This is a genomic window from Cryobacterium sp. AP23 (assembly GCF_054075385.1).
This window is the reverse complement of record NZ_CM133415.1, coordinates 2379067-2490841: the sequence shown is the minus strand read 5'-3', so window position 1 is coordinate 2490841 and position 111775 is coordinate 2379067. Positions and strand designations below refer to the sequence as shown.

Genomic DNA, 111775 nt, shown 5'->3' with positions numbered 1-111775 from the left:
TAGTTGTCGTGCTCATGTACTGATCTCCTTCGGCGCCAATGGCGAGGGACCGAACCTGTCCGTTGAGGGACGCGCGGTCGTGATCGAAACTGCGAAACGATTGCTGTTTGAATCGTTTCAATGTGACGATAGCACCGATTCCAACGCCCGAACGTCTTTTCTGGACCATGATTCCGCTCGGCGGAACGATTTCCGCTTGTTTCGGACGACGTGAGGCTTTGGGAAGGGACTTTGTGCCCGGTCGGCATGGCCGGCGCCGGATGTTCGTCATAGGGCGGGCACCAGGATTACCGTGGAGGTTGAGACGTTCACGCGTGAGGAGCCCGATGTGAATACCGCAATGCAGGTCTATCTCGTGGGGAAGGGCACTCCGTTCCGACTGGGGGAACGGCCCGTTCCCGTTCCCGGGCACGACCAGCTGCTCGTGCGCACACGGGCGGTCGCGCTCAACAACGCCGACCTCACCCCCGCCGGTGAGGATCACATCGCCGGCTATGAGTTCAGCGGCGAAGTCGTCGAGCTCGGAGTGGGCGTTGATGCGAGCCGTCGCGGACAACGGGTCGCCGGCACCACTGTCGGCGCGTTCGCCGAATTCGTCCTCGTGCACCAGCGTCACGTCCTGCCGATCCCGGACGGCCTCAGCTTTGCGGATGCCGCCGCGCTGCCGACCGCGCTCCTGACCGAGTACGGGGCGCTCGCTCTGGCCGGAGTCGGCGCCGGGGATGCCGTGCTGATCACCGCCGCGTCGTCGGGCATCGGCCTCATCGGGGTGCAGATCGCGCGTCTTTTCGGCGCCACTCCCGTCATCGCCACTACCCGCTCGCCCCGCAAGCGGGCCCTGCTCGAAAGCGTCGGAGCCGATGTCGTGATCGCCACGTCCGAGGACGACCTCGTCGGCGCCGTGTTGGAGGCGACGGGCGGCACCGGTGTCGCGGTGGTGTTGGACCATGTCGCCGGCGGCATGATCGCCGCGGCCGTGCCCGCTACCCGGACCGGTGGCCAGATCGTCAGCGTCGGGCGGCTGAGTGGAGCTGAAGCGACCGTGGACCTGTACGCCCTGGCCGCCCGCGCCGTGACCATCCGGTCGGTGTCCTACGGCTTCACCCCGCCGTCGACGATCGGGGACCTGCTCGATGCCGTTGCGGCCCGGGTTCTTCCCGCTGTCGCCGATGGTCGCATCCGTGCGGTTGTGGACCGCGTGCTGCCCTTCGCCCAGGCTCAGGCGGGCCTGGACCGGCTGCGCAGCGGGGAGGCCGAGGGCAAGATCGTGCTGACGATGCCCTGATTGAGGAGGTGGCGAAGACGAGCACTCCCGTCTAAACTTGAGTCGAGTCCACTCAAGTATTTGCGAAGGATGATTTGATGGCCAACATGCAGGGCGCCCCCGGAACCGACGAGAAGCAGAAGACCGCGCTGGAACAGTACGGCGTGAACCTCACCGAGATTGCCAAGAGCGGCAAGCTCGACCCCGTGATCGGCCGGGACGCCGAGATCCGCCGGGTCAGCCAGGTGCTCACCCGCCGCACGAAGAACAACCCGGTGCTGATCGGTGAACCCGGCGTGGGCAAGACCGCCGTGGTGGAGGGCCTGGCCCAGCGCATCGTCGCCGGTGACGTGGCCGACTCGCTCAAGGGCAAGCAGCTGGTGTCGCTCGACCTGGCGGCCCTCGTCGCAGGAGCGAAGTACCGCGGCGAGTTCGAGGAACGGCTCAAGGCCGTGCTCAAGGAGATCAACGACGCCGACGGCCAGATCATCACCTTCGTCGACGAACTGCACACCCTGATGGGCGCCGGTGGCGGCGAGGGCTCGGTGGCCGCATCCAACATGCTCAAGCCCATGCTCGCCCGCGGCGAGTTGCGCCTGATCGGCGCCACCACCCTCAACGAGTACCGCGAATTCATCGAGAAGGATGCCGCGCTCGAGCGCCGCTTCCAGCCGGTGCTCGTGGACGAGCCCAGCGTCGAAGACACCGTCGCGATCCTCCGGGGGCTCAAGGAGCGGTACGAGGCGCACCACAAGGTCTCGATCGCGGATGCCGCGCTCGTGGCCGCCGCGTCCTTGTCCAACCGGTACATCACCGCCCGGCAGCTGCCGGACAAGGCGATCGACCTCATCGACGAGGCCGCCAGCCGGCTGCGGATGGAGATCGACTCCTCCCCGGTGGAGATCGACGAACTGCGCCGGCGGGTGCAGCGGCTCGAGCTGGAGGAGCTCGCGCTGAAGAAGGAGAAGGACGACGCCTCCAAGGCGCGCCTGGAGAAGCTGCGCGGCGACCTGGCTGAATTCACGGTGGCGCTGGGCGAACTGCAGGAACGCTGGGACAAGGAGCGGTCCTCGCTCAACCGGGTCGGCGACCTGCGGAAGCGCCTGGACAGTGCCCGCAGCCAGGCCGAGGTGGCCGAACGCCGCGGCGACCTGGAGAAGGCGTCCCGGTTGCTCTACGGCGACATCCCGGTGATCGAACGTGAACTCGCCGAGGCCGAGCAGACCGAGCAGGAGGGCCCGCGGATGGTGAACGACCAGGTCACCGCCGAGGACATCGCCGCGGTCGTCGCCGCCTGGACGGGAATCCCGGTCGGCCGGCTGCTTCAGGGCGAAACCGAGAAGCTGCTCAACCTCGAGGGCGAACTGGCCCACCGGCTGATCGGTCAGAAGAAGGCCGTGCGTGCCGTGGCCGACGCCGTGCGCCGCTCCCGGGCGGGCATCTCCGACCCCGCCCGGCCCACCGGGTCGTTCCTGTTCCTCGGCCCCACCGGCGTGGGCAAGACCGAGCTGGCCAAGGCGCTCGCCGAGTTCCTCTTCGATGACGAGAAGGCCATGGTGCGCATCGACATGAGCGAGTACGGCGAGAAGTTCTCCGTCTCCCGCCTGGTCGGCGCCCCTCCCGGCTACATCGGCTACGAGCAGGGCGGCCAGCTCACCGAGGCCGTGCGTCGCCGGCCCTACTCGGTGATCCTCTTCGACGAGGTGGAGAAGGCGCACCCCGAGGTGTTCGACGTGCTGCTGCAGGTGCTCGACGACGGCCGGCTCACCGACGGCCAGGGTCGCACCGTCGACTTCCGGAACACCATCCTGGTGCTCACCTCGAACCTGGGCTCGCAGTACCTGGTCGACCCGTCCCTCTCCCCGGAGGAGAAGGAGGAGGCCGTGCGGCTGATGGTGCGGCAGGCGTTCAAGCCCGAGTTCGTCAACCGGCTCGATGACATCGTGGTGTTCTCGTCGCTCTCCACCGACGACCTGGCCCAGATCGTGGAACTCTACGTGGACCGGTTGCAACGCCGGCTCGGCGAACGCCGCCTCGAACTGGCGGTGACGCCGGATGCCCGCGCCTGGCTGGCCGAACGCGGCTACGACCCGATCTACGGGGCCCGGCCGTTGCGGCGGCTGATGCAAACCGAGATCGACGACAGGCTCGCGACGGCGTTGCTGGGCGGCAGCATCCGCGACGGTGAAACGGTGCTGGTGGACCTCGCCGAGGACGGCGAATCGCTCACGGTGGGTTCGACGCCGCTCGGGCACGCCTGACCCGGCACCGGGCGACCCCGACCCGGGCGACGAATGTCCCCCAAAGTGAGGACTATTCGGCCCGGACCTGCTTGAATGCAGGGGAGGGCGGGCACTAGGGCCGGGAATGCCTCGCTAGCCTGAGGACGTTCCAGTGACGCAACATCCGGAGACCCCTATTCCGGACGCCGCAGACGCGGTCGAACGTGAGTTCCCGCTCTCCCAGCTGCCGTTCCTGGCCAGCGTCTGCGTGCTGTTGTTCTTCGTGATCGCGGGGATGCCGGAGGCGCTGGGGGAGACCGGCTTCCAGGTGGGGTTGGCGCTCGCCGTCGTCGCGACCCTGGCGGGCATGTTCGTGCCGTGGCAGCGGCATGGACACCAGTGGCTCGTGATCGTGCCGCTGCTCGACGTCGTCGTGGTCGCGTTCCTCCGTGACGGGGTGCGGGAGACCTTCCCCGCGGTGGGGCTGCTCATCGTGCTGCCCGTGCTCTGGCTGGCCTACGGTTTCGCCTGGTGGGCGCTCGGTCTGGCCCTGGCCGGCATGGTCTTCGTCAGCGCCTTCCCGTTCGTGCAGGCGGGCGTTCCGCCCACCGATGCCGTCGGCTGGGGAACCGCGCTGCTTCTGCCGATCGTCACCGGGTTCATCGCGATCACGGCACGAGTCGCCGCCAACAGCCTGCGGGCGCAGCAGCGTGAGCTGGTCGTGGTCTCCGGCGAACTGCGCACCGCGCTGCTCGAGGCGACGGACCGGCAGGCCACCTTCGAGGCCGTCATGGAAACCGTCGACGCCGGAATCGAGCTGTACAGCCCGGCCGGTGAGGTGATCCTGAGCAACGCCGCCGCCCGGGCCCTGGCCGTGCGCACTGACTCGGCCACCGGCAGTTACGGCCGGGACGCTTCCCTCGTGTTCGATGTGGACCGCACCACCCTGGTCGCGCTCGACGACCAGATCGCGGCCCGCGCGCTGCGCGGCGACCTCGTGGCCGGCCGGATCTACTGGGTCGGCGGCGACGACGACCAAAGCGCCATCATGGCTTCGGCGGGCGTGGTGGAACGGGAGTCCGGGTATCCGTTGGGCACCGTCGTCGTGGCCACCGATGTCACCCCGCTCGTAGAGGCGATCGCCGTGCGGGATGACTTCCTCGCCACGGTGTCGCACGAACTGCGCACCCCGCTCACGCCGATCATCGGCTACCTCGGCCTGATCGACGCCGAGGAGCTGGGCATCACCATGGAAATCAGCGTGATCGAGCGGAACGCCGAGCGCCTGTTGACGGTGATCGCGCACCTGCTCAGCGCCACCGACGGGCAACCGGCCATCCACCGGGTGGACGCGGACCTCGGCCAGATCCTGCGCTCCTGCCTCGACACCGCGCGGCCGCGCGCCCAGTCCGCCGGCATCACCATCAGCGCCAGGGACGACGCCGCCGTCTTCGCCGAGGTCGACCCGGTGGCCATCGAACAGGTCGTCGACAACCTGCTCACCAACGCCATCAAGTTCGCCCGCCCGCAGGGCAGCGTCACCCTCAGCGTCGACCGTGAGGGCACGGATGCGGTGATCCGCGTCACCGACGACGGCATCGGTCTCAGCGCCGAAGACCAACGCCAGGTCTTCGACCGGTTCTTCCGGGCGCGCAACTCCACCGAACTGGCCATCCCCGGCATGGGCCTGGGCCTGGCCATCGTGCGGGCCTTCGTGACCGCGCACCAGGGCACCGTGAACCTCACCAGCACGCTCGGCGAGGGCACCACCTTCACCGTCCGCCTGCCGCTGCACGCCGCGCCCGTCGCACCCGTTGCGCCGGCCGCCCCCGAGGGCCAGCTGCTCGCCCGCTGACCCGCGCGCCGCATCCGTAGGTCGTCTCGCGGGGTCTCGACAGGCTCGACCAGCGGGGTGGTGTGGCCGCGGAGGAGGGGGCGCGGCGAGTTTGCGGATGGCTCCCGTCTCGTTGGTCGAGCTTGTCGAGACCTGGTGAGCTGCGTGTGGGTCTGCCCGCGGTCGTCTAGCTGAGGGCCTGGTCCAGGTCGGCGATGAGGTCGTTCACGTCTTCGATCCCCACCGAAATGCGGATCAGGCCGTCGGAGATGCCCAGCCGGTCGCGCAGGTCCTGGCTGAACGAGGTGTGCGTGGACGTGGCCGGGTGCAGCGCCATCGACCGGGTGTCGCCGATGTTGGTCATGTGGCTGATCACCCGCAGCCGGTCGAGGAATCGGCCCGCCCCGGCCTCGCCGCCGCGCACGGTGAAGGAGAACACCGAGCCGCTCCGGCCGCCGTACAGTCGCTGGGCCAGGTCGTAGGCCGGATTGCCGGGCAGCCCGGCGTAGTCGACGCTCTCAATGCCGGGGTGCCCCTCCAACCAGCCGGCGATGGTGAGCGAGCTGGCCAGGTGCCGTTCCATCCGCAGCGACAGGGTCTCGATGCCCTGGTGCAGCAGGAACGAGTTGAACGGCGACAGCGCCGGGCCGATGTCGTTGACCACGGCCTCCCGGGTCGCCCGGGCGTAGGCGGTGCGGCCGAACTTCTCCGCGATCGACGGCAGCCCGGTCGTGGACTGCGTGATCAGCGGGTACGACCGGTCGGAGGCGGCCCAGTCGAAGGTGCCGCCGTCGACGATGGTGCCGGAGATCGCGGCGCCGTGGCCGCTGAGGAACTTGGTGGAGGAGTGCACCACGATGTCGGCACCGTGCTCGAACGGCCGGATCAGGAACGGTGATGCGATGGTGTTGTCCACCACGAACGGGATGCCGTGCCGTTTGGCGACCGCGGCGACCCGGCCGATGTCGACGATGTCGTTCTTCGGGTTGGGGATCGTCTCGCTGAAGATGGCCTTGGTGTTGGGCTGGATGACGCGGTCCCACTCGTCGTCGTCGAACTCGTCCCAGACGTAGTCCACGGTGACGCCGAACCGGGCGAAGCTGCGGCCGAAGAGGATGCGGGTGCCGCTGTAGATGCTCGCCGTCGACACTATGTGGTCGCCGTGTTGCGCGATCGACAGCAGAGCGGCCGTGATCGCGGCCTGCCCCGAGGCCACCACGATGGCCTCGGTGCCGCCCTCGAGCGACGCGATCCGGCGCTCGGCCACAGTGCCGGACGGGTTGCGCTGCCGGGAGTAGATGAGCCCGTCGGCGTCGCCGTTGAACCGGCCCCGGGCATCCGCGAAGGAATCGAACCGGAAGCCGGCGGTCATGTTGATCGGGGGGATGCGGGCCCCGCTGGTGAGCTCGTCGTACTCGCCGGCGTGCACCTGGCGGGTGTCGAAGGCGTAGCCTTCCCAGTCGTACTCGGGCTGGGACGGACAGGCTGAGGTGGCGTCGAGGGTCACAGGGATACTTTCAGTCGGGAGACGGCGGCGGCCATCTGCAGCACGGCCTGCTCCAGGATCGGGCGGGGCATGGCGAAGATCAGGCGGGCGTGGTCGGCGTAGCCCGAGCCGCAGAGTGACCCGTCGGTGAGTGTGACGCCAGCTTCGAGGCGGAAGAAGTCGGCGATGGAGCCCGGGATGCCCAGCCGTGAACAGTCCAGCCAGGCGATGTACGTGGCCTCCGGCACCTCGTAGCGCACCTCGGGCAGGTGCTCGGCGAGCAGGTCGCGCAGCAGGAAACGGTTGCCGTCGAGGTAGTCGATCACCTCGGCCAGCCACTCGCCGCCCTCGGTGTAGGCGGCGGTCGCGGCGATCACACCGGGGGTGGAGGCGCCGTGCACGACGGCGAACCCGAAGACCTGGTACACCTCCTCATCCGCCGGGTTGGTGGTGATGAACTGGGCGGTCTTCAGCCCCGGCAGGTTCCACGCCTTCGACGCCGAGGTGGCGGTGATGGTGTGCCGGGCGGTCTGCGCGGAGATGGACGCGTAGGGGATGTGCGGGGTGTCGCCGTAGCGGAGCGGCGCGTGGATCTCGTCGGCGAAGACCCGGCCGTTGTGCCGGTCGACGATCTCGGCGATGGCCTCGAGCTCGGCGCGGGTGAGGGCGGTGCCGGTGGGGTTGTGCGGGTTGCAGAGCACCAGGGTGCGGGCACCGGCCCTGAACGCGGCCTCGATCCCGACCAGGTCGTGGGTCCAACGGCCGTCGACGCTCACGCCGGGCACCTCGAAGATCTCCCGCCCCAGGGTGGGCGTGAAGCTGAGGAACGGCATGTACGACGGGGTGGGGATGATCACCCCGGTGCCGTCGGGCGAGTACCGCCGCACCGTCACCTCGAACGCGCTCATCACGTCGGACACCGGGTGGATGTTCTCCGGAGGCACCGTCCAGCCGTAGTCCTCACGCAGCCAGGCCGCGGTGGCCTCGGCCATCTGCCGGGTGGTGGTGGGGGCGAGATAGCCCAGGTCGCCGGTCTCGACGGCCCGGTGCAGCGCAGCGGAAACCGCCGGCGCGGTGCCGAAGTCCATCTCGGCCACCCAGGCGCCGATGGTGCCGGGGTGCAGGCTCCACTTCCGGCTGCTCGCACGACTGAGCTCGTCGCGAGTGATCTCGTCGAAACGTGATGTCGTCATCTGGTTCCTTCGGTTCTGGAGGACGGGCAGCTGCTTCCGACCCTAGTAATCGGGTCGGCCGCTTTCTAAACTCATGACGTACAACGTCATTTTTCTCACCCGGTTCTCCGGTTCGGCTTAGCGTCGAGGAATGACCACTCGGCAGGCCTTCCCGCACGCGACCGGGCTTGAGGACCATCTCGTGCTCAGCGCCATGGTGCGCACCCTCGGTGCGTTCCCGTCCGGTTGGCGGTATCCGGGCGCCCACAACGACCCGGCGAAGGATGCCGAGGCGCTCAAGCGCGTGGCCCGGACGGCCGAGAAGGCCGGTTTCGACTTCCTCTTCCTGGGCGACTGGCTCTCCACCGACACCGACCTGGAGTTCTCCGACCCGCACCTGCTCTCCCGCGCCGACTCGCTGAGCACGGCGTCGTACCTGGCCGCGGCCACCAAACGGATCGGGATCGTGGGCACCGTCAACGTGTCGCACTCCGAGCCGTACGCCACCGCCAGGGCGGCGGCATCCATCGACCAGCTCAGCCATGGCCGGTTCGGCCTCAACCTCACGGTGGGCACGGATGCGCGTGGCGCGGCGAACTTCGGCAAGGCCGGGCACACCCCCGAGTTCGACCGGTTCGAGGTGGCCGAGGAGTACGTGCAGGTGCTGCACGGGCTCTGGGACGGGTGGGACGACGACGCCTTCGTGCGCGACACCGGAACCGGCGTGCTGATCGACCGGTCGCGGGTGTCGACCCTCGACCACGTCGGCCGGTCCTACGCCGTCGCCGGGCCGCTCAACGTGCAACGGCCGGTGCAGGGCCACGTGCCGCTGATGCACGCGGGCACCTCCCGCCGGGCGCGGGAGTTCTCCGCCGAATCCGCCGACATCTACCTCGTCGCGCCGGCCACTGTGCAGGAGGCCGCGAGCCTGTACGCCGAAACCAAGCAACAGGTCACCGCTTTCGGCCGGCCGGCGGGTTCCCTGTCGATCGTGGCACCGATCCTGCCGATCGTGGGGGAGAGTCGCGCCGACGCGTTCGGCGTCTATGACCGGCTGGTCGACCTGTTCCAGGTGGACGACGGCAGCAACGAAGCGGCGAAGCTCGGCCTGCCCACCAACCGCACCGCCCGGAGCCTGCGCCAGCTGGTGGGCCTGTCGCTGGCCGAACGCGGCATCGACGACGTGGTCACCGCGGCCACCGCGGCCCGGTTCAACGACACCGGCCGGCGGCTGCTCGACGTGGTCGCCGAACGCTCCGGCCGCACCGTCAACGGGGAGCGGCCGGTGAGTTACCGGCACCTGCTCGTGGCGCACCTGGTGCGCTCGCCGATCGTGGTGGGGTCGGCGCAGGACATCGCCGACCACATGGAGCACTGGTTCCGGGCCGGCGCGGTCGACGGCTTCAGCGTGCTCAGCGCCTTCCTGCACGAACAGTTCGAGTCGTTCACCCGCCTGGTGGTGCCGGAGCTGGTGCGCCGCGGCCTGGTGCGGGGCGGCTACGACGCCAGCACCCTGCGCGGGCATCTCCGCAGCGCTATTCCGGACCGCAGCGCTATTCCGGACCGCAGCGCTGTTCCGGACCGCAGCGCCGCCCACGACCGCAGCACGATCCCGGCACGCAGCCGATGAGCGCGCCGAACCGGCACTACCTCGACACCGTCGCGATCGAGACCGAACGCAAGGCGGCGCTCGCCGTTCCGATCACCTCCCCGCACACCGGTGCCCCCACGGATGTCGCCGGGCACGTGCGCGGCGCGCTCGCCCGGCTGCAACCGGAGCTGCTGGCCCTCTCGCACCGCATCTTCGAGCATGCCGAGGAGGCGTTCCAGGAGACCAACAGCGTCGCCGACATCCGCACCCTGCTCGCCGCACACTGCATCGAGTCCCGCGGCAACGCCTACGGGCTGGCCACCGCGTTCGAGGCCGAGATCGGCGACCCGGCCGGACCCACCGTCGCGATCCTCGCCGAGTACGACGCCCTGCCCGGCATCGGCCACGGCTGCGGGCACAACATCATCGCGGCCGCCGCCGTGGGCGCCTTCCTGGCGCTGGCCACGGTGGCCGACCAGCTGCCCGGCCGGGTGGTGCTGCTCGGCACGCCCGCCGAGGAGGGCGGCAACGGCAAGGAGCTGCTCGCCAGGGCCGGCGCGTTCGACCGGGTGGATGCGGCGATCATGGTGCACCCGTTCGGGTACGACGCCGCCGACCATCCGTTCATCGGCCGCCGGATCGTGCGGGTGCGCTACGCCGGCGTCGCCGCGCACGCCTCGGCCAGCGCGTTCATGGGCCGGAACGCCCTCGACGCGGTGGCGCTGAACTACCAGGCGGTGGGGTTCCTGCGCCAGCACCTGCCGCCGGGCGACCGCATCCACGGGGTGGTGCTGTCCGGCGGAGACCGCCCCAACATCGTGCCGGCGTTCGCCGAACTGGAGTACTACCTGCGCTCGCCCGCGGCCCCGACCCTGCGGGACCTCAGCGCCCGGGTGGAGGACATCGCCCATGGCAGCGCCCTGTCGACCGGCACGACGGTGGAGGTGGAGTGGGACCCGGCACCGTACTCGCTGCCGATCCGGTTCAACCACCCGCTGACCGCCCGCTGGGCGGTGCGGCAGGCCGAACTCGGCCGCACCGTGCTCACCCGGGCCGTCGTGCCCAGCGAGCTCGCCGCATCCACCGACTTCGGCAACGTGTCGGCCCGGGTGCCGTCGATCCACCCCGTGATCCGGGTGAGCCCGCCGGGCATCTCGCTGCACACGGTGGAGTTCGCCGAGTACGCGAACGGGCCGGACGGTGACACGGCGGTGCTGCACGGCGCCGACGGGCTGGCGCTCACCGCCGCCGATTTCCTGTTCGATGACGACCTGCGCACGGCGGTGACGGCGGACTTCGCTGCCGCCGGCGGCGTGCTGGACGTGGAAGGCTATTTCTCATGACTTTTCTTGACGCACCCGCACACGTTCCCGTTGTGCATGTCCTGCACGAGAACCCGGACTGGTTCGGCCCGTTCCAGGCGGCGTTCGAAGCGGCCGGGGTGCCGTACCGGGAGTGGCTGCTCGTTGACGGCGTGCTCGACCTCGACGAGGCGCCGCCGGCAGGCATCTTCTGGTCGCGGATCAGCGCATCCGCGCACACCCGCGGGCACGGCCTGTCGAAGGACTACACCCGCAGCGTGCTCAACTGGCTGGACGCGTACGGTGCCCGCACCGTGAACGGGCGGCGCACCATCGAGCTCGAGGTGAGCAAGGTCGACCAGCTCACCCGGCTGCGCGCGCAGGGCTTCGACGTGCCGCGTACCCGGGTGGTCGTCGGCACGCACCTCCTGGTCGAGGCGGCGAAGGACTTTCCCGCCCCGTTCATCACCAAGCACAACCAGGGCGGCAAGGGCCTGGGGGTGCAGAAGTTCGGCAGCGCCGACGAGCTGGCCGCCGCCATCGACGCCGGCCTGTACGAGGAGCCGGAGGACGGCATCTCGTTGCTGCAGGAGTTCGTCGTGGCCGCCAAGCCCGAGGTGACCCGGGTGGAGATCGTCGGCGACGAGTTCATCTACGCGATCACCGCCGACACCGCACGCGGCGGCTACCAGCTGTGCCCGGCGGATGCCTGCGCCATCGACCCGACTACCGGCGCGCTGCTGCTGCCGCCCGGCGCCACGATCCTGCCCGAGGCCGGGCAGCAGATCTTCGCTCGCCGGGAGGGCTTCGACCAGCACCCGATCATCGACCGGTACCGGGCGTTCCTCCGCGCGGAGGGCATCGAGATCGCCGGGATCGAGTTCATCGAAACCGCCGACGGCCGGCTGGTGACCTACGACGTGAACACCAACACCAACTACAACGCGCAGATCGAGGCCGACGCCCCCAAGAGCGGCCCGGGAGCGATCGTGGCCTACCTGGCGGGGCTGCTCGCCGAGGCCTACCCCGCGGTGCCCGCGGTCGCGGGCGCATGAGCGTGAGCGTGCGGGTGCGTCGCGCGGCGCCGCACGAGTTCGACCGGGTGGCGGACCTCGTCGAGCTCGGTTTCCGGAACGGCCCCTACGGGCACCTGCCGGTGTCCGCGGCCCGCACCGCGCTGGTGCGCGACTCGGCCGGCCGGGCGGCGGCGGGAGCGTTGCTTGTAGCTGTTGATGAACGCAGCGCTGTTGATGAACGCAGCGCTGTTGATCAACGCAGCGCTGTTGATGAGCGCAGTGCCGTTGATGTTGCCGGTGAGCCTGGCGATGAAGCCGCCGTCGTGCCGCTGCTCGGCACCGCCAGCCTGCTGCGCGCCGGCGCATCCGGCACCAGGTTGGCCCAGCCGGGCGAGGCCGAACTCCGCCTGATCACCGTCGACCCGGATGCTCGTGGTCGGGGAGTCGGCGAAGCGCTGGTGCTGCACGCGCTGGCGGTGGCCGGCCAGTGGGGCGTCGGCGCCGTGGTGCTCGACACCGGCTCGCTCAACCTGCCGGCGCAGCGGCTCTACGAACGACTCGGCTTCCAGCGTATGCACGACCGGGTGCCGGGCGGCCTCGGCGGCCCCGGCTCACCCGACGCGATCGCGCCGCTGGTCTACAGCTTCCCGTTGCCGCGGCACCCATAGGTCGACTCGCGGGGTCTCGACAAGCTCGACCAACGAATGGCTGGCTCGCCGGGATCGGGCGACGGAGGCGCAGAACGTGCCCGATCGCTGGTCGAGCCTGTCGAGACCTGGTGACGTGCGTGTGTGTCGCCACCGCGGCACGGCGCAACCTTCGTTACCGCGTGTTGCGAGTGTGACGTTGTTGGGCGCATCCGCCGTAATCTGCGTTGACCCGCGCCGTAGCGTGCTGTCATGAGCACAGAGACCATCACCACCGAGACTTCCGCCCCGGCCATCGACCGCGCTGCATTCGGCACCGAGTGGGAGGCCTGGCATTCCCGGCACGAGAAGCAGCGCGCGTCCGAGCACGGTTTCCTCGCGATCACCGGGCTGCACTTCCTCACCGAGCAGCCGCAGCGCTTCGCGGATGCGCCCGGCGCCTGGTCGGCCACCGCCGACGGCCCGGTCGTCGAACTCGCCGACGGGGAGCAACTCAGCGTCGACGCCGGGCCGCTCGCGGGCCGTCACGCCTTCGGGCCGATTGCCGAGCGGGACGGCCTGAACGCCGTCGCGGGTGACGCCGTGATCGAGGTCGCCAAGCGCGGCGGCCACATCGTGGTGCGGCCCCGGCACCCCGACACCGCCTTCCGGGCGGCGTACCAGGGCACGCCCACCTACCTCCCGAATCCGCGCTGGCGGGTCGCCGCCCGGTACCTTCCGTTCGAGACCCCCCGCGAGGTCACCGTGGGCGCTGCGGTCGAGGGCCTGCAGCACGTCTACGAGGCGCCCGGCGAGCTCGAGTTCGAGTTGCGCGGCGAGACCTTCCGGCTCACCGTGTTCAACGGCTACGCGCCCGGCAGTTTTCTCGTGCTGTTCACCGACGCCACCAGCGGCATCACCACGTATGCGGCCAACCGCACGGTGTCGGTGTCCGCGCCGGACGCATCCGGTGCCACCAGCATCGACTTCAACCGGGCCGTGAACCTGCCTTGCGCCTACACCGACTACGCCACCTGCCCGTTGCCGCCGGCGGAGAACCGGCTGCCGATCGGCGTCGAGGCGGGGGAGAAGACGCCGCTGGACCGCATCGATGTGGAGCTCTGACACCGTGAAGTTCCAGGTCCTCGACATCATCCCGTACCTCACCAACCCGGTCACCGGACGGATCGTGTCGCCCAGCGACCGGTTCGCGCAGACCATCCAGGTGGCTCGCCGGGCCGAGGAGCTCGGCTTCGACGCCTACTCGGTGGGTGAGCGGCACGCCGGCCGGTTCCTCTCGTCGGCGCCGACGGTGCTGCTCGGGGCGATCGCGGCGACGACCACACGCATCCGGCTGCAGTCCGGCGTGACGGTGCTCTCGCTGCTCGACCCGATTCGGGTGGCCGAGGACTACGCCACCATCGACCAGATCTCGCGCGGCCGGCTCGACCTCACCATCGGCAAGGGCAACGAGGCCAAGCACTTCCCGCTGTTCGGGCTGCAGGTGGAGGACCAGTGGGACCTCGTCGCCGAGAAGTACGAGTTGCTGCGACGACTGTGGCGGGAGACCGGGGTGAGCTGGTCGGGCGAGTTCCGGCCGCCGGTCGATGACATCACCACCCTGCCGCGCCCGTTCGCCGGCGCCCCGCGGGTGTGGCACGGCTCGGCGACCACGCTGGCGTCCGCCGCGCTGGCCGCGAAGTGGGGCGACCCGCTGTTCACCGCCAACGCGATCCAGCCACGGCAGAACTACTCGGTGCTGATCGAGCACTACCGCGACGAGTATGCGCGGCACGGGCACGACCCGCGCTTCGCGTACGTGGGGTCAGGGTCGGGCAGCACCTTCATCGCCGACACCACCCAGCAGGCCAAGGAGCAATACGGCCCGGTCTACGAGGCCATCGTCGCGGCGACGCACGTGCCGGGCAACAACACCCCGTTCCGAGACATCGACCACGCCGTCGAGGAGGGGCCGGCGCTGGTGGGCAGCCCCCAGCAGGTGGTCGACAAGATCCTGTCGTACCACGAGCTGTTCCGGCACGACCTGCAGTCGATCAGCCTGCCCACCACGGTGCCGTTCGAGCATCAGCTGGAGATCCTCGGGCGGTTCGCCACCGAGGTCATCCCCACGGTTCGCCGCGAGGCGCCGACCACGCTCTGGGGCGACGACGACCCCTACGGCGCCCGTCCGGCCTTCGCCGGCGCGCAGGTGGCGGATGCGGCGGCCGCGGTCACCGCGACATCCCGCCCCCGCGTCCCCGCCACCGCCTGAGGTGCCAGTCGGGTGCGTCGCGCCCACTCGCTGGTCGAGCCCCGGTGACGGGCGTCAGTAGTCGACTCGGCGGCCGAAGCTTCGTTTGGCGCGGGGGCGGGCGGAGCAGAAGGCCTCGCCGCGCAGGCGCACGATCTCGTGCGGTTGCAGCCCGGCCGTCGCCGCGAAGTCTTCGAGCGAGCCGAACCCGCCGCGCCGGGTGCGCTCGGTGATCGCCGCCTTCGCCAGCCCGCGATCGAAACCGGTGAGCTTCGCCAGCGTTCGCTGGTTGGCCGTGTTCACGTCGACGAGCTCCGCCTCCGCAACGGGTTCGGCCAGCGTCCGGACGGGCGCCCGGGTCGGGGCGCCGGCGCGCGCCGCCGCGTCCTCCTGCGCGCGTCGCTGCGCACGCGTGGGCCGGCGCGCGCGCGGGGCCGGTGCTGCCGCGGCGGAGTCGTCGACGTAGTCGGACCTCGAGGTTCCGCCGCCGCCGAGCAGCCTTTCGGCTTCCTTCGGGATCGCTGCTGCGCGCTGCCGGGGTCCGGTCGGAGCGGCGTTGCGCGCGCCGCGCGGGTTGCCGAAGACCGTGAGGCCGTTCTCCCGGCGCCCCCAGAGCAGCAGGAGCCAGCCCTGGTTGATGATCAGTCCGTGCACGAGGACCACGAGGTACAGGGTGCCCTGCATGATGTGTCCCGCCGGGTCGTCCGGCAGCTGCACGATGATCGCGGCCACCGCGTAGGCCCCGGCGAAGATCCCCCACGACCGCCGCCGGGCGATCACGGCGAGAATCCCGAAGCCCAGCCAGGCGAGTCCGCCGCCGCCGACCAGCAGGAGCAGCAGCCACGAGCTCACGCCGAAGCGCCAACGGAGCGACGGTCCCGTCGCGGTGGCCGCGACCGGCGCGCCGCGGAAGGGACCTGGGGCGTTAGTCATCGGTTCGTTACGCTCCCGCGGTGACGTTGAGCACCATGGTCACGGTGTCATCCGCCTCCCGGGTCTCCGACACGAGTTCGAAGCCGGAGGTGCTCGCGCGAGCGCGGATCTTCTCGGCAACGGCCTGCTGCACCATGGCGGCGTACTCGGTGTCGAGGCGCTGCAGAAGCTCGGTGGCACCCACAACGGTCACGTCCTGGCCGTCGAGGCTTTCCACGTGCGCCTCCCAGACGCCGTCTTCGGTGAGCGTCATCGTCAGCGACACACCGTCGACCTCCGCGGTGACCCGGGTGCCGGACACGTCGATCGCGGTGGCGCCGAGGTTGGTCAGGGCGTCGGCGAGCAACGTGCTGTCCTTCATGCGGGTGCGCACCCGGATCTCGGGCGGGGAGCCGTCGCCGTTCTTGCTTTTCGCCGTCAGGGTCGCGCCGAGCGCGCCGACACCGCCGGCCGCGGCGGCAGCGGCCAGGGCGATGGGGAGGAGGATCAGGGTGACACTCATGCGAGTCTCGCTTTCGTTCCGGGCCGGTCCTGTCGGGGGCCGAGGTCGTGCAGGAGTTCCTCAAGGGCGGCGGAGTCGGCCCAGCCGTTCACGTCGATCCGGCCGTCGGGGCGGATGCGGATCTCGAGCCGGTCCAGCCCACCCTCACGTTCGATCCGGGCGACCTCGGCGGCGTACGCCGGGGTGAGCGCGCGGATTCCCTGGTTGGTCGAGCCGAGCCAGGGGCGCACCGCGTCGGGCTGGTCGCGGAGGTAGGGTCCGTCGATGAGCAGGTCGGTGGCGGCGAGCAGCCGGGCGATGTCCGGGCGCGCCGCCGACCACTCGGTGAGCAGGTCGAGGGGGTACCCGGAGAAGGTCATCACGGTGAGCCCGGCCGCGCGGAACGCCTCCGCGATCGACGCGAGCGCCGCGGCCTGGTCGAAGGGTTCGCCGCCGAGCAGGGTGACTCCCTCGACGCCGGCGCCGAGCGCATCCGCCACGAAACGGTCGGCGAGCACGGCCGTGTTCTCGACCCGGCCACCGATCTCCGCCCAGAGCTGCGGGTTGAAGCAACCGGGACAGTGCACGCTGCAGCCCTGCACCCAGAGCGCCGCACGCAGGCCGGGTCCTTCGGCCGCCGTCGCGGGCAGGAACCGCGACCAGCGCAGGTCGGCGCCCGGCTTCGCGACGGGTTCTACGGTGCCGAGCACGGTCGGGTCAGGCGCAGTGGCGCCCCGCACCCGCGGCGTGCCGAGCAGGGTCACCGCGTGCCGTCCCAGTTCTGCTCCGTCGTCTCCTGCTCCGCGGCCACCTGGGCGTAGGCCTCCGTGAACGAGGAGTCGGTGGTCTGGGCGTCGAGCATGTTCTCGAGCACGGCGATGTAGTCCAGGCATTCGTTGCCGTGCATGCCGATGGTTTCGGCGTGCACGCTGCCGTCGGGCCGCACCTGCACGATGAGCTGCTTGTCTGTCATGGGGTCTCCTTAGAAGTCAACGGTGCGGCCGCCGCGACGGCTGGACAGGCCCGCGGTGTCGCCGACGGCGGCGCCGACGAGCGCGTCTTCGTGGGGGTCGATGTCTTCGCTGCCGGTGGCGCGCACGGCGCGCACCTCGGCCCAGGCGCGGATGGTCTGCACTTCCTCGGCCTGGGTCACGGCCAGCGGGATCATGTTCGTGATCGCGAGGCTGAGGTCGGCGAGCGTCACCGGGCGGCGCTCCGCGAAGGCCTCGTACAGGGCCACGATGACGGCCTGCTCGATCTCGGCGCCGGAGTAGTTCTCGCTCACGTCGATCAGGGCGTCGACGGCGGTGGCGTCGATGGCGGCGAGCCCGTTGCCGGCGGTGGCGTTCGAGGCGAGCTGGATGGTCCAGATCGCGCGGCGCTCAACGGCGGTGGGCAGGTCGACGAAGAAGATCTCGTCGAAGCGGCCCTTGCGCATGAATTCCGGCGGCAGGGAGTCGATGTTGTTGGCGGTGGCGACGACGAACACCGGATGCTTCTTCTCCTGCATCCAGGTGAGGAAGTAACCGAACACGCGCGCGGTGGTGCCGGAGTCGCCGGTGCCGGTGGTGTTGGAGAAGCCCTTCTCGATCTCGTCGACCCAGAGGATGCACGGGGCGACGGCCTCGGCTGTGGCCAGTGCGGTGCGGAGGTTCTGCTCCGACGATCCGACCAGGCCGGAGAAGATCCGGCCGATGTCGAGCCGCAGCAGCGGCAGACCCCACGACGCCGCCATCGCCTTCGCGGTGAGGGACTTTCCACAGCCGGGCACGCCGGTGATGAGCACACCCTTCGGGGCGGGCAGGCCGAACTCCTCGGCCTCGCCCAGCCAGGAACCGTCGCGCCGGGACAGCCAGCGCTTGAGGTTGTTCAGGCCGCCGACGGAGTCCAGGTCGAGGGCCTTGGTGACGAAGTCGAGCAGGCCCGACTTGCTCACGATCTGGCGCTTCTCGTCGAGCACCACGCCGATGTCGTTCGCGGTGAGCTGGCCGTCATCGACCATGGCGCGCGCGAACGCGTTCTCGGCCTCGGACATGGTCAGTCCGCGGGCGGCCTGCACGAGGGCCTCGAGGGTCTTCTCGTCGGCCTGCACCCGGATCCGGCCGCTGCCCGACGCGTTGTTCTCGATCATGGTGTCGAGCATCGCGCGCAGTTCGGTCGTGTTCGGCAGCGGGAATTCGAGCAGGTGGGCGAGCTTGTCGAGCTCGGGCGGGATGCAGCGCACGGGCGCCGTCACGACCAGCGCGCGGGCGGCATCCGCGTGGCGCAGCTCGAGCACCGTTTCGCGGACCTTGCGGATGATGACGGGGTCGCCGGGGCGTTGCTCGGTGCCGAAGTAGGCGTGCAGGTCGCAGAAGACGAACACCGCGTTCTCGGGGATGCCGACGATGTGGTCGAGCGCCTTCGCCGGCGTCGAGGTGTTGTTGATGCCCTTGCCGTCCGGTCCGATCAGTCCGGTGGCGCTCGTCCACGTCCACACCTCGCGCGGGCGTCGCAGCGCCTGGGCGGCGCGGGTGATCTCCTCGAGGGCGCGTTCTTCCTCGCTGGTCTCGAGGTACAGCAGGGGCAGGCGGGCCTTGAAGGCCTGGTCGAGCGTTTCGGCGAAACTCATCGGAGTGTGCTTCCTCTCGTGGTGCGGCGTGCCGTCGTGTGCGATGCGCTGGCCGTGGTCCCGGCAGTGGCGGGGGAGTCGGTGGACTCGGGGGAGTCGGTGGGTTCGGGGACCGGGTCGGCGGGGTCATCCGTCGCCAGCTCGTCGATGTCCACCGACCAGGCCCCGCGCCCGTCATCCGCTTCGATGCTGATGTACACGGCGTCGGTGGGGTCCCAGGACTGGCGCAGGTCGACCTCGCCGGACTCGATGATGGGCATGTCGGCCCGCCCGCCGACGGTCTGGATGGTCACGTAGAAGAGCCCCTCGCCCCGGTGCACGAAGCGGGCGCTGAGCGCATCGCCCCGGTAGACCAGGAACCCGTTGCTCGTGCCGCTGGCGAACCCGTCGGTGATCTCGGTGACCTCCGCCTGCTCGAACGTGAACGACCACGGGTCGTCGGTGCGCACCCACAGCTCGAGGTCGGTGTCGTTGGGGAGGACGAGGACCTCGTCACCCACGTCGTAGAGGTAGGCGATGTTGGTGGGATAGCCACGATCGTCGGCGGGACGGCCGATGTCTTCGGCGTCGGTCATATAGAGGTCGAGGTATTCACCGGTGAGCAGGGTCACGGTGTACGGGGCCTGGTTGTGTTCCTCCAGCGGAATGCGGATCAGGCCGCTTCCCTCACCGGAGTAGGTGGCGCCGTCCGGCTCGAAGATCGGCGGCTCTTCGACGTCCCACGGGTTGTCGCCGTCGCCGAGGATCCCGAAACCGTCGTCGCCGACCCCGACATCGACGTAGGTGGTCAGCGCGCCGATGAAGAGGACCAGCGCGCCCCAGACCCAGATCCAGACGGAGAATGAGCGGATGCGTTGACGAGCGGAACTCGACACACTGACATTCCCCATACTCGCTATGCGTCTCCTCCCCCAGGTGTGCGCGGCGCAGTGTTCACAGACTACTGGTGCGATAACACGAGAGCGGCCGTGTGGTTGCCTCAGGACTGCTGAAGGAACCACACGGCCGCTCTCGCGGGACGCGCTGCGGTGTTACTCCGCGGCGGTCCAGGCTCCGGTGAGCTGGTCGAGGCGCGAGTCCGCGCCCAGGGTCACGCCACCCACATCCGGCTGGGTGGCCAGGATGGAGGTGAGCTCGTGCACGGGGATCTGGTAGTACTGCGAGGCGATGCGCTCCTGGGCGTCGGCGAGCACGGTGGCCCGGGCGGCCTGGTCACCGGTGGCGAGCTGCTCCTGCAGCAGCGCCTCGAGGGTGGGGTCGTCGATGCGCAGGGTGTTGGCCGCGGCGCTGGAGAAGGTGGTGCGCAGCACATCGCCGTCGGCGCGGGAGAGGTTCTGCCAGGAGATGTCGAAATCACCGCTGGTCTGCTTCTCGAGGAACGACGGCACGTCGCCGCCCTGCAGGGTCAGCTCCACGCCCACGTCCTTGAGCTGCTGCTGCAGCAGTTCGAGCGAGGTCTGGTTCGGGCCGAAGTTGGTGATCCAGTTCACGACCAGGGACAGCCGGGTGCCGTCCTTCTCGCGGATGCCGTCGTCGCCGATCTCCCAGCCGGCACCGTCGAGCAGCTTCTCGGACTCCGTGGGGTCGAACTCGAAGTAGTCGGACTCGTCGGCGTAGCCGGGCGTCGTGGCGGCGAGGATGCTGGTGCCCACGTTGAACTCGTCGTTCAGGGCGGTGTCGCGGATCTCGGCGGCGTTGGTGGCGTGGGCGATGGCCTCGCGCACGACGACGTCGGAGACGATCGGGCGGGAGACGTTGAAGTACTCGCCGAAGCTGACGCCCGGGTTGCCGCGGGTCACCAGCGGGAAGTTGCTCGCGGTGAGGGTGTCCACGTCGACGGGCTGCACGCCGCCGATCACGTCGACCTGGCCGGAGCTGAGGCTGCCGGTGCGCACGGCCGGTTCGGGCACGACCTGGAAGGTGACGCTGTCGAGGTAGGCCTCGCCGTCGAGCTCGCGGGAGGCGGGGCTCCAGGCGTAGCCGTCGCGGCGTTCGAGTACCGTCTCGACGTCCTTGGTGTAGCTGCCGAGCACGAACGGCCCGGTTCCGACGACGGCATCTCCGGTGGCCCGGTCGTCGTACGGAACCGCCAGGGTGGCGGCGCCGACGATGCCGAGCGGCACGGAAGAGGTGGAGTTGGGGAAGGCGGCGTTCGGGGTATTGAAGGAGACCTCGATGGTGTGCTCGTCGATCACGGTGCTCGCCTTGTAGCCCACAAAGGAGCTCACGGCCTGGCTCTTGGGGCCGGCGGCGATGATGTCGTCGAAGGTGGCCTTCACATCATCGGCGGTGAGCGGGGTGCCGTCGGAGAAGGTGACGTCGTCGCGCAGCACGAAGGTGAAGACGGTGGCGTCGGCGTTGGCTTCCCAGCTCTTCGCGAGCCACGGTTCGAGCTCGTTGGTGTCGGGGTTCTGGTAGAGCAGCGAGTCGACCAGCTGCCGGGTGACGTACCAGGTGTCGTTGCCCGAGCCAGTGCCGGAGGGGTTGAGCGAGATGGGGTCGTTGGCGATGGCGAAGGTGAGGTCGCCGCCCACGACGGGTTCGGCATCCGTGCCGGCGGGGCTGGATGCGGGGGTGGACGCCGAGCAGGCGCTGAGGGCGATGGTCAGGGCGAGAGAGGCGCCGACGAGGGCGGTTCGCCCCCAGGTCTTGCTGGTCATGGGTGTACTCCTGGCTGGTTGGGGGTGGGTGCTGTGGGACGGGGACGGTTAGGGGGCGACCAGCGGTGTGCTGCGGCCGGGGATGGCGTCGAGCAGGGCGCGGGTGTAGTCGTGGCGGGGCGAGCGGAACACATCCGCCACATCGCCGACCTCGACGAGTTCGCCGAGCCGCATGACGCCCACCCGGTGCGCGATCTGGCGCACCACGGCGAGGTCGTGGGAGATGAACAGGTAGCTCAGCCCCAGCGACTGCTGCAGGCTGGCCAGCAGGCCGAGGATCTGCGCCTGGATGGACACGTCGAGCGCCGAGACGGGCTCGTCGAGCACCAACAGCTCGGGGTTCACGGCCAGCGCACGGGCGATCGCCACCCGCTGGCGTTGCCCGCCGGACAGCTCGGCCGGGCGGCGGCCCAGCACGGTGGCCGGCAGCGCCACCACGTCCACCAGTTCAGCTGCGCGGGCCCGGCGCTCGGCCGACGTGCCCAGGCCGTGGGCGATCAGCGGGTCGGTGATGATCTGGCCGATGGTGAGGCGCGGGTTCAGCGACGCGTACGGGTTCTGGTGCACCAGCTGGATGCGCCGTCGCAGTTCCCGCAGCTCCCGGCCGCGGGCGGTGGTGATGTCGCGGCCGTCGAAGAGCACCTGCCCGCTGGTGGCGTCGTCGAGGCGCAGAGCGAGCCGGGCGGTGGTGGTCTTGCCGGAGCCGGACTCGCCGACCAGGGCGAAGGTCTGGCCGCGGGGCACGGTGAAGCTCACGTTCGCGACGGCCCGGTTCACGCTCGTGCCGGCGCCGCGGGGGCCGGGGAAGTCCTTGACCAGCTCGTTGAGCACGAGCACGTCGGCAGCGTGGTCGTCGAAGCCGGTGGCCGCGTCGGCACGGTCCCGCACGGTGAACGGGTCGCCCGGCGCACCGCCGAAGACGCGGGCCCGGATGTCCTCGGCCAGCGGGGCGAGTTCGCGGTCCACGTCGCCGGCCGCGTTCAGGCTCGGCGCAGCGTTGATGAGCGCCCGGGTGTACGGGTGCGTGGGCGCGCCGAGCACGTCGGCCGGGGTGCCCTGCTCCACCACGACGCCCTCGCTCATCACCACGATACGGTCGGCGCGGTCGGCGGCGATGCCCAGGTCGTGGGTGATCAGGAGCACGCTCATGCCGGTTTCGGCGGCGAGTTCGTCGATGTGGTCGAGGATCTGCCGTTGCACGGTGACGTCGAGGGCGCTGGTGGGTTCGTCGGCGATGATCAGGTCGGGCCCGCCGATGATGGCGATGGCGATCAGCACCCGCTGGCGCATGCCGCCGGAGAGTTCGTGCGGGTACTGCGCGGCGCGCAGCTCCGGGTCGGGCAGGCCGGCCCGGCGGAGTGCCTCGACCGCGGCGATCTCCGCGTTCTTGCGGTCGGCGAGGCCGTGGATGATCAGCACCTCGGCCACCTGGGTTCCGATCCGTTTCACCGGGTTGAGCGACACCGTCGGGTCCTGCGGCACCAGGCCGATGCGGCGGCCGCGCACGGCGCGGAGGTCCTTGCGGGCCGCGCCGACCAGGTCGGTGCCGTTGAACCGGATGCTGCCACGCACGATACCGGCCTGCTTCGCGAGCAGCTGCACGATCGCGTGCGCGGTGGTGGACTTGCCCGACCCGGACTCGCCCACGATGGCGACGCGTTCGCCGCGATGGATGGTGAGGCTCACGTCGCGCACGGCGTCGATGGTGCCGGCCGCGGTGCGGTACTGCACGGCGAGGCCGTCGATGTCGAGGACCGGGGTGTTCAGCGCCGGCGCATCCGTCGTGGCGGGTATGGACGGGCTCATCTGCTGCGCCTTTCGTCGGAGTCGAGCGCCCGGGAGATCGCGTTGGCGGCGAGCACGGTGAGGGCGATCACGATGCCGGGCAGGGTGGTGAGCCACCAGGCGGTGGTGAGGAAGTTGCGGCCGGTGGAGACCAGCGAGCCCCACTCCGGGGCGGGCGGCTGGGCGCCGTAACCGAGGAAGCTCAGCGCCGAGATCGCGAGGATCGCGGTGCCGAACTCGAGGGCGGCGAGCACCATCACCGGGCCGGCCGAGTTGGGCAGCACGTGCCGGAACAGCACCCGCGACCAGCGGTTGCCCGAGGCGAGCGCGGCCTCCACGTAGACGGCATTCCGCACCCGGATCACCTCCGAGCGCATGATGCGGGAGACCGCGGCCACGCTCCCGAGGCCCACGGCGATGGCCACGTTCACGGTGCCGAAACCGAGCACGGTGATCAGCGCCAGCGAGAGCAGCAGCGCGGGGATGGACAGCAGCACATCGCTGATGCGCATGATGACGTCATCCACCCACCGGCCGATGAACCCGGCGAGGAGGCCCAGCACCGAGCCGACGAGCAGGCCGATGCCCACCGCGATGAGCGCGGCCTGCAGGGTGAGGGCGCTGCCGTAGACGACCCGGGTGAACAGGTCGCGGCCGAGCTGGTCGGTGCCGAACCAGTGCGCGGCGGAGGGGCCGGTGAGTTTCTCGGCGGGGACCCCGTCGATCGGGTCCTGGCCGGTGAACAGGCCGGGCGCAACGGTAGAGATGAGCACCAGCGCCAGCCAGGCGACCGCCAGGACCGTGCCGGGGTGGCGGCGGAGGCCGAGCAGGAACCGGCCTGCGCGGCCGGCGGCGCCGCGGGCGGACCCGCCGGGGGAGCGCCGGCGGCTGGCGACGGCATCCTGGAATCGGTCTCCGGCCGTGGCCACGAAGCTGTCGGGGGCGGTGCTGGGGGCGGCGGTGTCCGTGCGGGTCATGCGGGAACTCCGGTCTGCACGCGGGCCACGCGCCGGCGGCCGATCACGATCCGCGGGTCGAGGAGCGGGTAGATGAGGTCGACGAGCAGGTTCGTCACCACGAACACGGCGGCGGCGAAGAGCACGACGCCCTGCACCAGGGGGATGTCCTGCTGGGCCACCGCGGTCGCGGTCACCCGGCCGAGGCCGGGCCGGGAGAACACGGTCTCGGCGACGACGGTGCCGGAGAGCAGCTGCCCCACGATCAGGCCGGTCACGGTGAGCGCCGGCAGGGCGGCGTTTCGCAGCGCGTGCCGGAAGTGCACCCGGCCGGGCCCGGCGCCTTTGGCGCGCACGGTGTCGATGTAGGGCTCGCGCAGCGTGTTCGCCAGGCTCTTCGACAGCAGCTGGGCGATGGTCGCGCCGGTCGGCAGCGCCAGGGTGATGGCCGGCAGCACGGTGGAGGCGAAGCCGACGTTGCCCACCGCCGGGAAGAGCGGGATGCCGAAGGAGAACCACTGGATGAGCAGCAGCGCGAACCAGAACCCGGGGATCGCCACGCCCAGCGGCGGCAGCGAGAGCAGCAGGCGGCTGAGCGTCTGGTTACGGCTGAAGGTGGCCAGGATGGCGAGCCCAGCGCCGAAGATGATCGCCAGCAGCAGGCCGAACGCGGCGATCTGGATGGTGGACGGCAGCGCCTCGCCGATCAGCTCGGCGACCGGGCGGCCGGTGGGCAGCGACTGGCCGAGGTCGCCCCGCACCAGCCCCAGCAGGCGGTCGAGGTACTGCACGATCAGCGGTTTGTCGAGGCCGAACTCGGCGCGCAGGGCATCCAGTTGGGCCGGGGTGATGTCGGTGGCGTCGGGTCCGGCGATCAGCCGGGCCGGGTCGCCCGGCAGGGCATAGAGCACGAGGAACGAGACGGTGTAGGCCGCCCACAGCACGCCGATCGCCTGCAGCAGGCGGCGGGCAATGTATCGGGACAAAGTCGGCAACTTTCTGGTCAACTCGGGAGGGGTGGGCTGGACACAGGCTAGGCGCGGAGGTCAAAGCGACGGGGGCTTTGTTACCCGGCGTTGCATCCGTGACCTCGTGTTACCTCGCGGCAGCGGTCGGGCCGCGCGGCGTGCCTAGCGTGGAGACACCCAAGCGTTCGCGCCATTCGAAAGGACAGCATCATGACCGCACGGTTCCACCTCGGCATCGCCCTCGACGGGGCAGGCTGGCACCCGGCCGCGTGGCGTGAACCGGATGCCCGTCCCACCGAACTCTTCGACCTGGCCTACTGGGTCGACCTGGTGAAGATCGCCGAAGCGGCCGGCATCGACCTGGTCACCTTCGAGGACGCCTTCGGGCTGCAATCCGCCGGCTTCGGCGGCGTCGACGACCGCCGGGACGAGGTGCGCGGCCGTCTCGACGCCCTGCTGCTGGCCACCGCGATCGCCCCGCACACCCAGGGCATCGGCCTGGTGCCCACCGTCACCACCACCCACACCGAACCGTTCCACATCGGCACCGCCACCGCCACCCTCGACTACGTCAGCGAGGGCTGGGGCGGCTGGCGGGTGCAGGTCTCCGGCCGGGCGCACGAGGCCGCGCATGTGGGCCGTCGCACCTTCCCGGCGCTGGACCCCGCCGCTGTCGTGGCCGGCACCGACCCGGCGCAGACCGCGCTGATCGAGCAGCTCTTCGGCGAGGCCGCCGACACCGTCGAGGTGGCGCGCCGGCTCTGGGACAGCTGGGAGGACGACGCCATCATCCGCGACGAGCCGACCGGCCGTTTCATCGACCGTGACAAGCTGCACTACATCGACTTCGCCGGCGACACCTTCACGGTGAAGGGCCCGTCGATCACACCGCGCCCGCCGCAGGGCCAGCCCGTGGTCTTCGCGCTCGCCCACCAGAAGGTGCCGTACGAGCTGGCCACCGCATCCGCCGACATCGTGGGCATCACGCCGAAGAACGACGCCCACCTCGCCCAGATCCTCGGCGAGCTGGCGGATGCCGCGGCCGCAGTGGCGCGCACCGCCCCCGAGCCGCTGCGGGTCTGGTCCGAGGCCGTGATCCTGATCGAAGACAGCCCGGAGGCCGCCCGCGCGGCGCTCGCCCGGCTGGATGCCGCGCACGGCGCGACGTACACCTCGGACACGGTCATCCTCGCCGACACCGCCGCGAACGTGGCGGCGCAGCTGCTCGCCTGGCATGATGCCGGCCTCGACGGGGTGCGACTGCGCCCCGCCCGGCTGCCCGCCGACCTGGTGCGGATCACCGCCGAGGTCGTTCCCGCGCTCGCCGCGGCCGGGGTGCTCGACCGCCCGGCCGACGCCCAGACCCTGCGTGAGCGGCTCGGGCTCGGCGTGCCGGAGAACCGTTACGCCGCATCCGCCGACCCTGCTCCCGGCGACCCTGCTCCCGGCGACCCTCGCAACGACCCTGCTGACCACGACCTGATCGGAAGCGCCCGCTCATGACCCTCACCTCCGACGCCCCCGCGCGCACTTCCGCCGAGCGACCGCTCAAACAGGTGCACCTCGCCGCGCACTTCCCGGGCGTGAACAACACCACGGTCTGGCGCGACAACAGCAACGCGGCCAGCCAGATCGCGTTCTCCTCCTTCACGCATTTCGCCCAGAACGCGGAGAAGGGCAAGTTCGACTTCCTCTTCCTCGCGGAGGGGCTGCGGCTGCGCGAGCATAAGGGACGCATCCACGACCTCGACGTCGTGGGCCGGCCCAACACCCTCGCGGTGCTCGCCGGCATTGCCGCCGTCACCTCGCACATCGGCCTGGTCGGCACCCTGAGCAGCACCTTCAACGAGCCGTACGAGCTCGCCCGGCAGCTGGCCACCCTCGACCACCTCTCGGGCGGCCGGGCCGGCTGGAACATCGTGACCACCTTCGACGCATTCCACGGCGAGAACTTCCGCCGCGGTGCCTTCCTCGACGGCGCCGACCGGTACACCAGGGCCGAAGAGTTCGTGACCGTGGCCCGCCGGCTCTGGGACGCCTGGTCGCCGGACGCCATCGCCGCCGACAAGGCCGGCGGTGACTTCCTCGCCGAGGAGGCGATCGGGCTCGTCGACCATCACGGCCCGCAGTTCGACGTGACCGGGTTCCCGACCCTGCCGCGCAGCCCGCAGGGCAGCCCGGTGATCGTGCAGGCCGGCGACTCCGCCGACGGGCGCGGTTTCGCCTCCCGCACCGCCGAGGTCATCTTCTCCCGGCACGCCAAGTTCGAGGACGGCCAGAAATTCTACACCGACGTCAAGGGCCGGCTCGCGGCCGAGGGACGGCACCGCGACTCGCTCAAGATCCTGCCGGCGGCCACCTTCATCCTCGGCGACACCGAGCAGGAGGCCCGGGAGCGCTCCCGCGAGACCGCGCTGCTGCAGGTGAGCCCGCAGACCGCGATCGCGTTCCTCGAGCAGGTCTGGGGCACCGACCTCGGTGGATACGACCCGGATGGGCCGCTGCCGGAGATCGACCCGGTCAGCACCGACCAGGGCGTCACCCGCGGCCGGGTGCGACACGACGCCGACCCGGCCGCGATCGCGCGCGGCTGGCGCACCCTGGCCGAAGCCGAGGGTCTGAGCATCCGTGACCTGGTCATCCGCTTCGCCGCCAACCACACCTTCGTGGGCACCCCGGTGCAGGTGGCCGAGACCATCAACCGGCACGTTCAGGAGGACGCCTCCGACGGCTTCGTCATCGTCGGCAGCTCCAACCCCACCGGGCTCGACGAGTTCGTCGACCGGGTGATCCCCGAGCTGCAGGAGCGCGGCGTCTACCGCACCGAGTACGACGAGGGCGCGACCCTGCGCCACACCCTGGGCCTGCCGGTCTGACCCGCCCGACCCCCCGCACCGAACGAACTGGAGATTCACATGACTGATCAGACTACAACCACGCCAGCAACGACCGAGCCGGACCTCCTGACGGCCGTGGAGGGTGCGGAATGGGTGCAGAACGGCGCCGTGCTCATCGACGTGCGCAGCCAGCCCACCCGCGAGCGGGTCGGCGGCATCGCGGGCGCGATCGTGGTGGACCGCGAGCGCCTGCCCGAGCTCTTCGGCGCGGATTCGCCCGAGCGGCTCACCCAGGTGCACTCCGCCGAGCACCCCATCGTGGTGGTCTGCGGCAGTGTGGCCGGCTCCCAGCCGGTCGCCGACTGGCTTGTCGCCCACGGCCACACCGCCGTCGCCCACGTCGAGGGCGGCTTCGAGTCCTGGAAGGCCGCCGGCCAGCCCACCACCCCCGGCACGGAGGCCTAACCCGCGCCCCTCTCGCTGGTCGAGCTTGTCGAGACCTCGTGACGTGCGTGTGTGTCGCTGCCGCGGCATCCGCAGGTCGTCTCGCCAGGTCTCGACAGGCTCGACCAGCGGATGGTTGTGTGCGCAGGTCGGCTCGCGCGTCGAGACCTCGTGTCGTGCGTGTGTGTCGCACCCGGTCGTTGGTCGAGCTTGTCGAGACCTCGTGACGTGCGTGTGTGTCGCTGCCGCGGCATCCGCAGGTCGTCTCGCCAGGTCTCGACAGGCTCGACCAGCGGATGGTTGTGTGCGCAGGTCGGCTCGCGCGTCGAGACCTCGTGTCGTGCGTGTGTGTCGCTGCCGCGGCATCCGCAGGTCGTCTCGCCAGGTCTCGACAGGCTCGACCAGCGGGTGGTTGTGTGCGCAGGTCGGCTCGCCGGTCAGTCGTGCTTAGACCGGCTCAACCCCGGCAGGTCGTCGTATCGCCCCTCGATGAGCGCGATCCGCTTTGCCCTGCCCCAGTTCTGGATCTGCTTTTCGCGGGCGTACGCATCCTCGATTCGGTCACTCTCCTCGAAGTAGACGAGTCGCACCGGGCGCCGTCGGCGTGTATACGCGGCTCCGCCGATGCCACTGGCGTGCTGCGCCAAGCGCTTCTCCAGGTCCCATGTGCTGCCGACGTAGAACGAGTGATCGGCGCACTCGAGGATGTACATGAATGGCATGCGGGGGAGCTTGGCAGGGGAAGGGCACGCACATTCATGCAGGGGCGGATCTATGGATAACGAGAACCGAGTGAATGAATCGCGGTCGTGAGAGTGCTCTCGGGTTGCACTCCTTCGTCGGTCGAGCTTGTCGAGACCAGGTGACGTGCCTGCGAGCCGGTTGCGTTAGCGCGGTGTCTTGCGGGGTCTCGACAAGCTCGACCAGCGGATGGGTTGCGGGGTCTCGACAAGCTCGACCAGCGGACCGGACAGAGCTAAGGCCGGGGCGGGAGTGTCCTCCGCCCCGGCGCCGTGGTGACCAGCCGTCTGGGTGCGCTACTCGCGCGGCAGGCCCGCGGGGTTGACCTCGGACTCGGTGACGGCCTCGCTGGTCAGGCCCCAGCGCTCCAGGACCTCGCCGTATTCGCCACCGTCGATCGCGGCGTTCAGCGCGAGTGCGACGCCCTCGATCAGGCCGTTGCCCTTGAGGGTTCCGGCTGCGATGTTGGCGTGCGCCGGGTATCCGCCGTTGAACGTGCCGACCAACTTGGTCTCACCGTTCTCGGCGGCTGCATAAGCGGCGGTCGCATTCGGTCCGAAGTTCGCGTCGGCCCGCCCGGACTGCAGAGCCAGGTTTGCCGCTGCGGTGTCGTCGAAGTACTGGTACTCCACCGGGTCGAGGCCCGCGGCGATGTTCTCCGCATCCCAGGCCTGCAGGATCTTCTCCTGGTTGGTGCCAGAGCCCACGATGATCTTGAGCCCCGCAACATCCTTCGCCTCCTCAATCGAGTCGATCTCGGAGTCGGACTTCACGTAGAAGCCGAGCAGGTCCTCGCGGTAGCTGGCGAAGTCGTAGAGGTCCTTGCGCTCTTCGGTCACGGTGACGTTCGAGGTGATGAGGTCGTACTTGCCCGACTGGATGCCCAGGGGCCAGTCGGCCCACGCGGCCGGCTGCAGGTTGAGCTCGAGGCCCAGTCCGTCGGCGATGAGCTGCGCGATGTCGGTCTCGTTGCCGATCAGGGTGGTGTCGTCGTCGGCGTACAGGCCGAGCGGGGCGACATATGGGCTCACCACGACGGTGAGCTTGCCGGCCTCGATCGGCTCGAAGCCGCTGGCTTCAATGGCCGCGACGGCTTCGGGCACCTCGTCCAGGCGGATGCGGTCCTGGTCGGGGCCGAGGTTGAATTCGACGGTGCCGCCGGTCGTTGCGGCGGCGCTCTCGGCGGCCGGGGTGGCCTCGGCGGAGCTGTTGCTGCCGAGAACCGCTGCGGTGATGCCGCCGGCGACGAGCGCGACGGCCGCGACGCCTCCGATGATGACAGCTGTCTTCTTCTTGATGGCCATGGTGGTGTGCCTCTCTACTGCTGCTGTGAACGGGGTGGTGATGCGAGGGGTGATGCTGTGTTCCCGGCCTGACGGTCAGAGGACCTTGCCCAGGAATTCCTTGGTGCGCGGATGTGTCGGCGCACCGAACACCTGCGCGGGGGTGCCGACCTCGAGAATGTGGCCGCCGTCGATGAAGACGATCCGGTCGGCCACCTCCCGGGCGAACCCGGTCTCGTGGGTGACGATGATCAGCGTGGTGCCGAGCTTGGCCAGGTCACGGATGACGTCGAGCACCTCGCCGACCAGCTCCGGGTCCAGCGCCGAGGTGGGCTCGTCGAAGAGGAGCACCTTGGGCGTGAGGGCCAGCGCACGGGCGATGGCGACCCGCTGTTGCTGGCCGCCGGAGAGCTGCCGGGGGTAGGCATCCGCCTTGTCGGACAGGCCGACCTTGGCCAGGAGGCCCAGGGCCAGTTCGTGGCCGTCGGACTTGCTCACCCGCCCCAGCGCAACCGGGGCCTTGGCGATGTTCTCCGCTGCGGTGAGGTGCGGGAACAGGTTGAAGTTCTGGAAGACCACGCCCACCTGGGTGCGGCGCTTGAGGATCTCCTTCTCCTTGAGTTCGAACAGCTTGTCGCCGCGCTGTTCGTAGCCGATCAGCTGGCCGTCCACCGTGACCCAGCCGCGGTCGACGCTCTCGAGGTGGTTGATGGTGCGCAGCAGGGTGGACTTGCCCGAGCCGGACGGGCCGAGGATCGCGACGACCTCGCCGGGCTGCACGGTGAGGTTCACGTCGTGCAGCACCTCGTGGCCGGCGTAGCTCTTGGAGACCCCGCGGATCTCGACCAGGCCGCGGGTGGCGGCATCCGTCGAGGGGGCGGCGGAGGTGGCGTGGCTCAGGGTGGGGGCGCTCATAGTCGGAAGCTCTCGGATTTGGCGTCGATACCGGCGCCGGCGGACGGGGCCGCCGGCGTGGACTGGGCCGGGGTGGTCGCGGCGGGCGTCTCGTTCTCGTCGAGCCGGGCCCACTGCACGCTGATCCAGCGCCGGGCGGCCTGCAGCGGGGTGGGTGGCAGAACCCGTTCGGCGCCGCGGGCGAAGTACCGCTCCACGTAGAACTGGCCGATGCTCAGCACGGTGGTGAGCACGATGTACCAGATCACGGCCACGAGCAGCAGCGGAATCACCTGCTGGTTGCGGTTGTAGATCACCTGCGCCACGTAGAACAGCTCGCCGAGCGCGATCACCGACACGATCGAGGTGCCCTTGAGCAGCCCGATGATCTCGTTGAACGCGTTGGGCAGGATCGACCGGGCCGCCTGCGGCAGGATGATCTGCAGCACCCGCACGTGCCGGGGTAGGCCCAGCGCCGCGGATGCTTCCAGCTGGCCCTGGTCGACCGAGAGGATGCCGCCGCGGATGATCTCCGCGGAGTACGCCGCCTGGTGCAGCGAGAGTCCGAGCACGGCGGCGGCGAACTGGCTGATCAGGGTGATGGTGTCGAAGTCCACCAGGTAGGTGTCGGTGAACGGGATGCCGAAGCCGAGCCGGGGATAGAGGTAACCCAGGTTGTACCAGATGAGTACCTGCACGAGCAGCGGCACCGAGCGGAAGAACCAGATGAACGACCACGACACCGAGCCCAGGATCGGCGACTTCGACAGTCGGGCCAGGGCGAGAATCGTGCCGAGGATGAACCCGAGCGTGCCGGCCACCGCGGTGAGGGCGAGGGTGAGGGCGAGCCCGCGCAGGATCGCCGGCGCGAAGAAGTACTTCGCCACCACATCCCAGCCGTACCGGTCGTTGGTGACCAGGCTCCAGCCGAGCTGCAGCACCACGAACAGCACCAGAGCGCCGAAGATCCAGCGCAGGTAGTGCCGGGTGTGCACGACCTTGAGGGCGTTGTAGTCGGTGCCGTCGCCGTCGCGGTTGACCACGACGGGCGTAACGGATGGCGCGGTGCCCGTCTTTTCGATGGTGTCGGTCATGGTCTCACTCGCTCTCTGCCGGTGATGACGGTGTCGGTGATGACTGCGCCACGAAGCCGGGGTTGTTCGCGTGATGCTCGGCCAGGGCTGCCTCGTGGGCAGCGGTGATGCCGGGCACGTCCAGCAGGGTGTCGTCCAGGCTCTTCGCGAAGGCGTGGATGATGATCTCCTCCGGCGAGCGGGCCGGGTCGAAGAGCGGGGTGTAGCCGGTGCGCAGGTACAGGTTCTTCGCCTCGGGCTGGCGGGGCCCGGTGGTGAGGAACACCCGGTCGTAGCCGCGGCGGCGGGACTCCAGCTCGAGTTCCTCGACGACCAGCCGGGCCAGGCCCTGCCGGCGGTGGGTGGCGGCGGTCCAGATGCGCTTGAGCTCGGAGGTGTGCTCGTCGAACCGCTTGAATGCACCGCCGGCGATCGGCACGCCGTCGCGCAGCAACAGCACAAACGCGCCGTGCGGAGCGGCGAACGCCTCCACCGGGTAGCGCCGGAGTTCGACGGAGGCGCTCTCGCCGAAGAAGGTTCCGTAGCGGCTGTCGTATTCCTTGGCCAGCTCGGTCAGGAGAGGCTCGGCCAGCGGGTCGTCGGCGGTGACGTAGACGAACGTGTCGTCATTGGTGCTTGTGCCGGCCGGGGAACGATCAAGCAGCGTCACGGGAGGACCCCTTCGCGGTCTCCGAAGCGGAAGCGGCGGCGGCGTCGCGCTTGGCGACCTCGTCGCGCACGAGCGGGATGACGTAGCGGCCGAAGTCGATGGTGTCGTCGACGTAGTCGTAGCCGCGGGCGGAGATGATGTCCACGCCGAGGTCGATGTAGTCCAGCAGGGCCGCGGCGACTTGCTCCGGGGTTCCGACGAGGGCGTTCGAGTTGCCGCGGCCGCCGGCGGCCTTGCCCGCCTTGGTCCAGAGTGCCTTGTCGAACCGGTCGCCCTGCTCGGCGATCCGCAGCAGCCGCTGCGAGCCGGCGTTCTCCGGCGAGGCCAGGGCCGCGTCCTGCTCGGGCGTGGCCGTTGCGGCCACCCGCTGCTCGATCTTGCCGAGGATGTCTTCGGCCTTCTGCCAGGCGAGGGCCTCGGTGGCGGCGATGATCGGGCGGAACGCCACCTGGATGCGGGGACGCTCGGTGCGGCCGGCCGCGCGGGCGGCATCCGTGATGGTCTGGATCTGCTCGGCGGTGTCGGCGAGCGGTTCGCCCCAGAGCGCGAAGATGTCGGACTCGGCCGCGCCGATCGCGTAGGCGGCGGGGGAGGAACCGCCGAAGGAGACCTGCGGGCGCGGGCTCTGCGCCGGGAAGATGTCACTGACGAAATCCTCGAACTGGTAGTGGGCGCCGGCGAAGCTGAACTTCGAGGTGCTGGTCCAGGCCTGCTTGAGGATGCGGATGTACTCGCCGGTGCGCTCGTAGCGGTCGTCCTTGCTGAGGTGGTCGCCCTCCGCGGCCTGGTCGGCGGTGGAGCCGCCCGTGATGACGTGCAGGTTGACCCGGCCGGCGCTGATCTGGTCGAGGGTGGCGACGACCTTGGCGGCGTAGGTGGGGTACGACACGTTCGGGCGGTGCGCCAGCAGGATCTTGAGGGTGTCGAGCTTCGCGGCCACGAGGGCGGCGACCGACGCCGGGTCGGGGGAGCCGGAGTGGTAGGCGAAGAGCACCCGGTCCCAGTTGTTGTCTTCGTGCGCCCGGGCCAGGCGCAGGGTGTAGTCCAGGTCGAAGCTGGCGCCGCGGCGCGGCTGCGTCTCGCTGCCGTCGTTCAGTGCGGCGATGCCGAGGAATTCGATGGGCATGGTCTTACGTCCTTTCTCTCCGGGCGCCGGTCTGGCGCTTCAGCCGAACGTAGGCGGCGGCATCCGTGCCCGGCAAAGATTTCGCTTCACAATTCGTCACGGCGTCACGGCAGGTCATATTCAGCACTTCTGCTGCGCAAACCGGGGAATGTTGTGTCATGACGAGCGCGCACACCACCCCGCACACCGACAGCACTCCCCTCTCGGTCGCGGTCATCGGCGCCGGACCCCGCGGGGCCGGTGTGCTCGAACGGATCGCCGCCAACCTCGGCACGGAATGGTCTGCCGACCGCGCCCTCACCGTGCATTTCATCGATCCGTTCCCCGCCGGCCCCGGCCGGATCTGGCGGTTCGACCAGTCGCCGCTGCTCAAGCTCAACTCGATGGCGGCCGATGTGACCATGTTCACCGACGAGTCCTCGGTGATCGACGGACCGGTGCGTCCCGGCCCGTCCCTGATCGACTGGGTCGACCTGGTGCGCGCCGGCAGCATCGAGCTGACCGCCGTGGATGCGGCGCTCGCCGCCGAGATCAGCGCGCTCACCGGGGCCGATTTCCCCACCCGCCGGCTGCAGAGCCTCTACCTCGACTGGTTCTTCCGTGCCGCGGTCGACGACCTCACGGATGCCGTGAGCGTGCAGGTGTACCCCGCCCGGGCGACGCGGGTGGACGACCTGCCCGGCGGCGACCAGCTCGTCACCCTCGACGACGACACCACGATCGTCGCCACCGTGGTGCTGTTTTCGCTCGGCCACAACGGTTCCCAGCCCGAGCCGGCGCACGCCGCGCTGGCCGACTTCGCCGACCGGCACGGCCGGGTCTACCTGCCGCCGGCGTTCACCGCGGATGCCGACCTCAGCCAGATCACCCCCGGCCAGAACCTCATCGTGCGCGGCTTCGGCCTCGCCGCGGTCGACCTCACCGTGCTGCTCACCGAGGGCCGTGGCGGCCGGTTCTCACGCGACGACACCGGCCGGCTGGTCTACCTGCCCAGCGGCGCGGAACCCCGGCTGTTCCTCGGCTCCCGCCGCGGCGTGCCCTACCGCTCCAAGATCAGCTCCACCCTGGTGGGTGAGCGCCCGGTGCCGCGGTTCTTCACCCCCGCAGTGGCCGCCCGGCTGGAATCCGAGAGCGAAAGCCTCGACTTCACCGCCGACATCTGGCCGCTGATCGCCCAGGAAAGCCTGTGGGGGTACTACCGGGAGCTCTTCACCGGGCACCCGGAGCGGGTGAGCCTGCGATGGGCCGAGTTCGCCGACCGGTTCGCGGCGATCGACCCGCGCGCGCTGCCGATCGCGGCCGGCACCCCGGTGGCCGCCACCGAACGCCGCTCCAGCCATCCGCTTGTCGACCTCGGCACGGATGCGCCCGCCATCGAGCGCGACATCGAACGTTTCCGCGAGCTGGTTCTGGCGGGCGTGCCCGACCCGCTCGACCGGATCTTCCTGCCCGAGTTCGACCGGCCGTTGCACGGCCTGCGCTTCGACTCGGTGGAGCAGCTGCAGGAAGCGTTGCGGGAGTACATCCGCGGCGACCTGGCCCTGCGCACCCGGCCGGAGCACTCGGCGACCCTGGGCCTGTTCGTCGCCATGCTGACCAGCCTGTTCACGCTCTCGGACATCATCGACTCGCCCAAGTGGACCGCCGAGTCACGCGTGCGGGACATCCACGGCTGGTGGCTGGGCTACTTCAGCTTCATCGCCAGCGGGCCGCCCGGGCACCGGCTCGACGAGCTGGTGGCGCTGTCCGAGGCCGGGATCGTGGAGTTCCTCGGCGGCGACCTGTGGGTGCAGGCCGACGAGGCCACCGGGCTGTTCCGCGCCGGCAGCGCCAACGTCGACCGGGTGGTCACCGCGGCCGCGCTCATCGACGCCCGGCTGCCCGACACGAGTGTCTCCCGCAGCGACAACGAGCTGTTGCGCGCGCTGATCGCCGAGGGCGGCGGCGTGGAGGAGCTCGTGGCCGACGGCGATTACGTCGGCAGCACCGGCCGGCTGCTGGTGCGCCAGCTCGACACCCGGGTGGTGGACGGGGCCGGAGCCCTGCACGAGCGCCGCTTCGCGATCGGGCCGTACACGAACTCGCCGTTCGTCGGCGCGTTCTCCCGCCCGCGCACCAACGCGATCTCCTTCCGCGAAAACGACAAGGTCGCCCGCGCCCTGCTGCAGCACCTCGCGGCCCTGCCCGCCCACCGGGCCGACATCGCCGCCCGCTGACCCAGGTCGGCTCGCGGGGTCTCGACAGGCTCGACCAACGGATGGTGCGGCGTGTAGATGGCGTCGCGACGTTCCCGTGGGTCGCGCCCGATCGCTGGTCGAGCTTGTCGAGACCCGGTGACGTGCGTGTGTGTCCCGGTGTCGACCGACCCGTCAGACCGCGGGGGTCCAGCCCAGCGCCGGTGCGATGTGCTCGGCCACGGCGTCGAGCGTGCGCAGGTGCGCGTCGATGCCGCCGGGCGCCGGCAGGGTGAGGGTGAGTTCGGTGACCTCGGCGAGGGCCTCGTCGGCGAGCAGTCCGTCGATGATGCGGGCGGGTTCGCCGCTGTGCACCCGGTCGAAGCGGATGTTCACCGACGGGTCGTGCGGGCGGCCGTCGTCGTGCATGCGTGATGCGTACCCTTGCGTGAAGCCGGCGTAGGCCTCCGCGTCGCGCGGGTCGGTGAACGGCAGGATGATGCGCCCGGCGGCCAACCTCGGGGTGCGCCCGGTGCCGGCGGTCGCCGTCGCAAAGGCCTCCTTGTACGCCCGCAGCTGCGCGGCCTGCCCGGCCGCGAACGGCACCCCGGTCTCCTCGGCGTTGAGGGTGGAGACGTGAATGTCCAGGCCCTGTTCGCCGGTGCGGATGGCGCTGGCGAGAGTGCCGGGCCCGTACCAGAGCCGTTCGCCGAGACCGGCGGACGCCGGCGTGACGGTGAGGTCGACATCCGCGGGGATGCTCATGAAGCCGGCACCGCTGTGCGCGACCGGGGTGCCGGCCAGGGCCTCGCGCAACCGGCCGAGGCGGTGCTGCGACTCGGCGGAGAAGCCGCGCTCGGACTCGCCGAAGACCGGGTCGAGGATCTTCGCGAACTGGCCAATGCCGCTGCTCACGCCAAGCTCGAGCCGGCCGCCGCTGAGCAGGTCGACCGTCGCGGCGTCTTCCGCCAGCCGGATCGGGTCTTCGTAGCGCAGCGGGATCACGCCGGTGCCCAGGCGGATGCGGCTGGTGCGCTGGCTGGCGGCCGACAGGAACGTGAGCGGGCTGGAGGGGAACTCCTCGAAGTGCCGCACCCGGATCCAGCCGATGTCAAAACCGAGCTGCTCGGCGTGCTCGAACAGGCACAGGCCGTCTTCCAGGGCCCGGCCCGCCTGGTCCGGCCCGTACGGGTTGGGAACGAACGACAGGAAACCGAGCTCGAGGCGGTGCGATGACATGGTTTTACGCTAGCGCGCCGCCGGTCTCGGTGAGTCACACGCTGTTACATGGCGTCAAACGGCGACACGTACGCTGCGATCCGCTGCCAGGCCACCTAGCGTGGAGGACATCGCGGCGTACCCAAGTGGACCAAGGGACCGGTTTCATATTCCGGTAATCGCAGGTTCGAATCCTGCCGTCGCGTCTCTGCTTGACTGCCCTGGTGCTGTTGACTAGGCCCATGACGGCCGCACCGCAGACCCTTTACCTCACGGACACCGACGAATGGCAGGCTGACCCGCTGCCGCAGATCGACGCGACCCTACGCAGTTGCATCTACTACAGCGACTGGTTGGACGGCGAGCCGTCGGCGTTCGACCCTCGGCACGATGAAACGGGTCGCCTCTATGAGACCAACATGGGCGTATCGCCGACCATCCTGGGGAGATTCGACCCTGAGCAGCCGAGAAAATCGATTCCCCCTGACCGCACGGTGCTGTCCCTCTTCGAGAAGCGCGCCGTGGTTGCCGACGGCAAGCTGGTGAGACTGTGGCGCCACACGTTTGAGGCACACCGCGGCGTCCCCAACGCCGGTTTCTACGCCATCACCGAGGGCTCGGCGTTCAGCCACTTGCGGGTGCAACTCTTCGACTCAATCAATCACGCCGTAGGCCAGGCCCAGGTGCTGTCGGCCCGCATGAACGGTTCTCCCGTCATCGTCGTACGGCTCCTGAACCAGACCGACTGGTACTGAGGCATCCGCATGCAAAATAGGAAATAGTGCGCTAATGAGGACGGAATCCGCAGAAACGTCCTTGTAGAGCGACTATTTCCTTTCTAGCGGAACGCGCCGCGGTAGCGCGAGGAGGGATGCCGCTCATTGGTGCGGGCGGAGCCGGTCAGTTTTTCGCGCAGGCTGCCCGGCACATACTCGCGCTGCTGCAGCCCGCGGTCCTGCAGCACCGGGGTGAGGTGGTCGACGAAGTCCGTGTAGCTGCCCGGCAGCACCCAGTTGACGACGTTCACACCATCGACGCCGGCCTCGCTCCAGGCGTCGAGCTGGTCGGCGATCTGATCGGGGGTGCCCACCACCCGGATGTGCCGTTTCGCCGAGAGCGCTCCGAGGTCGCGCACGGTGGGCTCGCGGCCCTCGATGCTGCGCGTGACGCTGGCCAGGGTGGACCTGTTGCCGTTGGTGGTGATGTCGCGCAGCAGGGTGTCCGGCGGGTACGGCGTGCCATCGTCCTGCCCAACACCGAGGTTGGCGTGGGCCAGAAAGCCTTCCTCGTTGGCGTACTCGTCGTACTCCCGTTCCAGGCGCCGGGCCTCGTCTTCGGTGCTGCCGATGATGAAGCTCAGCGCCACATAGAAGAGGATGTCGTCCGGTCCGCGCCCCTGCGCCACGGCAACATCGCGGGTGTCCCTGATGATGGTCCGCACCTGCTCGGGGGTACTGCCGCCCACGAACTGTGCCTCGGCGTGCGTGCCGGCGAACGCGCGGCCCTTCGGCGACGACCCGGCCTGGAACAGGAACGGCGTGCGCTGCGGCGACGGCGAGGACAGGTGCGGTCCCTCCACCCGGTAGTACTCGCCCTCATGGTTGATCCGATGGATCCCGTTGACGTCGGAGAACGCCCCGGCCTTGTCCCGCAGCAGCGCGTCGTCGTCCCAGGAGCCTTCCCAGAGCTTGTAGACCACGTCGAGGTACTCGGCGGCCTGGTCGTAACGGCTGTCGTGCTCGCCCAGTCGGTCGAGGCCGAAGTTGCGGGCTGCGTTCTCCTGGTAGCTGGTGACGATGTTCCAGGCCACCCGGCCGCGGGAGATGTGGTCGAGGGTCGACACCCGGCGGGCGAACTCGAACGGATGCGCCTGCAGGATCGAGCTGGTGAACGCCAGGCCGAGGTGCGTGGTGTGGGTGGCCAGCGCGCCGAGCAGCACCGACGGGTCGTTGTTGGGCAGCTGCAGGCCCTCCCGGGCGTTCACCGTGTAGTTTCCGCCGACGGGCCCGTAGACGCCCACGACATCGGCGAAGAACAGGGCGTCGAAGGCGCCGCGCTCGAGGGTCTGCGCCACCTCGATCCACAGGTCCACGTCGTTGAACTCGTGCTGACGGGCATCCGGTCGCCGCCACTGGCCGTGCTGGATGTGTGACGCCGTGTTCATGACGAAGGCGTTGAATCGCAGGGGTCGGGCCTGGGCGTGCGGAGACGAGGTCATCAGCCCAGCCTACGAGCGGGGTTAGGCTTTTAGGATGCGTGCAACTGTTATTTACGGCGAGCGGGATATCCGACTCGATGAAGTTCCCAACCCAGTCCTCTCCACCGGTGGCGACGCCATCGTGCGGGTCGTGGCGGCCTGCGTCTGCGGCTCCGACCTCTGGCCGTACCGTGGCGTGACCGCCACCGACAAGCCGCACCGGATCGGCCACGAGTTCGTCGGCATCGTCGACGAGATCGGCCCTGACGTCACCACCATCAAGGTGGGCGACTTCGTCATCGCCCCGTTCTACGACTGCGACAACACCTGCGTCAACTGCGTCAACGGCGTCAGCACCTCCTGCCTCAATGGCGGCTGGTGGGGCTCCGACGACCAGCTCGGCGGCTTCGCCGACGGCGCCCAGGGCGAGCGCGTGCGGGTTCCGCACGCCGACGGTTCGCTCGTCGCCACCCCCGTGCAGCCCACGGATGCCCAGGTCCCCGGCCTGCTCACCCTCGCCGACGTGATGGGCACCGGACACCACGCCGCCGTGTCCGCCGGCGTCACCACCGGCAGCACCGTCGTGGTGGTCGGCGACGGGGCCGTCGGCCTCTGCGCGATCATCGCCGCCAAGCGCCTCGGTGCGTCCCGCATCGTGGCCATGTCCCGGCACGCCGACCGGCAGGCCGTTGCCCGCGAGTTCGGTGCCACCGACATCGTTGAGGAGCGCGGCGACGCGGGCGTCGAGCGCATCCGCGAGATGTTCGACGGCGTGGGCGCCGACTGCGTGCTCGAGTGCGTCGGCACCCAGGAATCGATGGACCAGGCGATCCGTTCGGCTCGTCCCGGCGGCATGGTCGGCTACGTCGGCGTGCCGAACGGCGGCGCCGAGCTGCCGATCAAGGTCCTCTTCGGCCGCAACGTCGGCGTGAACGGCGGCGTCGCATCCGTGCGCGCCTACGTCGAGGAACTGCTGCCCGAGGTGCTCAGCGGAGAGATCAACCCCGGCCGGGTGTTCGACCTGCAGCTGCCGCTGGCCGAGGTCGCCGAGGCGTACGCCGCCATGGACGAACGCCGCGCCATCAAGGTGCTGCTCCGCCCGTAGCACGCACCGCACACACGAACGCCCCCTCGCTCGAAGCACGGGGGCGTTCGTCGTGAAGCACGCGCGAGTTGCGGCAAAAGTCCCCTTGCGGGCACCCGAAGGGGGACTTTGCGGCAAGTCGGCGTCGGGCCGGCCGCATGAGTTGCCAGTTCCGGCCCATTGACGGGCCGGGAGGGGGCCTCAACTGGCTTTTCGCGAGCAGATGTCGGGTGAGATGCCAGTTGGTGCCCCTTCGGAGGCCCGGATGGGGCGCGAAGTGGCAACTCGCGTCGAGTGGTGCTTAGTCGTTGACCAGCAGGATCTCGGTGAGGGGCTTGCGGGTACGCGGGGCGATCTCGCGCGTGAGCAGCTCGGGGGTGAGGGCGTCGGCGTCGCCGAGAACGCCGAGAACGGTCACGGTGACGGCGTTCTGGTTGGCCTTGAGGTTGAACGCGTCGGCCAGGCCCTTGCGGTCGATGCCGCCGAGCTGGTGGCTGAACAGGCCCTCGTGCTGGGCCTGGATGGTGAGGTGCGCGACGGCCTGGCCCAGGTCGTACTCCGCCCAGGCGTTGTCACCCTCGGCGATGTTGAGGATCAGCACCGACGCCTTGTCGGCCCAGGCCTGGTTGAAGCCCATCAGGTGCTGGTGGATCTTGGTGAAGCTGGCGGAGCCGCGGCGGGCGACGATGAAGCGGGCCGGCTGGTTGTTGTTGCCGGACGGCGCCCAACGCGCGGCCTCGAGCACCGTGGTGAGGGTGTCTTCGTCGATGACGGCGTTCGCATCGAAGCCGCGCGGGCTCCAACGCTCGGCCATCGCCGGGAGGATCGGAGCCGTCGTGTCGGCGGCGCGGCTGTGGGTGTCGGTGATGAGGGTCATGATGCCCGGCTTTCTCGTGAATCAATGAGGTGAATCGGATGCGGGGCATCATCGTCCCAGTTGACTTCAACGCATGGCGCGCACAAGTATTCCATGCATCTGCATGTGAGTTGTGGCGCGTTGGGCGCGTCAGGCGGCGGGCGTCTCCGCGGCGGCGAGGGAGTCGCGCACCTGGCGGCGCATGACCTTGCCGATCAGCGAGCGGGGAAGGTCGTCGACCTCCACGATGCGGCGGGGCACCTTGTAGGCGGAGATGCGGGTGCGGCAGTACTCCCGCAGCCGATCCACGTCGAGGGTGGCACCGGCGATGAGCACCACGGCCGCGACCACGTCTTCGCCGCCGGTGTCGGCCTTGAGGCCCACCACGGCAGCGTCGGCAACGTCGGGGTGCGACAGCAGGGCCGCCTCCACCTCGGACGGTGACACGTTGAAACCGCCGGTGATGATCAGTTCCTTGATGCGGTCCACGATGGTGACGAACCCGTCCGGCGACACCGTGACGATGTCACCGGTGCGCAGCCAGCCATCCGCCAGGAGCGTCTGCGCGGTCTCGGTGGGGCGATCCCAGTAGCCGGAGAACACCTGCGGGCCGCGCACGAGCAGTTCACCCTCCTCGTCGAAGCCGCGGTCCACGGTGGGATCCGTGGGGTCGACCACGCGGATCTCGGTGCTGGGGAACGGCACGCCGACGGTGCCTGGGCGCCGGCTCGGGCCCATCGGGTTGCCCACCGCGATGGGGGAACACTCGGTCATGCCGTAGCCCTCGACGAGCAGGCCGCCGGTGGCGGACTCCCACAGCTCCACGGTGGCCAGGGGCAGGCTCATCGCCCCCGAGATGGCGTATTTGGTGCCGCGCAGGCTGATGCCCTTGTCGGCGGCGCCCTTCACGAGCTTGTCGTAGATCGGCGGCACCGCCGGCAGGAAGGTAGGCGGGGTGCGCTTGACGGCGTTGAGCACGAGGCCGACATCGAACTTGGGGAACAGCACCAGGCGCGCACCGATGGACATGGCGACGGTGAGGCAGAGGGTGAGGCCGTAGGCGTGGAACATCGGCAGGACTCCGTAGAAGACCTCCTTGCCGCGTTCGAGGCCCGGCACCCACGCTTCGCTCTGCTTGGCGTTGGCCTGCAGGTTGAAGTGCGACAGGATCGCGCCCTTGGGTGACCCGGTCGTGCCGCTGGTGTACTGCAGCACCGCGGTGTCGCCGAGCAGCGGGCGCGGATGCGCGGTGCGCAACCGGCGGGACCCCACCAGGGCGCCCCACTCGATGGCGTCCTTGAGTGGCTGGGCCACAGTGAGGGCGGCGCGGGCGGTGCGGGACTTGGCGATGGGCAGGCGCAGCGCCAGGCGGGTGGTGAGCGGCATCGACCGGGTGACGTCGACGGCGACGACGGTGTGCAGGCCCATGTCGCGGGGGAAGCCGCGCACCATGGAGTAGACCTTGTCCCAGACGATGGCGACGCTCGCGCCGTGGTCCTCGAACTGGTGGCGCAGCTCACGCTCGGTGTAGAGCGGGTTGTGCTCCACCACGATCGCGCCCAGCCGCAGCACGGCGTAGAACGCGACGATGTGCTGTGGGCAGTTCGGCAGCACCAGGGCCACCCGGTCGCCCGGCTTCACGCCGAGCCGGCGCAGCCCGTTGGCCACCCGGGAGATCTCGTCGCCCAGCTGGGCGTACGTCATCGTGCCGCCGAAGAAGTCCAGCGCGACCTTGTCGGCAAACCGTCGGCTGGAGCCCTCGATCATGTCGACGAGGGTCTCGGACGGGTCCTGGATGGTGCTGGGCACGCCGGCCGCGTAGGAACTAAACCAGGGCTTGCTCTCGAAGGCGTTCATGCGCTGATCAGTTCCTTTGTCAGGGCGGCGACGAAGTCGTCGACGTCTTCCGGGGTGGTGTCGAAGCCGCACATCCAGCGCACCTCGCCGGTGGCCGGGTTCCAGTCGTAGAACCGGTAGAGCTCGCGCACCCGGTCGGCCACGCCCGCCGGCAGCACGGCGAAGATGGCGTTGGCCTGGGTGGGCTGGCTGAAGGAGATGCCCGTCAACGAACCATCCGCCAGGCTTTCTTCGAGCGCTCCGCGCAGGCGTGCGGCCATGGCGTTGGCGTGGTCGGCGTTGCGCAGCCACAGGTCACCGTCGAGCAGGGCGATCAGCTGGGCGGAGATGAAGCGCATCTTGGAGGAGAGCTGCATGTTCAGCTTGCGCAGGTACTTGAGGCCCGTGGAGGCGTCCGGGTTGAGCACGACGATGCACTCGCCGAGCATCATGCCGTTCTTGGTGCCGCCGAAGCTGAGCACGTCGACGCCGGCGTCGGTGGTGAAGTCGCGGAACGGTACGCCGAGGGCGGCCGCGGCGTTGGAGATGCGGGCGCCGTCCATGTGCAGCAGCATGCCCTTGGCGTGCACGTGGTCGGCGATGGCGCGCACCTCGGCCGGCGTGTACAGGGTGCCGAGTTCGGTGGTCTGCGTGATCGACACGACCAGCGGCTGGGCGCGGTGCTCGTCGCCCCAACCCCAGGCTTCCTGGTCGATCAGTGCGGGGGTGAGCTTGCCGTCCGGGGTCTCGATCGGCAGCAGCTTGAGCCCGCCGACGCGTTCGGGGGCGCCACCCTCGTCGGTGTTGATGTGCGCGGTGCTCGCGCAGACGACCGCACCCCAGCGCGGCAGCATCGACTGCAGGCCGATGACGTTGGCGCCGGTGCCGTTGAACACCGGGAACGCCAGGGCCTGCTCGCCGAAGTGCCGGTGGAAGACCCGCTGCAGTTCGGCGGTGTATACGTCGTCGCCGTAGGCGATCTGGTGGGCGCCGTTGGCCCGCCCGATTGCGTCGAAAATCTCCGGGTGAATGCCCGAATAGTTGTCGGACGCGAAGCCGCGGGAGAGGAGGTCATGGAGGGAGGTCACCCCTCCATCTTGGCGCACTCCGACGCGGTGAATCTGTGCGTCTGCCGGGGGCCGACGCACCGAATCGTCGTTCGGGGCCGGCGGATGCGCAATCCGCACGCGCCGGCCCGGGGTCTTATGCGCTCAGCCGCGCAGGGCCTGCTTGTAGGTGACCCGGCCGCCCATCCGCAGCAGCGAGTTGCGGTAGATGCGGGAGCCGAAGATGATCACCCCGGCGGTGGTGAGGGCGAGGATGGCCAGCGACAGGAAGGGTTCCCACCACTCGGCCGTGCCCAAAAAGACGCGTACGGGCATCCCGACCGGTGCGGAGAACGGGACGTACGACATGATGGCCATCACCAGGGGATTGTCGTTGAAGAAGATGACCAGGAAGTAGGGGATCATCACGAGGTAGGTCACCGGGGCGGTGGTGGCGCCTACGTCTTCCTGCCGGGACACCATCGACGCCGTTGCAGCGAAGAGGGCGGCGATCATGACGAAGCCGAAGGCGAAGAACACCGCGAACCAGCCGATGGCCGGTCCAAGGTCGGCCAGCAGCACCCGTTGGCCGGTGAGCGCCATGCCGATGCCCACCAGCAGGGCGATCGCGACGATCTGGGCCAGGGCCATGATGGAGTTGCCCAGCACCTTGCCTGCGAGCAGGGCGCGCACCGGGATGGTGGACATCAGGATCTCCACCACCCGGGTCTGCTTCTCCTCGACGACGCTCTGCGCGATGGTGGAGCCGAAGGTGAGGGCCGACATGAAGAACACCAGCCCGAAGCCCAGCGCCACGATGTAGACGAGGAATCCGCCCTGCGCCGCCGGTTCGAGCAACTCGACGGCGGGGGCGACGCTGAGGGCGTTCATGACCGCGCTCGGCGGTGAGTCGAGCGCGATGACGCTGACACCCAGGAGGGAATCATCGGGCACCACGGCGGCCTCGACGGTGCCGTCACGCACGAGCGCCTCGGCGGCGGCGACGTCGTCGGCGCTCACCGCGGTCAGGCCGGCGGATTCACCGACCACGGCACTGGCGGTGCCGACCACGGCGACCTTGGTGGTGGACGGATTGGCGCTCATCAGGCCGCCGGCGACGACGGAGCCGACCGCGATCAGCAGCAGGATGCCGGTGGAGATGAGGAACGCCTTGCTGCGCAGCCGGGAGATGATTTCGCGCGTGGAGACCAGCCAGACGCTGGTCCAGAAGCTGGGTGCGGCGTGCGTGGCACGGGTCGCGGGGGTCTGGGGGGCGGTGGCTGCAGCCCCCGGCTTCACTTGGGTGCTCATTGCACGACCTCCTTGAAGATGGCGGAGAGGGAGGGCCGGAGATGGCCGAAGGAATGCACGGCGCCGCGGGCGAGGGCCTCACGGAGCACGGTTTGGCTGGCGGCGTCGGAGTCGGCTTCGAAGACGGCTTCGCCGCCGTCGAAGTCGATCACGGTGATGCCGGTGACGCCGCGGATCCAGCCGGCGTCGGCATCCGTGTGGATCTCGAACCGGGGGGTGCTGAACTGGTCCCGCAGGCGTTCGCGTGACCCGTTGGCGCGGATTTCACCGGCGGCGATGATCACGAGGTCGTCGCAGAGCCGTTCGACGAGGTCGAGTTGGTGGGAGGAGAACAGCACAGGCGCACCGGCGGCGGCGCGTTCCTTGAGCACCGTGAGCACGACCTCGACGGCGATCGGGTCGAGCCCGGAGAACGGTTCGTCGAGTACGAGGAACTCGGGGTCGTGCACCAGCGCCGCGGCGATCTGGGCGCGCTGCTGGTTGCCGAGCGACAGTGCCTCGACGAGGTCGTTGCCGCGCTCGCCGAGGCCGAGGCGCTCCAGCAACTCACCGGTGTTGCGTTTGGCGGCGGCGGTGCTCAGCCCGTGCAGCCTGGCGAGGTAGACCAGCTGTTCGGCGACCTTCATCTTCGGGTACAGGCCGCGTTCCTCCGGCATGTAGCCGAAGCGGCGCCGGTCGCCGGCGGTGAGCGGCGCGCCGTCGAGCAGCACGCTGCCGGAGTCCGCCGACAGCACGCCCAGGATGATGCGCATCGACGTGGTCTTGCCGGCACCGTTGGCGCCGACAAAGCCGGTCATGCGGCCGTCTCCCACCGTGAAGCTCACATCGGTGAGCACCTGGTGAGCCCCGTAATGCTTGTTGATGTCCCTGATCTCGAGCATGTGTGACCCTTCGTTGTGCCTTCAACGATAAGGATGCCCCCACGTCGGCACATCCGCCTCGGGGCTGAGCGGGCTCATCCGCCCTGCGGCGGAGACGATGGCCCCTGGCTACTCGGTGGTTACTCGGTCTCCCAGGGCAGCTCGGCGTCGAACGGCACCGGGTCCAGCGGGATGATGACCACCGGCCGGTGCTGGCCGTGGGCAAGGCGTACCGCGATGGACCCGGTGAAGAACGACCGGAAGGTGTGCCGGATGGTGGGTTCGCGGGAGCCGACGACGATCATCACCGCACGCACGGTGCCCGCGAGGTGGCCGAGCGCGCGGGCCGGATCGCCGGCGAGAGCCCGGGTGGACCAGGTGACGCTCCGCCCGTGCAGCACCCGCTCGATCTGCGCGCGCAGGCCGGGGTCGAATTCGGCGACCGCCTGCTCCAGGGAATCTGGGTCGAAGGACGCGGAGGTCATGCTGCCATCCGGCTGTTCCTCGAGCATGTAGCGGCTCGGGTCCACCGCTGCGCAGATCAACTCGGCGCCGAACTGGACGGCGAATTCCGATGCGGCGAGCACCACGGCGTCGGGCTGCCCCGAGGTGACACCGACGACGATGGGCGGGGGCCTGCGCACCATGGTTGCTCCTTCGCGACCGAGGGTTCCGGCACCGGTCTGCCCGGTGCGGGACTCTTCCTCCGACCCTAGCGGGGCAGCCCGGTCGCCGTCTCGGTCGGCGGACAACCCGATGCGCAGCGCGGGTTAGAAGGGCGGAGGTTCGTCGGCAAGTCGAGCAGGCGGCTCGGCCGCTGGGCCGGTCGGTGTCTCCGGTGGTGTGCCGTTGGTGTCGGGTGTGTTGGTGTATTTCTTGCCGCCGGGGCTGATCCAGGTCAGGGCGCCGCCGGGCCCTTGGGTGGTGGTGAAGCTGGATTGGTGTTTGAGCCGGTGGCAGCCCTTGCAGAGGCAGACGAGGTTGTCGACGTGGGTCTTACCGCCGGTGTTCCAGGCCTTGGTGTGGTCGATCTCGCTGAGCGTGGCGCGGCGGTTGCAGCCGATGCCCTGGCAGGTTTCGTCGCGGATCTCCACGTACCGGCGCATGTCCGACGGCGGCGCGTACTGCTCGCTGCCGACGGAAAGCCGGGCCCCCGTCTCCGGATGCGTGAGGATCCGGGTCCAACTGGTCGCCGTTCCCGCGATCCGCCGGGCGGTCTCCGGGTCGATCGGTCCGTAGCCCTCGAGGATGGCGGGTTCGTCGCTGCGGCCCAGCAACGTCAACGCCGGGACCGTGATGTGCACGGTGCCCCGGATGCCATGCCCGAGCCCACCCGGTCCGACGCCGTCCAACAGCAGGTCCCGGTAGGCGTCGGCCCGGCGCTGGTCCTTGGTGCGGGCCTGCACCGGCTCCGCCGCCCCGCCCTCGGCCGCACCCGGCGCGGCGTTGGCCGCGTTGTCGTCCGTGTCGAGGTCGGCGGCGATCCGGCTGAGCCGGTCATACGCGGCCTGCGCCTCGTCCGCCTTGAGGTAGGCGTTCAGCCACGCCATCCCGTCGGCGTCGGGCCGGAACACCACCCGCCGGGTCGCGAAGCCGGCGTCGGCGCGTTCCTGCAGCGGGACCGGGTGCATCCGCTCCCGGATCCGGAGAGCGGCCTTGGCGAACTGGGTCGAGGTACGCTTTTCGGCCGCCCCCAGCACCGCCGCTTCGAACCGGGGCAGCACCTCCTCGGGCAGGTTCACCGTGAGTTCGAGCATCTTCAGTGCGTGCCCCCAGGTGATCCGGCCCGCCGTCAGCGACTGGTGGAACGCGGGCAGGTCACCGGCCAGCCGGGTGGCGTCGAAGATCATGCTGCCGGCGGTGTTCGCCCGTACCCGCAACACCATCGCCGCCTCGGCCGCCATGGTGCGTCGGGCGAGCTCGTCGTCGTCCCAGGCCGGGCCGTGCGCGGCGGTGTCCGGGTCGTTGTGGCCGGACTCGATCGGGTCGCCGCGCAGCCCGGCGAGGATGCGGGGTTGGTGACCGAGCCGGTCCAGTTCGGCGAGCAGGCGGACCCGTTCGGCGTAACAGCCGGCGAGGGCTTTCTCATTCTCGATCAGCGGGTCGATGACCGTGCTGATCGCCTGCGCGACGAGATCCGCGATCGGATCCACGGCGGCATCGGGGGCGTCGTTGGGGGTGTCTTCGGGTGTGGCATCTGAGGTGGCCATACGCCTATAGAACCATGCACCACTGACACTCCCGATCCCAGTGAATCACTGGTGGAGAACCCGAAAAGCACCCACCTGTGGAGGAGCGGCCGGCGCCGGAAAACGGTGCACAACCGGGCCGGCGGTCAGTTCTGGTGCGTCGTCCCCGGCACCACAATCCCGTGTTCATACGCGTAAACGACCGCCTGGATCCGGTCGCGCAACGCGAGCTTCTGCAGCACCTTCGACACGTGGGTCTTCACCGTCGCCTCACCGAGGTAGAGCCGCCCGGCGATCTCGCTGTTGGCCAGCCCCAACGCGATCAGCTCGAAGACCTCGCGCTCCCGGTCGGTGAGCGAGGCGACCGCCTCGGGCTCCGGCGCCGGCTCGCGGGACGCGGCCGCGGCATCCGCCCGGTCGGTCGACGGCAGGCCGGGCTGGGCGCCGCTGGCGAACCGGGCGATGACATGGCGGGTGATCTCGGGGGAGAGCAACGCGTCGCCGCGAGCGAGCACCTGAACCGCTTCGACGAGCGCCTCCGGTGAGGAGTTCTTGAGCAGGAACCCGCTGGCGCCGTGCTGCAGCGCAGAAAAGAGGTAGTCCTCCCGGTCGAAAGTCGTGAGCACGAGCACCGCAGCGTGACTGGCCGGGTCGGCCACGATCGCGCGGGTGGCGGTGAGGCCATCCATGCCCGGCATCTGCACGTCCATGCAGATCACGTCGGGTTGCAGGATGGAGGCCTGCCGGATCGCGGATGCGCCGTCGGCGGCCTCACCGACCACCACGATGCCGGGCTCAGATTGCAGAATGATGCGGAATCCGGCACGCACCAGTGCCTGGTCGTCGACGAGGAGAACCCGGATCGGCGCGCTCATCGGGTCGACCGTTCGGAGCCGGGGACGGATACGTCATCGGCGGGAGTCGCAACGAGCGGGAGCGCCGCCGCGGCGACGGATGCGCCGACGAGCGGCACACGGGCCCGCACGAGATAGCCCCCGCGTGGACGATTGCCCAGCTCGAGGGTGCCGCCCACCGCGGCAACACGTTCGCGCATGCCCTGCTGGCCCAAGCCGCCCACCTCGCCGCGCGGTGCGTCCGCGGCGCCCGCCGGGCGTGCGCCGCGGCCGGTGTCGGTGACTTCCAGCTCGACGGCATCCGCCTCGTAGCGCAGCCGCAGTTCCGCGGTCGCGCCCGCCCCGGCGTGCTTGCGGGTGTTGGTGAGGGCTTCCTGGGCGATGCGGTACAGGCTGAGACCGATGGTGCCGGGCACCTCGCGCGGCTCGCCGATCACGTGCATCCGCACGCTGAGGCCGGCGTCGGTGTTCTCCCGGGTGAGCTCGGCGAGCTGGTCGAGCCCCCGCGTGCTGGTGCTCTGGTGCGCGGGTTGGGCGCCGTCGCAGTCGGTGTCGTCGGCGCGCAGGGCGCCGAGCATGGTGTGCAGCTCGTCGACAGCCGTGCGGGCGCTCTCTTCGATCACCGCGATTGCGCGGGCGGCGGTGACCGGGTCGCTGTCCAGGATGCGTCGCGCGGCGCCGGCCTGCACCCCCATCAGCGACACGTGGTGCGCCACCACATCGTGCAACTCGCGGGCGATCCGCACCCGCTCCAGGCTCACGGCCTGGGCGGCGGTGCGCTCACGTTCGGCGGCCAGCTCGCGGGTGCGGTCCTCGAGGGCGTCGGAGCGCCGGGCCGCATGCCAGGCGGCGTCGCCGAAGTGATACGCGGCCCAGAAATAGACCAGGTTGATCAGCACCTGCAACAACCCGTATGCCGCGTAGGGGGAGAAGAAGCCCTCGCGGGACAGCTCGGGAATGGAGGTGGCCTGGTTGGCGTGCACGAGCAAGGTCCAGAACAACCAGATGAACATGCCCGTGATGATGCCCAGCCGGCTCCAACGGGCGAGCATCCGGTGGTGGCTCCACGCACCCACCGAGTAGATGGCCACGTAGAGGCAGATGCTGGAGAACAGCGCATCGGTGACGCCGAGGGAGCCGAACACGCCGAAGACGAGCGAGACCAGCAGCGCCACGGCCTCCGGCCAGCGCCGTCGGGCGGCCAGCGGCAGTGAGATGAGGGCCACCCAGATCGCTGCAACCCACACCGGTGACTCGTCCATGATGCCGGCGCTGCGGGTGAGGACCAGGCTCAGGGCGGTGCCACCGGCCAACGCCAACGCCACCCAGGCATCCGCGCGGTAGCCGGATCGGGGTCCGCGCGGGCGCAGCCATCCGTCGGCCAGCGGGTCGGCGACGCGAAGGGGCCGGTTCTCACTCATGCCACCACGCTAGCGGCGCGGCGCACCCGGCGCCTCAGCCCAGAGGGGGAGTGGAGTGCGCCTCGCGCGGCGGCTATGCTGCCGGACATGGTGGTGGACCCGGCGGTGCTGGCCTGGCTTCTCGATGCCGATCCGGCGCTCCGCTGGCAGGTCGAGCGTGACCTCGCGGATGCGCCGGAGGCCACTTGGCGCGCCACTCGGGCGCGGACGGCCACCGAAGGCTTCGGCGCTCGGCTGCTGGGCTTGCAGGATGCGGACGGGCAGTGGGCCGGGGGAGCGTTCTTCCCCGCCGACTTCGACTTTGACGGGCCGGAGGCGGCCGAGGGCACCGGGCAGCCGTGGACCGCGACGACCTGGTCGCTGAATACCCTGCGTGACTGGGGTGTCGATGCCGCCGCGCTCGACGGCACGGCCGACCGGCTCGCCGTGAACAGCCGCTGGGAGTACGAGGACCTGCCTTATTGGGATGGCGAAGTGGACTGCTGCATCAACGCCTTCACCCTCGCCAACGGGGCGTGGCTCGGCGCCGACGTGGCGGGCGTCGCGCAGTGGTTCCTCGAGCACCAACTGGCGGACGGCGGCTGGAACTGCGAATGGGTCGAGGGATCGACGCGGGCGTCGTTCCATTCCACGCTCAACACGCTCAAGGGGCTGCTGTACTACGAGGCCACGGTCGGCAGCCATGACACGCTTCGCGCCGCCAGGCGAGCGGGCGAGGAGTACCTGCTTGCGCGTCGACTGCTGGCGAGGTTGTCGACCGGGCAATCCGTCGGAGAATGGTCGACCCGGTTCGCCTACCCGTTCCGGTGGGTGTACTCGGCACTGAATGCGGCGGACTACTTTCGCGCGGCCGCACTGCACGACGGCACGCCGCCGGACCCGCGGCTGGCGGATGCGATGGAGGTGATCCGGGCGGCCCGTCGCCCCGACGGCACCTGGCTCCAGGAGCGACGCCACCCCGGGCGGGTCTGGTTCGACATCGACGTGCCACCCCGCGAGCCATCGAAGTGGCTCACCTTCTACGGCACCCGGGCGCTGGCCTGGTGGGACGCAGCCGCACCCGCGTAGCAGCCGGGCCGGTCAGGCCTGGTCGCGGACCGTTGTTTCCTCGGCCGCGGCGAGCTGCTGGGTGGCGGAGTAGCTGGCGAGCATGCTCAGGGCGTCCTGACTGGCCGAGCCGGGCTCGGTGCCGTAGACGATCAGGGCGAGGCCGCGGTCGGCGGGCAGGTCCATCGCTTCGAAGGTGAGCTGCAGGTCGCCGACGATGGGGTGGTGGATGTCCTTGGTGCCGGAGATGTGGTGGCGCACGTTGTGCTTGGCCCACAGGGTGCGGAATTCGACGCTCTGGGTGGACAGTTCGCCGACGAGGTCGGACAGTCCGCGGTCGTGCGGGTCCTTGCCGGCTTCGCTGCGGAGGCTCGCGACCACGTCGGTCGCCGCCGTCGGCCAGTCCAGGAAGAAGCTCCGGGCGCGGGGGTTCAGGAACAGGAATCGGGCGGTGTTCACGGGCCTGATCTCGTCGGCGTACATCTCGGAGTAGAGCGCGAGGCCGAGACGGTTGGCGGCCAGGAGGTCGCGACGGTTATTGCGCACGAACGCGGGCACATCCGTCATGGCATCGAGGATGCGCTGCACAGTGGGCCGCACCCGCTGCGGGGCGGGGCGCCGACGGGTGGGGCGCACGGAGGCGGTGGTGCGGGCGAGGTCGAACAGGTGCTCGCGTTCGGCGTCGTCGAGCTGCAGTGCCCGGGCGATGGCCGCGAGGACGCTCTCGGACACGCCGCCGAAATTGCCGCGCTCGAGCCGGGTGTAATAGTCCACGCTCACGCCCGCGAGCATGGCGACCTCTTCGCGTCGGAGCCCCGCGACACGGCGGTTGCCGCCGTAGGCCGGCAGCCCGGCCTTCTCCGGCGTGATCTTTGCACGCCGGCTGGCCAGGAACTCTCGGATCTCGTTCTGGTTGCTCACGAGTTCAAATCTACGCGCCGCCCGGCATCCGGTGAGAGGCCCTGCCAGTACCTGCTCCGCCCTCGCATAACTCCTGCAATTCTCCAAAAACCGGCCAAAATTGGCCTCAAATTGGCCCACTTCAGAAAAATTGCAGGAGTTGTGCTCACGGGCGGGGCGGGGGTCTCAGCCGGGGGTGAGGATGCGGCGGGTGTTGTTGAGGGACTCGGCGGGGGCGTCCCAGAGCGCGAGCACCTCCGCGGCCAGCTGGGGCTCGAGGCCCTCGAGGGAGCGCACCGCGAAAACCACGGCCGCGGCGGTGTCGCCGGCCTTCGTGAAGCCGCGCCCCACCGCCCTGGTCCAGGTCTCGGCCGCGGACTTCAGGCTGGCGTAGTTCGCGCCGCCGGGGGTGGGGGCCTCCACCGACACCGACGACACGATCGCCAGCCGGCCGGCCAGCGACGCCAGCAGGTCGGCGTTGAATGCCCGTGTGGTGTTGCGCAGGGTGGTCATCACCCGCTCGTGCAGAAAATCCCAGTCCTCGTCGGTCTGGCCGTCCAGCCCGCCGCCGCCTCGCCAGCCGCCCACCAGGTGCACCAGAGCGTCGATCGGCCCGTGCTCGGCGTGCACCGTGGCGGCCAGGGTCAGCACCTGGTCGTAGTCGGCCAGGTCGCAGACGTACACGGATGCCAACGGCGCCGCCGTCACCACCCGCTTCAGCCGGTCCGCGTTGGAACCCACCGCCAGCACCCGGGCACCGGCGCCGGCCAGGGCGGCCACGACGGCCACCCCGGCGGCGCTGGTCGCCCCGGCGACGAGCACGGTGTTCCCCGCGACGGCGTCAGGCATTCGCGGTGATGCCCACGGTCGACTCGATGACCGGCTTCATCTTCTTGTCGAGCGCCTCGAAGAACATCGAGAGCGGGAACTCGTCATCGAGGACGAGGTCGGTGTAGCCCTTCGGTGCCCCGGCGAGGACCTCCAACGGCAACCCGCGCGCCCAGGTGGATGCCGGGTTGGGGGTGAGGGTTTTCCTGAGCATCTCGTAGGCGGCCAGCCAGTGCGCCTTTTTCGGCCGGTCGATCGACTCCCAGTAGAGCTCGTCGATCTGGGCGCCGAGGGCGATGACCACGTCGGGCACCGCGTCCCAGTCGAACGACAGTGCCGTGTCGGTCCAGTGCAGCACGTGGTGCTGGTGCAGCCAGGCGAACAGCAGCTGCCCACCGAGGCCGTCGTAGTTGCGCACCCGGGTGCCGGTGATCGAGAACCGGAATATCCGGTCGAAGATCACCGCGTACTGCACCAGCTTCGCGTGCCGCCGGGCCTCGGGGCTGGCGTTGTCGTCGCGTTCGATCTTCACCGATTCGCGGAACGCGGTGAGGTCGCAGCGCAGCTCCTCGAGGGAATAGAGGAAGAACGGCATCCGCTGCTTGATCATGAACGGGTCGAACGGCAGGTCGCCGCGCATGTGGGTGCGGTCGTGGATGAGGTCCCACATCACGAACGTCTCTTCGGTGAGGTGCTGGTCGTCGAGCAGCGCCTCGGCCTCGGCCGGCAGTTCCAGCCGGGTGATCCCGGCGGCGGCCCGCACCACCCGACGGAAGCGTGCGGCCTCCCGGTCGGCGAAGATCGCGCCCCAGGTGAACGTGGGGATCTGCCGCATCGCCACGGTCTCCGGGAACAGCACCGCCGAGTTGGTGTCGTAGCCGGCCGTGAAGTCGAGGAAACGGATGGGCACGAACAGCTTGTTGGTGTACTCGAGTTCCAGCTCGGCCACGAACTCCGGCCAGATCACTTCGATCAGCACCGCCTCGACGAGCCGGTTGGTGCTGCCGTTCTGGGTGTACATCGGGAAGACGACCAGGTGCCGGATGCCGTCGATCCGGTGCTGTTGCGGCTGGAAGACCATCAGCGAATCGTAGAAGTCGGGCACACCGAACCCCTCGGCCACCCAACGATCGAAGTCGACCACCAGAGCCGCCAGGTAGGCGGCATCATGCGGGAAGTGACCCGCGAGTTCGGTGATCGCCGTGGTGATCTCAGCGACGGATGCCCGCGCCTCGGCGTGCGCACCGGCCTCCGGGATCGACCCATCCTGGGCCTGCACGGCCTGGAGCGTGGCGGCGGCCTGCTTGAGCTGCAGCCAGGCGGGGGACCGGGTGAGGTCGCCGGCGGCCCGGACGTCTTCGAGAACCTCGGGCTCACCGACCAGTGCATCTGCAATGTAATTCGACATGGGAACCTCCCGTCCTCGTGATGTGCCGCGATCGCGGCGGGCTTGAGCGTGCTTCGGTGCGCGCCGACCCCAGCGTATCCGGGGCCTGACGGCGTTTTCATGCGGACTTCCGCAGTGAATCGCCGTTTTCGGCCGGTCTCACGCGTGTTTGCATCGGTGCGCGCCGGTCAAGAGCTCCCCGAAGTAGGGACTTCGCCCGCGACGGGGGCGGAATAGCCTGTGACCAACTGGCGGACGACTGTTTGGGGGAACACATTGTGAGGAACCGACCGGCGCTCGTGGCCATCATCTCTCTGGCCGGACTTGCTGCCCTGGCCGGATGCGCCACCCCGCCGGCGTCGCCGGCTCCGGTCCAGTCGGCGTCCACGCCGGCTGCCGTGACAGACGCACCGGACGCCGTCCCCGCGCCCACCCCCACTGCCCTGGCCGACGCCGAGGCCTCGGACGGCGCCGTCGAGGTCACCGCCATCGGGCCGGACTCGCCGATCGACACCCTCGCCGCCTGGGCGATGTGCAAGGGACTCGGCGACGGCGGCAACCAGTCGCTGCACGCCCTCACCCGGGTGTACGAGCCCGGGAACATCACCCCGACCGACGACGGGTTCGTCGTGCAGCTGCTCGGCGACATCGGTGCACGGAACGCCACCGATTCCTGGTGCGATGTCTCGGGCACCTTCGGTGACCCGCAGGCGACGTTCCACCTGCTGCAGGCCGAACCGTCGGGGCTCACCGCCAGTGCGCCGTTCGCCGCCGCAACCCCGGCCGTCGGCGTGCGCACCGAGGGCTCGCCGATGGACGCGCTCACGGCGTGGGCGGTGTGCAAGGGGTTCGAGCGTGGCCTGTCCCTCAACCTGGAGGCCGAAACGGGCACCCCGACGAACGCCTACGACCCCAGCCTCGTCATCGAGTCCGATGGAACGTTCACGGCCTACATCCTCGGTTCGGTCGCCTCGACCGAGCAGACCGCGACGTGCACGGTGTCCGGCCCGCTCGGCGACCCGACGGTCGACTACCTTCTGCCGCGCTGAGAGCCGCCCCACCATCCATTCCACTCGCGGGGGTGATCCCATCGGCGTCCCGGCGCTAGCCTGCTGCCATGACCGATGAGCCCGAACCCTCGACCGGCAGCGCAGCCGCGGTGCAGGCGGCGCTCGCCGCGGTGGCCGATCCGGAGCGGGCCAACGGCGTGGCACGGTTCTTCCAGACCGGCCCGGGCCAATACGGCGCGGGGGACGAGTTCATCGGGGTGACCGTGCCGCAGATCCGCACCGTGGTCAAGCGCTTCCCGACGCTGCCGCTCACCCAGGTGGAACTGCTCCTGGCCAGTCGGGTGCACGAGCACCGGCTCGCGGCCCTCCTCATCCTCGTGGCGCAGTTCACCCGGGCAAGCGCGGCGCGGAGCCGGGATGAGGCCCAGCGCCGCGCGTGTGCCGAGTTCTACCTCGCTCAGGTGCGGGCCGGCCGGGTGAACAACTGGGACCTGGTCGACTCATCGGCGCCCGGCGTGCTGGGCGAGTACCTGTTCGACCGCCCGCGCGGGCTGCTGTTCGAGCTCGCCGCCAGCGACATCCTGTGGCAGCGCCGAGTGGCGGTGATCGCCACCCAGGCCTTCATCCGGCACGGGGACGCATCCACCACCCTCGACCTGGCCGGCCGCCTGCTGGCCGACCCGGAGCCGCTGATGCACAAGGCGGTGGGCTGGATGCTGCGCGAGGTGGGCGCCCGGATCGACCGGGCCCTGCTGCTCGGCTTCCTCGACGAGCACGCCGGGCAGATGCCGCGCACCATGCTCAGCTACGCCACGGAGCACCTCGACCCCGAGGTGAGGGCGCACCACCGGGCCCTGCCGCGCTGACCCGCGCATCCTCTCGTCGAGTTGCCCCGCTGCGGTCGAGTTGCCCCCGCAGAACGGGGCAAGTCGTCCGGAAGGGGGCAATTCGGCGGAGGAATCCCGGCAACTCCGGGGAGAAGTGCAGCCTGCGCAGGTTAGGTTTGAAGGGCGCGCGCGCGTGAGCGCCGCGCGATCGACGCGCCCGGCGGCGCCGCAACGACAGTCAGCGGCCCCCGACCCCGAGCCGTCACCAGACTTGAGGCGCCCATCCGCGCCACGCAATCAGAGGTAGGAACGCAAGAGTGGCTGAAGCAACCGTGACCCCGGGCACCGAAGTGTCCCCGAAAGAGGTCGAGGCCCAGGCCATCCGCCGGCGCACCTTCGCCGTCATCTCCCACCCCGACGCCGGAAAGTCCACGCTCACCGAGGCGCTGCTGCTGCACGCGCATGCCATCACCACCGCCGGCGCCACGCACGGCAAGGCCGGCCGCCGCGGCACCGTCTCCGACTGGATGACCATGGAGCAGGAGCGCGGCATCTCGATCACCTCCGCCGCCATCCAGTTCGAGTATCGCGACAGCGTGATCAACCTCGTCGACACCCCCGGCCACGCCGACTTCTCCGAGGACACCTTCCGGGTGCTCTCCGCGGTGGATGCCGCGGTCATGCTCGTCGACGCCAGCAAGGGCCTCGAGGTGCAGACCATGAAGCTCTTCGAGGTCTGCAAGCAGCGGGGACTTCCCGTCATCACCGTGATCAACAAGTGGGACCGCCCCGGCTCCGCCGCGCTCGACCTGATGGATGAGATCCGCACCCGCACGGGCCTGATCCCCACCCCGCTCACCTGGCCGGTCGGCATCGCCGGTGACTTCCGCGGTGTGATCGAGCGCGACAGCAGCGACTTCATCCGCTTCAACCGCACCGCCGGGGGCGCCACCCGTGCAGACTCCGAGCGCACCACCGCCGCAGAAGCCGCCGCCGCCGAGGGCGACGCCTGGGTCACCGCCGCCGAGGAATCCGAACTCCTCGACGAAGAAGGCCAGAACCACGACGAAGAGATGTTCCTCGACGGCGTCACCACCCCGGTGCTGTTCTCCGCCGCGGTGCTCAACTTCGGTGTGCAGCACATCCTCGACACCCTGGTCGACTTCGCCCCGCCCGCCGAGGCGCGCCTGGACGCCGAGGGCGGCCACCGCCCCGTGACCAGCCCGTTCTCCGGTTTCGTCTTCAAGGTGCAGTCCGGCATGAACTCCTCGCACCGCGACTACGTCGCCTTCGTGCGGGTCTGCTCCGGCCAGTTCCGCCGCGGCATGGTCGTCACCCACTCCGCCACCGGCCGGCCGTTCGCCACCAAGTACGCCCAGCAGCTCTTCGGCAAGGACCGCGAAGTGGCCGAGGAAGCCTGGCCCGGCGACATCGTCGGCCTCGTCAACGCCTCCGCCCTGCGGGTGGGCGACTCGATCCACGAGGGCAGCCCGTCGGTCACGTTCCCGCCGCTGCCGATGTTCGCGCCCGCGCATTTCCGCGCCGTGCGCCCCGCCGACACGAGCAAGCACAAGCAGTTCCGCCGCGGCATCGACCAGCTCGACCACGAGGGCGTCATCCAGGTGATGCGTTCCGACCTCCGCGGCGACCAGGCGCCGGTGCTCGGCGCCGTCGGCCCGATGCAGTTCGAGGTCGTCGAAGAGCGGATGTCGCACGACTTCGGCGCCGCCATCCGCAGCGACGTGCTGCCGTACCAGCTGGCCCGGCGCACCGACAAGGAAAGCGCGCTGATCCTCGGCCACGATCGCCAGGTCGAGGTGCTCCGCCGCAGCGACGGCACCCTGCTGGCCCTGTTCAGCACCCCGTGGCGCCTGCGCAACACCGTGCGCGACCACCCCGAACTGCTGCTCGAAGACCTCGCCGGCGGCGGCCCGGTCGACGAGGTGCGGTACTAGCCCCACTGCGCAGGCGCGGCGATCGGACTACCAACCGAAAGTAGGGTCGGCGCCGAACTAGACTCGCGAGCAACATAAGTTGCCCGTTGGGGTCGACGGTAGGGGCGGGTCAGATGAAGTCTTTCGCATGCGGAGACGTTGTACCGGGTTGCACGGCAAGCTGGGTCAGTTCCACCGATGACGAGATCCTCGTTCTCGTCGCCCAACACGCCAGCGCCGCCCACGGCATCCACACGGTCAGCCCGGAGCTGACCGCGAGCATCACCGACCGGATCGTGACCGTCTCCTGAAGATGCCGCTCTCCACCATCGAGTGGACCGCGCTGCTGGATGCCGTCGCCGCCGGAACGGGAGTGTCGGCGGCGTTCCAGCCGATCGTGGACACCGCCCGCGGGACCGTGGTGGGCTATGAGGGTCTGGCACGCTTCGACATGCCGGAGCAGGTCACCGTCGAGGACCTGTTCGCCCAGGCGCGAGCCGCGGACCGCTCGGCGGAGATCGAAGCGGTCTGCCTGCGCGTCGCGCTCGCGCACCGCGGGTCGATTCCGGCCAACTGCTTCCTCACCGTGAACGTGTCGCCCGGCGCGCTGCGACACAAGTCGGTTCGTGCCGTCTGGCGAGACCAATCGGACCTGCAGGGGGTGTTCGTCGAGCTCACCGAACAGTCCGCGATCGAGTCGACCGCCGCCCTCGAGCCCGACCTCGACGCCATCCGCGGTGCCGGCGGCCTCATCGCCGTGGACGACCTCGGCTCGGGCTACGCGGGCCTCAGCCGCCTGCTCGCACTCAAGCCCGCGCTGATCAAGCTCGACCGGGAACTCATCCAGGGCATCGACAGCGATGAAGCGAAGCGGGCTCTGGTCGAGATGGTCGGCACATTCGCCAGCCGCATCGATTCCTGGGTGCTCGCCGAAGGCATCGAAACCGCCGCGGAGTACGACACCATCACCGCGCTCGGGGTGCCGCTCGCGCAGGGCTACTTCCTCGCCCGGCCCGGCCCGGCGTGGCCCACTCTGGCCACGCCGGTGTTGCCCGTGGCAGTGCCCGCCGACGTTACCACCGTGCGTGATCTGCTCGACGTCGTACCCGCGGTGGATGCGGTGACCACGGCGGCCAGGATCCTCAGCGATGATCCCGGCGTGCGAACCGTGGTGCTCATGGACCACCACAATCGGCCGGTGTCTGTGCTCGACAGTGAGAGCGCCCACCTCGGTGTCACCGCGGACGCCGTGCGGGTGAACCTGGACACCCCCGTGCGGGACGCCCTCCTCCGGGCGATCACCCGCGACAGCACACACCGCTACGACCCGCTGATCGTCACCGACAACGCCGGCCGCTACGCCGGCATCGTTCGCCTGGAACGGCTCATCACGGCGGTGGTGCAGCTACCCGGTCAGTAGTGGTTACGAACCATTAGTGCTTACGTTGCGTAAGCACATGCTTCGACCTACTCTGTAGTCATGACAACGGGTACCGGCGGCGTGGGCAAGAACGTGCTCAACGCCGACTTCACCTCGAGGGACGTGCTGACGCAGACGACCGGCCGCTGGGGCGGCGTCGCTTTGGCCGCGCTGATCGACGGCCCGCTCCGGTTCGCGGAGCTCGGCCGCGCCATCCCCGGGATCTCCGACCGGATGCTGGCACAGACACTGCAGCGCCTCGAGGCACACGGCCTGGTGTCACGCACCCCGCACCCGACGGTGCCGCTGCGCGTGGACTACGAGCTCACCGACCTCGGTCGGCCCATCGCCCAGAGCATCTGCGACCTGATCACCACGATCAACCGGCAGCTGCCGGGCATCGTCGCCTACCAACAACAGCATCCCGCCGCCCCCACCCCCAGCAAAGGACCCCAGCCGTGACCATCACCGCGCTCGACCCGACCGCCGCCCTCATCGTGGTCGACCTGCAGGCCGGCACCCTCGGTGGCCCCACGGCGCACCCCGCCGAGGAGATCACGGGCCGCGCCGCCGAGCTGCTCACCGCCTTCCGGTCCCGCGGGCTCCTCGTCGTGCTCGCCAACGTGGACGGCACCCCGGCCGGCCGCACCCAGTACGGCGCGGGCGCCCGGGAGTTCCCGGCCGCGTTCAGCACCCTGGTGCCCGCGCTCGACCGGCAGCCCAGCGACGTCACCATCAGCCGCGCCACCTGGAGCGCCTTCGCCGGCACCGAGCTCCACGCCATCCTCACCGGGCGGAGGATCACCCAGATCGTGCTCGCCGGCATCGCCACGAGCTTCGGCGTCGAATCCACCGCGCGCGACGCCTACGACCGCGGTTACAACGTCGCCGTGGCCGTCGACGCCATCACCGACCGCAGCGCGGATGCCCACGAGGCCAGCGTCGTCCGCGTGTTCCCGGCCCTGGGCCAGACCGGGACCGCGGCCGAGATCGTCGCCCTGCTCGGCTGACCTGGATTCCGGCGGCACGCGGGCGCGGCGCCGTTCCGCGGGTGGCGCGCCGCCCGCGTACCGGCGCCTGACCCGCGGAACGCGACTGCGGACCCGGCTCAGACCTCCGCGGCCTCGTGCGTGGAGCTGGTGCGGTATTCGGTGTAGGTGTACGGGTTGTCGAGGATCTTCGTGGCCGGGATGTCCGGGTTCATGCCCGCCGTCCATACCTCGTCCCCCATGACGGACTGCAGGTGGGTGACGGTGTCCTCGACGGCCGTGCGGGCGGCGGCGAGCTGATTGCCGACGAGGGCGTGCGCGTACTTCACGATGCGCCCGTTCACCAGCACGGTGTGCACATCGGCCCGGTTGGCCTGCAGGGCGATGTGCCCGTAGGGGTTGAGCACCGGGAACATGGACGGTGAGGCGTCGTTCTTCACGAGCACCACATCCGCCTTCTTGCCCACCTCGATCGAGCCCAGCGTCGCCTCCTTGCCCAGGGCCGCGGCGCCGCCGCGGGTGGCCCAGTCCACCACGTGCTCCGCGCGCAGGTGCGAGTGCGTGACGGTGTCGCCCAGCTCGTGCGCCTTCATGTGCTCGATCGACCGGTCGGCGCCGAGGGTGGTGCGCATGGCGGCGAACAGGTCGCTGCTGAACCAGACGCTGGTGTCCACCGACAGCGACACCGGGATGCCGTGCGAGCGCAGCACCCACGACGGCGGGTAGCCCTGGCCGCAGCTCTGCTCGCTCTCGGTCGACAGCGACACCGATCCGCCGGTGGCGGCGATGCGCTGGTAGGAGTCGTCGGAGAGGGTGGCCGCGTGCACGTACACGGTGCCGGGAGTCATGAACCCGTTCTCGTACATCAGCCGGATGCCGTCGTCGTTGGTGGCGCCCCACACCCCGGCGTGCGTGGTGACGGCCAGGTCGAGGTCGCGGGCCACCTCGAACGCGCGCCGTTCGGGGAAGGTGGGGTCACCGGTGACATCGAAAGCCATCTGGAAGCCGAGCATCTCGTTGCCCTTCTCTCGGGCGGCGGCGAACGCCGTGAATTCGTCGGAGGCCGACCACTCCCACGGGCCGGCGAAGATGTTGCCGTAGGCCAGCACCGAGCGGCCCGGTGCCTCCTGCAGCGCCGCGAGCGCCGCCTCGGCGTGCTCGATGGTGCGCAGGCCGTGCGACCAGTCCACCGTGGTGGTGATGCCCGCGTCGATGGCGTCGAGGGAGGAGAGCAGGTTGCCGGCGTAGACATCCTGCGGGCGGAAGTGCTTGCCGTGCTCGAGGTAGTACCAGACGAAGTACTGGGTGAGGGTCCAGTCGGCTCCGTAACCCCGCATCGCGGTCTGCCACATGTGCCGGTGGGTGTCGATCATGCCCGGCATCAGGATGCCGCCGGCCGCGTCGATCTCGAAGGTGCCGTCGGGCACAACCAGATGCGGGCCTATCGCGGCGATGCTGTCGTCGACGACGAGCACGTCGGTGTGCGGCAGGATCTGCCGGCCCGCATCCATCGTGAGCACGGTGGCATCGCGGAAGACCGTGCCCGGGAAGACGTGGTCTGGGAGGGCGGGGACAGGGGTGACGGGCATGACGGGCTCCTTTGCCGGGCGATCGAATCGAGGAACGGGGTGGGCTGGGCGGTGCGGAGGGGCGGATTACAGGGCGACGCTGGGGTACTCCTTGCCCATCCAGTGGGCCAGGTTGGCGGCGTACTCGCGCTGGAAGGACAGCGGTCCGGAGCGGGCCGCGTATTCGGCGTCGTAGAGGGCGATGAAAATCGTGAGGGAGAGGAAGAAGTGCGCGCCGAGCTCGAACAGGGTGACGTAGTCGTGCTCCACGAGGGCGCGGCGTTCGGTGTCGGTGAAGCCCAGCCAGGTGGTGCGTTCCACCCGGTTCAGCCACGGTCCGCGCTCGGTCTCCCACCAGGTCACCAGTTCGGCCGGGTCGGCCTTGTACCGGGCGAGCAACTCGGGGTCGCCGTCGACCTGGAAGAGGAACTTGTTCACGTAGTAGGTGCTCACGACGGCGCCACCTCCGGGTACCAGGTCACGTAGGCCTCACGGGTGTGGAAGAGGTCGAGGCTGTCGACATAGGACGCCTCGATCGGGCCGGCGATGCCCATCATGAGGATCAGGTCCATGAACCCGTGGGTGGCATTGCCGGCGCCCGCCATGCTCTCGTGCGTCACGTTGGCGAGGATCCCGTCGATGTCGCCCGTGCGCAGCCACTCGATGGCCTGCAGGTCGAACTCGGGGTCGGGCCCGGTCTCACCGAACTGGCGCGGGCCGCCGAGCTCGAGGGAGAGGTGACCGCTGCCGACCGCGGCCACCCGCAGCTCACTCGGCCACTCGTCGATGATCGAGCGGATGGCCCGGCCCAGGTCCCAGAACCGCCTGGGGCTGGGCAACGGGGGAGCGAAGATGTTCGTGTAGATCGGCACGATCGGCAGGTCGGCATCCGGCCGGGTGGTGATGATCGGGCAGATGATCGAGTGGTCGATCTTAAGCTCGTGGCTGACCGAGAAGTCGAAGCCGCGGTCGAGCAGGCCCTGCAGCATGTAGCCGGAGAGCTCCTCGTGGCCCTGCAGCAGGAAGGTCGGCAGGCCGAACTCGCGGGTCTCGTTGTAGAAGGTGGCGTCGTACATCGGCTGCTTGCCGATGAGGAAGGTGGGGTAGTTGTCGGAGAAGAACTGGTGGAAGTGGTCGGCGCCGACCATCACCAGGATGTCGGGCTTGGCCACGGTGAGCGTTTCGCGGTAGGCCTCCACCTTGCGCTGCCATTCGTCGGCCTGGGGCATCCGCTCCTCGGGCGGCGCCGTAGTGGCCTTGAGATAGAACGGGTGGTGGGTGGTGGCGAGCACCGCGCTCAGGGTGGCCATTTCTCTCCTTCGAGGCTGACGCTGGACTGGACTAGTTGGACGTGGGCACGGAGCCGGGAACGGGCGAGGCCGGCCGGTAGACGGCGTTGCGGTCGACCGCGGCGTAGATGGCGGGGGCGATCGGGTGGAGGCGCTCCTCAGCGAGGTGCCCGATCAGGCCGGCGGTGCGGGCGAGCAGCGCGAAGCCGCGCAGCAGTTCGATCGGAAGGCCCAGGTCGGCCAGGGCGGCCCCGGCCACGCCGGCGCCGTTCAGCGGCAGTTCCTTGCCGAGCACCTGGGCGTTGGTGCGGCCGATGGCTTCGAACAGGCGCAGGTGCGCCCCGCGCAGGCCCTGCTCGTCGGCGATGCGGATGATCACGGCCGTGCGTGGGTCGCGCAGCTTGTGCACCGGGTGGCCGAGGCCCGGCACTCGGCGACCGGCCTCCCTGGTGGCGGTGAGCAGGGTGACCGCCCGGGCATCCCAGTCGGCGTCGGTGAAGGCGTCGGTGTCCCCGAGCTCGGCCAGCGCAGAGTGCAGGAACGTGCCGGTGTCTTCGGTGACGCCGAGGAACCGGCTGCCGCCGCCGAGCAGGCCCGCGGCAATGGCGCCCTGCAGGGAGTCGGGGGCCGAGTAGTAGGTGAGCCGGGCGGCGATGGCGGTGGGGGTGAAGCCGTGGTCGGCCAGGGAGACCAGGACCGCCTCGAACACCTTCAGCTGCTGGGGGGTGGGCCGGTGCTGGGTGGCGAGCCAGAAGGCCAGCTCGCCGAAGGTGACGGTACCGAGCAGCTCGCCGGCCAGGTCGTGGCCGAGCAATGAGATGGTGTCGCGGTCGCTGGTGCCCAGGCCGGTGGGATAGTCGGTCACAGGTCGTACTCGCTCTCGTAGTAGTGCGTGCGGTCGTGCTCGGCGCTGGGCCGCGACAACCAGGCCCGGATCTCGTCGGCATCCTGGCCCAGGGTCGGAGGCGGCGACAGGTAGCGTGCGGGGGTGAGTGAGAAGTCGATCGGGTTGCGCACCATGGGGATGGCGCCGGCGCCGTCGCCGACCTGCACGACCGGGTTGAGGCCGAGGCGTTCGGCGAGGGCCACACCGTCGTCGATGGTGTTGATCGGCCCGCAGGCCACACCGGCCTGGGTGAGGTGCTCGAACCACTCCGCCGTGGTCCGTCCGGCGAGGGCGTCCACCAGGAGGGGGCGGAGTGCCTCCCGGTTCTGGTTGCGGGCCACGGTGCGGGCGAACCTGTCGTCCTCGGCCCACTCCGGGTGGTCGAGTGCCGCGGCGAGCTTGACGAATTGCGGGTCGTTGGCGGCGACGATCACGATGTCGCCGTCGCTGGCGGGCAACGGTTCGTAGGGAAACAGGCTGGGATGCGCGTTGCCCATGCGGAACGGTACGGTGCCGCCGGCGACGTAGGTGGAGGAGTGGTTGGCCATGGCCGACAGTGCGGTGGAGAGCAGGTTCACCTCGACCTGTTGGCCCCGGCCGGTGCTGTTGCGGTGGTTGAGCGCGGCGAGGATGCCCACGGTGGCCTGCATGCCCGTCATCACGTCGAACACCGAGACGCCGCTGCGAAACGGGGTGCCGTCGGGGTCGCCGGTGAGGCTCATCAGGCCGCTCATCGCCTGCACTATGAGGTCATAGCCCGGTAGTCCGGCGCCGCCTGCGGTACCGAACCCGCTGATCGAGGCGTAGATCACGGCGGGGTTCCCTGCTCGCACCGAGGCGTAGTCGAGGCCGAATTTGGCCAGTCCGCCCGGTTTGAAGTTCTCGATCACGATGTCGGCCCTGCGGGCGAGTTCCTGGGCGAGCCCGCGGTCGCCGGCGTCGGCGAGGTTGAGGGTGATGCTGCGCTTGTTGCGGTTGACCCCGAGGTAGTAGGTGGAGACGCCGTCGCGCGCCGGCGGGGCCCAGTCGCGGGTTTCGTCGCCGGAGGGGCCTTCCACCTTGACGATGGTGGCACCCAGGTCGCCCATCAGTTGGGTCGAGTACGGGCCGGCGAGCACGCGGGAGAAGTCCGCCACGAGGAGCCCGTCGAGCGGACCGGGGCGTTCGGGCGCCGCGGTTCCGGCCGCAGCGGAAGCCTCCGGCACGGTGCCGGGGGCGGAAGTGGATGCGAATGCGGGAGGCATCTTTGCCTTTCAATTCTGCGGACGACTGTCCGCTGGGCGGACAGTGATCTATAGTGAACCCCATAAGCGATCGACGGTCAAGGGTGGCGGAGCGATTTCTGCGCGGGCCACCCGGGCGCCGTGGACAGGGAGGGTGTGATGGCACGTGACACGGAGAGTCCGGACTTCATCGAGGCGATCGCCCGTGGTTTGGACGTGCTTACCGTCTTCGGTCCGGGCCGCCCGGTGCTGAACCTCAGCGAGGTGGCGACTGCCACCGGACTGGCTCGACCGACGGCGCGGCGCATCCTGATCACCCTGGCTGAGCTCGGCTACGTGCGCAGCGACGACACCGGCTTCAGCCTCACCCCGCGCGTGTTGGAACTCGGCATGGCCTACGTGTGCTCGAGCAACATCTGGGAGCTGTCCCGCCCGCACCTCACCGACCTCAGCACCCGGGTGAACGAATCCTGTTCGGTGGGCCAACTCGACGGATCCGATGTGGTCTACGTCGCCCGGGTGGCGGTGCCCAAGCTGGTGGCCCTCTCGGTCACCATCGGCACCCGGTTTCCTGCCATCGCGACGTCGCTCGGCAAGGTTCTGCTGGCCGGGCTGGCGCCCGACGCCCTCGACGCCGCCCTGAGTGCGCCGAGCCGCTCGCCGGTCACGGCGGTGTGGGCGCCGAGCCGGACCGAGATCGACGCGGCGCTCGCCGAGGTGCGCGAGCGCGGCTGGGCGATCACCGACCAACAGCTGGCCCCGGCCATCCGGTCGGTCGCGGCGCCCATCCGCAATGGCGCGGGTGCGGTCGTCGCGGCTGTCAACCTCAATACGCACGCCTACGAGACGAGCATGCAGACCCTCGTCGACGACTACCTGCCGCAGTTGTTGCGGGCGGCGGAGGGGATCAGCGCCGACTGGGCGCGCTGGGATGCCCGCCCCATGCGGGAGGTGAGCGCATGAGGCTCCTGGTGCTGATTGCGAGCACACGCGTGGGCCGGTCCGGTGGCCCGGTAGGACACTGGGTGGCCGAGTCGGCGCGGCTGGCCGGTGATGTCGAGGTGGATGTGGTGGACCTCGCGTCGTTCGTGCTGCCGATGCTCGAGGAGCCGAATCATCCGCGCCTCAAGGCGTACACGAGCGAGCTCACCTGGGCCTGGAGCCGGCGGGTGGAGGCGGCGGATGCCGTGGTGTTCGTGCTGCCGGAATACAACCACAGCTACTCGGCGCCGCTGAAGAACGCGATCGACCACCTGCACGGCGAGTGGGCGGGCAAGCCGGTGGGGCTGGTCAGCTATGGCGGGCTCTCGGGCGGCACCCGCGCCGTGGTGGCGCTGCAACCCGTGATGGTGAATCTCGGCATGCGGATGCTCGCCGCCAACGTGGAGATCGCCTGGGTGGCCGAGCACATCGTTGATGGGGTGTTCGTGGCGTCCGATCGCCACGAGCGGGCCCTGAAGAGCCAGCTGGCCGAGCTGGCCGCGCTCGTGCCGGCGGTCGACGTCGCCTAAGCGGATGGACGGGCGGATGCGAGTGCGCCGACTTGCCGCAAACATCCCTTTGGGAGGGCGTGAAGGGGGCGTTTGGGCGAAGTCGGCGTGGGGGATGCGGCGGGTCAGTCGCGACCGGCGAGCATGATCTCCATGGCATCGAAGAACGCGTTGTAGCCGAGCAGGGTGCGGGCCAGTTGCGCGTCGGTCAGGCCGTCGCGGGGCTGGGTGAGCCGCATCTCGGTGCCGGCCGCTGCGGGTGCGAAGGTCACGATGACGGGTTCGGTACTGTCCTCGGCCGGGTCGTCGTCCATGGTGAAGGCGAGTCGCCGCGGAGGATCCACCTCGGTGTACCGGCCGTGCCAGTGGATGGTGCTGCCGTCGGGCACGTACATCACCGCCGTCCAGCGGCCGCCCACCCGCACATCCATCGCCACGGTCTCAGCCGGAACGTGCACCCCGTCGCCGAACCAGACGGCGAAATCCTGCGGCCGCGTCCAGGCGGCGAACACCCGTTCGGGCGGAGCCGCGATGGTGCGGGTGACGGTCATTCCGACGGTCATTGTCGGCCTCCTCGGGCGGTGCCTTCGTTCGCCACGACCATAGCGCGCCTGGTCGGTTCGCGTCGCTTGACGCCTGACCCGCGCGAGGCTCTCGCCGAGTCGCCGGGCGGATGCGCATCCGCTAGTCGAGCAGCGGCGTCACCCCGGCCTCCAGGGCGTCGATCTCGTGCCGCACGTCGCCGGCGCTGCCCGGGGAGACCTGCCGCTCCATGACCGCTTCGGTGAGGGCGGCGCGCTGGAGGTCGAAGTACTCGCCGCTGGTGGTGTCGTTGCGGCCGGCCACCGCGGCGACGGCGACCGCTCGGGCCGCCGCCCGGCCGTCCTCGATCTCGGCGTCCTCGGCGGTCGTGTCGATTTTCAGCGTCTTGGCCAACCACGGCAGGGTGGAGCCCTGCAGCAGCAGGGTGCCGACCGCCACGATGAACGCCACGGTCTGGATGATGGTGCGGCCGGGGAAGGGTGCCCCGGAGGCGATGGTGAGCGGGATGCCCCCGGCGGCGGCGAGGGTGATGATGCCGCGCATGCCGGTCCAGGAGACGAGCAGGTTCTCGGGCGGCGTGAGTACCGTGATGTGGCTGCCGTCCCGCGGCGCGCCCTGCCGGCCCACCGGACCGGGGCCGCCGCGCCGCCCGCCGCCGTGCTCGCTGCCTCGACCGCCGCCTCGTCCACCACGTCGCCCGCCGACCCGCCCGTCCGCGGCTGCGTCTGCGCGTTCGTCAGCGATGTCCCGCCTCCCCGGTCGGCCGTCCGCGGTCCGGTCTGGTCCGCCCCGGCGTCGCTCCCGCCGCCGGGCCATCGGATCGAGGGAACGCGCCATCCGCTTGGCGTAAATCAGCAGGGCGAGCTGGGCGCGCCCATAACTGAAGTACACCCAGGCGAACCGGCAGAGCACAACCGTGAGCAACACGATCAGTCCCAGCCCGATCGTGGACCAGGTGGGGGTGCTCGAGTCGGCGAGGTCCTCAAGCACGAACCGGAACTGCAACCCCATGTACGCGAAGACGAAGGCCTCGAGGATGAGGTCGACGACGGGCCAGAGCGCCGCCTCCTGCAGCCGGGTGCGGTAGGCCGTGGAGGGCGTGCGGGTGGAGCGGGTGTGGAAGTGCGACATGCTCACCGTGAAGCCGGCCGCGACGACGGCGATGATGCCGGACGCGTGCAGTTGCTCGGCCGCGAAGTAGGCCAGGAACGGCACCAGCAGGTTGAGCCCGCTCTCGATCGTGGGGTTGCCCACCTTGCTGCGCACGGCGATGACGACCCGGCCGATGACCACACCGAGGATCAGCCCGATCACGGCCTCCCAGCCGAAGAGCAGGAACGGGTTCTCAATGAACTCGCTGTCACCGGTGACGGCCGCCACTGCCACGGCGAACAGGGTCAGGGCGGCCGCGTCGTTGACGAGGCTCTCCCCGGTGAGGATGGAGATCGTGCGCCGCGGCAGGCCGATTTCCCGGCCGTGGCTGACCGTGGTTACCGAGTCCGGCGGTGAGACCACGGCGGCCAGCACGAGCGCTCCGGCCAACCCGAGTTCGGGGGAGAGCCACGAGGTGAGCAGGCCCACGACGGCGGTGGTGAAGACCACCAGGCCCACGCCGAGGCCGAGGATGCTGCGCAGGTTCTTGACGAAGGCGAAGAAGGAGAAGTTGAGCGTGGCCGAGTACAGCAGCGGTGGGATCACGACCCCGAGGATCAGCTCGGGGTCGAGTTCCAGCCGGGGCAGGCCGGGGATGAACGAGATGGCCGCGGCCAGGGTGACCGTGACGATGCCGGCCTGCAGCCCGCGCAGGTGGGCGAAGGCGGCGATGATCAGCGCGCCGGTCATCACGAGGAGCAGCTGGACGTCCATGGTGCCTGTCTTTCTGCGATCGGTGTCGTGCCAGTCTTCCGTATCCCGCCCCACCACCCCGGTCGGGAGCACAACTCCTGCAGAATTTCTCGGCCGAGGCGCACTCCCGCGTGATTCCGGCATCCGGTGTTGGTGATTCAGAAAATTGCAGGAGTTATGCCACCCGGGATTGGGCTCTGGGGGTTTGCACGGGTCAGGTGTTCGCGCCGCGGGCATCCACGGGCCAGCGCCCGATGACGCCGCCGCCGCGCACGACCACGTACTCGTCGGCGAGGTTCACGGCGATGCAGACGTGGTTGGGCACGACGGTGATCCGGCTGCCGGCGGGCAGGTCGGCGCCGGTGATCGTGGCGTGGTGCTCCGACAGCGCGGTGATGCGGGCCTCCGGGTGGTCGAGCAGGCGGCCGAAACCGGTCGAGAACGATCCGCGGTCGACGCCGAGCACCTTGCTGCCGGCATCGGCGATGAGGTGGTCGCCGCGGCGGGAGACCACGGTGGCCTGCACGGTCAGCGCGATGTCGTCGGGGCTGGACATGCCGAGCTCCCACTGTTGCGCGTCGCGGAACACATAGACCCCGGGCCGCAGCTCGGTGAGCACGCTGGCGTCGGCGAACTCGGCGGATGGCGTCGACCCGCCGCTCACAATGCGCGCGGTCACGCCGGCCGTGGCCAATGCGGCGACCGCGGCAGTGAGTTCACGGGCTTCGTCGGCTGCCGCGGCCCGGCGACCCTCCGGCGAATAGCTGTGCCCGGGGAAGGTGAACACCCCGGCCACGTCGAGGCCGGCTTGCACTGCGGCGGCCGCGACGGATGCCGCCTCTGCGGCCGCAACGCCGCTGCGATGGTGCCCGGAGTCCACCTCGACGAGCACCGCCAGCCGGTCCAGGAGCCCGGCGGCGGCCCGCGCGGCCCGTTCGGCGCCCTCGCGGGAGTCGACCCCGATGACTAACGGACCGGCCGTGGCCGGAATCGCTTCGAGCAGGCGCCGCAGCCGGGCGGTCTTGTCGGCATCGAGCCAGAGCGGATAGGCGATGAAGATATCGGTGAAGCCCGCGGCCGCGAAGATCTCCGCCTCGGAGATAGTGGCGACGGTGATGCCCACGGCACCGGCGGCGACCTGGCGGCGGGCGATCTCGATCGACTTGTGCGTCTTCACGTGCGGACGCAGGGCGAGTCCGCGCTCCGCTGCGAATGCGGCCATCGCGGCAATGTTCCCGTCCAGCTTCGCTTCGTCGATGACGAGCGTCGGGGTGGGCAACTCTGCGCGGTCTTCTGGTTCGCGGGCGGTCATGCCCTCAGTCTGGCAGCCGGCCGCGAACGCTCAGAGCGCGGCGGCCTTGGCCAACAAGACGCCCCGCTCCCGGCTGTTGGCGGTCAGGCCGGCGGCCGTGACGAACTCCGACCGGGCCTCCTCGGCGCGGCCGAGCCGGGCCAACAGTTCGCCGCGCACGCTCGGCAGCAGCGACGAGCCGCTCAGCGCCCCGGCGTCAGCCAGGCCGTCCACGATGAGCAGGGCGGATGCCGGACCCGTCGCCATCGACACCGCCACCGCCCGGTTGAGGTCGACCACCGGGTTGGGCGCGATGCGGCCGAGCGCCTCGTAGAGCAGCACGATCCGGGCCCAATCGGTGTCCTCGATGCTCGGGGCGGTGGCGTGGCACTCGGCGATCGCGGCCTGCAGGGCGTAGCTGCCCCGGCCGCGGCCCAGCGCATCCGCCCGGGCCAGTGCCGCCTGCCCGCGACCGATCTGCGCCCGGTCCCACCGGCTGCGGTCCTGGTCGGCCAGCAGGATGGGCCTGCCGTCGGGGCGCACCCTGGCGCCGAACCGCGACGCCTGCAGCTCCATCAGTGCCAGGAGCGCGTGCACCTCCGGCTCCCTCGGAGTGAGGCCGGACAGCACCCGGCCGAGCCGGAGCGCCTCGTTCGCGAGGTCGGTGCGCATCCAGGCCTCACCGGAGGTGGCCGCGTAGCCCTCGGTGAAGATCAGGTAGACCACGCCGAGCACCGAGCCGAGCCGGGCCCGCCACTCGCTCGGGTCCGGCACCTCGAACGGCACCTTCGCGGCGGTGAGGGTCTTCTTGGCCCGCACGATGCGCTGCTGGATGGTGGCGACCGGCAGCAGGAACAACCGGGCGATCTCCTCGGTGGTGAGTCCGCCGATCAGCCGCAGGGTGAGCGCCACCTGGGCTTCGCGCGCGATCACGGGGTGGCAGGCGATGAAGACCAGCCGGAGTACGTCGTCGTCGATGGGTTGCCAGGCATCCGCGTCGGAGCCCGCGGTCGTCGCCAGGTCGTGCGCAATGGCCTGGTACCTGTCGTCCAGGCGTTCGCGCCGCCGCCAGGTGTCGACGGCCTTGCGCTTGGCGACGGCGGTGAGCCAAGCGCCGGGGTTGTGGGGGACGCCCGTGTCCGGCCACTGCCGGAGGGCGTCGACCACGGCTTCCTGGGCGAGGTCCTCGGCCAGCACCACATCGTTGGTCACCCGGGCGAGGGTGGCGACGATCCGGGCGCCTTCGATGCGCCAGACCGCCTCCACCGTGCGCCGCGTGTCGGTCATGGTGCCGCACCTCGTCCCGTCGGCGGTCGCCTAGACCTGGCCGCTCTCCGCGCGCCAGGTCTCCTGCTGCTGCAGCACCGGGTTGTCGGCGAACTCGCCGAAGTCGCTCATCTCGGTGACCCGCCGCACCTCGAGCTTCGACCCGGGACCGAGCGGGCACCGGCTGGCCCACTCCTGGGCCTCCTCCTTCGAGGCGACCTGGATCATCCAGAAACCGCTGAAGAGTTCGTGGGTTTCGCCGTAGGGGCCGTCGGTGACGATGGGCGGGTCGGCGGAGAAGTCGACCACGAAGTTGTCGGCCATCGAGTCGGCCAGGCCGTCGCCGGCGAGCATCACGCCGGCCTTGAGCAGGGCCTCGTTGTAGGCACCCATCTTCTCGATGATCTCGTTGAAGTCGGCCTTCTCGTAGTCCTGTCGGGCCGCATCGGTCGCGCGCATGATCAGCATGTACTTCATCGGATTCTCCTTGGCTTGTCGGGCCGCCCTGTGCGCCCCTCTACTTAGACGTCGAACGGGACCCGCGTGGATCGACACTCGAGGTGAAAGAAATTCAAGCAGTTTTCGCCGCATCCGGCTACGCGGCAACGCGCGCGGCTCTGACACCACAAAGTTTCTTCCTGACACCAGAAACCCTTGACGTGACACCACCGTGGTGTCACTATGGTGGTATGGAACTCGGACAGTACGTCAACGACTTGCAGCGCCAGCTGGTGGATGCCGCGGAGAACGGCTCGGACGACACCCGCGCGGTGGCCGAGCGCCTCGCCGCCGGACTGGATGCCTCGGTGCGACTCGTGCTCCTCGACGTGCTGTCCGCCGCGGCCGGCGAGATCACCCGTGACCTCGCCCCCGGATCGGTCGACGTGCGGCTGCGGGGGCGGGAGGTCGAGTTCGTCGTGGCCGCGCCGAGTACCGAACCCGACAGCGACGAGCGGCCCGCCGCATCCGTCGACCTGGACGACGCGAGCACCTCCCGCACGACGCTCCGCCTGCCCGACGCGCTCAAGGCGCGGGTGGACGAGGCGGCCGCGGCCGACGGGCTGTCTGTGAACACCTGGTTGGTGCGGGCGGTCGCGGCCGCCCTCCAACCCAAACAACGCCGGTCCGCGCAACGCACGCTGCGCACCGGCGACAACTTCGCAGGCTGGGCGCGCTAAACCGACCTGCCCACCTGTACCACCTGCCACGCGCACCCGCGGGGCCGGCCGACTGCACCCTCCAGCCCAGAGAAAGGCGAGCGTCAGCATGCCCACCTACAACACTCCCGCACCCATCGACCTGGCCATTCATGTGCCGGTCGGAGAGATCGTGGTCGTCGCCAGCGACCGCACCGACACCGTCGTGACGGTGTCGCCGACCAGCTCGGCCAAGGCGGTCGACCGCCGCGGCGCCGAGGAGACCACGGTGGAGTTCGACGGCCAGCGGCTCACCGTCACCGCCCCGAAACCTCGCTTCAGCATCATCGGGCCCACCGAATCGGTGGACATGCTCATCGAGCTGCCGACCGGATCCAGGGTCACGGCCGAGATCTCGTCGGGCAATGTGCGCACAACCGGACGCCTCGGCGCCACCCGGATCAAGTGCTCGAACGGCGCGGCGCAGGTCGACAGCACCGCCGACCTGTGGCTGCGCGCGGGCAATGGAAACGCCACGCTCGGTAGCGCCGAGGGAGACATCGAGATCACGGCCGACCACGGCCAGATCCGGATCGGCACGGTCACCGGGGACGCGATCCTCAAGGCATCGCACGGCAACATCCAGATCGGTGAGTCCGGCGGCGACCTCGAGGCGAAGCTGTCCTACGGCGACCTCGAGATCACGCGGGCACTCGCCGCCGTGTCGGCGAAGACCGCCTACGGCAGCATCGAGCTGGGGGAGATCTCGAGCGGGTCGGTGCAGGTCGAGAGCGGCTTCGGCCAGATCGCGATCGGCGTGCGACCCGGTGTTCCCGCCTGGCTCGACCTGGCGTCCAAGAACGGGCGCCTGCGCAACGAGCTGGCCGGCGACACCGTGCCCGACCCGACCGAGCAGACCGTCACGGTGCGTGCGCGCACCCAATTCGGTGACATCAACATCCGTCGCGCGCACTGAGTGCGCTCCTGAAGAAAGGAACCGACCCTCATGACCACCACATCGATTGCTGTCCGCGGGCTGCGAAAGTCCTACGGCGCCAAGGTCGTGCTCGACGACGTCGACCTCACCGTGGCAGCAGGCACCGTCACCGCCCTGCTCGGCCCGAACGGCGCCGGCAAGACCACGACCGTGCACATTCTGTCCACGCTCGTGCGCGCGGATGCCGGCACCATGACGGTCGCGGGCGCCGACGTGCGGCGGGACCCCGACGGCGTGCGCGCGGCGATCGGCCTCACCGGCCAGTTCTCCGCGGTCGACGGCCTGCTCACCGGCGAGGAGAACCTGCTGCTGATGGCCCGGCTGCGCCACCTGGGCGAGAAGCGCTCGAAGGCGCGGGTGGCCGAGCTGCTCGACCAGTTCGACCTGGTCGAGGCCGCCCGCAAACCCCTCGCCACCTACTCCGGCGGCATGCGGCGTCGGCTCGATCTCGCGATGACCCTCGTCGCCACACCCAGCGTGATCTTCCTCGACGAGCCCACCACCGGGCTGGACCCGCGCAGCCGCCACAGCATGTGGGACATTGTGCGCAGCCTGGTCGCGCAGGGCACGACGGTCTTGCTCACCACCCAGCACCTGGAGGAAGCGGACGAACTCGCGGACCGCATCGCGGTTCTGGACGGCGGGCGCATCGTGGCAGCCGGCACACCGGACGAGCTCAAGCGTCTCGTGCCCGGCGGGCACCTCCGCCTCCGGTTCCAGAGCGCAGCGGCGCTCGACGCCGCCTCCCGGCTGCTGAACGAATCCACCCGCGACGACGCCGGACTCGCCCTCACCGTGCCGAGCGACGGCGGGATCGGCGCGCTCCGCGCCGTGCTGGACCGCCTCGACGCGGCCCACCTCGAGGTCGACGACCTCAGCATCCACACCCCCGACCTGGATGACGTGTTCTTCGCCCTGACCGGCACGGAAGAACCCTCCGGACGGGTCGACCGGAAAGGAACGGAATCATGACAACCCTCAGCATCCAGCGCCCGACGGCGCAGGGCACCAAACGCCAGTCGCATGTCGTCGCCGACGCGGTCACGATGCTGCGACGCAACCTGCTGCACATGGTGCGTTACCCCGGCTTGTCGGTGTTCACGATCGTGGGACCGGTGGTCATCCTGCTCATGTTCGTCTTCGTCTTCGGCGGCACCCTCGGGGCCGGCCTGCCCGGCGTCGACCCGGCCGGGGGACGGGAGGCATACCTCGCCTACGTCATGCCGGGGATCCTTGCGATCACCATCGCCGGCACGGCCGGCGGCACCGCGACGACCGTGTCGATGGACATGACCGAGGGGATCACGGCACGATTCCGTACCATGGCGATCTCCCGGGCATCCGTGCTCGCCGGGCACGTGCTCGGCAACACCATCCAGGCGATCATCGCCGTCGCGCTCGTGCTCGTCGTCGGCCTGCTGATCGGCTTCCGCACGACCGCCGATGCGCTCGAGTGGCTCGCCGCCGCCGGGCTGATCGCGTTCATCGCCTTCGCGATCACCTGGCTCGCGGTCGGCATGGGGATGCAGGCCAAGTCGGTCGAGACGGCGAGCAACCTGCCGCTCCTGCTGGTGCTGCTGCCCTTCCTCGGCAGTGGGTTCGTACCCACGGCGTCGCTGCCCGCTGGGTTGCAATGGTTCGCGGAGTACCAGCCGTTCACTCCGATCGTCGAGACCATCCGCGGGCTGCTGCTCGGCACCCCGCTCGGTTGGAACGCGGTGCTGGCGGTCGGCTGGTGCGCCGTGATCACGGTCATCGGCTACGTCTGGTCGATGGTGCTCTACGAGCGCAAGTCGGTGCGCTAGCCCTGCCGGCCGGGGCCGTCAGTGGGCGGCGTCGACCGGCTGGTTGCGCTTGAGCACACGGGATACTCCGAGAACGATCACGACAACGATCAGGCCCAGTACGAGCCCGAACACCGCCGACATGGCGGTGTCGGTGGTCCAGACGACAACCGGTCCGGCCGATTCGATCGCGTGCGTCACGGCATGCAGCACGTCGTATGGGCCGTGCCAGATCGTCTCCGCCAGGTTGGCGATGACGAGGTGGCCGCCCACCCACAACATGGCGACGGTGCCGACGATGCCGATCACCCGGAACACGGCGGGCATGGAGCGCACAATGCGCGCGCCGGTGCGACGCACCTTGCGCACCGGGTTCTTCATCAGCGCCAGCCCGATGTCGTCGATCTTGACGAGCAGCGCCACCGCGCCGTAGACCAGAAGCGTCATGCCGAGGCCGATCACGACCAGCGCGCCCAGCGTCATCCAGATCCCGAAATCGGGATCGAGGCTCGCCAACGCGATGAGCATGATCTCGGTGCTGAGGATGAGGTCGGTGCGGATGGCACCGAAGATGAGCTTGCCCTCGTCCCGCGCTTCGGTCTCCTCGGTGGCGTGGTGCACGCCGAACCATTCGGTGACCTTCTCGGCACCCTCGAAGCACAGGTACGTGCCGCCGAGGATCAGCAGGAACGGCAGCACCCAGGGCGCGAACGCCGACAGGAGAAGTGCGAGCGGGATGATGATGATGAACTTGTTGAACAGGCTGCCCAGCGCGATCCGCCAGACGACGTGGAGTTCGCGGGCCGGGGAGAGCCCCTGGACGTACTGCGGGGTGACGGCCGCGTCGTCGATGACGACTCCTGCGGTCTTCGCGCTCGCCTTGAGGGCGGCGGTCAGGATGTCATCGACTACGGCGAGCAAGCCGACCGACATATGGTTCTCCTCGGGTGGGGCGTCGTCCTCGTGCATGGCGACGGCAATGCTGTTCAGAGTACCGGAGACCGTCGCCGAGGAGCCGAGAGCGCAGCCGCACGTGTGTGGGAGGCTGTCACCATGGGGACTCTCGGCGAACAAGAGATCGCCCGCTGCAATCCCGGAGCGGTCGCATTCACGATGATGCTCGGAATGTGCATCGGGCTGGCCACCTCAACGATGCTCACCATCGGCTCGCATATCTTCGAAGCCGTGTCCCACCCGGACGTGGCGGCTCCTGTCCTCGGGCTGGAACTGTATTTCAGCACGCTCGGTGGCCTGGTGATCAGCTCGGCGGCAGTGGCAGGCGCCACGATTGCGCTGGCCATCACCTATCGCTGGTGGCCCTCCCGCCTCGGGCAGGGGGCTGTTGCCGGAATCGGCGCGTCCAGTGCGGTGCTCGCTGTGATGGCCTTCCGCGGCCCCGCGATCATCCCTGATGCCGGCGCGGTCGTCGGCATCCTCGCCTGCGTTGCCGCCTCCGCTTTCGGCCTGATCTGCATCCGGGCGAGAGCGCACACGAGCGGCTTAGCCCGCCCCGAGGAAGGACGGTCATGATTTCTCGAACACCCAGGCTCTCCGTGGTGGTCCTTGCGGTGTTGGCGCTCAGCGCCTGCTCAGGCGCTGCCGGCGTCGACGAGCCATCGTCGGGTACCGGGGGACAGATCGAAATGACGGTCGCGGAAACCTGCACTGAGGGGTCGGATTCCCCGTGCGTGCTGGTCAACGGTCAGAACGTATTGCTCCCAGACGCCTTCGAGGAAGCCGGCGTCGCGGATTCCAGTGTCGCCGGAAACGGGCAGAACGCGGTCGACGTGACGTTCACCGCAGACGGTGCGGCGGTGCTTCACGAGCTCACCGAGCAGGCTGTCGGAGCCGGCGATCAGGCGCGCCTGGTGATCCGGATCGGGGGAGAGCTGCAGGCCGCGGTCGTGGTCATGGAGACGTTGAAGGGCGACCAGCTGCAAATCGGTCTGTCACCGGACGAGAACGCCCAGGAGCTTGTTGATATGATCAAGGGCAGCTAAGGAGCCAGTCTTCACCGGGTGAGAGTCGCGGCTATCGCCCTGATCTGCGCCAGGACCGCCTTCGCGTTGCTGCGCTCGAGGGTTTCGGGGCGAGCAAGGCAGTCGATGTGCCGGCCCAGTTCGGGGCGGGCGAGCGGACGAAGCACCAGGCCAGGATGGTCGCGCAGGTCGGTCGTGTACCGGGGCATCAGCGCGACGCATCCGCTCGCCTCGACGATGGCGGCAGCGACGGAGAACTCGTTGATCCGGTGCCGCACGCGGGCTTCGGTCCCGGCGATCCCCGCAATCACGGCGAGAGCCTGCTCGAGCGGGAAACCTTCATGCACGGCGACCCAGGACTCGCGCTCAAGGTCCGCCGGTTCGATCGCGGCCTTCGCTGCGAGCGGGTGGTCCTGTCGGACAGCGATATCCAGGGGTTCGAACAGGAGCGATTCCACCCGCACCGAGCCCGGCCAGGACGGGCTACCGACCATCCGGTGCGCGAGGACCAGATCATGGTCGGCCGTGAGGAGCGGGAAGTCGTCTTGGGCCACGTCGAAGTCAGTCAGCCGGACATCCGGCAGGTCTGGACTCTCGCACGCGGCCAGCAGGGGGCCGAAGACGGCCAGGCCCGCGCTGTGGAAGGCCGCCACCGACACGTCGCCGGACCGGTCGTTCTGGAACCGTGCCACCGCCTGCCCGGCGCGTTCGAGCGCGACCTCCACGTCGATGGCCGCCAGCGCCAAGGCGCGCCCGGCGTCGGTGAGGACCGTCCGCCGGCCGTCTTTGGACGTCAACGGAGCGGCCGAGTGGCGTTGCAATGCGCTGATCTGTTGCGATATCGACGAGGGCGAGACGAACAGCGCCGCAGCGACGGCGGCAATGCTGCCCCGGTCGCCCAACTCTCTCAAAGCCCGAAGCTGACCCAGTTCCATAAGTTCAAACTAAGGCATTCGACACAGAACTGCTCTCTTGTCTTACGCGAGATCCACCCGGACGATGGGGGAATGCCCGCTCTCCTCAGCCGATTCCGCGTCGACCTGCTCCTGCTCTTGGTCGCCGCCACGTGGGGATCGACCTACCTCGTGGCCAAAGAGCTCGTCACTCCAGATTCCGTCGTGGCACTGCTCGCGTTACGGATGCTGCTCGCCGCCGCCCTGATGGCGGCGATCGTGGCCGCGCGGCGGAACCGGATAACGGCAGCGGACCTGCGAGCCGGTGCGTTGCTCGGGGTCATCCTGGCCGCCGTGTTCGCCTTCGAAACCTTCGGGATAGCTCACACGTCTGCCACGAATGCCGGCCTCATCATCAGCCTGACGATCGTGTTCACCCCGCTCCTCGATTCCGCGGTGTCCGGTCGCCGACTGCCCGGCAGATTCCTGCTCGCCGCCGTGATCGCAATCGCTGGAGTCGCCCTACTCGTCGGCAACGGGGTCTTCCAACCACTGAGTCTCGGCGACCTGCTCGTCCTCGTGGCGGCGATTGTTCGCGCCGTCCACGTCACGTCGATGTTCAGGCTCACCGGCAGCAGGCCGATGAACTCGCTGCACCTCACGACGGTGCAGCTCGCCACCTGCGCGATTCTCTTCTCGGCCGTGTCGGTGTTCCACGGCGACTCGATCCCGCACTTCCTGGCCCACCTCGACCCCGGCCGCGGGGTCCTGTTCCTCTACCTTGTGCTCGCGTGCACGGTGTTCGCGTTCCTCGTGCAGACCTGGGCAGTGCGGCGTACCTCGCCCTCGAGGGTGAGCCTCCTCCTCGGAACCGAGCCGATCTGGGCAGCAGCCGTGGGGATCGCGATCGCACGTGACCAGGTGACCCTCGTCGGCTACGTCGGTATTGCCCTGATCCTCGCGGGAACGGCGTGGGGTCGGTCCATCGAGCAACGGCACCGCCTCGCCCCGGAGGGCTATCGGGCCGTTGCCGCGTTGCGGGCTGCCAGCCGTGCGAACGCCTCGGTGAGTTCGGGTGGGCCGACAACGTCGATGTCCGTGTCGAATCGGCCCAAGGACGCGGCGAGGGCCATCCAGGACCAGGAACCGACGGTATAGCGGGACCGGTCGGGGCCGAGCGCCTCGACGGTGCCGCCGCCGGCGAACGGGAGAACCGCGTCGGCGTTCTGGTGGAGTACAACGGTGCCGGTGCAGGGCCAGGTGTTGTCCTGGGCCGATCCCTTGAAGCGGGCCGCGACGAATCCCGTCGGGTCGCCGCCGGGGATCTCGCGCGGTCGGAAGCGGGGTCCGGTCGGGGTGCGCGGGGCGATGCGGTCGGCGCGGAAGATGCGCCAGTCGTCCCGCTCGAGGTCCCACGCGACGAGATACCAGCGCCCGTGGGAGGTGACCAGGTGGTGCGGTTCGACCCGCCGAGCCGGTTCCGGCGCTGTCCCATCGGCATCCGCTCGCGGGCTGGCGAAGTCGAACCGCAGTACCTCGCGTGCGCGCACGGCGGCGGAGAGGGCGAGGAGCACGGCGGGTGAAACAGATGTGGCGGGGCCGTCGCCGGGACGCGGCACTGCCCTGAACTCCACCGAGTCCAGACGGTGGCGGAGCCGCGCGGGCAGCACCTGCCGCACGGTGGTCAACGCCCTCAGGGCAGCCTCCTCGATCCCCGCCCCGGTGACTGCGGCCGCCTGCAGCGCGACCGTCAAGGCGATGACCTGGTCGTCATCGAACAGGAGCGGGGGAAGTTCGCTTCCGGCCTCGAGCCGGTAGCCGCCATCCGGCCCCATCGTCGCCTCGATGCTGTAACCCATCTCGCGCAGTCGGTCCACGTCGCGGCGCACCGTGCGGTGACTGATCTCCAGCCGCTCGGCTAGCAGGGCGCCCGGCCAGTCCCGTCTGGTCTGCAGGAGAGACAGCAGTGTGAGCAGCCGAGAGGTGGTCGTCGTCATTCGTCGATCCTAGTTCGAGTGTAGGACGAGAACTGTCCTACACGGCTGAGGGAGTGGGCTTTGTCGGGGAGATGCCCCGGCATCGCTGTCACCAGGAGCAGACATGAGCATCCAGACCACCACCCATCTCAACTTCAGCGGCGACGCCCGATCGGCCCTCGAGTTCTACCGGTCCGTCTTCGGCGGCCGGGTCACGATCGCGACGTACGGCGACTTCGGAATGCCCCAGGACATCCCCGGCGCCGAGAACGTCGTTTTCGGCCAGGTCGAGAGCGACGACGGCTTTCGTGTCATGGCCTACGACATCCCCGGCCAGGTCGGCGGCTCGCCGGATAACGCCGGCTCGACGCACCGCGAGAATGGCACCACCCTCACCGATCAGCCGTTCTTCGTCTCGGTCCGCGGCGAGACCCTCGACGAGGTGCAGGGGTACTGGGCGGGGCTCTCTGGCGGCGCGTCCATCGTCGAGCCCTTTGCTACCTCCGCGTGGAGCCCGGGATTCGGCATGCTCACCGACCGCTTCGGGGTGACCTGGATCCTCGACGTCGCGACGGTGTAAGCCGCGGCGCCGGGATCCTCTCGATCTCAGATGAGGGCGTCGGTGAGGTGATTGGGTGTGCCGAACCGGTGCGCGGTGATGGCGACGGCCTGCTCCCGCAGGAACGGCAGCAGGTCGATCCGGCCGGACTCGGTCGCCGGGTTGGCGTAGATCGCCAGGTCCGGCCGCGCGCCGCTGGCTGCCGCGATGCTGGCCGCGGCGGCGCCGAGCAGGCGCACCCGGCCGGCACCGTAGGCTGCCACCCGACGATTCCAGGCGGCCTCGTCGTCCAGCACCAGTTCGCCGGCGATCGCGCGGATGGCGGCGGCCAGCCCGGTCGGCACGGGGGTGCTGCTCGAGACTGTGATGCTGGTGCCGGTCAGTGCGGCTGCCGCAACCGTTCGGGCGAGGGCGCCGAGGGTGCCGCCGGGAGCGAGGCGCACCAGCACGGTCTTGTCGTACGGGAGGTAGCGGAAGACGTTGCGTTCGGCGGTCAGCTGGGAGACGTCGCCGGCTACGCCGAAACGGTCCGCCCACGCCGCCGCATCGCTGCGGGCGGCGCGCTCGACGCTGGCGGCGTCGGCGGCGGGCAGCTCGGCGCGGGCGGCGGCCACGAGCCGGGCCACCCGCTGGTCGGTCACGGTGGTGCCGGTGTCCGCCCGGGTCGGGGTCCAGGAGCCGAGGCCGACGAGGTAGTTCGGGCCGCCGGCCTTGGTGCCGGGGCCGACGGCGGACTTCTTCCAGCCGCCGAAGGGCTGGCGGCGCACGATGGCGCCGGTGATGCCGCGGTTCACGTAGAGGTTGCCGGCCTGGATCGTGTCGAGCCACTGGCCGATCGCTTTCGGGTCGAGCGCGTGCAGCCCCGAGGTGAGCCCGTAGTCGACGTCGTTGACCATCGCGATCGCCTCGGTGAGCGTGGCGGCGGTCATGATGCCCAGGATCGGCCCGAAGTACTCGGTGCGGTGGCAGTCGGAGCCGCGGGTGACCCCGTCGCGCACTCCCGGGGTCCAGGACCGGCCGGTGTCGTCGAGCCGGCGCGGCTGGAGGAGCCAGCTTTCCCCGGCGCCCAGGGTGGTGAGGCCGGCGAGCAGCTTGCCCGCGGCGGGTTCGATGATCGGGCCCATCTGGGTTGCCGAGTCCTCGGGGTAGCCGACCGTGAGCGAGGACACCGCGTCCAGCAGCTGGGTGCGGAACCGGCTGGACTCGGCGACGGAACCGACGAGGACGACGAGGGACGCGGCCGAGCACTTCTGCCCGGCGTGGCCGAAGGCCGAGGAGACCACGTCCCTGACGGCGAGGTCGAGGTCGGCCGAGGGCGTCACGATGATGGCATTCTTGCCGCTGGTCTCGGCGAGCAGCGGTAGGTCGGCGCGGAAGGAGCGGAACAGTTCCGCCGTCTCGTAGGCGCCGGTGAGGATCACCCGGTCGACCTGCGGGTGCGCCACCAGCTTGGCGCCGAGCTCGCGTTCGCTCACCTGGACTAGCCGCAGCGCCTCGGCGGGCACGCCGGCGGCCCAGATGGCCTCGGCGATGATCGCGCCGCAGCGGGCGGTGAGCGCGGCGGGCTTGAGGATCGCCGCGGAGCCGGCGGCCAGTGCGGCGATCGCCCCTCCGGCCGGGATGGCGACGGGGAAGTTCCACGGCGGGGTGACCAGGGTGACGGTGGCGGGGGTGAAGGCGGCGCCATCCACGGCGTCGAGTTCGCCGGCGAGCTCGGCGTAGTAGTGCGCGAAGTCCACGGCCTCGGAGACCTCGGGGTCGGCCTGGTCGATGGTCTTGCCGGCCTCAGCGGCCATCACCTCGAGGAAGTCGGCGCGGCGGAGCTCGAGTTCGTCGCCCACGCGGTGCAGCAGCCGGGCGCGCTCGGCGGCGGGGAGGAGGCCCCAGGCGGTGCCGGCCGCCGCGGTGGCGGCCACGAGGCGATCCAGCTCGGCGGGGTCGGTGACCCGGGCGGCCTCGACGGCGTCGATGCCGAGCCGGGAGGTCGGCACCCGTTCGAGGATGGCCTGCGCCCAGTCGCGGTTCGCCGCGACCGACGGGTCGGTGTCGGGGGTGTTCTCGAAGGCGCCGGCCACCGGCCGTTGCACGGCCGCGTACCGGTCGGCGACCTTGTGCGTCGGCGGCACCAGGCCGTCGAGCGCGGCGATGGAGGCGAGGAACCGCTCCTGCTCCCGCTTGAACAGGTCCTCGTTCCGGTCGAGCTCGAACACGGCGGACATGAAGTTGTCGCTGGACGCGCCCTCTTCCAGCCGGCGGATGAGGTACGCGATCGCCACGTCGAATTCCGTCGGCGACACGACCGGGGTGTAGAGCAACAGCGAGCCGACCTCGCGGCGCACGGCCTCCGCCTGCCCCTGGGCCATGCCGAGCAGCATCTCGTACTCGATGCCGGCGCGCACCCCGCGGCGGCCCGCGAGCAGCCAGGAGTACGCGACATCGAAGAGGTTGTGGCCGGCGACGCCCACGCGCACATTGCGGATGCGGTCGGGGTGCAGGGCGTAGTCGATGACCCGCTTGTAGTTGGTGTCGGTGTCCAGCTTGGAGTTCCAGGTGGCCAGCGGCCAGCCGTGCACGGATGCCTCGACCTGCTCCATCGGCAGGTTGGCGCCCTTCACCAGGCGCACCTTGATCGCCGCGCCGCCACGGGCCCGCCGCGCCGCACTCCACTCCTGCAGCCGGATCATCGCCGCGAGGGCGTCGGGCAGGTAGGCCTGCAGCACGATGCCCGCCTCGAGCTGGAGGAAGTCCGGCCGGTCCAGGATGCGGGTGAAAACCGCGATGGTGAGGTCGAGGTCCTTGTATTCCTCCATGTCCAGGTTGATGAACTTGGGGGTGGGGGCCGCCTGGGCGCGGCTGAAGAGCGGGGTGAGCTCCTCGACGATGTCGTCGACCGCCCGGTCGAAGGCCCACGGGTTGTGCGGTGCGACCGTGGAGGAGACCTTGATCGAGACGTAGTCGATGTCATCCCGGGCGAGCAGCCGGTGGGTGCCCTCGAGCCGGCGGTCGGCCTCGCCCCGGCCGAGCACCGCTTCGCCGAGCAGGTTGACGTTCAGCCGCACGCCGTCGGTCTTGATCTTCGCGATCGCCGGCCCGAGCTTGTTCTCGGTGGCGTCGATGATCAGGTGCCCGACCATGGTGCGCAGGACCGTGCGGGCGATGGGCACGACCACGCCGGGCAGCAGCGGGGCGACCCGGCCGCCGACCTTGACGGCGCCGCGCAGCACGGCGGGCAGGAAGCCCGGCACCTGCGGGGCGATGGTCTTGAGGGTGGTGGCGGCGACCGTGAGATCTTCCGGGCGCACCACGCCGTCGACGAAGCCGACGGTGAAGTCGAGACCCTTGGGGTCCTTCAGCACCCCGGCCAGCTGGGCGCCGGAGGCATCCACCGGCACCGACGATGCCTCGCGCAGCCAACGGCGCACCAGCGCGATCGCCTCGGCGCTCAGGGTGGGGTCGACGGAGTCGGCGGCGGGCGAGGCCGCGGCGGCAGTAGCGGCGGCGGCATTGGTAGTGGCAGTGGCAGCGAGGAGGGTCATGGCGATCTTTCCGAGGCACAGGGGGAGAGGAGGGCCGGGTGCGATCCATGGCCCTTTCACCTAGTATTCGGAGAAAGAAGCGTCAAGAAAAGCGACCGTTTCTTACCTGTATTCGTAAGTACTGCTGATGTGAAGGTGGCGCCGTGCTGGACGTACATCGATTGCTCCTGCTGCGCGAGCTCGCCATCCGCGGCACCATGGCCGCCGTCGCGGAGGCGCTGGCGTACAGCCCGTCGGCGGTGTCGCAACAGCTGACGCTGTTGGAGAAGGAAACCGGCACCGTCCTGCTCCGCAAATCCGGGCGCCGGGTGCAACTGACCCCGCAGGCGGAGATCCTCGTCGCGGCGGCCGAGGAGCTCTCGAACATCCTGGAGCGCACCGAGGCGGAGCTGCAGGCCTCGCACACCAGCGTGCGCGGCCGGGTGCGGGTGGCCGTGTTCCAGTCCGCCGCGCTGGCGCTGATGCCGTCGGCGCTACGGACGATGTCCGCCGGCTACCCCGACGTGCGGGTGGAAATGGTGCAGAAGGAGCCGGAAGAGGCGCTGCACGCGACCTGGGCGCGGGACTTCGACATGGTCATCGCCGAGCAGTACCCCGCGCACTCCGCGCCGTGGCTGCCGGGTCTGGAGCGGCAGGATCTCACCACCGACGCCATCCGCCTGGCCGTGCCGGCCGGGGCGTCGGGAACGGCGCTGGCGGAGATGCGGGAGCGGGCCTGGGTGATGGAGCCGCGCGGCAGCGCCTCGCGGCACTTCGCCGAGCAGGCCTGCCGGTCGGCCGGGTTCGAACCCGATGTGCGGTACGAGGCCGCGGACCTGCAGTCGCAGATCCGGCTGATCGAGTCGGGGAACGCCGTCGGGTTGATGCCGGACCTAGTGTGGACCGCCCGGGAGACGTCGTGCCGGTTGGTGGACCTGCCCGGGCATCCGCGGCGCACCATCTTCACCGCGCAGCGGGAGGCCGGCCTGGGGTCGCCCGCCGCGAGCGCGTTGTTGCGGGCGCTGGAACGGGCTGCCCGGGAACAGCGCTCACCCGCCGCCTGATCGACACGCGCAAACAAGGAAACAGTGCAGTTATGAGGACGCCTGCGGCCAGGGCGTCCTAGAAAACTCACGACGTCCTCATTTGCCGTCGTCGCTGTGGGCGCAATGGCTGACGGGGAGGACCGGGGACTAGGCGCGCAGGCCCAGCCACAGGCCGAGGAACGCGCACGCCACCGACAAGACGAGCATCCCCAGGCCGTTGAACAGGGCCGGAAGGGAGCGGCGGTCCTGAGCCAGCCGCACGGTCTCGTAGCTGGCGGTGCTGAAGGTGGTGAAGCCGCCCATCAGGCCGCCGCCGAGCACCAGATGCCAGGCTTCCGGCAGCCACAGCGCCAGGGTGAGCCCGGTGATCAGGCCGAGCAGCAGCGAACCGACCACGTTGATCAACAGGGTGCCCACGGGGAGAGTGGTGCGCACTCGCGCCCGCACCGCGCCGTCGATGACGAGTCGCAGGGTCGCGCCGACGCCGCCGGCCAGCGCAACGGCGCCGAAGAGCAGCGGGGTCACGGGGTGGCCGTTCCGTCGCCGGCCCGGCGGCGGTGCAGGGCGGCGCCGGCCGAGATACCGGCCCAGGAGGCGAGCGCGCCAACGATCACGGTGCCCAGGGCGTACAGCAGGGCCGCCCCCAGGCGGTTGTCGGCCAGGAGCAGGCTGGTGTCGGTGGCCAGCGCGCTGTAGGTGGTGAAGCCGCCGAGCACGCCGGTGCCGAGCAGCAGCCGCAGCTGCCGGCGCCGGCCCTCGTCGGGCCCGCGGCGGGTGAGGGTCTCCAGCAGCAGCCCGAGCAGGAACGCCCCGACCACGTTGATGCCCATGATCACCACCGCGACGCCCGCGACCGGCGGCACCGACAGGGCGAGGAGTTCGCGCAGAGCGGTGCCCACGGTGCCGCCGGCGAAGACCAGGGCGAGGGACTGCCAGCGCAGGTGCACGGGCTGCGCCGCCCCGGGTCGGGCGGACATCAGGTGCCGCCGTCGAGGGTGAGGGCCAGCGCTGCCGCCTCGGCGCGTGGGGCGTCGAGGTAACGCCGGTCGCCGCCCTGGTACACGAGCGGATGCCCGGTGGGCAGGTTGAGCCGGTGGATGGTGGACTTGTCGAGGTTCTCGAGCACCGCACAGTAGGCGCGCAGGGAATTGCCGTGCGCCACGACCAGCACGGTCTGCCCGGCGGCGAGCAGAGGCAGCACACGCTCGGTGTGGAACTCGGCCACCCGGCGCATCACGTCGCGGAGGGACTCGGTGCGGGTGAGCGCACGGGCGGGCAGTCCGCGGAACAGGGCGGTGCCGGCGAAGGTGGCGAACTGCTCGTCGGACATCGCCGGCGGAGCGGTGTCGACCGAGCGTCGCCAGGCGAGGAACTGGTCCTCGCCGGCCTCGGCGCGCACGTCGTCCTTGTACCGGCCGGTGAGGGCTCCGTAGTTGCGTTCGTTCAGCCGCCAGTCGGCGCTGATCGTGCCCGCCGGCAGGTCCAGCGCCGCGGCGACGACGGCCGCGGTCTGGCCGGCGCGCTGCAGCAGCGACACGAGCACGGCATCCGGCACCAGGTCGTGGGATTTCAGCAGCCCGGCGGCCGCCCTGGCCTCGTCGGCGCCGGAGTCGGAGAGGCCGGGGTCGAGGATGCCGGTGAAAAGCCCGGCGGCGTTCGCGGTGCTTTGGCCGTGGCGGAGGAGAACAAGGGAACCACCGCTCGGCCTGCTCGTCACCGTTCACCCCAGTCTCGTCGGCCGGTGTCGGCCACGAAAAGGGTACACCGCTCAGTCCGACTCCCACGGCCCGTCGTCGTCGAACGGGACCGGTGACAGCGGTATCACCACGACGGGCCGGTTCTGCCGGTGGGCGAGATTCATCGCGATCGAGCCGGCGAAGAACTCCTGCAGGCTGCCGCGCACGGTGCCGTCGCGAGTGCCGACCACGATCATCGCCGCCCGGAGCGACTCGGCGAGCTGCCCGAGGGCCCGAGCCGGGTCGCCGCTGAGCTGGCGCGTGCTCCAGGTGATGTCGTGACCGCCCAGGATGCGCTCCAGGTGAGCGGCGAGGTACGGGCTGAACTGGGTGGCCGGCGGGGTCGGGGCCGGCGCCGAGATCAACGGGGCATCGCTGAGGGGGTCGATTACCGGTCCGCCGTCCGGGGCGGCGGCGTCGGCGTGGTCCTCCCTCGGGTGCCGGCCCGGGTCCACCCAGGCGCAGACGAGCTCCGCCTCGAAGCGCGCGGCGAACACCGCTGCCTGCAGCACCACCCCGTCGGCCTGACCGGGATAGACGCCCACCACCACACGGGTACGGATGCTCATGGCGCCCAGAGTGACAGAAGACCCCGCCCCGCGGTAGGCCCCTATCCAGGGAGTTCGCGGTGTGCCGCCCGGTCAGTGCAGCTTGATCGTTCCACCATCGACCATGAGGGTCTGACCGGTGATGTAGGTCGAGTCATCGGAGACCAGGAAAGCGACCGCTGGAGCGACATCAGTGCCCGGGTTGCCGAACCGGCCGAGCGGGATCTTGGCCAGCGTCTGCTGGTACAGCTCCGGGAACGCCTGCGACCAGGCCTGCACCCCCTCGGTCATGGCCATGGGGCACACGACGTTGACGCGAACGCCGTCGGGTGCCCATTCGTTGGCGACCACCCGGCTGAGGCCCCGGATCGCTTCCTTCGCCGCGGCGTAGGCAGCCTGGGTGGGCTGCCCGTCAAGGCCGGCACCGGAGCCGAAGTTCACCACAGACCCCGCGGTCTTTTTCAACTCCGGGTATGCGGCGCGCATGAAGTTGACCGTCGCGCGCAAACCGGTGTTGAAGGACAGATCCCACATCTGTTCGGTGAGCTCGAGAAACGGTGCCTGCCGCGAGGCGTGGGCGTTGTTGATGAGTCCGTGCAGCCCGCCGAAGTGTTCCACAGAGGCGCCGACAGCCAGCTCGGCTAGTGCCGGGTCGGATACGTCGCCCTGCAGGAAGACCACGGCGTCGCCGAATTCGGCGGCCAGCGCCTCACCGGCCTCCTTGGCCAGGTCCACCATGACCACTCGGGCGCCGCGTTCAACGAACGTGCGGGTGATGGCGCCGCCGATGCCGGCTGCTCCGCCGGTGACGATGACTGTCTTGTTTTCAAGCTGCATAGTAGTTCTCCGTGGTGAGTGCCCAGCCCCCGAAGGGGGGGGTCGCGGGTGCCGGGCGATGAATCGGGTGTGGGTTACCAGGTGCTGTCGCCGCGGACAACCGCGTCGTATCCGCCGTCGACGAAGATGACCTGGCCGCAGAGGTGTGAGTTCTCCTCGTCGGCGAGCCAGACGAGCAGCTTCGCGGCCACGTCAGCATCGAACGGGCCGTTGAGCGGCATCGGGACCTGCTCGTTCAGCCGGGCCCGGCCTTCGGGGGTGGCCACCAACTCGGCGGTCATCGGGGTGAGAACGACCCCGGGCGCGATCGCGTTCAGGGGAATTCCGGCGCCGGCCCATTCGGGCGTGGTCGCGGCCTTGCGAAGCCACCGGGCCAGGGCCCGCTTGCTCGAGGAGTAGATCTGGTGCGCGGTCTCCGGAGCCGTGGCGAGTTCTGCGGCGCGGGCCAGTGCATCCTCCTCGGTGCCTTCCAGCAGGTGCTGCACCAGCTCCTCGTCGTAGGCCTGCAGTGACGCCATCGAGGCGACGGCCACGGCACGCGGGGCGGAGGACCGGGTCAGCAGCGGGCGGAGGCCCTCCAGGGTCGCGACGGTGCCGTAGTAATTGACGGCGGCCGTGACGGGGATCGGATGGCTGAGGCCGGCGACGGCGATGACGCCATCCAGCACGCCCCCGGACAGCTCCGTTGCGGACGCGATCAGGAGTTCTCGGCCCTGCACAGTCGACAGGTCGGCGTTGATGTCGGAGTCCTTGAGGTCGGCGCCGATGACGCGATGTCCCCTGGAGCGGAGGAGGGTGGCGGTGGCCTTGCCGATGCCGCTGGCGGCGCCGGTCACGAGGTAGGTGCGGGTCATGGAGTTTCTGCTTTCTGGTCAGTGGTGGGTTCAGGTGTCGGGCGCCTCGACGCGGATGGCGTATTCGAACGCGTCATCACGGAAGCGGCGGAGAAGTCGGTTGAAGTCGGCCCGATCGGAGTCCGACCAGTGGCGCATCAGGTCCGCCATCATCGCGTCGCCGGCCTGGGTCAGTGCGGCTGCGGCAGCCGTTCCGGCGGGTGACAGGCGCAGCAGGGTGGCGCGGGAGTCGTCGGGGTCGGGTCGTTTCTCGATCAGACCGTGCGAGCTGAGCCGGGTGCTCAGCTTGGAGATGGCGGAGGCGCCGACATGCAGGCGCGACGCGAGGACGGAGGCGCGCTGCTCACCATCACGGGCGAGCACGGTGACGGCCACGATTGAGGTCGGGTCCAGATCGATTCCCGCTCCGACGGCCAGCCCACGAATGAAGGTTCCGGAGGACCATAGGGAGAAGACCTCGAGCAGGGCCCCGAGTTGCGCGGATCGATACGCCTGAGCAAACGGTGGCAGCGAGGCGTCCTGGCTGGCTGGGGTCACGGCGTCACACCTTCCCTGGATTGTGCGGGGGCGGGGCGCCGACGCATTATTTACTGTCTTCGAGACAGCATATAGCATTGGTCCCGCCGTGCAGGGTTCTTGTTCTGCAGTTGGATCGGGGCGGCAGTAGCCTGACCGAGAGCCGGTGTGCAGCATCCCGGCCGCAGCGTCGGAGGGGTGGCCGGTATCGCCTGGGAGGTGGGCATCCTCGCCGGGGTGCCCTACGAAACGTCGCCCGGATTGGGCATCGGTGACCTGCTCCGGCTCTCCCGCGCCCAGCTCCTGGTGCGAAACCCCGAGCAGGCCGCACGACGGCTCGGCCGGCTCGCACTCGGTGCCGATGAGAGTACAGCCGAGCGGATGCGCCGCATCGTCGAGGCCCGGCTGCCGGTGCAGGAGTGGACGGAGACGTCCCTGGGCATTGTGGCGGTCGACGCTGTATCGGGTGCGGTGCGGGTGTTCACCCGGCAGGACGGCGTGCCGCTCGTCGACGCCGTTACGGCCAGCTGCGCGGTGCCGCTCGCGACGGTTCCCGTCGCCATCCAGGGCCGCCGCTACCTCGACGGCGGGATGCGCTCAACCCTCAACCTCGACCTCGCACCCGGCGCCGGCCCGGTGATCGCGCTGGCACCGAGCACGGCCGCGATCGGCCCGTGGGCGCGCATCCCGAAACAACGCGCGGCCCTCGGCGCTGGCCGCCGGGTGGAGGTGCTGCTGCGCGACCCCGCCTCGAAGCGGGCGCAGGGCCGCGACGTGATGGATCCCGCCATCGTGCCGGCGCTCGCAGCCGCGGCCCGCGAGCAGGGCCGCCGCGAGGCCCCGCGCGTGCGCGCCGCGCTCAGCCCGGCGGAGTAGGCCTGGCCGAGCACTCCGGACCGGGCTATGCCGGAACGGGGAGGATCACTCCGACCGGCTCGCGCTTCTCGGCCTGGAATTTGTCTTCGGTGCGGCCCTCGGCCCAGTAGCCCGACAGGGACAGTTCCGACCGCTGCACGCCACGCGCGGAGAAGACCTCGCGCAGGCCCTTCATCGCCGAGCGCTCGCCGTGGGCGAAGACCTGCGGCCGGCCGGGCAGCCAGCTCGCACCATCGACCGCGTCGACGAGCAGGTCGGGGCCGGCGCCGAACAACCACTGCACGGCCACGGCCGGCGGGGCCTCCAGTTGCAGGATCTCGCTGGCGTCGGCCACCTGGATGACGGCCAGGCCGGTAGCCGTTCTCGGCAAGGCCTCCAGCGCCGAGGCGATGGCGGGCAGCGCTGACTGGTCGCCCGCGAGCAGGTGCCAGTCCGCCTCGGGGGTCGGGGCGTACCCGCCGCCGGGGCCGGAGAGGGTCAGGGCATCGCCCGGCTGGGCGGCGTTCGCCCACGGCCCGGCCAGGCCCTCGTCGCCGTGCACGACGAAATCGATCGACAGCGTGCGGGCGGCCGCGTCGACGTTCCGCACCGTGTACGTGCGCGTCACCGGCATGTCCTCCGGTGCCAGGATCTCTCGCAGGGCCGGCACGTCGTACGGCGGGGTCAGCCCCAGTTCTGGCTTCGCGAAGTAGATCTTCACGTACTTGTCGGTGGACTCGTTCGTCACGAAGTCCGCGAACTGCTCGCCGGACAACACGATGCGCACCAGGTGCGGGCTGAGCTGTTCCCGGCGCACGACGTTCAGGGTGATCTGCGGTCGGGCGGGTCGAGCCGGGCGGGCTGTGAAAGTAGTCATCGAGAGCAACCCTAAGTTAGGACACCCTCACTTCACAATCAGACCGAGGTCATAAGGGTGGCGAGAACCTCGCCGAGCGGGGCGCGCAGGTCGTCAGCGCTCGCCGAAGCCAGCGGTTCCAAACCCGTCGAGGAACGCAGCAGAACGACGCCCAGGGCGGTGGCCATGGCGATCTGGGCCCGCAGCAGCAGGTTCTCCTCGTCGGGGCTTCCGGCGATCCATCCGGCGGCGGAGGCGATGCCCTCGGTGAAGGAGCGCAGGGTGCTCAGCCGGATCTGGTCGGCCCGGTCGTCGCCGGAGGAGCGCAGCAGGAGGAGCAACTGCATGGAATGATCACCGCTGGGCTGGTCGGACACCCGGGTGAGCATCTTCTCTAGGGTCTGTTCGATCGTTGCGGTGGACCCGGCGGGGCGGCCGAGATCTTCACCCACCCGGCGGAGGCAGGCTTCGAAGAGGCCTTCTTTGGAGGTGAAGTAGCGATTGATCAGCGCCACATTCACGCCGGCCTCGGCGGCGATGTCCCGCACCGTGGTGGTGGTGTAGCCGTCGCGGGCGAATCGGCGGCGGGCGGCGTTGAGGAGAAGCTGCCGGGTGCTGGCGGCATCCCGGGACCGGCTCACGCCAGGGGTCTCTGATTCCTGCTCGGCACTGAGCACTGGCGGTACGCGCATGGTTCCATTTCCTTCCGGTTCCCTCCTACGGTACAGGCATGTTTCCGCGATGTAAACGAATGTTGACTTGACCGGATGGTTCGCCTACAGTTCCTAAGTCAGCAATTGTTTACATAGAGCCCGGAGTCCCATGTCGCACACTGTTCAGGAGCCCATCGTGGGTTCACGTCCGCCGAAGGCCGGCCCCAAGGTCAACAGCACCCTGCTGGTGCTGTTCCTCTCGCTGGGCGGGTTGTCCTTCGCCGTGCTCCAGTCGCTGGTCGCCCCGGCGCTCGCCACCATCGGGGAAGACCTCGGCGTCTCCACCGGTGACGCGGCCTGGGTGCTCACCGCCTACCTGCTCTCCGCCGCCGTGCTCACGCCCATCCTCGGGCGGCTCGGTGACATGGTGGGCAAGCGCCGCATCCTCATCATCGTTCTCGCCCTCCTGCTGGTGGGCACCCTGCTGGCCGCCCTCGCGCCCAACCTCGGTGTGCTCATCGTTGCCCGTGCCCTGCAGGGAGCGGCCGGCGCCATCATGCCGCTGTCGATCGGCATCGTGCGTGACGAGCTGCCCCGGGAGAAGGTGGGCGTGACCATCGGCCTGCTGTCGGCGATCTTCGGCGTCGGCGCCGGCGTCGGTATCGTGGCCGCCGGGCCCATCGTCGAGAACCTGTCCTGGCACTGGCTGTTCTGGCTGCCGCTGGTGCTCATCGTCATCGCCCTGCTCGGCGTGATCTTCGGGATGCCCGAATCGCCGGTGAAGACCCCGGGGCGTCTGGACGTTCTCGGCGCCGGCATCCTCAGCGTGGCGCTCGTGTCGTTGCTGCTCGCGATCGGCGAGGGCGCGAACTGGGGCTGGGACTCGTTCGAGACCATCGGCCTGATCGTCCTCGGTGCGATCGCCCTGGTCGTGTTCGTGTTCGTCGAACTGCGGGTGGCGGAACCCCTGATCGACATGCGCCTGATGAAGGTGCGCGGCGTGTGGACGGCCCACATCGTGGCCCTCATCTTCGGCTTCGCCATGTTCGGCACTTTCGTGCTGGTGCCCACCCTGCTGCAGCTTCCGGCCGCGACCGGCTACGGCTTCGGCAAGTCGGTCTCGGAGGCCGGCCTGTTCCTGCTGCCCACCGTGCTGATGATGGTGGTGTTCGGCCCGCTGGCCGGGATGCTCGTGCGCAAGTTCGGGCCGAAGCCGCCGATGCTCCTCGGCGCCGTCTTCGTCACCATCGCGTTCGTCATCCCCGGCATCGCCCACGACCAGATGTGGCAGATCGTCGCCTCCGGCCTGTTCACCGGAGCGGGAATCGGCCTTGCCCTGGCCTCCGCCTCGAACGCCATCATCGAGAGCGTCCCCGCCGCGCAGACCGGCGAAGCGATCGGCGTCAACACCATCGCCCGCACGATCGGCAGCAGCATCGGCACCGCCGTGATCGCCGCGCTGATCACGTCGAACAGCACCCCGCAGGGACTGCCGACCGACGACGCCTTCTCGATCGGATTCTGGGTGTGCACCGGGGTGGCCGCCCTCGCGGTGCTCGGCGCCGCGGCTGCGCCGTCGATGCGTCGGCGTCGCCAGCAGGCCCTCGCCCTCGGCGTGCAGGACTTCCCGGACGAAGCCGACGAGGTGAGCATCCTGCACCCGCGCACGCACCACGCCGCGGACGCACCGCACAGCTGACCCGGCGAAGCGGATGCGTCGGGGGAGCGACGGCTAGCCGAAGCGCAGGATGCGGAATCCGGCCGCGTCCAGGGTGGTGAGGCCCAGCCGCTGCCGCAGGGTGCGGTCCTTGAGGTCGGGGCCGATGCTCGAGAAGGCCAGGGCCACCTGGAAGAGGACCTCTGCGGCCACCAGGCGCTGCAGTTTCGGGGGAGCGAGCTTCGACCGGGCGCTCTGCACGACCACGATCCGCACGGCGGCCGGCGCGACCTGGTCGTCCAGCTCCCGGAGCATGGTGGCCGCCTTCACGAGGGAGGAGCGCCGGGCGTCGCGTTCGACGGCCAGCACGACCACATTCGCCGGCTGCTCCGCCGACGCGTGATCGGTCACCGGGAGGTTCGCCGTGCGGGCGCCCTCGCGCAGCACGCAGAGGAGTTCCTCGGCGTCACCCTCGAGCAGGATCGGCACGCTCAGCACGTGTGCGGCGATCGCCCGGGCCTGTTCGGCCCGCTTCTTTCTCGACATCCACCCTCATCTCTCCACCCCATCATCTCGCGAGCAGTGAGAAGGGCCCCAAGAATCGCAAGATTCTGGGGCCCAACTCACGGCTCGCGGGATGCGTGGGTGGTTACTTCACCGAGCCTCGGGTGACTCCGCTCACGACCCACTTCTGGGCGATGACGTAGACCACCAGGAGCGGGGCCAGGGCCATCAGGTAGGACGCGAACGCCACCGGATAGTTGGTGTTGAACTGGCCCTGGAAGATGAACTGCGCCAGCGGCAGGGTCTGCGCCGACGGGTCGGAGAGCACCACCAGCGGCAGCAGGAAGTCGTTCCACGCCCAGACGCAGGTGAGGATGCCGACGGTCGCGTTCATGGGGGAGAGCAGCGGGAAGATCACCTTCCAGAACACCATCCAGGTGCTCGCGCCGTCCAGCCGCGCGGCCTCCTCCAGTTCCACCGGGATGGAGTTGATGTAGGCCACGAAGATGAAGATGTTGAACGAGAGCCCGTAGACCGTGTACAGCAGGATCAGGCCCACCGGGGTGTCGATGCCCAGCAGCGCGGTCTCCTTCACCACCGGCAGCATGATGATCGGGAACGGCACGAAGATCGCCGCGAGGAAGTAGAAGTACAGCCCCTTGAAGAACTTCTTGTGCATGTTACGGGCGATCGCGTAGGCCACCAGCGAGTTGGTGAGCAGGGTGAGGAACACCGCGCCGACCGTGATCAGGGCCGTGTTCATCAGCGCCCGGGGGAAGTTCGTCAGCTGGTAGGCATCCGCGAAGTTCTCCCAACGGATGCTGGTGGGCAGCTCGAACCCGGTGCCGCCGAGCTGGTCGGGCGTCTTGAGCGCGGTGACGATGGTGAAGTACAGCGGGATCAGCACGGTGAGCGAGCAGACCGCGATCAGGGCGGTGAGCCACCAGTTGGTGCCGCCGTTGCCGCCGTCGAGGCGCCGGCGGGTGCGCGGGGCGCGGGCGCCGGCATCCGTCTCGGCGGGCACGGGTGCGGTCGTCTGGGTGAGGGTGTCGGTCATGAGAAGCTCGCCTCCCGGCGCTGCAGGATGCGCAGCTGGAGAAATGAAACGATGATGATGACGAAGAGGTAGACCACGGCGTTGGCCATCTGGTACCCGTACTCGCCGCCCTGGAAGCCGCCGCGGAAGATCACGAGGGCGATGGATTCGGTCGACGTGCCCGGGCCGCCCGCGGTGAGGGCCACGATCTGGTCGAAGACCTGCAGGAACGACTTGAACGAGAGCACCATGTTGATGGTGAAGTACGCGCCGATCAGCGGGAAGGTGATCGAGCGGAACCGGCGCCAACCGGACGCGCCGTCGATGGCGGCCGCTTCGTAGAGGTCGGCGGAGATGGTCTGCAGCCCGGCCAGGTAGAGGATGACGTTGAACGCCGCCGCCTGCCAGACCGTGGTGATGACGATACCCACCCAGGCGAAGTCCGGGCTGGCCAGGAGGTTGCCCGAGAGCCCCGGCAGGCCGAGCGCGGTGAAGATGGCCGGGAACGAGTTCGCGAACAGGTAGTTGAACACGTAGCCGATGATCAGGATGGCCAGCACGTACGGGATGAAGAACACCCCGCGGAACGCGGCCTGGAACTTGATCTTCGAGTTCAGGCCCAACGCGATGGCCAGCGCGATCACGTTCACCAGGAGGGTGGACACGATGGCGAACCCGAACGTGAAGCCGTACGAGTTGAGCACCCGGTCGTCCTGGAAAAGGTTGATGTAGTTCGAGAACCCGACCAGGTCCCAGGTGCCGTACCCGGCGTAGTTGGTCAGGCTGAAGAACATGCCCGAGAGCACCGGGATGGTGTGCAGGGCGAAGAAGATCACAACGGCCGGCACCACCATCCAGTAGAAGGTGCGCGGTGTGCGGGCGATGTTCGACCTCACCCGGGGTGGTGTACCGGGTGACGCGGCGGGCGTCGTCGCCCGCGTGGCAGTGGCGGTCATGCTCACTTCCCCTGTCTCTGTGTGGTGGTGCGGGCGGCGACCTTGTCCCATTCGGAATCCAGGTCGGCCAGGAAGGTCTCGGTGTCGCCGGTGATCACCAACGTCTGGAGCAGGTTCACCAGCGGCACCGCCGCGGGAATCTGGTGGTCGATGAAGCCGATGATCTTTCCGGCACTGAAGTACGGTTCGAGGCCGGCCAGGGCGGGGTCGTTGTTCGGTGCGGCGTCCAGGAGCGGCGAGAAGGTGCTCTGCGCTTCGGAGTACGCGGCCACGACGTCGGGCGACATCAAGTAGTCGACGAACTTCTGCGCCTCCGCGGCGTGCGGGGTGTTCCGGCCGACCATGATGCCCACGTCGACGCCGGAGACCACGACGCGGCTGTCGGCGTCGTCGGTGACCGGGTAGGGGAAGGAGCCAATGGCGGCGTCGGGGTTGTTGGCACGGATCGCCGGGATCGCGTACGAGCCCTGCAGGTACATCGCCGACTCACCGTCGGCGAAGGCCTTGTTGCCGGCGTTGTAGTCGCGGCTGGCGAAGTTGTCCTGGCAGTAGTCGAACAGCGTCACCTCCTTGTCGGCGGCGTCGGCGAAGTCCTCCGCGAACGACACCGTGCTGTCGCCGCTGGTGCTCTCCTCGCGGAGAGTGTCGAAGAAGCCGTCGGGCATCAGCGTGCCGCCGAGGTTGACGAAGGCGGGCGACGCGGTCCAGGAGTCCTTCAGGGTGCAGTAGAACGGCGAGACCCCGTTGGCCTGGAACGTGTCGGCGGCGGCGACGAGCTCGGTCCAGGTGGTGGGCACCTCGACGCCGTTGGCGGCGAAGATGTCGGGGTTGTAGAGGATGCCGCTGGCGTTGCTGGCGAACGGCAGCGCGTTGACCTCGTCGGCGCCGTCGGCGGCGCAGGTGCCGAGCGACTGCACGATGTCCTGCACGGCCGGGTTCACCGTCTCGGCCACCGGTGCGGCGCTGAGGTCGGCGAAGATGCAGGCCCGGGCGAGTTCGCCGTAGTTGCCGTTGACGTTCAGCGTGAGAACGTCGGGCACCTTGTCCTTCACCAGCAGGGTGCGGATGGCGGTGTCCGGGTCGGGCACGGAGTTCTGTATGACCTTGATGCCGGGGTTCTCGGCCTCGAAGTCCGTGATGATGTCGGTGAAGTTCCCCACCGCTTCGGGCTTGAACTGGAAGAAGTTCAGCGTGACCTGGTCGGCGCTGCCGGCGGATGTCGCGCATCCGCTGAGCGCGACCAGGGCCGCTGCCGCAACGACCATCGCGGTGGCCCGCCGGCGTTTCGGCCGGGAATGGGGCATGGTGCGGGGGGATTTCATGGCGCCTCCTTGCGCTCGGTCCGCCTCAGCGGACTCAGACGGACGTGATGTGGAAAACTGCGAGGTGTTCAGGGAAGAGCACGGGCCCCTGCAGGCCGATCGTGCGCAGGGCCTTGCCGGTGAGGATGAGCGGCTGCTCGGCCCAGACCAGCGGGGACTGGCCGTTGCCGATGCCGGTGAACTCCCGGTTGACCAGGCTCACCCGGTATCGGGTGTCGTCGGCCAGGCCGGTGAAGCGCAATTGGCCGACCGGGTACGCGGCGCTGGTGGCGACCAGGCTGAAGACGAACATCGCCTCGCCCCGGTCGGCGGAGACAACGCCGCGCAGGTCTACGGCCGGGTCGGCGTGGTCGACGTGCACCGAGGTGCCGGTGTGGAAGAGGGCGCGGTTGGCCGTGTAGAGCTCGATCCAGCTGATCAGCTCGGCCTCGTCGGCGGCGGAGAGCGCCGCGATGTCCCACTCGATGCCGAGGTGGCCGAACAGGGCGACTCCCGCGCGCAGCGACAGGTCGTGCCGGCGGCCGGTGGAGTGCGACTCCGGGCCGCTGATGTGCGCCCCCATCAGTTCGTAGGGCACCAGCAGGCCGGTGTACTTCTGAATGGTGAGGCGCTCGATCGGGTCGATGCAGTCGCTGGTCCAGATGCGGTCGGTGTGGTCGAGGATGCCGAGGTCGACGCGGGCTCCGCCCGAGGCGCAGCTCTCGATCTCCAGGCCGGGGTGGCGGGCCTTCAGCTCGTCGAGCAGGGCGTAGAGGGCCACAACGTTGTCGTGCACGGCGGCAGTGCCGGAGCGGGTGCTGCCGGCGTCGACGAGGTCGCGGTTGTGGTCCCACTTGAGGTAGCCGATCGGGTACTCCACCAGCAGGGCGTCGAGCTTGTCGAGCAGGTAGGCGTAGGCATCCGGGTGCGACAGGTCGAGCACCTGCTGCTGGCGGCCCTCGACAGGCAGCCGGCCGGCGGCCTGCAGCAGCCAGTCCGGGTGCGCGCGGGCCAGGTCGGAGTCGGGGTTGACCATCTCGGGTTCGACCCAGAGGCCGAACTGCATGCCGAGGCCCGTGACGGTGTCGATCAGGGGGCTCAGGCCGTCGGGCCAGACATCGCCGTCGACCCACCAGTCACCGAGGCCGGCGGTGTCGTCGCGACGACCGTGGAACCAGCCGTCGTCGAGCACGTACCGCTCAACGCCGACGCGGGCGGCGGCATCCGCCAGCGCGGTGAGCCGGCCGAGGTCGTGGTCGAAGTAGACGGCCTCCCAGGTGTTGAGGGTCACCGGGCGGGGCGTGGCGGGGTGCGTGGGCCGGGCGCGCAGTCGGGTGTGGATGCGGGCGGAGAGTTCGTTGAGGCCGTCGCCCCAGGAGGCGATGACGGTGGGGGTGCTGTAGCTGGCGCCGGGGGCGAGGCGGATCTCGCCCGGGGCGAGCAGCTCGCCGGCCTGGAGGAACGCCGACCCGGTGACGAGTTTCTCGGCGGCGAGGCGGTGGTTGCCGCTGAAGGCCAGGTGCACCGCGTGCACGAGGCCGCGTTCGAAGCCGAAGCCGGGGGTGCCGGCTGCCAGCAGCAGGGTGGCGTCGGCGCCGGGGCGGCCCTTGCGGCTGTCGCGCTGGTGCCGGCCCTGGGTGAAGGCGTGCCGCTGCGGGGAGCGTTCGCGCAGGTGCCGGCCGGTGGTGTCGAGGATCTCGGTGGCGCTGGCGGGCAGCGGCAGGGTGACGGCGAGGTCGACCAGGTCGTAGTCGTCGCCGCCGGTGTTGGTGACGGTGAGGGTCTGGCTGAACACGCCGGCGGCGTCGATGGCGAGGTCGGCGCGGAGGGCGAGGTGGCTGATCGGGTCGGCGGCCTCGATGGTGACGCTGGCGGGGGTGCTGGCGGCGGTGCTGCTGAACGAGGTGGCGCGGAGCGCGGGGGAGAAGAAGCGGCCCTGCCGGCTGCCGGTGAGGCCGGGGGTGCCCTGCCAGCCGTTCGACTCCTGCGGCAGCACGGTGAGCCGGGCCGGCTGGTCGAGACCGCCGGAGACGCGCTGGGCGCGGGTGGCGCGGGCGATGTCGCTGAGCTCTCCGGTGGAGAGGTCGCCCTGGTCGGCTCCCCAGAAGAGGATTTCGGGCATCCCGTCGCCGATCAGGTCGACGATGACGCTGGTTCCTCCGTTGCGGAGGTGGGTGACGGTGCTGTCGTGGTGCATGTCTTATTTCTATATTGCAAGGAAGACGGTTGTCAAGCACGGGCAATAACGGGTTTGTCACGCTAAATCTCTTCAATAGCGCACGCCTTTAGTTCAACTTGCAATAAACTGGGGTCTGATCAGGCCGGGCGCTAACCTGATCGAATCACTGCCCAGGAAGGTGCCCAGCCCATGTCATCCCTTGAGTCCGCCGAGCGCCGGTACCGCACTCCGTCGAGCGAGTTGGCGCGCGAGGTGCTGATTCACGGGCCTATCCTGCGCAGCGTGTTGGCCCAACGACTGGGCCTGTCGCTGGCCACGCTCACCCGGCTGGCCCGTCCGTTGCTCGACGGCGGCCTGCTGGTGGAGGTGACCGAGCAACTTGACGGCGGCATGGGCCGCCCGGCCAAGCCGCTGGACGTGCGTGCGGATGCCCGGCAGTTCCTGGGCGTGAAGCTCACCGGCGACACCGCGGTCGCGGTCACCACCGACCTGCGGGCCACGGAGGGCCGCCGCGCCGAACGCGCCTTGCCCAGCCACGAACTGTCCGACGTCGTGGCGGTGATCGTGGAACTCGCCCGCGAGCTTGCGAACGAGCAGGAGTTCTCCGCCATCGGCATCAGCATCGGCGGCCAGGCCTCCGACAACCGGGTGGTGGACCGCGCCCCGTTCCTGGGCTGGCGCGGCGTGCCGCTGGCGGATGCCGTGGAGGCGCAACTGAACGTGCCGGTGATGGTCGAAAACGACGTCGTGGCGCTGGCGGCGGCCGAGCACTGGTTCGGCCTGGGCCGTGGCTTCTCCAACTTCGCGGTCCTCACCGTCGGCGCCGGAGTCGGCTACGGCCTGGTCATGCACGACCAGGTCGTGAGCACCTCGGAGGCCGGCCTCGGGCTCGGCGGGCACTTCCCCCTCGACCCCAACGGCCCGCTCTGCTTCCTCGGTCATCGCGGCTGTTCAACGGCGATGCTCACCATCCCGAGCATCCGGTCGCAGGTGGAGGTGGCCCTCGGGCACCCGGTGAGCTACGCCGAGGTGCTCGACCTGGCGCAGGGCGGCAACCCGGTGGCGCTCGCCGTGCTGCGGGCGGCCGGCACCGCGCTCGGCCGGCTGGTCGCGGCCGTGGCCAACCTGGCCATGGTCGAGCACGTCGTGCTGGCCGGCGAGGGCCTGGGCTTCCTGGAGATCGCCCGCGCCGAAATGGATGCGGCGATCCAGGCCGACCGCGACCCCGAGGCCGCCGAGGTCGACGTGCTCCTCGACGCGAGCGGCTTCATCTCCTGGGCGCAGGGCGCTGCGGCCATCGCCATCCAGCGCACCGTCCTGGGATGACTCAACGCTTGCGGGCGCCCCTGCCGGTCGAGCTCCGGGACGGACGGGTCGGCGTGTTGCGGGCGCGCGTCCGACGGGCATCCGCTGCGCGCAACCGCTCGGGGTCACCGTTGCCGCCGCCCAGCCAGTAGACGACGACCTGGGCGACCTCGGTGACGAAGGCGGCACCCCGCAGCATCAGTTTCATCCGCCCACCCTAACGCCCCACCACACCCGCGAGCCGTGAGCTGGGCCCCGGAATTCGCGAGACTTCGGGGCTTGGGCCACGGGTCGCGGAACCTCGGTAGCCTTGCTGTGTGGCGACGCTGGGGAGATACCCGAAGGGTGTGGCGAAGCGTGCCTTGATTCTCGAGACGGCCCTGGCGCTCGTGGCTCGCAAGGGGTTCCACCAGACCTCGGTGCGCGACATTGCCGACGCGGTGGGGCTCACCCAGGCCGGCCTGCTGCACTACTTCGAGTCCAAAGACGACCTCTGGGTGGCCATCCTGCGCACCAGGGACGAGGTCGACGCGGCGAAGGACCCAGAGGATCCCGACCCGGCGGCCACCTTCGCGGCCCTGATCCGGCACAACGCCGAAGTGCCCGGGCTCGTGCAGATGTTCGCCAACCTGTCCGCCGCTGCGGCGACGGACCCCGCGCATCCGGCGCACGACTACTTCCGGGAACGCTACGCGCACTCGCGGTCCACCATCACCGCGGGGCTGGCCCGGATGCAGGCATCCGGCCGGCTCGACGCCACGGTCGACCCCGAGGTGCTCGCGTCGATCCTGATGGCGGTCAGTGACGGCATGCAACTGCAGTGGATGTTCGACGAGAGCCGGGACATGGGCGCGCACGTCGAGGCCGTGATCGCGCTGGCCCGGCCGGGAAACCGTCCGCCGGCGGCAAACGGTTCCCCGGCCTGACCGGGCGGGCTGGGCGCTACAGGGTCGCCGTAGCGGGGTCCCAGTCCTCGGCGAGCGGTGTGGGCTGTTCGATGCTCGACGCCACGTCGACCGTTGACCCGCTCTCGGCGGCCGCCGAGATAGCCAGCAGCACGTCGAGCACGTGCGCCGCGACGGCGCCGCTGGCGCGCTCGGGCACGCCGGCCCGGATCGAGCGGGCCAGGTCGAGCACGCCGGATCCGCGGCCGTAGGTGGACCCGACCGCGGAAATCGTGGTCGGCTCCGCCTGGCCGAAGCGCCAGAGCGTGGACTCACCCTCGAAGGTGTTCGGGTCCGGCAGCACAATGGTGCCGTCGGTGCCGCTGATCTCCACGAAGCCCATCCGCGGCAGGGCGTTCTGGAAGCTGAACGTGGACTGCGCGGACTGGCCACCCTCGAACGCGATGACCGCGGCGTGGTGCGTGGGCACCTCGACCGGGAACTCGGTGCCGGCGCGGGGGCCGCTGCCGATGGTGCGGATGGCGCTGGACTTCGACGACACCGCGCCCACCCGGCTGGCCGAGCCGAAGGCGTGCACGAGGGTGGTGATGTAGTACGGCCCCATGTCGAAGAGCGGTCCGGCGCCGAGCGCGAAGAGGAACTCCGGATTCGGGTGCCAGGCATCCGGGCCGGGAACGTGGAACATCGTCGTCGCCGTGAGCGGCTCGCCGATGTCGCCGCGCGCGATCGCCCGCATGGCCGTCTGGATGCCCGCGCCGAGCACGGTGTCCGGGGCGCACGCGACCCGGAGGCCGGCGTTGCTCGCCGCGGTGAGCAGTGCGGCGCCGGACTCGTGGTCCAGGGCCAGCGGCTTCTCGCTCCAGACGTGCTTGCCGGCGGCGATGATCTTCTCGCCCACCTCGGTGTGCACGGCGGGGATGGTGAGGTTCACGACGATCTCGATGTCGTCCCGGGCGAGCAGCTCGTCGACGGAGCCGTGGCCGGGCACCCCGTAGGCCTCCGCCTGCGCCTGGGCGCGAGCGAGGTCGAGGTCAGCGACGAAGAGCACGTCGAGGTCGGCGAACGCGGTCATGTTCTCGAGGTAGGTGCCGCTGATCACGCCGGCGCCGATGACGCCGACGCCGACACGTCCGGTGCGGGTCACTTGTCGTTCTCCGCAAGCCAGGCGAACGAGGCCGCGATGCCCTCGAAGACATCACCGGCGTAGCCGTCGAACTCCACCACGCGCAGGGCGTGCGGGGCGGCCGCGAGGATCGCGGCAACGCCGACGTCTCCGCTGCCGGCCGGCAGCTGGTCCTTGAAGGCCGCGGTGAGCTCGTCCGACACCTTCAGGGCGCTTTCGTTGCTCGGCAGGGTCGTGGCGATGGTGCCGGCGATCGGGCCGTCCTTGACGTGCAGGAACTGCACGCGGTCGCCGAGGCGGCGCAGCAGCTCGGGGGTGTCGGCGCCACCGACCGTCGACCAGTAGGTGTCGAGTTCGAGGGCGACGTCGGGGGTGAGCCGCTCGACGAACAGTTCGTAGATGCTGCGGCCGTCGACCTGGTTCGCGAACTCCCACTGGTGGTTGTGGTAGCCGAAACGCAGGCCCTGCGCGGCGGCGATCGCCTGCAGCTCGTTCACCCGGTCGGCGATGCGGGCGGCGTCGTCGGCGGTCTGCCAGCGGTCGGTCGGGATGAACGGGTCGATGACGGTGCCGATGCCGAGCTGCGCCGCGGCGTCGAAGGTGCGGGCCGGGTCGGCGGAGTCGATGACCGGGGCGTGGCCGGACGGTGCGGTGATGCCGGAAGCGGCGAAGGCCTTCTCGAACTCGTCGGCGCGTTCCACGAACGAATACGGCTCGACCTGGGTGAAGCCGATCGCGGCGACCCGGGCGACGGCGCCCTGCAGGTCGGCGGAGACGGCATCCCTCACGGTGTAGAGCTGGACTGAGGGTGTGCTGGACATACTTGCTCCTTTGGAAGTGATGGCGGATGCGGCCCCGACCGCGTGTGGTGCTCGTCGCGCGGGCCCATTCAATTATCTGCAGTGACAAACCTAACGTCGATAGGTTTTAATTCCAAGGGTTTGAGTCATTCATTACGTCGCGGGCTCCCGCGCCCGCCGCATCCTGTGCGTTTGTACAGGATTCGTCACTAGGCTCGATCCACTATGGATGACCCTCCCACGCACAAACCCATGCTCCCTGCCCGCCCCGAACGCTTCCGGGCGCAGGGAGCCACCTCGTGAACGAATGGGTCATGGTGGGCCTCGGGCTCATCCTCACCTTCGGAACCGGCGTGTTCGTCGCCGCCGAGTTCGCCCTCGTCACCCTCGACCGCAACGAGCTCGAGGCACGCCGCGATCGCGGCGAGAAACGCCTCGGCCCCACCATCAAGGCGCTGCGGATCACCTCCACGCACCTCTCCAGCGCGCAGCTGGGCATCACACTGACGACCCTGCTCACCGGGTACACCTTCGAGCCGGCGATCAGCTCACTGCTCCGCGGCCCGCTGCTCGGCCTCGGCGTGCCGGACGGTTTCGTGCCGGTGCTCGGCACCGTGATCGGCATCGCCCTGGCGACGCTGTTCTCCATGGTGATCGGCGAGCTCGTGCCCAAGAACTTCGCGTTGGCCGTTCCGCTGGCCACCGCGAAATTCGTGGTGCCGCTGCAGGCGGCTTTCACGGCCGTCTTCAAGCCCGTGATCCTGCTGTTCAACAACACCGCGAACGCCCTCATCCGCCTGGTCGGCATCGAGCCGAAGGAGGAGCTCTCCGGCGCCCGCAGCGCCGAGGAGCTCGGCTTCCTCGTGCGCCGCTCGGCGATGGAAGGCTTGCTCGACGCCGACCACGCCGAGATGCTGGACCGCACCCTGCGGTTCTCCGACCACTCGGCCGCCGATGTGATGACCCCGCGCGTGCAGATGGCGTCGGTGCGGGCCGGCGACACCGCCGAGAGCATCGTGGCGCTGGCCAGCGCCAATGGGTACTCCCGCTTCCCGGTGATCGGCCGTGACACCGACGACATCCTGGGCGTGCTGCACGTGAAGCAGGCCTTCGCCGTGGATCTCGGCCGCCGCTCCCTGGTGCGAGCGGACGAGCTGATGCTGCCCGCCCTGCGGGTGCCCGAGTCGATGGGCGTGGACCGGCTGCTCGGCACGCTCCGCGAGGAGGGACTGCAGATCGCCGTGGTGTCCGACGAGTACGGCGGCACCGCCGGCATCGTCACGCTCGAGGACCTCGTGGAGGAACTCGTCGGCGAACTCGAGGACGAACACGACCGGGCCAAACCCGGCATCGTGCGCACCGGCCGCTCGATCGTGTTCGACGCGGGCCTCCGCCCCGACGAACTCCTCGAGCGGGTCGGCGTCACCGTGCCCGACGACGGCGACTACGAGACCATCGCCGGCTTCGTGACCGACCGGCTCGACCGCATGCCCGAACTGGGCGACACCGTGCCCATCGACGTGGGCACCCTGCGGGTCGAGCGGATGGACGGAGCGCGCGTCTCGCGCATCCGGCTCACCCCCACCGAAACCGCGGCCGACCTCGACCCGGTGACCGCTGTGATTGAAGGGAGGCTGACCCATGAGTGAGTACCTTCCCGGGCTGCTCTGGCTCGTTGTGCTGCTGGCCGTGAACGCGTTCTTCGTCGGCGCCGAGTTCGCCGTGATCTCGGCCCGCCGGTCGCAGATCGAGCCCCTCGCCGCCCAGGGCAACACGGCCGCCAAGACCACCCTGTGGGCGATGGAGCACGCCACCCTGATGCTGGCGACCTCGCAGCTGGGCATCACCGTGTGCTCGCTGGTGATCCTCAACGTGTCGGAGCCGGCGATCCACCACCTGCTCGAGATCCCGCTGGGCCTCACCGACCTGTCGCCGGCGGCCATCAGCGCGATCGCGTTCGCGGTGGCCCTGGCCCTGGTCACGTTCCTGCACGTGGTGCTGGGCGAGATGGTGCCCAAGAACATCTCGTTCTCGGTGCCCGACCGGGCCGCGCTCATCCTGGCGCCGCCGCTGGTGTTCGTGGCGCGGGTGTTCAAGCCGGTGATCTTCAGCCTCAACTGGCTGGCGAACGCCGTGCTGCGGCTGTTCCGGGTGACGCCAAAGGACGAGGCCACGAGCGCGTTCACCCTCGACGAAGTGGCCGGCATCGTGCGGCAGTCCACCCGGGAGGGCATGCTGCTGGATGCCTCCGGCACGCTCTCGGCGGCGTTCGAGTTCACCACCAAGCGGGTCTCCGACGTGGAGGTGCCGCTGGCGGGGATCGTATTCCTGCCGGAGCATGCATCCCCGGCCGACCTGCAGCGGGCCGTGGCCGCGCACGGGTTCTCCCGGTACATCCTCACCGGTGCGACCGGGGAGCCGGCCGGCTACCTGCACCTCAAGGACGTGATGGACCTCACCGGGGCGGACGCGTTCGCAGAGCCGGTGCCCGCCAAGCGGGTGCGCAGGCTGGCGACGGTGCTGCGCGACAGCGACCTCGAAGACGCCCTCGCGGCCATGCGCCGCACCGGCTCGCACGTGGCCTGCTCGTTCGACGCGAACGGCGTGGCCACCGGCGTGCTGTTCCTCGAGGACATCATCGAGGAGCTCGTCGGCGAGGTGGAGGACGTCACCAGCGCCTGACCGCCCCCGAGCACGCAACTGTTCCCCGTGCGGACAATTGCACCCGGTGTGCCGGGTGCAATTGTCCGGAACGGGAACAGTTAGCCGGGAGTATCTTCGCCGCAGGGCAGGATAACGGCGGGAGCGCGGCGGATGACGTTCGAGCAAGTGATCGAAGCGGCCGTGCGGGTCGTCGAGGTGATCGGCGCGGCCATCATGGTGCTGGGCGGGCTGGCCGCCCTGGTCGGCGGCATCCCGTGGGCGATCCGCCCCGCTACCCGCTCCGCGGCCTACGAGCGGATGCGCCGCAACCTCGGCCGGTCGATCCTGCTCGGCCTTGAGGTGCTGATCGTGGCCGACATCATCCGCACGATCGTCGTGGAACCCACGGTGGAGAGCGTGCTGGTGCTCGGCGCGATCGTGATCATCCGGGTGCTGCTGAGCTTCTCCCTCGAGGTGGAGATGGACGGTGTCTGGCCGTGGGCGCGTTGGCGCACCACGGGCAAGGCGTCCGCGCCGAGCGCGTCGGACTAGGCCCGGGCCAACCGCCAGAGCGAGGTGACCTCGGCCGCGCGGGCCGCGTGCAGCGGGTCGGTGCTGTCGCTGACCTTGCGATGGGTGGGGCGGATGTCCAGCCGCGCGACCACGGTAAGGCCGGCGTCGTCGATCAGGTCGAGCAGCTCGCCGCGGGAGCGCAGCCCGAGCAGGTCGGCCAGGTTGGAGAGAATGAGCCAGCCCTCGCCATCCGTGGTGAGGTGCTCGGTGAGGCCGGCCAGGAAACCGCGGAGCATGCGGCTGTCGGGATCGTAGACGGCGAAGTCGGTGCCGACGGCAGCCGAGGCGGGCAACCACGGCGGATTGCAGACCACGAGGTCGGCCCGCCCGGCCGGGAACAGGTCGGCCTCGACCAGCTCGACCTGGGCGGAGTAACCCAGCCGCTCGAGGTTCTCGCCGGCGCAGGCCAGCGCGCGCGGCTCCATGTCGGTGGCGACGATGCGCTCGACGCCCCGCTGGGCGAGGAGGGCGGCAATCACGCCGGTGCCGGTGCCGATGTCGAACGCCACCGCGGGAGCGGCCAGGGGAGCGGTGGCCACGAGGTCGAGGTATTCGCCGCGCACCGGTGAGAACACGCCGTAGTGCGGGTGGATGCGGCCGCCGAGCGCCGCCACGGGCACCCCGTTGCTGCGCCACTCGTGCGCGCCGATGACCCCGAGGAGTTCCCGCAGCGAGGTGACCGACGGCCGGTCGGCGGGCCCGTAGGCCTCGGTGCAGGCCTGTCGCACATCGGGGGCGCGGCGCAGCTTCAGGGTGTAGTCGGCGTCCAGCGGAACGAGGACCAGGCCGAGCAGGCGGGCGCGGCGGAGGGCCTCGGCCCGGTGCGCCTCGAACGCCGCCCTGAGGTCGACGGCGGGGGTGCGGCGGTGCCGGTCGACCCGACGGGTCATGGCCGTGAGCAGCTGCCGGGCGTTGTGGAAGTCACCGGTCCAGAGCATGCCGGTGCCCGACTTGGCCATCCGGTAGGCGGCATCCGCGGTGAGGGTGTCGTCGACAACGACCACCCGGCGCGGCACCGGCCAGCCGCCCTCTGAGCGCCAGAGCGCGATGTGCTCAGTCTCGCCGGTGTGCCAGCGGATGTCGGCGGGCGCCGCTGCGCTCTGGGTTTCGGCGGGGGTGTTCGTGCTGGACATGGTGTCCGCTCTTGTGACACGACACGTGTGGTTTCGGTCCGCCCGGGTTCGTGCACCCGGGAATGCCGGCCGGGACCTGCAGCGAGCAGAAGGCTCCGCGACCTGACTCGAGTATCGCATCCGCCGAGTTGCCCCGCTGCGGACGAGTTGCCCCGGTAGAGCGGGGCAACTCGTCCGGAAGAGGGCAACTCGGGGCGCTACTGCAGTGCGGGCATGACCTCGCGCTCGAACAGCTCCATGCCGGAACGGTCGTAGGCGGCCTCGGGGAAGTAGTGGATGGCGTAGCCGAGGCCGCGCTCCTGCATGCCTCTCAGGCGCTCCACCACCTGCTCCGGCGTGCCGACACCCTGGGCGGCGCCGCCGCGGTAGTCGGCCATGTACGTGGCCGTGCCCTCCGCGCCCAGGTACGGGGCCACCCGGGCTTCGATGGCGTCGAGGCGCTCCGCGACCTCGGCCTCGTCCCGGCCGATCACCGTGTTGTAGTTGGCCGACCGCACGATCGCGTCGAAGTCGGTGCCCTGGGTCGCGCAGTGCCCGCGCAGTAGCTCGCTCTTGTGGCTGAAGCCCTCGGGGGAGCCGTCGAAGTTGGTGTAGTTCGCGTACTGCGCGGCGATGCGCAGGGTGACCTTCTCGCCGCCGCCGGCGATCCACAGGGGGATGCCGCCCTCCTGCAACGGCAGCGGCCGCACGATGGCGCCATCCACCTGGTAGTGCTCGCCGTTGAGGGTGGCGGTGCCGGTGGTCCAGGCCTGCTTCATGATCTGCACGCCCTCGTCGAGGCGGGCCAGCCGTTCGCCGGCGCGGGGGAAGCCGTAGCCGTAGGCGCGCCACTCGTGTTCGTACCAGCCGGCGCCGATGCCCATCTCGACCCGGCCGCCGGAGATGATGTCGATCGTGGCCGCGACCTTGGCCAGGTACGCCGGGTTGCGGTAGCTCATGCAGGTGCACATCTGGCCCAGCCGCACCCGGCTGGTGGTGGCCGCGAAGGCGCTCATCAGGGTCCACGCCTCGTGGGTGGCCTCCTCGGTGGGCACCGGAACGGTGTGGAAGTGGTCGTACACCCAGATCGATTCCCAGGCGCCGGCATCCGCGTGCGCGGCCAGGCCGCTCATCGCCGCCCACTGCTCCGCGGGGTCGATGCCGACCAGGTCGTGACGCCAGCCTTGGGGAATGAAGAGTCCGAATCGCATGCGCCCAGCCTAGGGGCGCGCTGGTCGGACCTTCGGTTACTCGGGAGTGCTCAGGATGGCGCGTCGCCGGGCTTGCGCGGCTCTCCGGGCGCCTCGGTCTCGGCGGGCGCATCCGTCTCACTGGCCGCGTCGTCGGCGTCCGAGACGGGCCGCAGGTGCACGCCCATCAGGGTCAGCACGGCGAGCATGATGGCGCCGGCGAAGATCGCGATGTCGGCCACGTTGCCGATGAAGAGGTTGCCGTAGCCGATGAAGTCCACCACGTGGCCGCGAGCGAAGCCAGGGTCGCGGAAGAGCCGGTCGCCGAGGTGCGTGGTGGCGCCGCCGAGCAGCAGCCCGAGCGCGATCATCCACCCCGTGGACTCCACCCGCCAGGCCAGCCGGGCGATGAACACCACGGCGATCGCGGCGAGGACCGCGAAGACCCAGGTGGAGCCGGCGCCGATCGAGAAGGCGGCGCCCGGGTTGTAGACCAGCACGAAGCGGATCAGGTCCCCGATCACGGGGATGACCTGGCCGTCGCCGAGCGCGGATTCCGCCCACCACTTGCTGCCCTGGTCGAGCAGGATCACCAGCACGGCGATGGCGAAGGCCGGCCAGGCCAGCCGGGAGGCCCGGCGGGAACGGGTCGGGGTCGGCGGCGGGGTCTGGGCGGCAGAAGTCACCTGAATATCGTCTCAGGCTTTGGGCAGCCTCAGCGCACGAATCCGCGTGGT

The 111775-nt window shown here is 69.9% G+C and carries 107 protein-coding genes, 1 tRNA gene and 1 pseudogene (1 of these 109 cut by a window edge); 42 read left to right on the top strand and 67 right to left on the bottom strand.

Translation table 11 applies throughout. The features are described 5' to 3' along the window. Positions 1 to 16: the 5' end (the start) of an MFS transporter gene (locus ACU5E9_RS11740; protein ID WP_456810096.1), read on the bottom strand. It extends 1343 nt beyond the left edge of the window; 16 of the gene's 1359 nt are visible here — the first part of the coding sequence; its start codon is at positions 14 to 16; its stop codon lies beyond the left edge, outside the window. A gap of 312 nt (positions 17 to 328) precedes the next feature. Between ACU5E9_RS11740 and ACU5E9_RS11735 the strand changes: the two genes are divergently transcribed. From ACU5E9_RS11735 to ACU5E9_RS11725, 3 genes are all read left to right on the top strand, one after another. Then, positions 329 to 1285, top strand: a complete 957-nt coding sequence (locus ACU5E9_RS11735; protein WP_456810095.1) for a quinone oxidoreductase family protein — start codon at positions 329 to 331, stop codon at positions 1283 to 1285. A gap of 77 nt (positions 1286 to 1362) precedes the next feature. Next, positions 1363 to 3525: an ATP-dependent Clp protease ATP-binding subunit gene (locus ACU5E9_RS11730; RefSeq protein WP_456810094.1), complete on the top strand. Its 2163-nt coding sequence runs from the start codon at positions 1363 to 1365 to the stop codon at positions 3523 to 3525. A 133-nt stretch (positions 3526 to 3658) separates the two neighbouring features. After that, positions 3659 to 5341: a sensor histidine kinase gene (locus ACU5E9_RS11725; protein ID WP_456810093.1), complete on the top strand. Its 1683-nt coding sequence runs from the start codon at positions 3659 to 3661 to the stop codon at positions 5339 to 5341. A gap of 166 nt (positions 5342 to 5507) precedes the next feature. Here ACU5E9_RS11725 and ACU5E9_RS11720 read toward each other — a convergent pair whose 3' ends face one another. Both ACU5E9_RS11720 and ACU5E9_RS11715 read right to left on the bottom strand, forming a co-directional pair. Then, positions 5508 to 6827 carry an O-acetylhomoserine aminocarboxypropyltransferase/cysteine synthase family protein gene (locus tag ACU5E9_RS11720; RefSeq protein ID WP_456810092.1) on the bottom strand — a complete coding sequence of 440 codons (1320 nt, stop codon included), beginning with the start codon at positions 6825 to 6827 and terminating at the stop codon, positions 5508 to 5510. After that, positions 6824 to 7999 (bottom strand): MalY/PatB family protein, encoded by a 1176-nt coding sequence (locus tag ACU5E9_RS11715; RefSeq protein ID WP_456810091.1) that lies wholly within the window; start codon positions 7997 to 7999, stop codon positions 6824 to 6826. Before ACU5E9_RS11715 ends, ACU5E9_RS11720 begins: the two co-directional genes overlap by 4 nt. 130 nt (positions 8000 to 8129) lie before the next feature. Here ACU5E9_RS11715 and ACU5E9_RS11710 point away from each other — a divergent pair, with 130 nt between their 5' ends. The 6 genes from ACU5E9_RS11710 (at position 8130) to ACU5E9_RS11685 (ending at position 14784) form a co-directional block, all read left to right on the top strand. Continuing rightward, on the top strand, positions 8130 to 9608 hold the full coding sequence (locus ACU5E9_RS11710; protein ID WP_456810090.1) for an NtaA/DmoA family FMN-dependent monooxygenase: 1479 nt from the start codon (positions 8130 to 8132) through the stop codon (positions 9606 to 9608). Next, a complete protein-coding gene (locus ACU5E9_RS11705) occupies positions 9605 to 10912 on the top strand; it encodes an amidohydrolase (RefSeq protein ID WP_456810089.1) in 1308 nt (435 codons plus the stop codon). Before ACU5E9_RS11710 ends, ACU5E9_RS11705 begins: the two co-directional genes overlap by 4 nt. Beyond that, positions 10909 to 11925, top strand: a complete 1017-nt coding sequence (locus ACU5E9_RS11700; RefSeq protein WP_456810088.1) for an ATP-grasp domain-containing protein — start codon at positions 10909 to 10911, stop codon at positions 11923 to 11925. Before ACU5E9_RS11705 ends, ACU5E9_RS11700 begins: the two co-directional genes overlap by 4 nt. Continuing rightward, entirely contained in the window at positions 11922 to 12554 is a 633-nt protein-coding gene (locus ACU5E9_RS11695; protein WP_456810087.1) for a GNAT family N-acetyltransferase, read from the top strand. The genes ACU5E9_RS11700 and ACU5E9_RS11695 overlap by 4 nt, the downstream gene beginning before the upstream one ends. Positions 12555 to 12785: 231 nt before the next feature. Then, positions 12786 to 13637: a DUF1684 domain-containing protein gene (locus ACU5E9_RS11690; RefSeq protein WP_456810086.1), complete on the top strand. Its 852-nt coding sequence runs from the start codon at positions 12786 to 12788 to the stop codon at positions 13635 to 13637. 4 nt (positions 13638 to 13641) lie between these two features. Then, the gene (locus ACU5E9_RS11685; RefSeq protein WP_456810085.1) at positions 13642 to 14784 is read left to right on the top strand and encodes an LLM class flavin-dependent oxidoreductase; all 1143 of its coding nucleotides are present in this window, start codon (positions 13642 to 13644) and stop codon (positions 14782 to 14784) included. Positions 14785 to 14838: 54 nt separating this feature from the next. On the opposite strand, the gene ACU5E9_RS11680 is transcribed toward ACU5E9_RS11685, so the two are convergent. From ACU5E9_RS11680 to ACU5E9_RS11635, 10 genes are all read right to left on the bottom strand, one after another. Next, positions 14839 to 15696: a ComEA family DNA-binding protein gene (locus ACU5E9_RS11680; protein ID WP_456810084.1), complete on the bottom strand. Its 858-nt coding sequence runs from the start codon at positions 15694 to 15696 to the stop codon at positions 14839 to 14841. A 7-nt stretch (positions 15697 to 15703) separates the two neighbouring features. Beyond that, positions 15704 to 16198, bottom strand: a complete 495-nt coding sequence (locus ACU5E9_RS11675; RefSeq protein WP_456810083.1) for a hypothetical protein — start codon at positions 16196 to 16198, stop codon at positions 15704 to 15706. Then, complete coding sequence (locus ACU5E9_RS11670) at positions 16195 to 16941, bottom strand: 4Fe-4S single cluster domain-containing protein (protein ID WP_456810082.1); 747 nt, start codon at positions 16939 to 16941, stop codon at positions 16195 to 16197. The genes ACU5E9_RS11675 and ACU5E9_RS11670 overlap by 4 nt, the downstream gene beginning before the upstream one ends. Next, positions 16938 to 17150 (bottom strand): DUF2997 domain-containing protein, encoded by a 213-nt coding sequence (locus ACU5E9_RS11665; protein WP_456810081.1) that lies wholly within the window; start codon positions 17148 to 17150, stop codon positions 16938 to 16940. The genes ACU5E9_RS11670 and ACU5E9_RS11665 overlap by 4 nt, the downstream gene beginning before the upstream one ends. Before the next feature lie 9 nt (positions 17151 to 17159). Then, positions 17160 to 18788, bottom strand: coding sequence for an AAA family ATPase (locus ACU5E9_RS11660; RefSeq protein ID WP_456810080.1), 1629 nt, complete (start codon positions 18786 to 18788; stop codon positions 17160 to 17162). Further along, complete coding sequence (locus ACU5E9_RS11655; protein WP_456810079.1) at positions 18785 to 19663, bottom strand: hypothetical protein; 879 nt, start codon at positions 19661 to 19663, stop codon at positions 18785 to 18787. The genes ACU5E9_RS11660 and ACU5E9_RS11655 overlap by 4 nt, the downstream gene beginning before the upstream one ends. Before the next feature lie 156 nt (positions 19664 to 19819). Beyond that, positions 19820 to 21448 carry an ABC transporter substrate-binding protein gene (locus ACU5E9_RS11650; protein WP_456810078.1) on the bottom strand — a complete coding sequence of 543 codons (1629 nt, stop codon included), beginning with the start codon at positions 21446 to 21448 and terminating at the stop codon, positions 19820 to 19822. A gap of 48 nt (positions 21449 to 21496) precedes the next feature. Continuing rightward, a complete protein-coding gene (locus ACU5E9_RS11645; protein WP_456810077.1) occupies positions 21497 to 23254 on the bottom strand; it encodes a dipeptide ABC transporter ATP-binding protein in 1758 nt (585 codons plus the stop codon). Then, positions 23251 to 24210 (bottom strand): ABC transporter permease, encoded by a 960-nt coding sequence (locus ACU5E9_RS11640; RefSeq protein WP_456810076.1) that lies wholly within the window; start codon positions 24208 to 24210, stop codon positions 23251 to 23253. Before ACU5E9_RS11640 ends, ACU5E9_RS11645 begins: the two co-directional genes overlap by 4 nt. Beyond that, positions 24207 to 25175, bottom strand: a complete 969-nt coding sequence (locus ACU5E9_RS11635) for an ABC transporter permease (protein ID WP_456810075.1) — start codon at positions 25173 to 25175, stop codon at positions 24207 to 24209. The genes ACU5E9_RS11640 and ACU5E9_RS11635 overlap by 4 nt, the downstream gene beginning before the upstream one ends. A gap of 192 nt (positions 25176 to 25367) precedes the next feature. Between ACU5E9_RS11635 and ACU5E9_RS11630 the strand changes: the two genes are divergently transcribed. The 3 genes from ACU5E9_RS11630 to ACU5E9_RS11620 are packed head-to-tail and all read left to right on the top strand — an operon-like array spanning position 25368 to position 28459. After that, positions 25368 to 26660, top strand: a complete 1293-nt coding sequence (locus ACU5E9_RS11630) for an LLM class flavin-dependent oxidoreductase (RefSeq protein ID WP_456810074.1) — start codon at positions 25368 to 25370, stop codon at positions 26658 to 26660. After that, positions 26657 to 28033 carry an NtaA/DmoA family FMN-dependent monooxygenase gene (locus ACU5E9_RS11625; protein ID WP_456810073.1) on the top strand — a complete coding sequence of 459 codons (1377 nt, stop codon included), beginning with the start codon at positions 26657 to 26659 and terminating at the stop codon, positions 28031 to 28033. Before ACU5E9_RS11630 ends, ACU5E9_RS11625 begins: the two co-directional genes overlap by 4 nt. Positions 28034 to 28072: 39 nt before the next feature. Then, a complete protein-coding gene (locus ACU5E9_RS11620) occupies positions 28073 to 28459 on the top strand; it encodes a rhodanese-like domain-containing protein (RefSeq protein WP_456810072.1) in 387 nt (128 codons plus the stop codon). Positions 28460 to 28875: 416 nt separating this feature from the next. Here the strand turns inward: ACU5E9_RS11620 and ACU5E9_RS11615 are convergent, their stop codons facing one another. The 6 genes from ACU5E9_RS11615 to ACU5E9_RS11590 all read right to left on the bottom strand — a co-directional run bounded on the left by ACU5E9_RS11615 (position 28876) and on the right by ACU5E9_RS11590 (position 34225). Next, positions 28876 to 29160, bottom strand: coding sequence for a GIY-YIG nuclease family protein (locus tag ACU5E9_RS11615; protein ID WP_456810071.1), 285 nt, complete (start codon positions 29158 to 29160; stop codon positions 28876 to 28878). Between the two features lie 315 nt (positions 29161 to 29475). Then, entirely contained in the window at positions 29476 to 30483 is a 1008-nt protein-coding gene (locus ACU5E9_RS11610; protein ID WP_456810070.1) for an ABC transporter substrate-binding protein, read from the bottom strand. Between the two features lie 75 nt (positions 30484 to 30558). Next, entirely contained in the window at positions 30559 to 31377 is an 819-nt protein-coding gene (locus ACU5E9_RS11605; RefSeq protein ID WP_456810069.1) for an amino acid ABC transporter ATP-binding protein, read from the bottom strand. Then, the gene (locus ACU5E9_RS11600; RefSeq protein ID WP_456810068.1) at positions 31374 to 32450 is read right to left on the bottom strand and encodes an amino acid ABC transporter permease; all 1077 of its coding nucleotides are present in this window, start codon (positions 32448 to 32450) and stop codon (positions 31374 to 31376) included. Before ACU5E9_RS11600 ends, ACU5E9_RS11605 begins: the two co-directional genes overlap by 4 nt. Before the next feature lie 4 nt (positions 32451 to 32454). After that, a complete protein-coding gene (locus ACU5E9_RS11595) occupies positions 32455 to 33099 on the bottom strand; it encodes a GNAT family N-acetyltransferase (RefSeq protein ID WP_456810067.1) in 645 nt (214 codons plus the stop codon). Continuing rightward, positions 33086 to 34225, bottom strand: coding sequence for an LLM class flavin-dependent oxidoreductase (locus ACU5E9_RS11590; RefSeq protein WP_456810066.1), 1140 nt, complete (start codon positions 34223 to 34225; stop codon positions 33086 to 33088). Before ACU5E9_RS11590 ends, ACU5E9_RS11595 begins: the two co-directional genes overlap by 14 nt. Before the next feature lie 158 nt (positions 34226 to 34383). Here ACU5E9_RS11590 and ACU5E9_RS11585 point away from each other — a divergent pair, with 158 nt between their 5' ends. Next, a complete protein-coding gene (locus tag ACU5E9_RS11585) occupies positions 34384 to 36441 on the top strand; it encodes an FAD/NAD(P)-binding protein (RefSeq protein WP_456810065.1) in 2058 nt (685 codons plus the stop codon). Positions 36442 to 36594: 153 nt separating this feature from the next. Here the strand turns inward: ACU5E9_RS11585 and ACU5E9_RS11580 are convergent, their stop codons facing one another. Beyond that, positions 36595 to 37638, bottom strand: coding sequence for an LLM class flavin-dependent oxidoreductase (locus ACU5E9_RS11580; protein ID WP_456810064.1), 1044 nt, complete (start codon positions 37636 to 37638; stop codon positions 36595 to 36597). A gap of 111 nt (positions 37639 to 37749) precedes the next feature. Here ACU5E9_RS11580 and ACU5E9_RS11575 point away from each other — a divergent pair. Both ACU5E9_RS11575 and ACU5E9_RS11570 read left to right on the top strand, forming a co-directional pair. After that, a tRNA-Met gene (locus ACU5E9_RS11575) sits at positions 37750 to 37823 on the top strand. Between the two features lie 36 nt (positions 37824 to 37859). After that, positions 37860 to 38372, top strand: a complete 513-nt coding sequence (locus ACU5E9_RS11570; protein ID WP_456810063.1) for a hypothetical protein — start codon at positions 37860 to 37862, stop codon at positions 38370 to 38372. Positions 38373 to 38455: 83 nt separating this feature from the next. On the opposite strand, the gene ACU5E9_RS11565 is transcribed toward ACU5E9_RS11570, so the two are convergent. Beyond that, on the bottom strand, positions 38456 to 39835 hold the full coding sequence (locus ACU5E9_RS11565; RefSeq protein WP_456810062.1) for an LLM class flavin-dependent oxidoreductase: 1380 nt from the start codon (positions 39833 to 39835) through the stop codon (positions 38456 to 38458). Between the two features lie 34 nt (positions 39836 to 39869). Here ACU5E9_RS11565 and ACU5E9_RS11560 point away from each other — a divergent pair, with 34 nt between their 5' ends. After that, positions 39870 to 40919 (top strand): zinc-dependent alcohol dehydrogenase family protein, encoded by a 1050-nt coding sequence (locus ACU5E9_RS11560; RefSeq protein WP_456810061.1) that lies wholly within the window; start codon positions 39870 to 39872, stop codon positions 40917 to 40919. A gap of 280 nt (positions 40920 to 41199) precedes the next feature. Here ACU5E9_RS11560 and ACU5E9_RS11555 read toward each other — a convergent pair whose 3' ends face one another. The 9 genes from ACU5E9_RS11555 to ACU5E9_RS11515 form a co-directional block, all read right to left on the bottom strand. Further along, entirely contained in the window at positions 41200 to 41775 is a 576-nt protein-coding gene (locus tag ACU5E9_RS11555) for a nitroreductase family protein (RefSeq protein ID WP_456810060.1), read from the bottom strand. A 129-nt stretch (positions 41776 to 41904) separates the two neighbouring features. Beyond that, entirely contained in the window at positions 41905 to 43611 is a 1707-nt protein-coding gene (locus ACU5E9_RS11550; RefSeq protein ID WP_456810059.1) for a long-chain-fatty-acid--CoA ligase, read from the bottom strand. Further along, on the bottom strand, positions 43608 to 44678 hold the full coding sequence (locus tag ACU5E9_RS11545; RefSeq protein WP_456810058.1) for a threonine aldolase family protein: 1071 nt from the start codon (positions 44676 to 44678) through the stop codon (positions 43608 to 43610). The genes ACU5E9_RS11550 and ACU5E9_RS11545 overlap by 4 nt, the downstream gene beginning before the upstream one ends. Positions 44679 to 44801: 123 nt before the next feature. Beyond that, positions 44802 to 45947: an ABC transporter permease gene (locus ACU5E9_RS11540; protein ID WP_456810057.1), complete on the bottom strand. Its 1146-nt coding sequence runs from the start codon at positions 45945 to 45947 to the stop codon at positions 44802 to 44804. Further along, on the bottom strand, positions 45944 to 46828 hold the full coding sequence (locus ACU5E9_RS11535; RefSeq protein ID WP_456810056.1) for an ABC transporter ATP-binding protein: 885 nt from the start codon (positions 46826 to 46828) through the stop codon (positions 45944 to 45946). The genes ACU5E9_RS11540 and ACU5E9_RS11535 overlap by 4 nt, the downstream gene beginning before the upstream one ends. A 119-nt stretch (positions 46829 to 46947) precedes the next feature. Next, complete coding sequence (locus ACU5E9_RS11530) at positions 46948 to 47454, bottom strand: universal stress protein (protein ID WP_456810055.1); 507 nt, start codon at positions 47452 to 47454, stop codon at positions 46948 to 46950. A 123-nt stretch (positions 47455 to 47577) separates the two neighbouring features. Beyond that, positions 47578 to 49017 carry a DUF222 domain-containing protein gene (locus ACU5E9_RS11525; RefSeq protein ID WP_456810054.1) on the bottom strand — a complete coding sequence of 480 codons (1440 nt, stop codon included), beginning with the start codon at positions 49015 to 49017 and terminating at the stop codon, positions 47578 to 47580. Positions 49018 to 49142: 125 nt separating this feature from the next. Then, the gene (locus ACU5E9_RS11520) at positions 49143 to 49871 is read right to left on the bottom strand and encodes a response regulator (RefSeq protein WP_456810053.1); all 729 of its coding nucleotides are present in this window, start codon (positions 49869 to 49871) and stop codon (positions 49143 to 49145) included. Continuing rightward, positions 49868 to 51271, bottom strand: coding sequence for a sensor histidine kinase (locus tag ACU5E9_RS11515; protein ID WP_456810052.1), 1404 nt, complete (start codon positions 51269 to 51271; stop codon positions 49868 to 49870). The genes ACU5E9_RS11520 and ACU5E9_RS11515 overlap by 4 nt, the downstream gene beginning before the upstream one ends. Positions 51272 to 51358: 87 nt before the next feature. Between ACU5E9_RS11515 and ACU5E9_RS11510 the strand changes: the two genes are divergently transcribed. After that, positions 51359 to 52339, top strand: coding sequence for a squalene cyclase (locus tag ACU5E9_RS11510; RefSeq protein ID WP_456810051.1), 981 nt, complete (start codon positions 51359 to 51361; stop codon positions 52337 to 52339). 12 nt (positions 52340 to 52351) lie between these two features. On the opposite strand, the gene ACU5E9_RS11505 is transcribed toward ACU5E9_RS11510, so the two are convergent. The 3 genes from ACU5E9_RS11505 to ACU5E9_RS11495 form a co-directional block, all read right to left on the bottom strand. Further along, entirely contained in the window at positions 52352 to 53239 is an 888-nt protein-coding gene (locus ACU5E9_RS11505; RefSeq protein ID WP_456810050.1) for a helix-turn-helix transcriptional regulator, read from the bottom strand. A gap of 165 nt (positions 53240 to 53404) precedes the next feature. Then, entirely contained in the window at positions 53405 to 54067 is a 663-nt protein-coding gene (locus ACU5E9_RS11500; protein ID WP_456810049.1) for an SDR family NAD(P)-dependent oxidoreductase, read from the bottom strand. Next, on the bottom strand, positions 54060 to 55454 hold the full coding sequence (locus ACU5E9_RS11495) for a DUF6421 family protein (protein WP_456810048.1): 1395 nt from the start codon (positions 55452 to 55454) through the stop codon (positions 54060 to 54062). The genes ACU5E9_RS11500 and ACU5E9_RS11495 overlap by 8 nt, the downstream gene beginning before the upstream one ends. Before the next feature lie 278 nt (positions 55455 to 55732). On the opposite strand from ACU5E9_RS11495, the gene ACU5E9_RS11490 reads away from it, so the two are divergent. The 7 genes from ACU5E9_RS11490 (at position 55733) to ACU5E9_RS11460 (ending at position 61634) form a co-directional block, all read left to right on the top strand. Further along, entirely contained in the window at positions 55733 to 56482 is a 750-nt protein-coding gene (locus ACU5E9_RS11490) for a hypothetical protein (protein ID WP_456810047.1), read from the top strand. 68 nt (positions 56483 to 56550) lie between these two features. Continuing rightward, complete coding sequence (locus ACU5E9_RS11485; protein ID WP_456810046.1) at positions 56551 to 57309, top strand: DNA alkylation repair protein; 759 nt, start codon at positions 56551 to 56553, stop codon at positions 57307 to 57309. A gap of 278 nt (positions 57310 to 57587) precedes the next feature. Then, the gene (locus ACU5E9_RS11480) at positions 57588 to 59225 is read left to right on the top strand and encodes a peptide chain release factor 3 (protein WP_456810045.1); all 1638 of its coding nucleotides are present in this window, start codon (positions 57588 to 57590) and stop codon (positions 59223 to 59225) included. 113 nt (positions 59226 to 59338) lie between these two features. After that, positions 59339 to 59515: a DUF1059 domain-containing protein gene (locus tag ACU5E9_RS11475; RefSeq protein WP_456810044.1), complete on the top strand. Its 177-nt coding sequence runs from the start codon at positions 59339 to 59341 to the stop codon at positions 59513 to 59515. 2 nt (positions 59516 to 59517) lie between these two features. Continuing rightward, positions 59518 to 60624 (top strand): EAL domain-containing protein, encoded by a 1107-nt coding sequence (locus ACU5E9_RS11470; RefSeq protein WP_456810043.1) that lies wholly within the window; start codon positions 59518 to 59520, stop codon positions 60622 to 60624. A 60-nt stretch (positions 60625 to 60684) separates the two neighbouring features. Then, positions 60685 to 61086 (top strand): winged helix-turn-helix transcriptional regulator, encoded by a 402-nt coding sequence (locus ACU5E9_RS11465; protein ID WP_456810042.1) that lies wholly within the window; start codon positions 60685 to 60687, stop codon positions 61084 to 61086. Continuing rightward, positions 61083 to 61634: a cysteine hydrolase family protein gene (locus ACU5E9_RS11460; RefSeq protein WP_456810041.1), complete on the top strand. Its 552-nt coding sequence runs from the start codon at positions 61083 to 61085 to the stop codon at positions 61632 to 61634. The genes ACU5E9_RS11465 and ACU5E9_RS11460 overlap by 4 nt, the downstream gene beginning before the upstream one ends. A 98-nt stretch (positions 61635 to 61732) precedes the next feature. Here the strand turns inward: ACU5E9_RS11460 and ACU5E9_RS11455 are convergent, their stop codons facing one another. From ACU5E9_RS11455 to ACU5E9_RS11435, 5 genes are all read right to left on the bottom strand, one after another. Further along, positions 61733 to 63202: an amidohydrolase family protein gene (locus tag ACU5E9_RS11455; protein WP_456810040.1), complete on the bottom strand. Its 1470-nt coding sequence runs from the start codon at positions 63200 to 63202 to the stop codon at positions 61733 to 61735. A 66-nt stretch (positions 63203 to 63268) separates the two neighbouring features. After that, positions 63269 to 63634, bottom strand: coding sequence for a hypothetical protein (locus ACU5E9_RS11450; RefSeq protein ID WP_456810039.1), 366 nt, complete (start codon positions 63632 to 63634; stop codon positions 63269 to 63271). Then, on the bottom strand, positions 63631 to 64491 hold the full coding sequence (locus tag ACU5E9_RS11445; protein ID WP_456810038.1) for a DODA-type extradiol aromatic ring-opening family dioxygenase: 861 nt from the start codon (positions 64489 to 64491) through the stop codon (positions 63631 to 63633). Before ACU5E9_RS11445 ends, ACU5E9_RS11450 begins: the two co-directional genes overlap by 4 nt. Positions 64492 to 64522: 31 nt before the next feature. Next, positions 64523 to 65335: a citryl-CoA lyase gene (locus ACU5E9_RS11440; protein ID WP_456810037.1), complete on the bottom strand. Its 813-nt coding sequence runs from the start codon at positions 65333 to 65335 to the stop codon at positions 64523 to 64525. Beyond that, positions 65332 to 66600, bottom strand: a complete 1269-nt coding sequence (locus ACU5E9_RS11435; protein WP_456810036.1) for a CaiB/BaiF CoA transferase family protein — start codon at positions 66598 to 66600, stop codon at positions 65332 to 65334. Before ACU5E9_RS11435 ends, ACU5E9_RS11440 begins: the two co-directional genes overlap by 4 nt. Positions 66601 to 66738: 138 nt before the next feature. Here ACU5E9_RS11435 and ACU5E9_RS11430 point away from each other — a divergent pair, with 138 nt between their 5' ends. Together ACU5E9_RS11430 and ACU5E9_RS11425 are read left to right on the top strand one after the other, a co-directional pair. Continuing rightward, positions 66739 to 67542, top strand: a complete 804-nt coding sequence (locus ACU5E9_RS11430; RefSeq protein ID WP_456810035.1) for an IclR family transcriptional regulator domain-containing protein — start codon at positions 66739 to 66741, stop codon at positions 67540 to 67542. Beyond that, a complete protein-coding gene (locus tag ACU5E9_RS11425; RefSeq protein WP_456810034.1) occupies positions 67539 to 68090 on the top strand; it encodes an NADPH-dependent FMN reductase in 552 nt (183 codons plus the stop codon). The genes ACU5E9_RS11430 and ACU5E9_RS11425 overlap by 4 nt, the downstream gene beginning before the upstream one ends. A 104-nt stretch (positions 68091 to 68194) precedes the next feature. On the opposite strand, the gene ACU5E9_RS11420 is transcribed toward ACU5E9_RS11425, so the two are convergent. The 5 genes from ACU5E9_RS11420 to ACU5E9_RS11400 form a co-directional block, all read right to left on the bottom strand. Beyond that, positions 68195 to 68632 (bottom strand): SRPBCC family protein, encoded by a 438-nt coding sequence (locus ACU5E9_RS11420; RefSeq protein WP_456810033.1) that lies wholly within the window; start codon positions 68630 to 68632, stop codon positions 68195 to 68197. A 121-nt stretch (positions 68633 to 68753) separates the two neighbouring features. Continuing rightward, positions 68754 to 70478, bottom strand: coding sequence for a cation:proton antiporter (locus ACU5E9_RS11415; RefSeq protein WP_456810032.1), 1725 nt, complete (start codon positions 70476 to 70478; stop codon positions 68754 to 68756). 193 nt (positions 70479 to 70671) lie between these two features. Then, positions 70672 to 71769 carry an alanine racemase gene (locus tag ACU5E9_RS11410; RefSeq protein WP_456810031.1) on the bottom strand — a complete coding sequence of 366 codons (1098 nt, stop codon included), beginning with the start codon at positions 71767 to 71769 and terminating at the stop codon, positions 70672 to 70674. 30 nt (positions 71770 to 71799) lie between these two features. Then, a complete protein-coding gene (locus ACU5E9_RS11405) occupies positions 71800 to 73035 on the bottom strand; it encodes an RNA polymerase sigma factor (protein WP_456810030.1) in 1236 nt (411 codons plus the stop codon). Positions 73036 to 73065: 30 nt separating this feature from the next. Then, positions 73066 to 73491 (bottom strand): YciI family protein, encoded by a 426-nt coding sequence (locus ACU5E9_RS11400; RefSeq protein WP_456810029.1) that lies wholly within the window; start codon positions 73489 to 73491, stop codon positions 73066 to 73068. A 212-nt stretch (positions 73492 to 73703) separates the two neighbouring features. Between ACU5E9_RS11400 and ACU5E9_RS11395 the strand changes: the two genes are divergently transcribed. The 4 genes from ACU5E9_RS11395 to ACU5E9_RS11380 all read left to right on the top strand — a co-directional run bounded on the left by ACU5E9_RS11395 (position 73704) and on the right by ACU5E9_RS11380 (position 76952). Beyond that, positions 73704 to 74192, top strand: a complete 489-nt coding sequence (locus ACU5E9_RS11395) for a histidine kinase (RefSeq protein ID WP_456810028.1) — start codon at positions 73704 to 73706, stop codon at positions 74190 to 74192. Positions 74193 to 74280: 88 nt separating this feature from the next. After that, the gene (locus ACU5E9_RS11390) at positions 74281 to 75126 is read left to right on the top strand and encodes a DUF4097 family beta strand repeat-containing protein (RefSeq protein ID WP_456810027.1); all 846 of its coding nucleotides are present in this window, start codon (positions 74281 to 74283) and stop codon (positions 75124 to 75126) included. Between the two features lie 30 nt (positions 75127 to 75156). After that, entirely contained in the window at positions 75157 to 76119 is a 963-nt protein-coding gene (locus ACU5E9_RS11385) for an ATP-binding cassette domain-containing protein (RefSeq protein WP_456810026.1), read from the top strand. Continuing rightward, positions 76116 to 76952: an ABC transporter permease gene (locus ACU5E9_RS11380; RefSeq protein ID WP_456810025.1), complete on the top strand. Its 837-nt coding sequence runs from the start codon at positions 76116 to 76118 to the stop codon at positions 76950 to 76952. The genes ACU5E9_RS11385 and ACU5E9_RS11380 overlap by 4 nt, the downstream gene beginning before the upstream one ends. A gap of 18 nt (positions 76953 to 76970) precedes the next feature. On the opposite strand, the gene ACU5E9_RS11375 is transcribed toward ACU5E9_RS11380, so the two are convergent. Continuing rightward, entirely contained in the window at positions 76971 to 77864 is an 894-nt protein-coding gene (locus ACU5E9_RS11375) for a DUF808 domain-containing protein (RefSeq protein ID WP_456810024.1), read from the bottom strand. Positions 77865 to 77984: 120 nt separating this feature from the next. On the opposite strand from ACU5E9_RS11375, the gene ACU5E9_RS11370 reads away from it, so the two are divergent. Together ACU5E9_RS11370 and ACU5E9_RS11365 are read left to right on the top strand one after the other, a co-directional pair. Further along, a complete protein-coding gene (locus ACU5E9_RS11370) occupies positions 77985 to 78461 on the top strand; it encodes a hypothetical protein (RefSeq protein ID WP_456810023.1) in 477 nt (158 codons plus the stop codon). Positions 78462 to 78484: 23 nt separating this feature from the next. Continuing rightward, positions 78485 to 78931, top strand: coding sequence for a SecDF P1 head subdomain-containing protein (locus ACU5E9_RS11365; protein WP_456810022.1), 447 nt, complete (start codon positions 78485 to 78487; stop codon positions 78929 to 78931). An 11-nt stretch (positions 78932 to 78942) separates the two neighbouring features. Here the strand turns inward: ACU5E9_RS11365 and ACU5E9_RS11360 are convergent, their stop codons facing one another. After that, complete coding sequence (locus ACU5E9_RS11360) at positions 78943 to 79845, bottom strand: LysR family transcriptional regulator (RefSeq protein WP_456810021.1); 903 nt, start codon at positions 79843 to 79845, stop codon at positions 78943 to 78945. 72 nt (positions 79846 to 79917) lie between these two features. Here ACU5E9_RS11360 and ACU5E9_RS11355 point away from each other — a divergent pair. Further along, positions 79918 to 80763: pseudogene (locus ACU5E9_RS11355) on the top strand (DMT family transporter); the annotation flags it as partial. 56 nt (positions 80764 to 80819) lie between these two features. Here the strand turns inward: ACU5E9_RS11355 and ACU5E9_RS11350 are convergent. Beyond that, positions 80820 to 81800, bottom strand: a complete 981-nt coding sequence (locus ACU5E9_RS11350; protein WP_456810020.1) for a helix-turn-helix transcriptional regulator — start codon at positions 81798 to 81800, stop codon at positions 80820 to 80822. A 103-nt stretch (positions 81801 to 81903) separates the two neighbouring features. On the opposite strand from ACU5E9_RS11350, the gene ACU5E9_RS11345 reads away from it, so the two are divergent. Beyond that, positions 81904 to 82359, top strand: coding sequence for a VOC family protein (locus ACU5E9_RS11345; protein ID WP_456810019.1), 456 nt, complete (start codon positions 81904 to 81906; stop codon positions 82357 to 82359). Positions 82360 to 82385: 26 nt separating this feature from the next. On the opposite strand, the gene ACU5E9_RS11340 is transcribed toward ACU5E9_RS11345, so the two are convergent. Further along, a complete protein-coding gene (locus ACU5E9_RS11340; protein ID WP_456810018.1) occupies positions 82386 to 85874 on the bottom strand; it encodes a bifunctional proline dehydrogenase/L-glutamate gamma-semialdehyde dehydrogenase in 3489 nt (1162 codons plus the stop codon). A 143-nt stretch (positions 85875 to 86017) separates the two neighbouring features. On the opposite strand from ACU5E9_RS11340, the gene ACU5E9_RS11335 reads away from it, so the two are divergent. Further along, positions 86018 to 86917 carry a LysR substrate-binding domain-containing protein gene (locus ACU5E9_RS11335; protein WP_456810017.1) on the top strand — a complete coding sequence of 300 codons (900 nt, stop codon included), beginning with the start codon at positions 86018 to 86020 and terminating at the stop codon, positions 86915 to 86917. 129 nt (positions 86918 to 87046) lie between these two features. On the opposite strand, the gene crcB is transcribed toward ACU5E9_RS11335, so the two are convergent. The 7 genes from crcB to ACU5E9_RS11300 form a co-directional block, all read right to left on the bottom strand. Then, positions 87047 to 87424: a fluoride efflux transporter CrcB gene (gene crcB, locus ACU5E9_RS11330; RefSeq protein ID WP_456810016.1), complete on the bottom strand. Its 378-nt coding sequence runs from the start codon at positions 87422 to 87424 to the stop codon at positions 87047 to 87049. Next, positions 87421 to 87876, bottom strand: coding sequence for a fluoride efflux transporter FluC (locus ACU5E9_RS11325; protein WP_456810015.1), 456 nt, complete (start codon positions 87874 to 87876; stop codon positions 87421 to 87423). The genes crcB and ACU5E9_RS11325 overlap by 4 nt, the downstream gene beginning before the upstream one ends. Continuing rightward, entirely contained in the window at positions 87876 to 88616 is a 741-nt protein-coding gene (locus ACU5E9_RS11320; RefSeq protein WP_456810014.1) for a 2,3-bisphosphoglycerate-dependent phosphoglycerate mutase, read from the bottom strand. The genes ACU5E9_RS11325 and ACU5E9_RS11320 overlap by 1 nt, the downstream gene beginning before the upstream one ends. Positions 88617 to 88667: 51 nt before the next feature. Next, complete coding sequence (locus tag ACU5E9_RS11315; protein WP_456810013.1) at positions 88668 to 89204, bottom strand: universal stress protein; 537 nt, start codon at positions 89202 to 89204, stop codon at positions 88668 to 88670. A 72-nt stretch (positions 89205 to 89276) separates the two neighbouring features. Then, on the bottom strand, positions 89277 to 90020 hold the full coding sequence (locus ACU5E9_RS11310; protein ID WP_456810012.1) for an SDR family NAD(P)-dependent oxidoreductase: 744 nt from the start codon (positions 90018 to 90020) through the stop codon (positions 89277 to 89279). Between the two features lie 74 nt (positions 90021 to 90094). Further along, positions 90095 to 90874 carry an SDR family oxidoreductase gene (locus ACU5E9_RS11305; protein WP_456810011.1) on the bottom strand — a complete coding sequence of 260 codons (780 nt, stop codon included), beginning with the start codon at positions 90872 to 90874 and terminating at the stop codon, positions 90095 to 90097. Between the two features lie 30 nt (positions 90875 to 90904). Beyond that, positions 90905 to 91411 carry a MarR family winged helix-turn-helix transcriptional regulator gene (locus tag ACU5E9_RS11300; RefSeq protein WP_456810010.1) on the bottom strand — a complete coding sequence of 169 codons (507 nt, stop codon included), beginning with the start codon at positions 91409 to 91411 and terminating at the stop codon, positions 90905 to 90907. A 177-nt stretch (positions 91412 to 91588) separates the two neighbouring features. Between ACU5E9_RS11300 and ACU5E9_RS11295 the strand changes: the two genes are divergently transcribed. After that, entirely contained in the window at positions 91589 to 92266 is a 678-nt protein-coding gene (locus ACU5E9_RS11295) for a patatin-like phospholipase family protein (RefSeq protein WP_456810009.1), read from the top strand. A gap of 25 nt (positions 92267 to 92291) precedes the next feature. Here the strand turns inward: ACU5E9_RS11295 and ACU5E9_RS11290 are convergent, their stop codons facing one another. Next, complete coding sequence (locus ACU5E9_RS11290) at positions 92292 to 93122, bottom strand: siderophore-interacting protein (RefSeq protein ID WP_456810008.1); 831 nt, start codon at positions 93120 to 93122, stop codon at positions 92292 to 92294. Between the two features lie 38 nt (positions 93123 to 93160). Continuing rightward, entirely contained in the window at positions 93161 to 93793 is a 633-nt protein-coding gene (locus tag ACU5E9_RS11285) for a TetR/AcrR family transcriptional regulator (RefSeq protein WP_456810007.1), read from the bottom strand. 157 nt (positions 93794 to 93950) lie between these two features. Here ACU5E9_RS11285 and ACU5E9_RS11280 point away from each other — a divergent pair, with 157 nt between their 5' ends. Beyond that, positions 93951 to 95453 (top strand): MFS transporter, encoded by a 1503-nt coding sequence (locus ACU5E9_RS11280; RefSeq protein WP_456810006.1) that lies wholly within the window; start codon positions 93951 to 93953, stop codon positions 95451 to 95453. Positions 95454 to 95486: 33 nt separating this feature from the next. On the opposite strand, the gene ACU5E9_RS11275 is transcribed toward ACU5E9_RS11280, so the two are convergent. From ACU5E9_RS11275 to ACU5E9_RS11255, 5 genes are all read right to left on the bottom strand, one after another. After that, positions 95487 to 95957 carry a hypothetical protein gene (locus ACU5E9_RS11275; protein ID WP_456810005.1) on the bottom strand — a complete coding sequence of 157 codons (471 nt, stop codon included), beginning with the start codon at positions 95955 to 95957 and terminating at the stop codon, positions 95487 to 95489. A gap of 103 nt (positions 95958 to 96060) precedes the next feature. After that, a complete protein-coding gene (locus ACU5E9_RS11270) occupies positions 96061 to 96972 on the bottom strand; it encodes a carbohydrate ABC transporter permease (protein WP_456810004.1) in 912 nt (303 codons plus the stop codon). After that, entirely contained in the window at positions 96969 to 97907 is a 939-nt protein-coding gene (locus ACU5E9_RS11265; RefSeq protein WP_456810003.1) for a carbohydrate ABC transporter permease, read from the bottom strand. The genes ACU5E9_RS11270 and ACU5E9_RS11265 overlap by 4 nt, the downstream gene beginning before the upstream one ends. Before the next feature lie 2 nt (positions 97908 to 97909). After that, positions 97910 to 99229: an ABC transporter substrate-binding protein gene (locus ACU5E9_RS11260; protein ID WP_456810002.1), complete on the bottom strand. Its 1320-nt coding sequence runs from the start codon at positions 99227 to 99229 to the stop codon at positions 97910 to 97912. 34 nt (positions 99230 to 99263) lie between these two features. Beyond that, positions 99264 to 101405 (bottom strand): alpha-galactosidase, encoded by a 2142-nt coding sequence (locus ACU5E9_RS11255; protein WP_456810001.1) that lies wholly within the window; start codon positions 101403 to 101405, stop codon positions 99264 to 99266. Between the two features lie 171 nt (positions 101406 to 101576). Between ACU5E9_RS11255 and ACU5E9_RS11250 the strand changes: the two genes are divergently transcribed. Next, complete coding sequence (locus tag ACU5E9_RS11250; protein ID WP_456810000.1) at positions 101577 to 102713, top strand: ROK family protein; 1137 nt, start codon at positions 101577 to 101579, stop codon at positions 102711 to 102713. Between the two features lies 1 nt (position 102714). On the opposite strand, the gene ACU5E9_RS11245 is transcribed toward ACU5E9_RS11250, so the two are convergent. Further along, positions 102715 to 102900, bottom strand: coding sequence for a hypothetical protein (locus tag ACU5E9_RS11245; RefSeq protein ID WP_456809999.1), 186 nt, complete (start codon positions 102898 to 102900; stop codon positions 102715 to 102717). Positions 102901 to 103054: 154 nt separating this feature from the next. Between ACU5E9_RS11245 and ACU5E9_RS11240 the strand changes: the two genes are divergently transcribed. Next, positions 103055 to 103618, top strand: a complete 564-nt coding sequence (locus ACU5E9_RS11240) for a TetR/AcrR family transcriptional regulator (protein ID WP_456809998.1) — start codon at positions 103055 to 103057, stop codon at positions 103616 to 103618. Positions 103619 to 103634: 16 nt separating this feature from the next. Here ACU5E9_RS11240 and ACU5E9_RS11235 read toward each other — a convergent pair whose 3' ends face one another. Both ACU5E9_RS11235 and ACU5E9_RS11230 read right to left on the bottom strand, forming a co-directional pair. Continuing rightward, positions 103635 to 104741 carry a Gfo/Idh/MocA family protein gene (locus tag ACU5E9_RS11235; protein WP_456809997.1) on the bottom strand — a complete coding sequence of 369 codons (1107 nt, stop codon included), beginning with the start codon at positions 104739 to 104741 and terminating at the stop codon, positions 103635 to 103637. Further along, positions 104738 to 105541: a sugar phosphate isomerase/epimerase family protein gene (locus ACU5E9_RS11230; protein ID WP_456809996.1), complete on the bottom strand. Its 804-nt coding sequence runs from the start codon at positions 105539 to 105541 to the stop codon at positions 104738 to 104740. Before ACU5E9_RS11230 ends, ACU5E9_RS11235 begins: the two co-directional genes overlap by 4 nt. A 278-nt stretch (positions 105542 to 105819) precedes the next feature. Between ACU5E9_RS11230 and ACU5E9_RS11225 the strand changes: the two genes are divergently transcribed. From ACU5E9_RS11225 to ACU5E9_RS11215, 3 genes are all read left to right on the top strand, one after another. After that, positions 105820 to 107169 (top strand): hemolysin family protein, encoded by a 1350-nt coding sequence (locus tag ACU5E9_RS11225; protein ID WP_456809995.1) that lies wholly within the window; start codon positions 105820 to 105822, stop codon positions 107167 to 107169. After that, positions 107162 to 108202, top strand: a complete 1041-nt coding sequence (locus ACU5E9_RS11220) for a hemolysin family protein (RefSeq protein WP_456809994.1) — start codon at positions 107162 to 107164, stop codon at positions 108200 to 108202. The genes ACU5E9_RS11225 and ACU5E9_RS11220 overlap by 8 nt, the downstream gene beginning before the upstream one ends. Positions 108203 to 108334: 132 nt before the next feature. After that, on the top strand, positions 108335 to 108715 hold the full coding sequence (locus ACU5E9_RS11215; RefSeq protein WP_456809993.1) for a DUF1622 domain-containing protein: 381 nt from the start codon (positions 108335 to 108337) through the stop codon (positions 108713 to 108715). Here the strand turns inward: ACU5E9_RS11215 and ACU5E9_RS11210 are convergent. From ACU5E9_RS11210 to ACU5E9_RS11200, 3 genes are all read right to left on the bottom strand, one after another. Beyond that, positions 108712 to 109869, bottom strand: coding sequence for a methyltransferase (locus ACU5E9_RS11210; protein WP_456809992.1), 1158 nt, complete (start codon positions 109867 to 109869; stop codon positions 108712 to 108714). The two genes, ACU5E9_RS11215 and ACU5E9_RS11210, sit on opposite strands and share 4 nt — an antisense overlap. Positions 109870 to 110066: 197 nt before the next feature. After that, positions 110067 to 111059: an LLM class F420-dependent oxidoreductase gene (locus tag ACU5E9_RS11205; RefSeq protein WP_456809991.1), complete on the bottom strand. Its 993-nt coding sequence runs from the start codon at positions 111057 to 111059 to the stop codon at positions 110067 to 110069. A 50-nt stretch (positions 111060 to 111109) separates the two neighbouring features. After that, positions 111110 to 111724, bottom strand: a complete 615-nt coding sequence (locus ACU5E9_RS11200) for a signal peptidase II (protein ID WP_456809990.1) — start codon at positions 111722 to 111724, stop codon at positions 111110 to 111112. Between the last annotated feature and the right edge of the window lie 51 nt (positions 111725 to 111775).

Coding starts and splice junctions, on each gene's coding strand:
- ACU5E9_RS11475 (WP_456810044.1), top strand. CDS start 59,339: ATGAAGTCTTTCGCATGCGGAGACGTTGTACCGGGTTGCACGGCAAGC.
- ACU5E9_RS11530 (WP_456810055.1), bottom strand. CDS start 47,454: ATGGTGCGCAGGCCCCCGCCCATCGTCGTCGGTGTCACCTCGGGGCAG.
- ACU5E9_RS11555 (WP_456810060.1), bottom strand. CDS start 41,775: ATGACCCTCATCACCGACACCCACAGCCGCGCCGCCGACACGACGGCT.
- ACU5E9_RS11260 (WP_456810002.1), bottom strand. CDS start 99,229: ATGAAATCCCCCCGCACCATGCCCCATTCCCGGCCGAAACGCCGGCGG.
- ACU5E9_RS11525 (WP_456810054.1), bottom strand. CDS start 49,017: ATGGCCACCTCAGATGCCACACCCGAAGACACCCCCAACGACGCCCCC.
- ACU5E9_RS11370 (WP_456810023.1), top strand. CDS start 77,985: ATGGGGACTCTCGGCGAACAAGAGATCGCCCGCTGCAATCCCGGAGCG.
- ACU5E9_RS11510 (WP_456810051.1), top strand. CDS start 51,359: ATGGTGGTGGACCCGGCGGTGCTGGCCTGGCTTCTCGATGCCGATCCG.
- ACU5E9_RS11485 (WP_456810046.1), top strand. CDS start 56,551: ATGACCGATGAGCCCGAACCCTCGACCGGCAGCGCAGCCGCGGTGCAG.
- ACU5E9_RS11615 (WP_456810071.1), bottom strand. CDS start 29,160: ATGCCATTCATGTACATCCTCGAGTGCGCCGATCACTCGTTCTACGTC.
- ACU5E9_RS11695 (WP_456810087.1), top strand. CDS start 11,922: ATGAGCGTGAGCGTGCGGGTGCGTCGCGCGGCGCCGCACGAGTTCGAC.
- ACU5E9_RS11520 (WP_456810053.1), bottom strand. CDS start 49,871: ATGAGCGCGCCGATCCGGGTTCTCCTCGTCGACGACCAGGCACTGGTG.
- ACU5E9_RS11410 (WP_456810031.1), bottom strand. CDS start 71,769: ATGACCGCCCGCGAACCAGAAGACCGCGCAGAGTTGCCCACCCCGACG.
- ACU5E9_RS11610 (WP_456810070.1), bottom strand. CDS start 30,483: ATGGCCATCAAGAAGAAGACAGCTGTCATCATCGGAGGCGTCGCGGCC.
- ACU5E9_RS11265 (WP_456810003.1), bottom strand. CDS start 97,907: ATGACCGCCACTGCCACGCGGGCGACGACGCCCGCCGCGTCACCCGGT.
- ACU5E9_RS11565 (WP_456810062.1), bottom strand. CDS start 39,835: ATGACCTCGTCTCCGCACGCCCAGGCCCGACCCCTGCGATTCAACGCC.
- ACU5E9_RS11570 (WP_456810063.1), top strand. CDS start 37,860: ATGACGGCCGCACCGCAGACCCTTTACCTCACGGACACCGACGAATGG.
- ACU5E9_RS11245 (WP_456809999.1), bottom strand. CDS start 102,900: ATGAAACTGATGCTGCGGGGTGCCGCCTTCGTCACCGAGGTCGCCCAG.
- ACU5E9_RS11290 (WP_456810008.1), bottom strand. CDS start 93,122: ATGACTACTTTCACAGCCCGCCCGGCTCGACCCGCCCGACCGCAGATC.
- ACU5E9_RS11535 (WP_456810056.1), bottom strand. CDS start 46,828: ATGCTCGAGATCAGGGACATCAACAAGCATTACGGGGCTCACCAGGTG.
- ACU5E9_RS11360 (WP_456810021.1), bottom strand. CDS start 79,845: ATGGAACTGGGTCAGCTTCGGGCTTTGAGAGAGTTGGGCGACCGGGGC.
- ACU5E9_RS11640 (WP_456810076.1), bottom strand. CDS start 24,210: ATGACCCGCACGGACACCGCCGCCCCCAGCACCGCCCCCGACAGCTTC.
- ACU5E9_RS11270 (WP_456810004.1), bottom strand. CDS start 96,972: ATGACCGACACCCTCACCCAGACGACCGCACCCGTGCCCGCCGAGACG.
- ACU5E9_RS11690 (WP_456810086.1), top strand. CDS start 12,786: ATGAGCACAGAGACCATCACCACCGAGACTTCCGCCCCGGCCATCGAC.
- ACU5E9_RS11425 (WP_456810034.1), top strand. CDS start 67,539: ATGAGGCTCCTGGTGCTGATTGCGAGCACACGCGTGGGCCGGTCCGGT.
- ACU5E9_RS11495 (WP_456810048.1), bottom strand. CDS start 55,454: ATGTCGAATTACATTGCAGATGCACTGGTCGGTGAGCCCGAGGTTCTC.
- ACU5E9_RS11390 (WP_456810027.1), top strand. CDS start 74,281: ATGCCCACCTACAACACTCCCGCACCCATCGACCTGGCCATTCATGTG.
- ACU5E9_RS11385 (WP_456810026.1), top strand. CDS start 75,157: ATGACCACCACATCGATTGCTGTCCGCGGGCTGCGAAAGTCCTACGGC.
- ACU5E9_RS11465 (WP_456810042.1), top strand. CDS start 60,685: ATGACAACGGGTACCGGCGGCGTGGGCAAGAACGTGCTCAACGCCGAC.
- ACU5E9_RS11675 (WP_456810083.1), bottom strand. CDS start 16,198: ATGAGTGTCACCCTGATCCTCCTCCCCATCGCCCTGGCCGCTGCCGCC.
- ACU5E9_RS11310 (WP_456810012.1), bottom strand. CDS start 90,020: ATGCAGCTTGAAAACAAGACAGTCATCGTCACCGGCGGAGCAGCCGGC.
- ACU5E9_RS11500 (WP_456810049.1), bottom strand. CDS start 54,067: ATGCCTGACGCCGTCGCGGGGAACACCGTGCTCGTCGCCGGGGCGACC.
- ACU5E9_RS11560 (WP_456810061.1), top strand. CDS start 39,870: ATGCGTGCAACTGTTATTTACGGCGAGCGGGATATCCGACTCGATGAA.
- ACU5E9_RS11255 (WP_456810001.1), bottom strand. CDS start 101,405: ATGCACCACGACAGCACCGTCACCCACCTCCGCAACGGAGGAACCAGC.
- ACU5E9_RS11405 (WP_456810030.1), bottom strand. CDS start 73,035: ATGACCGACACGCGGCGCACGGTGGAGGCGGTCTGGCGCATCGAAGGC.
- ACU5E9_RS11275 (WP_456810005.1), bottom strand. CDS start 95,957: ATGTCGAGAAAGAAGCGGGCCGAACAGGCCCGGGCGATCGCCGCACAC.
- ACU5E9_RS11415 (WP_456810032.1), bottom strand. CDS start 70,478: ATGGACGTCCAGCTGCTCCTCGTGATGACCGGCGCGCTGATCATCGCC.
- ACU5E9_RS11435 (WP_456810036.1), bottom strand. CDS start 66,600: ATGCCTCCCGCATTCGCATCCACTTCCGCCCCCGGCACCGTGCCGGAG.
- ACU5E9_RS11665 (WP_456810081.1), bottom strand. CDS start 17,150: ATGACAGACAAGCAGCTCATCGTGCAGGTGCGGCCCGACGGCAGCGTG.
- ACU5E9_RS11210 (WP_456809992.1), bottom strand. CDS start 109,869: ATGTCCAGCACGAACACCCCCGCCGAAACCCAGAGCGCAGCGGCGCCC.
- ACU5E9_RS11590 (WP_456810066.1), bottom strand. CDS start 34,225: ATGCCCATCGAATTCCTCGGCATCGCCGCACTGAACGACGGCAGCGAG.
- ACU5E9_RS11600 (WP_456810068.1), bottom strand. CDS start 32,450: ATGACCGACACCATCGAAAAGACGGGCACCGCGCCATCCGTTACGCCC.
- ACU5E9_RS11455 (WP_456810040.1), bottom strand. CDS start 63,202: ATGCCCGTCACCCCTGTCCCCGCCCTCCCAGACCACGTCTTCCCGGGC.
- ACU5E9_RS11715 (WP_456810091.1), bottom strand. CDS start 7,999: ATGACGACATCACGTTTCGACGAGATCACTCGCGACGAGCTCAGTCGT.
- ACU5E9_RS11250 (WP_456810000.1), top strand. CDS start 101,577: ATGTCATCCCTTGAGTCCGCCGAGCGCCGGTACCGCACTCCGTCGAGC.
- ACU5E9_RS11730 (WP_456810094.1), top strand. CDS start 1,363: ATGGCCAACATGCAGGGCGCCCCCGGAACCGACGAGAAGCAGAAGACC.
- ACU5E9_RS11345 (WP_456810019.1), top strand. CDS start 81,904: ATGAGCATCCAGACCACCACCCATCTCAACTTCAGCGGCGACGCCCGA.
- ACU5E9_RS11550 (WP_456810059.1), bottom strand. CDS start 43,611: ATGAACGCCTTCGAGAGCAAGCCCTGGTTTAGTTCCTACGCGGCCGGC.
- ACU5E9_RS11445 (WP_456810038.1), bottom strand. CDS start 64,491: ATGGCCACCCTGAGCGCGGTGCTCGCCACCACCCACCACCCGTTCTAT.
- ACU5E9_RS11605 (WP_456810069.1), bottom strand. CDS start 31,377: ATGAGCGCCCCCACCCTGAGCCACGCCACCTCCGCCGCCCCCTCGACG.
- ACU5E9_RS11430 (WP_456810035.1), top strand. CDS start 66,739: ATGGCACGTGACACGGAGAGTCCGGACTTCATCGAGGCGATCGCCCGT.
- ACU5E9_RS11680 (WP_456810084.1), bottom strand. CDS start 15,696: ATGACTAACGCCCCAGGTCCCTTCCGCGGCGCGCCGGTCGCGGCCACC.
- ACU5E9_RS11515 (WP_456810052.1), bottom strand. CDS start 51,271: ATGAGTGAGAACCGGCCCCTTCGCGTCGCCGACCCGCTGGCCGACGGA.
- ACU5E9_RS11380 (WP_456810025.1), top strand. CDS start 76,116: ATGACAACCCTCAGCATCCAGCGCCCGACGGCGCAGGGCACCAAACGC.
- ACU5E9_RS11375 (WP_456810024.1), bottom strand. CDS start 77,864: ATGTCGGTCGGCTTGCTCGCCGTAGTCGATGACATCCTGACCGCCGCC.
- ACU5E9_RS11205 (WP_456809991.1), bottom strand. CDS start 111,059: ATGCGATTCGGACTCTTCATTCCCCAAGGCTGGCGTCACGACCTGGTC.
- ACU5E9_RS11220 (WP_456809994.1), top strand. CDS start 107,162: ATGAGTGAGTACCTTCCCGGGCTGCTCTGGCTCGTTGTGCTGCTGGCC.
- ACU5E9_RS11470 (WP_456810043.1), top strand. CDS start 59,518: ATGCCGCTCTCCACCATCGAGTGGACCGCGCTGCTGGATGCCGTCGCC.
- ACU5E9_RS11620 (WP_456810072.1), top strand. CDS start 28,073: ATGACTGATCAGACTACAACCACGCCAGCAACGACCGAGCCGGACCTC.
- ACU5E9_RS11350 (WP_456810020.1), bottom strand. CDS start 81,800: ATGACGACGACCACCTCTCGGCTGCTCACACTGCTGTCTCTCCTGCAG.
- ACU5E9_RS11325 (WP_456810015.1), bottom strand. CDS start 87,876: ATGTCCGCCCGACCCGGGGCGGCGCAGCCCGTGCACCTGCGCTGGCAG.
- ACU5E9_RS11630 (WP_456810074.1), top strand. CDS start 25,368: ATGACCGCACGGTTCCACCTCGGCATCGCCCTCGACGGGGCAGGCTGG.
- ACU5E9_RS11710 (WP_456810090.1), top strand. CDS start 8,130: ATGACCACTCGGCAGGCCTTCCCGCACGCGACCGGGCTTGAGGACCAT.
- ACU5E9_RS11305 (WP_456810011.1), bottom strand. CDS start 90,874: ATGACCCGCACCTACCTCGTGACCGGCGCCGCCAGCGGCATCGGCAAG.
- ACU5E9_RS11700 (WP_456810088.1), top strand. CDS start 10,909: ATGACTTTTCTTGACGCACCCGCACACGTTCCCGTTGTGCATGTCCTG.
- ACU5E9_RS11585 (WP_456810065.1), top strand. CDS start 34,384: ATGACGAGCGCGCACACCACCCCGCACACCGACAGCACTCCCCTCTCG.
- ACU5E9_RS11540 (WP_456810057.1), bottom strand. CDS start 45,947: ATGAGCACCCAAGTGAAGCCGGGGGCTGCAGCCACCGCCCCCCAGACC.
- ACU5E9_RS11230 (WP_456809996.1), bottom strand. CDS start 105,541: ATGTCCAGCACACCCTCAGTCCAGCTCTACACCGTGAGGGATGCCGTC.
- ACU5E9_RS11705 (WP_456810089.1), top strand. CDS start 9,605: ATGAGCGCGCCGAACCGGCACTACCTCGACACCGTCGCGATCGAGACC.
- ACU5E9_RS11645 (WP_456810077.1), bottom strand. CDS start 23,254: ATGAGCCCGTCCATACCCGCCACGACGGATGCGCCGGCGCTGAACACC.
- ACU5E9_RS11285 (WP_456810007.1), bottom strand. CDS start 93,793: ATGCGCGTACCGCCAGTGCTCAGTGCCGAGCAGGAATCAGAGACCCCT.
- ACU5E9_RS11580 (WP_456810064.1), bottom strand. CDS start 37,638: ATGTCATCGCACCGCCTCGAGCTCGGTTTCCTGTCGTTCGTTCCCAAC.
- ACU5E9_RS11650 (WP_456810078.1), bottom strand. CDS start 21,448: ATGACCAGCAAGACCTGGGGGCGAACCGCCCTCGTCGGCGCCTCTCTC.
- ACU5E9_RS11315 (WP_456810013.1), bottom strand. CDS start 89,204: ATGAGCATCCGTACCCGTGTGGTGGTGGGCGTCTATCCCGGTCAGGCC.
- ACU5E9_RS11215 (WP_456809993.1), top strand. CDS start 108,335: ATGACGTTCGAGCAAGTGATCGAAGCGGCCGTGCGGGTCGTCGAGGTG.
- ACU5E9_RS11400 (WP_456810029.1), bottom strand. CDS start 73,491: ATGAAGTACATGCTGATCATGCGCGCGACCGATGCGGCCCGACAGGAC.
- ACU5E9_RS11660 (WP_456810080.1), bottom strand. CDS start 18,788: ATGAGTTTCGCCGAAACGCTCGACCAGGCCTTCAAGGCCCGCCTGCCC.
- ACU5E9_RS11625 (WP_456810073.1), top strand. CDS start 26,657: ATGACCCTCACCTCCGACGCCCCCGCGCGCACTTCCGCCGAGCGACCG.
- ACU5E9_RS11340 (WP_456810018.1), bottom strand. CDS start 85,874: ATGACCCTCCTCGCTGCCACTGCCACTACCAATGCCGCCGCCGCTACT.
- ACU5E9_RS11420 (WP_456810033.1), bottom strand. CDS start 68,632: ATGACCGTCGGAATGACCGTCACCCGCACCATCGCGGCTCCGCCCGAA.
- ACU5E9_RS11395 (WP_456810028.1), top strand. CDS start 73,704: ATGGAACTCGGACAGTACGTCAACGACTTGCAGCGCCAGCTGGTGGAT.